Annotated in this window: 85 protein-coding genes, 8 tRNA genes and 1 pseudogene; 56 read left to right on the top strand and 38 right to left on the bottom strand. The window is 64.1% G+C overall.

Translation table 11 applies throughout. The features are described 5' to 3' along the window. The first annotated feature begins 91 nt into the window (after positions 1 to 91). The 4 genes and pseudogenes from APY03_RS44985 (at position 92) to APY03_RS35210 (ending at position 2,996) form a co-directional block, all read left to right on the top strand. Complete coding sequence (locus tag APY03_RS44985; protein ID WP_232081433.1) at positions 92 to 340, top strand: hypothetical protein; 249 nt, start codon at positions 92 to 94, stop codon at positions 338 to 340. A 1,018-nt stretch (positions 341 to 1,358) separates the two neighbouring features. Continuing rightward, positions 1,359 to 1,688, top strand: a pseudogene (locus tag APY03_RS40935) (helix-turn-helix domain-containing protein); the annotation flags it as partial. Between the two features lie 522 nt (positions 1,689 to 2,210). Then, entirely contained in the window at positions 2,211 to 2,636 is a 426-nt protein-coding gene (locus APY03_RS35215; protein WP_083944789.1) for an autotransporter outer membrane beta-barrel domain-containing protein, read from the top strand. Between the two features lie 78 nt (positions 2,637 to 2,714). Then, positions 2,715 to 2,996 carry a hypothetical protein gene (locus APY03_RS35210; RefSeq protein WP_232324527.1) on the top strand — a complete coding sequence of 94 codons (282 nt, stop codon included), beginning with the start codon at positions 2,715 to 2,717 and terminating at the stop codon, positions 2,994 to 2,996. Between the two features lie 123 nt (positions 2,997 to 3,119). Here the strand turns inward: APY03_RS35210 and APY03_RS40930 are convergent, their stop codons facing one another. Further along, complete coding sequence (locus APY03_RS40930; protein ID WP_083944788.1) at positions 3,120 to 3,368, bottom strand: DUF1272 domain-containing protein; 249 nt, start codon at positions 3,366 to 3,368, stop codon at positions 3,120 to 3,122. 153 nt (positions 3,369 to 3,521) lie between these two features. Between APY03_RS40930 and APY03_RS35205 the strand changes: the two genes are divergently transcribed. Further along, positions 3,522 to 4,970, top strand: coding sequence for an IS1182 family transposase (locus APY03_RS35205; RefSeq protein WP_068684746.1), 1,449 nt, complete (start codon positions 3,522 to 3,524; stop codon positions 4,968 to 4,970). Between the two features lie 327 nt (positions 4,971 to 5,297). Here APY03_RS35205 and APY03_RS44980 read toward each other — a convergent pair whose 3' ends face one another. From APY03_RS44980 to APY03_RS35180, 4 genes are all read right to left on the bottom strand, one after another. Continuing rightward, complete coding sequence (locus tag APY03_RS44980) at positions 5,298 to 5,489, bottom strand: hypothetical protein (RefSeq protein ID WP_146039648.1); 192 nt, start codon at positions 5,487 to 5,489, stop codon at positions 5,298 to 5,300. Positions 5,490 to 5,610: 121 nt separating this feature from the next. Continuing rightward, on the bottom strand, positions 5,611 to 7,713 hold the full coding sequence (locus APY03_RS35195; RefSeq protein ID WP_068684742.1) for a sigma factor-like helix-turn-helix DNA-binding protein: 2,103 nt from the start codon (positions 7,711 to 7,713) through the stop codon (positions 5,611 to 5,613). Between the two features lie 727 nt (positions 7,714 to 8,440). Next, positions 8,441 to 8,752: a hypothetical protein gene (locus APY03_RS35185; RefSeq protein ID WP_146039647.1), complete on the bottom strand. Its 312-nt coding sequence runs from the start codon at positions 8,750 to 8,752 to the stop codon at positions 8,441 to 8,443. Positions 8,753 to 8,956: 204 nt separating this feature from the next. Beyond that, positions 8,957 to 10,348 carry a replication initiation protein gene (locus APY03_RS35180; RefSeq protein ID WP_083944787.1) on the bottom strand — a complete coding sequence of 464 codons (1,392 nt, stop codon included), beginning with the start codon at positions 10,346 to 10,348 and terminating at the stop codon, positions 8,957 to 8,959. 634 nt (positions 10,349 to 10,982) lie between these two features. Here APY03_RS35180 and APY03_RS35175 point away from each other — a divergent pair. After that, positions 10,983 to 12,221, top strand: a complete 1,239-nt coding sequence (locus tag APY03_RS35175; RefSeq protein WP_068684734.1) for a ParA family protein — start codon at positions 10,983 to 10,985, stop codon at positions 12,219 to 12,221. After that, positions 12,221 to 13,246, top strand: coding sequence for a ParB/RepB/Spo0J family partition protein (locus APY03_RS35170; RefSeq protein WP_068684732.1), 1,026 nt, complete (start codon positions 12,221 to 12,223; stop codon positions 13,244 to 13,246). Before APY03_RS35175 ends, APY03_RS35170 begins: the two co-directional genes overlap by 1 nt. A 948-nt stretch (positions 13,247 to 14,194) precedes the next feature. Here APY03_RS35170 and APY03_RS35165 read toward each other — a convergent pair. The 4 genes from APY03_RS35165 to APY03_RS35150 all read right to left on the bottom strand — a co-directional run bounded on the left by APY03_RS35165 (position 14,195) and on the right by APY03_RS35150 (position 19,109). Continuing rightward, positions 14,195 to 14,941: a hypothetical protein gene (locus APY03_RS35165; protein ID WP_232324526.1), complete on the bottom strand. Its 747-nt coding sequence runs from the start codon at positions 14,939 to 14,941 to the stop codon at positions 14,195 to 14,197. 431 nt (positions 14,942 to 15,372) lie between these two features. Further along, positions 15,373 to 16,794, bottom strand: coding sequence for a hypothetical protein (locus APY03_RS35160; RefSeq protein ID WP_068684728.1), 1,422 nt, complete (start codon positions 16,792 to 16,794; stop codon positions 15,373 to 15,375). 612 nt (positions 16,795 to 17,406) lie between these two features. Continuing rightward, the gene (locus APY03_RS35155) at positions 17,407 to 17,979 is read right to left on the bottom strand and encodes a hypothetical protein (protein ID WP_068684726.1); all 573 of its coding nucleotides are present in this window, start codon (positions 17,977 to 17,979) and stop codon (positions 17,407 to 17,409) included. Positions 17,980 to 17,990: 11 nt separating this feature from the next. After that, positions 17,991 to 19,109 (bottom strand): hypothetical protein, encoded by a 1,119-nt coding sequence (locus APY03_RS35150; protein WP_068684724.1) that lies wholly within the window; start codon positions 19,107 to 19,109, stop codon positions 17,991 to 17,993. A 547-nt stretch (positions 19,110 to 19,656) separates the two neighbouring features. On the opposite strand from APY03_RS35150, the gene APY03_RS35145 reads away from it, so the two are divergent. The 5 genes from APY03_RS35145 to icmT all read left to right on the top strand — a co-directional run bounded on the left by APY03_RS35145 (position 19,657) and on the right by icmT (position 24,686). After that, on the top strand, positions 19,657 to 21,636 hold the full coding sequence (locus tag APY03_RS35145; protein WP_232324525.1) for a hypothetical protein: 1,980 nt from the start codon (positions 19,657 to 19,659) through the stop codon (positions 21,634 to 21,636). 290 nt (positions 21,637 to 21,926) lie between these two features. Then, positions 21,927 to 22,265 carry a DotD/TraH family lipoprotein gene (locus tag APY03_RS35140; RefSeq protein WP_068684720.1) on the top strand — a complete coding sequence of 113 codons (339 nt, stop codon included), beginning with the start codon at positions 21,927 to 21,929 and terminating at the stop codon, positions 22,263 to 22,265. Between the two features lie 9 nt (positions 22,266 to 22,274). Then, positions 22,275 to 23,081, top strand: a complete 807-nt coding sequence (locus APY03_RS35135) for a type IV secretory system conjugative DNA transfer family protein (RefSeq protein ID WP_083944785.1) — start codon at positions 22,275 to 22,277, stop codon at positions 23,079 to 23,081. Between the two features lie 7 nt (positions 23,082 to 23,088). Then, positions 23,089 to 24,375 (top strand): ATPase, T2SS/T4P/T4SS family, encoded by a 1,287-nt coding sequence (locus tag APY03_RS35130; RefSeq protein ID WP_068684716.1) that lies wholly within the window; start codon positions 23,089 to 23,091, stop codon positions 24,373 to 24,375. Continuing rightward, positions 24,372 to 24,686, top strand: coding sequence for an IcmT/TraK family protein (icmT, locus tag APY03_RS35125; RefSeq protein WP_068684714.1), 315 nt, complete (start codon positions 24,372 to 24,374; stop codon positions 24,684 to 24,686). Before APY03_RS35130 ends, icmT begins: the two co-directional genes overlap by 4 nt. 203 nt (positions 24,687 to 24,889) lie before the next feature. Here icmT and APY03_RS40925 read toward each other — a convergent pair whose 3' ends face one another. Further along, positions 24,890 to 26,326: a sensor histidine kinase gene (locus APY03_RS40925; RefSeq protein WP_068684712.1), complete on the bottom strand. Its 1,437-nt coding sequence runs from the start codon at positions 26,324 to 26,326 to the stop codon at positions 24,890 to 24,892. Positions 26,327 to 26,629: 303 nt separating this feature from the next. Between APY03_RS40925 and APY03_RS42075 the strand changes: the two genes are divergently transcribed. The 5 genes from APY03_RS42075 to APY03_RS35095 all read left to right on the top strand — a co-directional run bounded on the left by APY03_RS42075 (position 26,630) and on the right by APY03_RS35095 (position 36,404). Beyond that, the gene (locus tag APY03_RS42075) at positions 26,630 to 27,997 is read left to right on the top strand and encodes a YqaJ viral recombinase family protein (protein WP_068684710.1); all 1,368 of its coding nucleotides are present in this window, start codon (positions 26,630 to 26,632) and stop codon (positions 27,995 to 27,997) included. Between the two features lie 115 nt (positions 27,998 to 28,112). Continuing rightward, positions 28,113 to 28,877, top strand: coding sequence for a hypothetical protein (locus tag APY03_RS35110; protein ID WP_068684708.1), 765 nt, complete (start codon positions 28,113 to 28,115; stop codon positions 28,875 to 28,877). A gap of 162 nt (positions 28,878 to 29,039) precedes the next feature. Further along, positions 29,040 to 35,096 carry a strawberry notch C-terminal domain-containing protein gene (locus tag APY03_RS35105; protein ID WP_068684706.1) on the top strand — a complete coding sequence of 2,019 codons (6,057 nt, stop codon included), beginning with the start codon at positions 29,040 to 29,042 and terminating at the stop codon, positions 35,094 to 35,096. Positions 35,097 to 35,154: 58 nt separating this feature from the next. Then, the gene (locus APY03_RS35100) at positions 35,155 to 36,006 is read left to right on the top strand and encodes a hypothetical protein (protein ID WP_068684704.1); all 852 of its coding nucleotides are present in this window, start codon (positions 35,155 to 35,157) and stop codon (positions 36,004 to 36,006) included. Between the two features lie 2 nt (positions 36,007 to 36,008). Further along, complete coding sequence (locus APY03_RS35095) at positions 36,009 to 36,404, top strand: hypothetical protein (protein WP_068684702.1); 396 nt, start codon at positions 36,009 to 36,011, stop codon at positions 36,402 to 36,404. A 333-nt stretch (positions 36,405 to 36,737) separates the two neighbouring features. On the opposite strand, the gene APY03_RS35090 is transcribed toward APY03_RS35095, so the two are convergent. Next, positions 36,738 to 38,207, bottom strand: a complete 1,470-nt coding sequence (locus tag APY03_RS35090; protein WP_068684700.1) for an MFS transporter — start codon at positions 38,205 to 38,207, stop codon at positions 36,738 to 36,740. A gap of 93 nt (positions 38,208 to 38,300) precedes the next feature. Between APY03_RS35090 and APY03_RS35085 the strand changes: the two genes are divergently transcribed. Further along, positions 38,301 to 38,495 (top strand): heavy-metal-associated domain-containing protein, encoded by a 195-nt coding sequence (locus APY03_RS35085; protein ID WP_068684698.1) that lies wholly within the window; start codon positions 38,301 to 38,303, stop codon positions 38,493 to 38,495. Between the two features lie 390 nt (positions 38,496 to 38,885). Here APY03_RS35085 and APY03_RS35080 read toward each other — a convergent pair whose 3' ends face one another. From APY03_RS35080 to APY03_RS35070, 3 genes are read right to left on the bottom strand one after another with little or no spacing between them, the layout of a single operon-like run. After that, positions 38,886 to 40,163: an alpha/beta fold hydrolase gene (locus APY03_RS35080; RefSeq protein WP_162487237.1), complete on the bottom strand. Its 1,278-nt coding sequence runs from the start codon at positions 40,161 to 40,163 to the stop codon at positions 38,886 to 38,888. Continuing rightward, the gene (locus tag APY03_RS40915; protein WP_083944780.1) at positions 40,141 to 41,643 is read right to left on the bottom strand and encodes an FAD/NAD(P)-binding protein; all 1,503 of its coding nucleotides are present in this window, start codon (positions 41,641 to 41,643) and stop codon (positions 40,141 to 40,143) included. The genes APY03_RS35080 and APY03_RS40915 overlap by 23 nt, the downstream gene beginning before the upstream one ends. Before the next feature lie 10 nt (positions 41,644 to 41,653). Then, entirely contained in the window at positions 41,654 to 42,631 is a 978-nt protein-coding gene (locus APY03_RS35070) for a tripartite tricarboxylate transporter substrate-binding protein (protein ID WP_068684692.1), read from the bottom strand. Between the two features lie 111 nt (positions 42,632 to 42,742). Here APY03_RS35070 and APY03_RS35065 point away from each other — a divergent pair, with 111 nt between their 5' ends. Beyond that, positions 42,743 to 43,387, top strand: coding sequence for a TetR/AcrR family transcriptional regulator (locus APY03_RS35065; RefSeq protein WP_083944778.1), 645 nt, complete (start codon positions 42,743 to 42,745; stop codon positions 43,385 to 43,387). 312 nt (positions 43,388 to 43,699) lie between these two features. Here APY03_RS35065 and APY03_RS35060 read toward each other — a convergent pair whose 3' ends face one another. After that, a complete protein-coding gene (locus APY03_RS35060; protein ID WP_162487238.1) occupies positions 43,700 to 45,091 on the bottom strand; it encodes a Fic family protein in 1,392 nt (463 codons plus the stop codon). A 225-nt stretch (positions 45,092 to 45,316) separates the two neighbouring features. On the opposite strand from APY03_RS35060, the gene APY03_RS35055 reads away from it, so the two are divergent. Next, entirely contained in the window at positions 45,317 to 45,910 is a 594-nt protein-coding gene (locus tag APY03_RS35055; protein ID WP_146039645.1) for an HAD domain-containing protein, read from the top strand. Between the two features lie 110 nt (positions 45,911 to 46,020). After that, positions 46,021 to 47,511, top strand: a complete 1,491-nt coding sequence (locus APY03_RS35050) for a helicase HerA domain-containing protein (RefSeq protein ID WP_068684755.1) — start codon at positions 46,021 to 46,023, stop codon at positions 47,509 to 47,511. A 278-nt stretch (positions 47,512 to 47,789) separates the two neighbouring features. On the opposite strand, the gene APY03_RS35045 is transcribed toward APY03_RS35050, so the two are convergent. Together APY03_RS35045 and APY03_RS35040 are read right to left on the bottom strand one after the other, a co-directional pair. After that, positions 47,790 to 49,484, bottom strand: coding sequence for a hypothetical protein (locus APY03_RS35045; RefSeq protein WP_068684683.1), 1,695 nt, complete (start codon positions 49,482 to 49,484; stop codon positions 47,790 to 47,792). After that, the gene (locus APY03_RS35040) at positions 49,484 to 49,780 is read right to left on the bottom strand and encodes a hypothetical protein (RefSeq protein WP_068684681.1); all 297 of its coding nucleotides are present in this window, start codon (positions 49,778 to 49,780) and stop codon (positions 49,484 to 49,486) included. The genes APY03_RS35045 and APY03_RS35040 overlap by 1 nt, the downstream gene beginning before the upstream one ends. 274 nt (positions 49,781 to 50,054) lie before the next feature. On the opposite strand from APY03_RS35040, the gene APY03_RS35035 reads away from it, so the two are divergent. Continuing rightward, entirely contained in the window at positions 50,055 to 50,597 is a 543-nt protein-coding gene (locus APY03_RS35035) for a hypothetical protein (RefSeq protein WP_068684678.1), read from the top strand. A 39-nt stretch (positions 50,598 to 50,636) separates the two neighbouring features. On the opposite strand, the gene APY03_RS35030 is transcribed toward APY03_RS35035, so the two are convergent. The 3 genes from APY03_RS35030 to APY03_RS35020 all read right to left on the bottom strand — a co-directional run bounded on the left by APY03_RS35030 (position 50,637) and on the right by APY03_RS35020 (position 52,342). Next, entirely contained in the window at positions 50,637 to 51,047 is a 411-nt protein-coding gene (locus APY03_RS35030; RefSeq protein WP_068684676.1) for an A1S_2505 family phage non-structural protein, read from the bottom strand. A 1-nt stretch (position 51,048) separates the two neighbouring features. Continuing rightward, entirely contained in the window at positions 51,049 to 51,573 is a 525-nt protein-coding gene (locus tag APY03_RS35025) for a hypothetical protein (RefSeq protein WP_146039643.1), read from the bottom strand. A 97-nt stretch (positions 51,574 to 51,670) separates the two neighbouring features. Further along, the gene (locus APY03_RS35020) at positions 51,671 to 52,342 is read right to left on the bottom strand and encodes a YcbK family protein (RefSeq protein ID WP_068684673.1); all 672 of its coding nucleotides are present in this window, start codon (positions 52,340 to 52,342) and stop codon (positions 51,671 to 51,673) included. A 333-nt stretch (positions 52,343 to 52,675) separates the two neighbouring features. On the opposite strand from APY03_RS35020, the gene APY03_RS35015 reads away from it, so the two are divergent. The 16 genes from APY03_RS35015 to APY03_RS34940 all read left to right on the top strand — a co-directional run bounded on the left by APY03_RS35015 (position 52,676) and on the right by APY03_RS34940 (position 65,162). Beyond that, entirely contained in the window at positions 52,676 to 53,239 is a 564-nt protein-coding gene (locus tag APY03_RS35015; RefSeq protein WP_146039642.1) for a hypothetical protein, read from the top strand. Between the two features lie 14 nt (positions 53,240 to 53,253). Further along, a complete protein-coding gene (locus APY03_RS35010; RefSeq protein WP_083944774.1) occupies positions 53,254 to 53,706 on the top strand; it encodes a bactofilin family protein in 453 nt (150 codons plus the stop codon). A gap of 23 nt (positions 53,707 to 53,729) precedes the next feature. After that, entirely contained in the window at positions 53,730 to 54,566 is an 837-nt protein-coding gene (locus tag APY03_RS35005) for a hypothetical protein (RefSeq protein ID WP_068684667.1), read from the top strand. Between the two features lie 155 nt (positions 54,567 to 54,721). Continuing rightward, positions 54,722 to 56,242 (top strand): DNA topoisomerase, encoded by a 1,521-nt coding sequence (locus APY03_RS35000; protein ID WP_068684666.1) that lies wholly within the window; start codon positions 54,722 to 54,724, stop codon positions 56,240 to 56,242. Then, entirely contained in the window at positions 56,239 to 56,745 is a 507-nt protein-coding gene (locus APY03_RS45430) for a DNA topoisomerase (RefSeq protein ID WP_068684664.1), read from the top strand. Before APY03_RS35000 ends, APY03_RS45430 begins: the two co-directional genes overlap by 4 nt. A 102-nt stretch (positions 56,746 to 56,847) precedes the next feature. Then, positions 56,848 to 57,129, top strand: coding sequence for a hypothetical protein (locus APY03_RS34990; RefSeq protein ID WP_146039641.1), 282 nt, complete (start codon positions 56,848 to 56,850; stop codon positions 57,127 to 57,129). 44 nt (positions 57,130 to 57,173) lie between these two features. Further along, entirely contained in the window at positions 57,174 to 57,410 is a 237-nt protein-coding gene (locus APY03_RS34985) for a hypothetical protein (RefSeq protein WP_068684659.1), read from the top strand. Between the two features lie 15 nt (positions 57,411 to 57,425). Next, complete coding sequence (locus tag APY03_RS34980) at positions 57,426 to 57,941, top strand: hypothetical protein (RefSeq protein ID WP_146039640.1); 516 nt, start codon at positions 57,426 to 57,428, stop codon at positions 57,939 to 57,941. After that, on the top strand, positions 57,941 to 58,417 hold the full coding sequence (locus tag APY03_RS34975) for a hypothetical protein (protein WP_068684650.1): 477 nt from the start codon (positions 57,941 to 57,943) through the stop codon (positions 58,415 to 58,417). Before APY03_RS34980 ends, APY03_RS34975 begins: the two co-directional genes overlap by 1 nt. Positions 58,418 to 58,893: 476 nt before the next feature. Further along, on the top strand, positions 58,894 to 59,733 hold the full coding sequence (locus tag APY03_RS34970; RefSeq protein WP_068684649.1) for a hypothetical protein: 840 nt from the start codon (positions 58,894 to 58,896) through the stop codon (positions 59,731 to 59,733). Continuing rightward, on the top strand, positions 59,690 to 60,247 hold the full coding sequence (locus APY03_RS34965) for a hypothetical protein (RefSeq protein WP_068684647.1): 558 nt from the start codon (positions 59,690 to 59,692) through the stop codon (positions 60,245 to 60,247). The genes APY03_RS34970 and APY03_RS34965 overlap by 44 nt, the downstream gene beginning before the upstream one ends. Before the next feature lie 22 nt (positions 60,248 to 60,269). Next, complete coding sequence (locus APY03_RS34960; RefSeq protein ID WP_146039639.1) at positions 60,270 to 61,562, top strand: hypothetical protein; 1,293 nt, start codon at positions 60,270 to 60,272, stop codon at positions 61,560 to 61,562. A 19-nt stretch (positions 61,563 to 61,581) separates the two neighbouring features. Next, positions 61,582 to 61,926, top strand: a complete 345-nt coding sequence (locus APY03_RS34955) for a hypothetical protein (protein ID WP_068684643.1) — start codon at positions 61,582 to 61,584, stop codon at positions 61,924 to 61,926. 270 nt (positions 61,927 to 62,196) lie between these two features. Beyond that, a complete protein-coding gene (locus APY03_RS34950) occupies positions 62,197 to 63,378 on the top strand; it encodes a hypothetical protein (protein WP_232324523.1) in 1,182 nt (393 codons plus the stop codon). A gap of 10 nt (positions 63,379 to 63,388) precedes the next feature. After that, positions 63,389 to 64,885 carry a hypothetical protein gene (locus APY03_RS34945; RefSeq protein ID WP_068684639.1) on the top strand — a complete coding sequence of 499 codons (1,497 nt, stop codon included), beginning with the start codon at positions 63,389 to 63,391 and terminating at the stop codon, positions 64,883 to 64,885. A 61-nt stretch (positions 64,886 to 64,946) separates the two neighbouring features. Further along, positions 64,947 to 65,162 carry a hypothetical protein gene (locus APY03_RS34940; protein ID WP_068684637.1) on the top strand — a complete coding sequence of 72 codons (216 nt, stop codon included), beginning with the start codon at positions 64,947 to 64,949 and terminating at the stop codon, positions 65,160 to 65,162. A 44-nt stretch (positions 65,163 to 65,206) separates the two neighbouring features. Here the strand turns inward: APY03_RS34940 and APY03_RS42070 are convergent, their stop codons facing one another. From APY03_RS42070 to APY03_RS34925, 4 genes are all read right to left on the bottom strand, one after another. Then, positions 65,207 to 65,527, bottom strand: a complete 321-nt coding sequence (locus tag APY03_RS42070) for a hypothetical protein (RefSeq protein ID WP_102905997.1) — start codon at positions 65,525 to 65,527, stop codon at positions 65,207 to 65,209. Between the two features lie 136 nt (positions 65,528 to 65,663). Further along, positions 65,664 to 67,643, bottom strand: a complete 1,980-nt coding sequence (locus APY03_RS34935) for a DNA primase (RefSeq protein WP_068684635.1) — start codon at positions 67,641 to 67,643, stop codon at positions 65,664 to 65,666. 8 nt (positions 67,644 to 67,651) lie between these two features. Next, entirely contained in the window at positions 67,652 to 67,882 is a 231-nt protein-coding gene (locus APY03_RS34930; RefSeq protein WP_146039638.1) for a hypothetical protein, read from the bottom strand. Further along, complete coding sequence (locus APY03_RS34925; protein ID WP_068684631.1) at positions 67,875 to 68,318, bottom strand: hypothetical protein; 444 nt, start codon at positions 68,316 to 68,318, stop codon at positions 67,875 to 67,877. The genes APY03_RS34930 and APY03_RS34925 overlap by 8 nt, the downstream gene beginning before the upstream one ends. A gap of 286 nt (positions 68,319 to 68,604) precedes the next feature. On the opposite strand from APY03_RS34925, the gene APY03_RS34920 reads away from it, so the two are divergent. Beyond that, positions 68,605 to 68,886: an HU family DNA-binding protein gene (locus tag APY03_RS34920; protein WP_068684629.1), complete on the top strand. Its 282-nt coding sequence runs from the start codon at positions 68,605 to 68,607 to the stop codon at positions 68,884 to 68,886. 10 nt (positions 68,887 to 68,896) lie between these two features. Here APY03_RS34920 and APY03_RS34915 read toward each other — a convergent pair whose 3' ends face one another. Together APY03_RS34915 and APY03_RS34910 are read right to left on the bottom strand one after the other, a co-directional pair. Next, on the bottom strand, positions 68,897 to 69,586 hold the full coding sequence (locus APY03_RS34915) for a hypothetical protein (RefSeq protein ID WP_146039637.1): 690 nt from the start codon (positions 69,584 to 69,586) through the stop codon (positions 68,897 to 68,899). A gap of 50 nt (positions 69,587 to 69,636) precedes the next feature. Then, positions 69,637 to 72,033, bottom strand: a complete 2,397-nt coding sequence (locus tag APY03_RS34910; RefSeq protein ID WP_146039636.1) for an ATP-dependent DNA helicase — start codon at positions 72,031 to 72,033, stop codon at positions 69,637 to 69,639. Between the two features lie 802 nt (positions 72,034 to 72,835). Between APY03_RS34910 and APY03_RS34905 the strand changes: the two genes are divergently transcribed. The 8 genes from APY03_RS34905 (at position 72,836) to APY03_RS34870 (ending at position 78,531) form a co-directional block, all read left to right on the top strand. Further along, entirely contained in the window at positions 72,836 to 73,930 is a 1,095-nt protein-coding gene (locus tag APY03_RS34905; RefSeq protein ID WP_068684623.1) for a hypothetical protein, read from the top strand. Further along, a complete protein-coding gene (locus tag APY03_RS34900; protein ID WP_068684622.1) occupies positions 73,923 to 74,351 on the top strand; it encodes a hypothetical protein in 429 nt (142 codons plus the stop codon). Before APY03_RS34905 ends, APY03_RS34900 begins: the two co-directional genes overlap by 8 nt. Positions 74,352 to 74,365: 14 nt before the next feature. Continuing rightward, entirely contained in the window at positions 74,366 to 74,935 is a 570-nt protein-coding gene (locus tag APY03_RS34895; protein WP_068684620.1) for a hypothetical protein, read from the top strand. Continuing rightward, complete coding sequence (locus tag APY03_RS34890) at positions 74,928 to 75,911, top strand: hypothetical protein (protein ID WP_068684618.1); 984 nt, start codon at positions 74,928 to 74,930, stop codon at positions 75,909 to 75,911. Before APY03_RS34895 ends, APY03_RS34890 begins: the two co-directional genes overlap by 8 nt. 56 nt (positions 75,912 to 75,967) lie before the next feature. Beyond that, positions 75,968 to 76,837, top strand: coding sequence for a hypothetical protein (locus tag APY03_RS34885; protein WP_146039635.1), 870 nt, complete (start codon positions 75,968 to 75,970; stop codon positions 76,835 to 76,837). A 65-nt stretch (positions 76,838 to 76,902) separates the two neighbouring features. Continuing rightward, entirely contained in the window at positions 76,903 to 77,592 is a 690-nt protein-coding gene (locus tag APY03_RS34880; protein WP_068684614.1) for a hypothetical protein, read from the top strand. A gap of 10 nt (positions 77,593 to 77,602) precedes the next feature. Next, a complete protein-coding gene (locus tag APY03_RS42065; RefSeq protein ID WP_146039634.1) occupies positions 77,603 to 78,049 on the top strand; it encodes a hypothetical protein in 447 nt (148 codons plus the stop codon). Continuing rightward, positions 78,046 to 78,531, top strand: a complete 486-nt coding sequence (locus tag APY03_RS34870) for a hypothetical protein (RefSeq protein ID WP_068684610.1) — start codon at positions 78,046 to 78,048, stop codon at positions 78,529 to 78,531. The genes APY03_RS42065 and APY03_RS34870 overlap by 4 nt, the downstream gene beginning before the upstream one ends. Here APY03_RS34870 and APY03_RS34865 read toward each other — a convergent pair. Both APY03_RS34865 and APY03_RS34860 read right to left on the bottom strand, forming a co-directional pair. Beyond that, on the bottom strand, positions 78,480 to 79,691 hold the full coding sequence (locus APY03_RS34865; protein ID WP_162487234.1) for a PKD domain-containing protein: 1,212 nt from the start codon (positions 79,689 to 79,691) through the stop codon (positions 78,480 to 78,482). The two genes, APY03_RS34870 and APY03_RS34865, sit on opposite strands and share 52 nt — an antisense overlap. Positions 79,692 to 79,821: 130 nt before the next feature. After that, positions 79,822 to 80,367 carry a hypothetical protein gene (locus APY03_RS34860; protein ID WP_146039633.1) on the bottom strand — a complete coding sequence of 182 codons (546 nt, stop codon included), beginning with the start codon at positions 80,365 to 80,367 and terminating at the stop codon, positions 79,822 to 79,824. Between the two features lie 630 nt (positions 80,368 to 80,997). Here APY03_RS34860 and APY03_RS34855 point away from each other — a divergent pair. From APY03_RS34855 to APY03_RS34815, 9 genes are all read left to right on the top strand, one after another. Continuing rightward, complete coding sequence (locus APY03_RS34855) at positions 80,998 to 81,684, top strand: hypothetical protein (protein ID WP_068684604.1); 687 nt, start codon at positions 80,998 to 81,000, stop codon at positions 81,682 to 81,684. Positions 81,685 to 83,193: 1,509 nt separating this feature from the next. After that, positions 83,194 to 83,658 carry a hypothetical protein gene (locus APY03_RS34850; protein ID WP_068684602.1) on the top strand — a complete coding sequence of 155 codons (465 nt, stop codon included), beginning with the start codon at positions 83,194 to 83,196 and terminating at the stop codon, positions 83,656 to 83,658. Between the two features lie 29 nt (positions 83,659 to 83,687). Then, positions 83,688 to 84,701, top strand: a complete 1,014-nt coding sequence (locus tag APY03_RS34845) for a hypothetical protein (RefSeq protein WP_068684600.1) — start codon at positions 83,688 to 83,690, stop codon at positions 84,699 to 84,701. A gap of 18 nt (positions 84,702 to 84,719) precedes the next feature. Continuing rightward, complete coding sequence (locus APY03_RS34840) at positions 84,720 to 85,133, top strand: hypothetical protein (RefSeq protein ID WP_068684598.1); 414 nt, start codon at positions 84,720 to 84,722, stop codon at positions 85,131 to 85,133. Between the two features lie 21 nt (positions 85,134 to 85,154). Next, the gene (locus tag APY03_RS34835; protein WP_068684596.1) at positions 85,155 to 86,141 is read left to right on the top strand and encodes a hypothetical protein; all 987 of its coding nucleotides are present in this window, start codon (positions 85,155 to 85,157) and stop codon (positions 86,139 to 86,141) included. Between the two features lie 58 nt (positions 86,142 to 86,199). Next, complete coding sequence (locus tag APY03_RS40910; protein WP_083944773.1) at positions 86,200 to 87,735, top strand: hypothetical protein; 1,536 nt, start codon at positions 86,200 to 86,202, stop codon at positions 87,733 to 87,735. A 219-nt stretch (positions 87,736 to 87,954) separates the two neighbouring features. Continuing rightward, entirely contained in the window at positions 87,955 to 88,944 is a 990-nt protein-coding gene (locus tag APY03_RS34825; protein WP_068684594.1) for a hypothetical protein, read from the top strand. 84 nt (positions 88,945 to 89,028) lie between these two features. Then, complete coding sequence (locus APY03_RS34820) at positions 89,029 to 89,913, top strand: hypothetical protein (protein WP_068684592.1); 885 nt, start codon at positions 89,029 to 89,031, stop codon at positions 89,911 to 89,913. Between the two features lie 63 nt (positions 89,914 to 89,976). After that, entirely contained in the window at positions 89,977 to 90,183 is a 207-nt protein-coding gene (locus APY03_RS34815) for a hypothetical protein (protein WP_068684590.1), read from the top strand. A 69-nt stretch (positions 90,184 to 90,252) separates the two neighbouring features. Here the strand turns inward: APY03_RS34815 and APY03_RS34810 are convergent, their stop codons facing one another. The 10 genes from APY03_RS34810 to APY03_RS34765 all read right to left on the bottom strand — a co-directional run bounded on the left by APY03_RS34810 (position 90,253) and on the right by APY03_RS34765 (position 91,891). Further along, a complete protein-coding gene (locus APY03_RS34810) occupies positions 90,253 to 90,816 on the bottom strand; it encodes an HNH endonuclease (protein ID WP_068684588.1) in 564 nt (187 codons plus the stop codon). A 49-nt stretch (positions 90,817 to 90,865) separates the two neighbouring features. Then, positions 90,866 to 90,942 (bottom strand) — tRNA-Arg (locus APY03_RS34805). A gap of 95 nt (positions 90,943 to 91,037) precedes the next feature. Next, positions 91,038 to 91,113, bottom strand: a tRNA-Val gene (locus APY03_RS34800). A 12-nt stretch (positions 91,114 to 91,125) separates the two neighbouring features. Continuing rightward, positions 91,126 to 91,200, bottom strand: a tRNA-Lys gene (locus APY03_RS34795). Positions 91,201 to 91,209: 9 nt separating this feature from the next. After that, positions 91,210 to 91,284 (bottom strand) — tRNA-Met (locus APY03_RS34790). Positions 91,285 to 91,306: 22 nt separating this feature from the next. Then, a tRNA-Leu gene (locus tag APY03_RS34785) sits at positions 91,307 to 91,394 on the bottom strand. A gap of 18 nt (positions 91,395 to 91,412) precedes the next feature. After that, a tRNA-His gene (locus APY03_RS34780) sits at positions 91,413 to 91,487 on the bottom strand. Positions 91,488 to 91,495: 8 nt separating this feature from the next. Next, positions 91,496 to 91,569: transfer RNA gene (locus APY03_RS34775), tRNA-Ile, on the bottom strand. An 8-nt stretch (positions 91,570 to 91,577) separates the two neighbouring features. Then, a tRNA-Asn gene (locus tag APY03_RS34770) sits at positions 91,578 to 91,654 on the bottom strand. 36 nt (positions 91,655 to 91,690) lie between these two features. Beyond that, positions 91,691 to 91,891, bottom strand: a complete 201-nt coding sequence (locus APY03_RS34765) for a short-chain dehydrogenase (RefSeq protein ID WP_102905993.1) — start codon at positions 91,889 to 91,891, stop codon at positions 91,691 to 91,693. Positions 91,892 to 92,095 lie beyond the last annotated feature (204 nt).

Raw genomic sequence — 92,095 nt, 5'->3', positions numbered from 1 at the left:
TGGTCCTGGCGGCGGTGGCGGCGGTCCTGGGAGGTGACGCAAGCCACGTTCACCGCGTCGCGAATGCACCGTGCTGGCAATGGAGGCGAACATGGCACTCGAAGGCATGCACCGCGAATTGCTATGCCATCTGCAAGCGAAGCGAGCCGCACACCTGTTAATCGGTGCTTGGGAGGATGCTTGGCGCGAGGCCCTTGCAGATCCGGCCGAGGCGGTCCCTTGTCCTGAGTGCTTTCTTAAAGGGAGGACGTCAAAGCTCCATGCGCTCTCGAGCTACGGCAATCTTGGGCAAGCGCGGTGCCCGGACTGCCACACCGTTTTCATGTTCGTTAACAACTGACGTCGACTGACCATGGCGGAGAGGCGTGTGCATTAGTCCATCGCTCGCATCTGATTCCGAACCGTCTGTCTCACTGACATCACGGCGTATTGGGTGGGGCAGCTTCACATAGCATCAATCGCTGCCTACATTGGCACGCTGGTGCCGAGACACCGAAGGGAGCGGCGAGTGAATTTGTATCCTGGCGAAGACATCGAAGCTTCGGGAGCGCCTTCTGACTGGACCATGACTATCGTTGCCCAGGGGGAAGGGGAAGGCGCGAGCTACTTTGCAGACATCCAATGCGCCGGCAAACATTTTTGCCCCCTCGTGATCACCGGGCCGAGGTCTGAAGAAGAGGCTCGCCGGCTCTTGGCCGTCAAAGCTCGTCTGTGGATTGATGAGTACTTGAGGCGCCCGCATACGGGGACTACAGGGTTCGGCTCCATAGCTTGATCGCAGGTGCCACGGCCTAGATCAGGATCATTTCAATTTCGTCGAGCGAAACCTGGTGTTCGCGGCGGTAGTAGAGCCCGTTCGTTCTTGAACTCTCATGGTTGCGATCTGCTGCGCCATGTCGAGCTTGCCACCGTTGCGCAGGCACTAGGTGATACCGGTGGAGCGGACACTGACATGCTTCGCGCCATCAATGTTCGGGTAGGTCTCAGTGCTCTAAAGCGGCCACCGACGAACTTCCGCTTCTATGAGGACTTGTTTGTCAAGCGGTATCGGTCACCCGCCGCCTCTTGGGATACCTTCGAACCAGCCGTCACCGCTCCACGAGGAGTCCATGAACGAGAAGGTGCAGAAATTGCTGAGGTCCGCCCGAAGGTCGAATAGCTTCATGGTCGGAAATGTATCCCTGGACGGCCGTCTGGGGGACCCAGCCTCGGGTCCCGGTCACTGTTCATCTAGGCTCACTGCGAACGTAGGCAACCTGGCAATTTCTGAGGCGTGGTCGAACGACTGGTGTTGGCTGCGGATTCAACCGGTCGATGCAACACACTGAAGACTGCCATGAGCAGAAGGAGTGTTGCAGATGACGTACCGGACACGAACCTACTACACGGATTGCCAGAAGGCGTTGATGTGGGAGCGCTGGAAGGCAGGCGACAGCCTTCAACAGATTGCCCAGCTGTTCGATAGATCACATTCATCAGTCGAAGGGATCTTGTCTCGAACAGGCGGAATACCGCCGCCAGAGCGTCGCCGTTCCCCGTTGGCCCTGAGCCTGGAAGAGCGAGAGGAGATCTCGCGTGCCACGGTGGCTGGCTTCTCGATTCGTGCGATCGCCAGCATCCTCGGGCGAGCGCCATCGACTGTCAGCCGGGAGATCAAGCGCAACGGCGGTCGAGAGGGCTCTCGAGCCATTCACAGGCCAAGCTGAATGCCGTTGCAAGACAATTGAACGAGCGACCCAGGAAGACCCTCGACTTCCACACACCGGCTGAGATGTTCAGCCAAATCGTTGCATCGACCGGTTGAATCCGCAGCCGCATCCTGCCACACCCCGTGCCGGCGCCACCGGGCCCATACCGGCTGTACGCATTTCTCTGAAGCCGACATTGCGCAGCCTCCCGTATTCGGAGGGTCCCTCCTGTCCGAAGCGGCCACCCAGCCCTCACAAGAGTGGCCTCGCTGGTTTGATGGTGCAAACAGCGAGCAGCGAAATCTAGAGGGCGCGAAGCGCCCACCGCAAGCGAATTGACAAAGTTTAAGAATCCTCGTCGGCCAGCTCTCAGGACCCGTGTAGCAGCGAGCCGACAACAGGAAAAAAATCCATCCATTCGAATAGTTTCGGCTTACTTAACCGGTTGTAAGAAGCCCGGGCGGCACCTCATCATTCGCGAGCAATGACTTATGAGGAGATGCATTCGATGAGGGCCACCGCATCGACGCAGGCACTGTCGCGCTGGAGCCCTTCGCAGGCCTGGCCCATGTGCGTGTGAAGACCGATGCCTTCTTCGAGCGCGGCGGCCTGGCCGCGCTGTACGGCGACGGCGGCAGTGTCGACGCGACCTTCTCCACGTTGGGCCTGCGCGCGAGCACGCAGCTGGGCGAGCGCACGCGCCTGCGCGGCCTGCTGGGCTGGCGCCATGCCTTCGGCGACACCACGCCCACCAGCACGCATGCCTTCGGCGGCAGCCTGCCCTTCACGCTCTCGGGCGTGCCGCTGGCCAAGAACGTGGCGGTGCTGGAAGCGGGCGTGGAGACGCAGCTGCGGCCGAACCTGAGCCTGGGCGCTTCCTACTCGGGACAGTTCGGCGACCGGCTGCAGGACCACGGGTTCAAGGTCAACCTGAACTGGACGTTCTGAGCCTTGCTGCGGACGTAGCATCAACGGATGACAAGCGTCTTCAATCCCATGCGTGCGTCCCCTCGCCTGCCCACGACGGTGGATCTGCTGACCCGGGCACTTAAAAAGGACACCTTGCGTGCATGGGCCCGCAGGCTCGAGGTGTCCGAGGAGGCGCTGCGAGTTGCTCGCTTCAGGGGTAGGTTGTCACCCGTGCTTGCCGGCTGCATTGCAGAGGATCTGCAACTGGACGCGGCGAGGTGGATCGTCGTCGCGGCGCTCGAAACCGAGCGGGATACCGCTTGCAAGTCCAGCATGGTCCGGCACTTCAGCAAGGAATGGTCTTCGATGGGCGAAGAGATCAAACTGCCTCCGCCATGAGTTTGCGTCCAGCGGCCCCACCGCGGATTTCCTCACCTTGCGCTCCTAGGACGAACAGGAATTTACCAGGGGGAATAGTCACGGCCGCGATGTCGACCGAGCGGCCCGACTGGCAAAGCAGGCTCAGGTTCCCGCCGCGCAACCTTCAGGTTTGAACACGCGCGTGGTCGAACCCGGGTACTTCCCAAGCTTGGCCGCCGGCCTCAAAGGGCGCGGGAGCAATTCACCGTCGCAGTTTGGGCACGTCCATGCGAGGCGCCGATTCGAGCAATCGCTGCAAAACGTGCACTCGAAGGAACAGATGCGGGCATCGGTCGAATCCGGCGGCAAATCTCGGTCGCAGCACTCACACCCTGGGCGCATTTGAAGCATGGCGGAACCTCAGAAAGCTTGGTCGATGAAGTAAACGAAGGCAAACTAGGCGCCGCCGGCGAACGTCCGGTCTTGGCCGAGCCTGTGTGAAAACGGGTTGAATAGGTGACGGTGCTCGCCTAGATTGTGGCAACGCGATTGAAGGGCAGCCACATGAAGCGATTCATCGAAGGCGAGGACCGTCATCAGGTCACTCTGCTGCCAGAGTGTCTTGACGACTACATCGGCGAAGACAACCCGGTGCGAGTTGTCGATGCCTTCGTCGAGGAGTTGGACCTCTACGCATTGGGCTTCGACGGCGTCGATCCGGCAGCCACCGGCCGACCCTCGTACCACCCCGCGGTCCTGCTGAAGCTCTACATCTACGGCTACCTGAACCGTATCCAGTCGAGCCGCCGCCTGGAGCGCGAGGCGCAGCGCAACGTCGAGCTGATGTGGCTCACCGGCCGGCTCGCTCCGGACTTCAAGACCATCGCCGACTTCCGTCACGACAACGCAGCGGGCATCCGCAATGTCTGCCGCCGCTTCGTCGCCCTGTGCCGCGACCTCAAGCTGTTCTCTCACGCCATCGCTGCTATCGACGGCAGCAAGTTCAAGGCGGTCAACAGCCGCGACCGCAACTTCACGCCCGGAAAGATCGATGCGCGTCAGCGGCAGATCGAGCAGAGCATCCAGCGCTACCTCGACGCGCTGGAGACGGCCGACCGCACGCAGCCGGCTGAGGTCGAGGCCAAGACCGAGCGGCTGCAGGAGAAGATCAAGAAGCTGCGCGAGCAGATGAAGCAGCTCGATCGCACCAAGGAACAGCTGAAGAATGAACCCGACGGGCAGCGCTCGCTCACCGATCCTGATGCGCGTTCGATGAACTCACAAGCCAAGGGCTCCGGCCTGGTGGGCTACAACGTCCAGGCGGCGGTCGATGCCAGGCACCACCTGATCGTGGCGCACGAGGTCACCAATGCAGGTCATGATCGCGCGCAACTCAGCAAGATGGCCAAAGCTGCACGCGAGGCGATGGGCAAGACCAAGCTGCAGGCCCTTGCCGACCGCGGCTACTTCAACGGCACGGAGCTCAAGGCCTGCGAGGACGCAGGCATCACGACCTACGTGCCCAAGCCGATGACCTCGGGCGCCAAGGCCGAGGGACGCTTCGACAAGAGCGACTTCATCTACATCGCAAAGGCCGACGAGTATCAGTGCCCGGCGGGCGAACGGGCAATCTACAGGTTCACCACGTTCGAGAAGAACGGCAACAAGCTTCGCGTCTATTGGACCAGCGCCTGCCCCACGTGCCCGCTCAAAGGTCAGTGCACAACCGGCGACTACCGCCGCATCCGCCGATGGGAGCACGAAGAGGTGCTTGAGCGCGTCCAGCAACGCCTGGACCGCAAGCCTGTCGCCATGACGCTGCGAAGGTGCACGGTGGAGCACGTGTTCGGCACATTGAAGTACTGGATGGGTTCAACCCACTTCCTCACCAAGACGCTGTCGCACGTGAGCACCGAAATGAGCCTGCACGTGCTGGCATACAACCTGAAGCGGGTGATCGCGATCCTGGGTATTGCCAAAACGATGAAGGCGGTCAGGCTGGTGGGGGCGTGAGCCTCTTCAAGTGCCCTTTGCAGCTTGCGCAGCGACTCTGTCGCGAGGCAAACCACTTGTCTGTGCGACGAGACCACTGGATGACTCCGTGGCGCTGATGACGACCACAAGGCCGCGTCTTCGGCATACTCGCAAGTCAGAAGTCGTTTGCACACAACCTCGGCCGGAAGCGGCTGGCCGCGAATTGTTGCCCGCCACTGGGTCAGTGCGCACGCGCTTCGATGTGATCGGGTCGCGCGATCCGCACCGCCCTACCCTGCCCGGTGTTTTCGTTCGTCCAGGACGCGAAGGCGTTCAAGCGACCGAGCGGGCCGTTTCCTCATCGAATCACGACTTGCGCGCGCCGCCGCCAAAGTTAGCCAGTGGCCGCTTCCGCACTCCATTGCCGGGCGTTCTGGTCGCCATCGCCTTTTCGCTGAGCATGGCGATCTCGTTCGAGGTCCTCAGGAATGTTGACTGCATGGTCGCGGACACGAAGGCGATGCAGGCCAAGGGTGAACAGATGGCGCGGCTGATCACGCGCAAACGCAGGAGAAATGCGGCGCCGAGGCCGCCTTCGCGTCAAGAACCAGTAAATGGACCCCCGAGCGCGAACGAGGAGCTCTCGACCATGAGTTGCCAGGCGCTACTTGAGCAAGGCTCACGAGAGCGGCGGAGGGGCTGCTTCGGCCGGGATGATCTCGTACTTCTGGTTCGGCATGTCGATCACTAGGTCGAACCGATCGCCAGGCGCAACGCCGGCTTTGTCCGCCGCCAGCGCCAGGCTGAAGAACTGCTGGCTGTTCGCCTTGATGTTGATCGCAGGGAGGCTTGCGCCTTCATGCGCGAAGGTGCCGTAGACCTTCCCGAGGAGAAACTTCGGCAGGTACACGACCTGGCGCGGCAGTGGTGAGATTGACGCCGACTGCGTGACGCTGAAGCGGAAAGGGCGAGTCAGGTCGACGGCCACTTCCATGGGGGCATTGCGCCCGACTTCGACTTCCCTTCGCCGGCGGGCATCAATCAGGCCTTGGGCAGGGATCGGTCGACCGCGGATCGCATAGATGGAGTGCTCGAGCTTCTGAATCGCAGGTGAGCTGCTGAGCGCCACCGAAACCGCCATGTTCGAGACGCCACCTGGAACAACCAAGCGCGCGGCAATTTCGGTGCGCGTGGCCGCGCCGCCGTGTTCCTCCATGATGCTGACGATCGTGGCTTCTGTCGCCGAAAGAACATCGCGCGCGACGGCCGCTTTCGGTGTGTACTTGTTGTGCGCGTTTGCCGTGAGCCAATCCCAGCCCGCGATGAGGGCGGTCATCACGTGCAGCGGGGGCATGGCCAGCCCACGTCCCGCGCCGTCGCGATAGAACCAGGCATCGTCGGTCACCAGTGCGGAGATCACGGCGTCGATCTCAACGCTGCCCACGGCGACGCTCATGAGCTTGCGCATGCGCGCCGCGGCGGCACTGATGTCGCTATCAATGAGGGTGAACCACCCGGACTCGGCGTCCAGCATGCGAAACCCGGGTGCGCGCTCAAACAGCGAGCGAAGCGTATCGTCGTCCTGGGCCACGCCCTCCTTGATCGCCAGGATGCCCGCGATCCGTATGAAATTGGTACAGCCGACGAAGGTGCAGTCGCGTCGCGCTTCCGCAAGGGCCAGTTTCATCCAAGTCGACGGCTCGACGGCGAGGTCCAACATCGCGATGCTTTTGATGCCGTCGCTCGTGCTCGTGCGCGCGGCGACAACCTGGATCGTCGGTGAGACGCCAAGCTCCTTAGCGAAGTCGATCGCTGCAATGATCCCGGCGCCCTCTCCGAGGAAGCGTTGCAGCTGCTCGTTGGCCGCTGTGGCAGAGAGCGGCATGACGCGCGCGGCCGCCGCGAATAGGCGGTCCAGAGCCGGCAGCGTGAGCGGCCGCGCACGCAGCGAGGCCAAGAGGCCATCACAGATCTGCCTTACGCGCTCGCGAGTGATGTCATGCACGTCGGCCACCGCCTGCAAGGTTGCTCCCTCCAGGCCGCCAAAACGGCCGAGGAAGAGTTCCCGGCGACGCTGCAGGCCTGCGTGATCTGGGCGCAGGCCGGCGTCGACCAGCGCGTGGCGCAAAAGGTCCTCGAGCTCCTGGGCCCAGGTAGCCTTGTGGGCGGCGATCAGGCGCCCGCAGAGTTCGTGGGCGAATCCTGACAGGGTTGGTTTTGTGATCTGCTGGGCGAGCCAGGGCGCAAGCGCGGACCCCGCCACACCCGGAAACCGCAAGTCGTCGATGTCCAGCCCCTTCACCCAGGCCGCGTCGAGGCAATCGGTGACGGCGGCGCGGAAAGCGTCGTCGATCTCGACGTCGGGCGAGCCCTGGGGCGACAGCGCCACCATCCTGGCGCGCACAGGCTGGCCAACCCAGTAGATCGCCTCGATGCGTGCGAGGAGGCCGAGCAGCTCGGCCACCGGCATTCTGAGGGCGTCCTTCACCTGGCGAAGCGTCATAAATGGGAATGCATCGGTGAATCCCTCCGCCCGCGTCAGCGCGAGAAGCCGGGACCGCTCGGTGCCGCTGACCGCCAGGTGCCAGTCATCGGTAAGGCGCACGCTGATGGGCGAGTTCCAGATCACATCGAAACTTGCACGCCGACGCGCGACGATCATCTCGCGCATCTCGGCGGCAAACCGCGCACTGGGAAGGCCCGGGCGCTGCCAATTGAAAAGCTCGTGCGCCTCGACGTCGCCGTGCACCGATGGCAAGGCGCTCTTGATGAAGGGCCTCATGAAGCTCGGTACTACCCTGGCATGGCGGGCGACAGCGCTGTTTGGAGTATGTGCAGGCTGGCCGGAACCTGCGAGGTCGGGCTGGGGTTCGGCGTCGAGCTGATTCAATGCATGCCCTTATTCGAGGTCTTCGTTATCGTCTTCGGCGTGATCGTGGGCCTCGGCGGCCGGCCAAGAGAGAAACACTTCTGCAATCTGAACTCGCCAAGCGCGTCGTACAGGGGGGCCTCAACGCCCGGAAACGGCCGACCGTAGCCAGGTCGTGTGCGTCGGGACCCGGCGGTCGCGGCAACTGTAGCAAGCTCCTTTACGCCGGAATCCCTCGATGCTGGCGATGCCCGCTGCGCCGTGACAAATGTCCGGTCCTGGGCCGGGTGCCGCCCCATGGCCGGAAGCGGCTGGCGGCGAATTGTTGCCCGCCACTCGGTCAGTGCGCACGCGCTTCGATGTGATCGGGTAGCGCGACCTGCACCGCCCTACCCTACCCGTTGTTTTCGCTCGCTTCACGACCCGATGGCGTTCAACCGACCGTGAAGGGCCGATTCCTCATCGAATCAACGACTTGCGCGCGCCGTCGTCAAACTTAGAACGTAAATTTGATGGAATTCCGGTCTAACTTTGAACGAACTCAACAGGCCTCCGAACAAAAGATTCCCTCCGAACAGGATCATCGGGGGGTCCTTCTCTAAGACAAAGAAATTCCGTGCCTCCTCGCCCCTCTCGGATCTCACCCGCGCCGCGGCGTCAGTCTTGCCGTGGGCCGTTGCACTTTAGAGAAGTCGGCCTGCAGCGCAATCTCGCACTCATAGAGAACTCCGGCCAGGCAGAACATCAGCTGCCATCGAGCGCCAGGCGCGCGCGGCCCGCGGGTCTCGTCGTAGTAGACGATGATGCCGGCGTCACGCAGATCCCTGAGGGCGAACGACGCGACCAGGCTGCTGTCGAAGGCGTTGGCCTTGAGCGTCACGACCCGCGCGGCATCGTCGTACTCGACCGCCTCAATCTCCATGTCTAGAAGCGAGGAGAAGCTGTGCTTCATGGTGCACGGACCTGGGCGTGGCTGGAAGACCGGCGGCGTAGGGGGTGTGTTGGCGGCGCTCATGAGTTTTTTGTTGGCGACAAGAGATTGATGAAAACGGCTGGTTGATGAAAGCGAGGGATTGTTTCGCTCTTTGTTGCGCGGAGCAACAATGAACGCAACAAAGAGGTGAGCCAGCTTGGCCGATCCACCCTGGAGTCGCGCTTACGCCGGTCGGCTCTCCGCGGCGACCTGGAGCAGCTGCTCGGCCGTGGGCTGGTCCCAGCCCTCACCTCTCGACCTGAGCCCGTAAAACCGGACCATCTCGCCGCGCACGAGGTTGTGGTTCCAGCCGCTGGTCTGCAGCCGCTTGAGGATGCTCGCGTGCGCGTTACGTCGCGTCAGGTCCTCGAGCAGCTCGCCGGCGATCACGGCCTGTTGCTCCACCGGTAGCGCTTGCAACTCGGCGATCAGCTCTTCGCGAATTCGCGTCTTGAACTTCTCGCCCCACTCCTTCATCCGCGCCTCCTGTTCGCGCCGGCTCTCTGGGCTGGTTGGGTCAGCACGCGCTGCTTCCTCTTCGATCTTGGCAACGACGATCTTCGCCTCGCTGGGGAGCATGCTCTTCAGATAGCGATAGCTGTCGCGTACGGGCTCGGCGAAGTCACTCTTGACCCGACGCTCCAAGCCGTCGAGCCCGCGCTGGAAGGCTTCTGGGCCGAACTCCGAGATCAACGTCTCCGCCTTCTCGGGGTCTATGTCGAGTGCCTCCGCCCGATTCAGCAGCGCCAGGTCGACTGGCCCGTCGAGCGAGGCCAGCAGAGAGCGTTGCTTCTTCGGCCGGATGAGGAACTGGATGTCTTTGACGAACCGCCCTTCCTTGTAGTCCTTCAGTTCGACTTCGAGGTCGCTGATATGGTTGATCTGGGCCACCGCCTTGTTCAGCACGTCCCTCTTGAACATGCGGTACTCGAAGTTGGCCGTCCTCTCAACGTCGGGCTTGCCGGTGAGCACGGGCCTCCACCAGTTCCAGTCCTGCCTCGGAGTTCGACCCACGCCCTTGTAGCGGGCGCAGATCTCGTAGAGCGCCAGCGCGGGATGGTGACTGAACTGGAACAGGATATCCATGTCGAGATCAGCCCACACGAAAGGCTGTAGCAGTTCTTGGCGCATGTTCACTGCGTACGACCACTCGACCCACACCTCCCCGCCGCGGCGCTTCTCCAACTTTGCATGCGCAAGCATGGCGCACGCCTCCCACGCGGCCCCCTCCCCTTTTGTCGGCGACTGCCATTCGACAAGGGTGGTGATCATGGCTCGCAGGTGCTTCTTCACCTGCTCGAAATCCTTGGAGTTGAAGTCGATGCCGCGGACGATCTCGCGCAGCGGAGAACTGTGCGTCTCCTCATCCATGCCCTGCTGCTGCGCTTCCTTCAGGAGCTTGTTCCAGACCTTACGGCCGAGCACCGTGATCCTGTGGGACTTCGGCTGCATCGCGAGCGTGTTGACCGGCTTTCGCAGTCGCGTGTCCTCGACCTCCGGCTGGTGGATCACTACGTCGGAGGTCTTCCTTTTCGGCTTTGGACGGGGTGGTGGCGGCGCGGGCACGAGGTCCATGGCGGCTGACTATATGACAGCGCCAGCGATATGTGAAATCAGGGGTTCACGCGAACTGGCGGGGAAAGCCATTTCTGATCGGCGAATCGGTGGGCTTGAGTTCTGAGAACTGGAATCTTTAGCATCCATGCTCCCCGAAAACCTTCACATATGCAGGCCTCGGTCCGGAGCGTTCCCCGAAAAGCTTCACATGAAGGCCCTCCTGCAGGGTCCGATGGGGTCGAAATTCACCCCAAACCAGGGTCCCTACCGCTCTTCCTGGGCTTCATCGACCGAATCCCGAACTCACTCTGCTCCACCCCGAAAAGCTTCACATGTCGCCCCGGCTCCTCTCCGGTTCTCCCCGAAGAGTCTCCGAAACTTCCCGAATCAACACCAAAACTACTCCTAACTAGTTGATTCATAAGGACTTTTCGGTCCGTAAAGGTTTTGGAGTTGATGAAGGGTATTGAACTATCGAAACCCAGCGGAGCAATCTGGAAGGAAAGCAGGGACACCGTCCCGCCGCAATGTGAATGTTTTCGGGGAAGGATGCGTGATTTCCTTTGCAAAACCAAGACGCGTTGACACAATACGCGCCAGATTCAGTTTTTGTGTCAAAGGACGGGAAAACCCGTTCGCAAGGAGAGTTGTGTTGACGAAGCTAAAACTAAGCAGACTGAAGTCGGTGTCGATCCAGGACATCACCGACCAAGCTGAGAAGGCCACCGACATGATGGGGAAGATCCGGTCGGCCATGCTGGCTCCGACGGCCAGGAAGAGCGCCCCGACATTCAACCTTAGCCAGCTGTCTGCTCTTTGCGGCGCTGAGAGGGGCTCGATTCTCCATCGTCTCTCCAAAGGCGGATTGCCGTCTGGAAACTTGAACCCTTCCGGCAGTCGTCGCGAGTTCACGCTGGCCGAGAGTCGCGAATGGATCCGTGAGTATCGGAAAGAGCAGCGACGCCCGCAAGGCGCCGAGGCGGTGACGATCAGCGTCGGAAATTTCAAAGGTGGCGTCACGAAGACCACGACCGCTGTGACTTTGGCCCAGGGCCTCTCGCTCAGGGGGCACCGCGTGTTGATGATCGACGTCGACCCGCAAGGTTCTGCGACAACGCTCTTCGGCATCTTGCCCGACACGGAAGTCGAGGAGGATCAAACCGTCCTTGGTCTCGCGCTAGGAACAGAATCGAGTATCAGGTACGCCATCAGGCCGACATACTGGGACGGTATCGACATCGTCGCGGCAGCACCATTGCTGTTTGGCGGGGAGTTCGCCCTCCCCGCCCGCCAATCGCGGGATCCTGAATTCGAGTTCTGGAGCGTTCTCGACCTGGCAATAGATGACGTGAGAAGCGAGTACGACGTGATCATCATCGACACGCCCCCTGCCCTCTCCTATATGACTATTGCTGCTTTCATGGCGTCGGATGGCATCATCATTCCGCTGCCGCCGAACCCCCTGGACTTCGCTTCCGCCGCACAGTTCTGGAATCTCTTCTCGGACATTGCGCAGGGATTTAAGGCGCAGCGTGGTTACGACAAGAATTTTGCGTTCATGCACATCTTGCTCGCGAGAGTCGACTCGTCAGATTCGGCAAGCAATGTGGTGCGCCAGTGGATCGGCCAGACATATGCAGAAAAGGTTCTGCCGGTCGAGATTCCGAAGACGGCGGTAGCGTCTTCGTCGAGCGCCGAATTCGGGACGGTGTATGACGTCGCCAAGTACGACGGAAATGCGCGCACCTTCAAGCGCGCGCGCGATGCATACGACACCTTCGTCGAATACGTCGAGGGATCGGTTCGCGAGGTCTGGGATACCCAGGTCGAAGAGGGCGCCAACGCTGCCCCAGTCAAGCCAGTTTCGTCTGTGATTGAAGGAGTCGCGTAATGGCAAGAAACCTGATGGAGAAGTCGCAGAAGATTCAGGTTCCTGAAGCCAGGTCCGCGTCCACCCCTCAAACGCCTCCTTCCAAACCCAAGACAGCACCAGGCACTCTGATGGGTTTCATGGAGGGCCAATCAACCGTTCATCAGGAGAACAAGGTTCTGCGCGATCGGGCGGAGGAGGCCGAGCGGGTGGCGGAGGAATTTAAAGGCGCCACGCCGGTGAAGATGCTCGACCCCAAGCGCATCCGGAGATCCGACTGGGCCAATCGGGACCCAGCGTCTTTCGATGGCCTGACGTGGGACGAGTTCAAGGACGACATCCTCAAGAACGGCGGGAACGAGGTGCCGATCCGGGTACGGCCCCTTCCCGACGCGGTAGAAGGCTGCGAATTCGAGATCATCTACGGTCATCGCCGTCACCAAGCTTGTCTGGAACTCGGGCTTCCCATTCGGGCACAGGTCGAGGACGCCACCGAGCACATGCTGTTTGTAGCGATGGAACTGGAGAACCGATCGCGGAAGGATCTGTCGCCGTGGGAGCAGGGCATGTTCTACGCGAAGGCGCTCGACAAGGGTCTGTATCCATCAGCGCGCAAGTTGGCTGAGGCCATCCGGCGAGACTCCAGTGGTGTGAACAAGGCGCTTGGCATTGCAAGGCTGCCGACAGCGGTAGTCGAGGCGTTCGCAAGTCCGCTCGAGATCCAGTACCGCTGGGCTCAGCCGCTCCATGAAGCTCACCAATCAGATCCTGACGGCCTGTTGGCCCGAGCGAAGGCGATCGCTGCCTATGGGCGCCGGCAGGCTCCGGGGGCGGTGTTCGCTCAGCTGGTCTCCCCAAAGGTTCCTTCAGATGGGAAGTCGCGCACGACTGCCGATATCGAGATCGGAAAGGTAGGGCGAAAGGCAACTGCGGTCCTGACCAGCGACAGGAAGGGGCGGGCTATTCTGAAGTTCCAAGTCGACCTGCCCGCGAAGAAGCGGCAAGCGCTGGCTGCCTACGCGGAGAGGTTGCTGCTAGAGGACTGATCCTTCATGGCAGAAAAGGGGGTGAGGAACGGTTCCTCACCCCCTTTTTTATTGCCGCGGCCTGGCCGGTTGCAGAGAGCTTCTGGAACGGCTCTTTCACCCGTTTCTGTAGACCCTTGGACCCATGCGGGAAGCCGAAGAAAGAGTGAGGAACGGTTCCTCACCCCTTGTTCCGACTTCGCCGAGCTATCGGTCACCGGAAATGTAGGGGCGCATGAGGAACGGTTCCTCACCCCTTTTTTTGGCGGGCCGGGCCGGTGCCGGAGAGCTTCTGAGTGAAGAGGACTGTTCCTGGCCTTCTTCGAACGGCCTTGACCGGTTCTCCCGGCGCCGGCTGCTTGGCCGTAGGGATTTGCGATGTGAGGAACGGTTCCTCACCCGGATTCCTCTGGCGCCGAGTTGTCGCCCGGGGATTCGACGCGTGAGCCCTTAGAGCCGTGAACGGCACGACTCTCGCGCAGCACCTCGACCACCTCCTTGTGCATCGCGGTTATCTTGCGCTTCCTGGAGTCCTGGCCGGCCGACTCGGCGGCTCTGCAGGCCGGGTGATCGGCAGGGTATGCAGGGGAGGGCGGGTGCCCAGCGGGTGCGATCTGGGCCATGCGCGACTGATATTTAGGCGGTTGGCGCGGAGGGGCAGGTGAAGCTGGCGATCTACACGCCCCCTCGGCGACGAAGCGCTGGCGGGCCGCAGTGACTTCGGGATGGTGAGGAACAGTTCCGCACCGGTATTTCTACGGCGCCGAGCTGTCGGTCACCGGAATTCGGGGGCGCATGAGGAACGGTTCCTCACCCCTTTTTTATCTACGCCGGGCCGGTGAGAGCTTCTGGTGGGGAGGCCCTGTTACTCGCCTCCTTCGACGGGCGACGGCCGAGCGTTTGACGTTCAAACACCGCCCGCTCGACGGCGCCGAAGTAAGTGCCGCCCCGCGGGTGTTTAGTGTCGCCTTACTTTTTGCACAGTGCCTCGAGGATCTCAGTCAGCATCGACTTAACAACGCCAATGTCCCGATCGCGCCTGGCCTCCACCAAGGGATCTGGTCCGCCGCTCACGCGGCTTCCCGTCGCCGCCATCGCCTCTTGAGTTCGGGCCACGGCGTCGTCGAGCTTCGTGATAAGGTTGTTCCTCAAGGCCGCGAACTGCACGAGCTCGCGCTTCACCTCGACGAGCTCCTTGAACATCGCCGTCATCTTCCGGTCCAGCTCCTGTAGCGTCAGTTCGGCGGTCGGTGTAGGGTCGACAGCTCGAACTACTGGGGCGGCTGGTGCTGGTGCGGTGGCAGGGGAGGGCGGGTGGCCGGCGGGTGCGATCTGGGCGAGCCGCGACTGAAGGCCCTCGGCCACCCGAGCGACCGCCAAGTCCAAGAGCGCCTGGGATCCGGTGTCCGCCAAGTGTGGCCATAGCTCATAGACCCTGCTGATAGCCGAGCGGGTGTTCAGACGCAGGCCCGGGCGGCCCGCGCGCTTCCCGCGGCGCAGCATCTCCTCGCGGGTGAACGCGCGCGGCTCAGGAGCGAGGGCAGCGGCCGCGGCTTGATCGGCTGCGACGCATGCGTCGAACTCTCCGGCCGCGCTCCATTTCTTCAGGGACGACTCGGTCGGAGCCTGATGCCGGTGCATCATCGTCAGTATTCGAGCAAGCTCGGCCAGCGAGCAGAAGGGCGGCCATCCCTCTCCAGATTCGAGCGCGAGCAAAGCAAGTGGGGTTTGCCCCGTCGAACTGGTCCAAGGGTGCGTTTGCAAGGGTGGTGTAGCGCTCACGACGTGCCGGAGATCGGTTTGGTTATAAGTAACTAAATTATGAACCGTTCGCTGCGAATCGGTCGTAGCGAGCTTCGTTTCCGTGAAACATTCTGCTCAGGGCGGATGGGAAAAGCGGTTAAGTCCTTGTCGTGCAACAACAAAAACTGTGTCCAGAGATTTCCGTGAAACATCCGGTCGAAGATCGTGGTCTAAGTTGGAAGCGGGCGCATCACAAGGCGCCAGTGCGGTGTGAAAGACACCCGCGCGGCCGGCGCCGAGCACCGCTCGAGATGTACCAAGACGCCGAACGCCGTGGAGAGACTGCGCGGGGCCCCCTTTGTTGCGCAGTTTGTTGCGCGGCGCAACAATGACCGCAACAATCCTCACTCCACGAGCAAGGGCCCAGTTGGCGCTTCCGGCGAGTCACCGGTCCCGCCCGATTCCATGGGCAATTGCGGAGCAGCGCGATCTGCGGCCTGGTCGCGCTGGTTCTGGGTGTCGGCCAGCCCAGGTGCGAATCGGCCCGCGCCGCGGTAGGCGCGATCAGCCCCCGCGTAGTTCGCCTTGATCGTGCGCTTGCGCTTCATGTAGTGACCCATGACTGCAGCTGCCGCCTCGGGCCCGATGGTTGCCTGCATGTTGGCCGCGGCCGTCGACCTGGTGTCATACAGCGAGTACAGGCGCTTGTCGGGGAAAGCCTCGAGACAGGCGGTGCGCAGGGCAGCGCGGCACCCGTCGTAGTACCGCTCAAATGTTGGCGGGCCATGCTTTCCGGGTGCGCTGGACAGATATTGCTGCAGGTTCGTCAGGTGGGCGTCCACGGCACCGACCCAGCGGACGGGCACTTCGATATCGCGCCAAGCCAGCCCGGCGTTGTGCAGCTCCCAAGCGCGCAGCCGCCGGAGCGTGTCGATGCCCTCGGCATTGCTCGCATCGGTCCCTGCCTCGGCCTGGTCGAAAAAGGCCAGATTCCGAGCGAGCAGCTCGGAGTGGCGCTTGGCGGCCGAGACGACGCTCGAGATGTTTTCGCGGTCGGCCTCGGCCATGGAGACCAGGTCGGCGTCCGCACGGTTAAGCAGCCGCTCGGGAATATGCTGCCACCTGAACGGGGCTTGCTTCTTCAGCTTCGCGTTGGGTAGCCGAAGGATCCGCCGATCTCGGTCGAACCAATACGCGGACTCCCATTCGCCGGGTCGCGCGCCCGTCGCGATCCCGGCATTCAGCCAGGACGTGGTCTTCGTGGCCCATGCCTGCTGGGTCACGCGTGCACCAAGCAGGGCGTTTAGAAGGGGGCCGAGATCCTCTTGGGGAATCGTGCGGCCAGACACTCGGGTGTTCCGGATGATTTCCTGGGCTGCTCCACCGGAGGGGTCGAAGTCGCTAACGAGCGCCAGGCCCTGCGTGCGGACTGCCGGGGAGAAGTCGAAGTCGGGTTGCTTCAGGGCCCAGGTGATTGCGGCCGCGTAGGTGTTCTTGGTGCCCGGAGTGATCGTTGTGTCGTCCCGCAGCTGAGCGAGGAGATCCTCGATCGTCACGAAATCGGGATCCAGATTGAGGGCCGCCGCGGCTCGATCGACCATCATGCGGTAGTTGCGCAGGTAGGCCTTTGCAGTCTGCGGGGCGACCGGCTGGACTGCCTGCTCGAACCAGTTGCTCAGGCTTTCGGCCGGTCGGAAGTCTTCGTTCGCCAAGGCTCCGTCGGCTGACGAATCTGTGTTTGCAGCGTCGAGCGACTCCGGAAGATCTGGTTCTCTGCGATTGCTGTTCGGGTCGAATTCGGGGTTCACGTCTGGATTGCTGCTCATCTTGGGGTCTCGGTCCCGGCGCCAGATGGGAGGAACTGGGCTCGGCGGGTCTGGTTTCTGGGTGGGGTTCTGGATTGGGGTGGGATTGGCGCTTCTGGGGCTCGGCGCTCTCAAGGGCTCGGGTCCTCTGGAGATGCCTCGCTCGCCCGGTTCAAGGCTCCCAAACAGGCGTTTTTTCGCGGGTTTCCACCCAAAAGGCTGATAAGTGTGAAGAGTTCTGTTAGCAATTTCGAAAAACCCGCCAAAAACGGCCTCAAATCGGGGTGTGCACCTAACTGTGAATAATCGCGACTATTCACAGTTGTCTGGAAAATTCGGCCCAAAAATGCCCAAATTCAGGGCCGCGCCTAACCGTGAGTAATCGCGACTATTCACAGTTGCTTGGCAGATCGCATCCAAATTCCAAAAAGATCGAATACAAAGCTCATCTGACGTTCAACTGCTAATAATCGCGACTATTCACAGTTGCTCGCGCGGGTGGCTCGGCGTGGTCATCGCATCTAACTGTGAATAGTCGCGACTATTAGCAATTAGCTGCCAACCACCCAAGTACCACTCTGGACGGTTAACTGTGAATAGTCGCGACTATTCACAGTTAGCTGCAGGGCGGAATCATTCGAACGACTCACCGTCCAGCATCCGCACCGGTCTGACGGCGCCGACCCGTGGAGGAGGGCGATCGTCGTCGCCAACTGGGAGCGCCGCAGGGGCCCGAACCGCGGCCGGCGAAATTTGCTGAGCGATTTGCGAAGGCGGCGCTGTTGCCTGATGAGGCCGCGGCCGCGCCGATTCAGTCTCGGTCCAACTCGGGCTCGTCACGACTGAGGTCGGGAGCGACGTGGCCTGAGCTGGAACGATCGGGGCAACCTGATCGATTCCTGCCGCGGCCCGCGTTTCAGGGGTCGCCTGGATCGCGGCAGGCAGCCCGGACGTGCGCGCCATAGCCACGGCGGAGGCGGTGACCTCGTCCGTGAGTCCGCTGGATACCCGGATCGGGACACCGTCCTGGCGGCGCATCCGTTCCTCCATCATCAGGAGTCCCATCTCGATGAGCTGGCGCACAAACTGGTTTCGTGTGCGAACGCCTGGCGCCGACTCCATGCCAGATAGCGCGCGAAAGAGCATCGGGCTTTCGTCCCGGTGGAACCGCACCCTGATGTCCATGATGTTGTCGTTGACGCTCATTTCCTGGCGCCTCAAGCCGCTTCGGCGACGCGAGCCTCGGCCTGCGCGATGCCTTCACCGATCAGCTGCAGGCCTTCGACGTTGCTGAAGACCGAGTGCTTGGGCACGTAGATCGGCATGTCGGGCATGCGCTCAGCGATCTCTTCGGCGTAGTGCGACGGGTGGCCGCCGACCATGACCACCATGTCGATGATGTCCCAGGCCCCCTTGATGCCGTTCATCATGATGCTCACCGGATCGCGAACGGCACGGCGAGCGGCGGCCAGGATCTCCGGATCCTTCATGTCGATGGCGCGGCCGTCGAGCTTGAAGACGGCGCCGGTGCGCAGAGAGTTGTTCAGGCGGGTCAGGTTCGTGGGCGCGATGGCCCGGCCGAGCTTGGCCTCCAGATGTTCCTTCACCGACACCATGACCCGATGGCGTCCAGCGTCGCCAGCGGCGCCCGAGACGTCCGTGTTCGGCTTGCCGTGGTTCACCAAGAGCCAGTCCAGCGTGTATTCGCCCGGATCGACCGTCACGACCGTCATGGTGTCGACCAGCTGGTTCCAGTCCGCGAGGGGCTTCAGGCCCGATTGCGGGAAGCGCGCGATTGTCGCGTTGATGCCATCGATCTGGCGATCCAGGCTGTAGAAGCCGCCCATCGGTTGCGGGCGCACGATCACCTTGTCGATCACCATGCTGCGCTCGCCGTCCAGGCTGATCTTGCCGGTGTAGGCCTTCTTGAGAGCGGCGGGCTTGCCGGGATCACGGAAGTGGCTGACGGGCAGCCCCAGGACGAGAACGTCGAGGTGATCCTCGTCCATATAGGCGAGGGCGCCGCGCATAAGTGCGTGATAGGGCGCGCTCTCGTAGTACTTGTCGTCCAGGTGCCGTCCAAAGTCCGAGCTGGATGCGGCGCGGCTCATGACATCGGGGCCGACGACGAACGATTCACCGTTGTACGCCACCACCTTGACGTCCTCGCTTCGCCGCTCCTCGAGCTCATAGCGGCGGCGATCGACGCCGAAGGCAACCGAGGGGAAGAGGTCGTACTCGACGGCCCCACTCGCGGCATTGCGCCTCGTGAACTTGGTCAGGCCGTAGCCGAGGTCGATGGCGGCCACGATCGGCGCGCCGGATGCATTGCTCATGAAGAAAATCCTTACTTCGCGGGAATAGACTGTCGCGAACAAGAATCTCACATCAGAACAGGTTTCGTCAAGCCAGGGCACCGGACATACGTGAGACTTGCGGCGACCTTTGACAAAGATTGCCGATGGCGGGGATGCCCCTCCCACTACGAGCAGACTTTGGCGAAGCTTCGACAAAGACTGGCCGATGACGCGGGGCGATCAACGTCGCGCCGCGCTCCGGGCAAGCCGCCTACAGACTTCGACAAAGCTTCGACAAAGGTTGGCCTGGTAGGCGAGGACAGCGCCGACGTATGCCGTGGGTATTCGTCAGACTTCGACAAAGTTTCGACAAAGGCTGCTTGGCCGTGAGAGGAGATCGAGGCTGCGCGCTCGCATCTATCAGACTTCGATAAGAGTTTGTCGAAGTCTGAGCGGCCGCTAGCTTCATTACCTTAGCCTTCGACAAAGCTTTGACAAAGGTTTCGGCGCGGCGCTTGGCCGACCTTTGCTGCAATCAACGTCCCGACTTCGACAAAGTCTGGCGGAAGTTCAAGTCCTCCGAAGCGTGGGAAGCGAGCAAAGAAAAAACTTTCGTGGATGTTGCGAATGTGCAACCTATACTTCTCTTCAACGATTTCCCCGCAGCAATAGACATCTACGAATGATCAATTCAAAAGGCGACCGCTACTGCTACCTGAACGCGCGCCATACGCTCGAGACCGTCGGAGAGACGGGTGATGCCGGCTTCTTCTCGAAGCTGCATCACCTCCTGATCAATGGCAATCAAGGCAAGGGGCCGCCCAAGCAATGGGCGTCCATGATCCGGGCGCTACAGACCAAGGGCGTGAAGCGCTCGGAACTGGAGGACAGCAAGATCCTGGAGAGCCTGGAGGCATCAGTCGACAAGTCCCTGACCAAAGAACAGGTGGCCGGCCTGGTGCTGTCGGGCCTGCCGACGGTGAAGGAGCTGGAGCTCGCCAGTCCACGCTACGCCAGCTGGCGCCATCCGGGCGGCAACTACAAGGAACTGCTATACGTGCTGAACTCCCAGCGCGACAACGTCCAGGACGAGCTGAGCGAGCTGGAGTACCGCCTCGAGGCGATGCAGTACGACGCGGCCGACCTGGCCTTCAGCCTGGAGTCGCTCATGGATGACCCGGAGCTGCCGAGCAGGATGCAGGCGCAGATGAAGGCGCTTCGCGATCTGCTCCCGAAGGCCTGGGACTATGCGACGCCGCACTTCCGGGACGCGCTCGACGGTACCGTCGACAAGAACATCATGGCGCACGCGCGTATCACCGAGCGTGGCGAGCTCTTCTTCGTCGAGGAGATCCAGAGCGACTGGGCGCAGGCCGGGGGGAAGGCCAGCCGCGCCGCCGCCCGGGAAGCTGTCATCCGCCTGCTCATGGCGCGGCTGGGGGAGGGCGCCAGCCACTCCGACCGGACACTGCTGGAGAACGCCATCCGCTCGAAGGCCTCTGTCGAGCTGCGCGGAGTGAAGTACGACCCCAAGGACCCGGAGATGATCGCCGCGGCGGAAGAGGGCAGGAAGGCCGGCTGGTCCGGGAACACGCCGGCGGCTCCGTTCATCACCAACACCGAGGAGTGGTCGGGCCTGATCCTGCGCCGCCTCATGCAGCGTGCCGCAGCGATCCCTGCTGTGAATCAGTTCGCCTGGATCACCCAGTCGATGCGCAACGGCGGCCGGGCCGGCGGCGGCGCCAGCCTGGACGACTTCTACAAGAACATCCTGCCCAAGCTGGCCGACAAGCTGCTCAAGCCTCTCGGCGCCAAGGTGACGATGGGGCAAGTGAGCCTCAACGGCACGATGCATGACGTGCCCCAATTCGAAATGACCCCTGCCGTCAAGGAAGCCCTGCGAGGACCTATGCCGCTCTACAGCATGTCGCCCGTCTGGAAAGGTGCCCGCAACGGGCAAGCCGAAGTGAACCGCGTCCTCGCCGAGTGCGAGCTGATGATGGGGACCGCCCGTCACGTGAAGCTGATGGACGCGCTGTACGACATCGCCACGCACCGCCAGGTCGCCGGCAAGTACATCAACAACGGCATCCTGCTCAACCTGCACGCCCAGAACCTGGACCGCGCGGCCCGCCACGAAGCCTGGCACTTCGCCACCGAGAACATGCTGACCGTCGAGGAGAGGGTGGCGATGCAGCGCGAGTTCGCTTCCCACAAGCCGCTCGCGCGCCGCACGCAACAGACCCTGATCGAACTCGGGGAGATCGAGGCCGCGCGCCAGTGCTCCCATCCCGAGGAGTGCGCCGCCCACGCGTTCGCGCTCTGGACCAGCGGCGAGATGGAGATCACCGAGCCGGCACCGAAAGGTCTGTTCCAGGAAGTGTGGGCCGTCCTGAAGGATTGCGGCCGCTGGTTGGCCGAGCGCGTCTCGGGCGAGAAGGCGGTGACGACGGAGTCCATGTTCGAGGCGTTGCGCACCGGCGAGTTGGCCAAGATGCGGCATTCGCGCGCGCGAGGGCCGCAGGAGATGGACATCGAACACCGGGCGCCGCGGATGGTTGCGTAGTCGGGGCGCAATCCTCGGACGCCAGCCCGGTCTTCGAGCGAGCGCACTACCGTGGCGCTCGTGTCGAAAGATCGACATCAGCACCGCGAATGCATGCGAAAACAGCGGGTTGCCTTGCCGCGCATTTCGCCGTGAGATAGTATCGGCACGAACAGAAGGCACTCGCCAACCCCAATCGTACCGATATGACCCACTTCTCGCGGACCCTCGGCGCTGGTGCAGTCGCTGCAGCGCTCCTTGCACTCGGAGGCTGCGCCACGCCGCCGGCACCACCCGCTTCAAGCGACCCAGTGGCCGTTCAGCTCGACCGGCTCTTCCAGAAATCGGCCAATCAGGCGGCGTTCACGGGTAGCGCTGACGCGAAGGCGCCGGCTCCGCGCATGGCAGACGGCAAGCTGTGGGTGACCTGGCGCGGCGACGCGAACGATCTTTTGAAGAACCTCGAGCCCGTCACGGGGCAGAAGGTGTCCGTCACAGGCCCGACGCCGCGCCTCCCGCTCTACGTCCAGGTGCATGCCCTGGGCGTCCCTGTCGACGAGGTGATGCGCGACATCGGCTACCAGCTAGGCCAACGCGCCGACCTGGTGCTGCTGCCCTCAGGCGTCGAGATTCGCTACCGCGCCTTCTGATCTGACCTCATGACCAGGACGACTCCCTCCCTGCGGATTACTTTCGCCGTGATGGCGCTGGCGCTCGCCGCCGCGCAAGCGGCTTCGGCGCAGACCCAATCGCTCTCGATCGATTCGCTCATGAACGCGCAGGGAGCTACCGAGTCGGAGAGCCGGCTGAGTATGGTGCGCGAGACTGCGCTGCGCGAGACGGCATTCGGCCTAGGCACGCGCCTGGGCTTGCTCCAGCGCTCGCGCGAGATTGCGGCCGAAGTTGCCAAACGCGACCGTGAGCTCGACAAGCGCTTCGACTTCGGCGGCCTGATGATGGGGCCGGGCGTGCTGCCTCCCGTCATCATGGAAAGCCACGACGCGATCTCGCTCGAGGCGACTACGATGCGCGTCTCAGGTGCCATCTACAAGATCGAGGAGCCCGCGCGCTTCGTGGCGATAGCTCCGACCTGGCGCGACTGGCTGCTGCTGGGCCTGCCGAACGAAGACGCTGCGGACATGTCCGCCGTCAAGAGCCTTCTGCCGCGCGACAGCGCCGAGCAGGCGTTCTGGAAGAAGGAAGTGGCCCAAGCCGTCGCCACTGGCCGCGCGCAGGCGCAGCAGATCTTCGACCTGAATGTCGCCAACCTGGAGAAGACCTACTTCGGCATGCGCCTCTTCTACGATCTGTGGAAGCGCGGCATGGTCACCATCCCGGTCGTCGCCAGCGCGCAGACCATGGTCGACCACGAGAACCCGAACACGATCTCGGTAGGCAACACGATGTTCCGCATTACGCGCCAGGCAGGTTTCGAGGATTCGAGCCGCTGGAAGCCACTGGAATAGGCGCGACGTGCTCGACGCAGCAGAAAAGGCGATCCCTCGCTTCCATTTGCCGATCGGCAACATCCGGCGCCAGGACCTCAATGAGTTTCTGTCCAACGTCTACGACCTGGGCGTCTCGGACATCAAGTTCTCCTCGACCGACTACGTGTGGGCCGAGGTGAACCGCATGTGGCAGCCGGTCACCGATCGCCGCCTGGACGACTCCGAGGTGAACACCATCCTGGCACTGCTCTTCAACGAGAGCGGACAGACCGAGATCGGCGCGGCCAACGCGATCGACTCCCGAGTGGATGCGGTGATCTCCCGGGACAAGGTGGTCTCCTTCCGCTTGAACGCCACAGGCTGCTCGGTGGGCAACACGCCCTCGGGGGTGAACATCACTCTGCGCGCGATGCCGCAGCAGATCCCGACCTGCGCGCAGCTCGGGCTCGAGCCGGAGCTGATGGACAACCTGTTCCCTCGCTACGGCATGGTGCTGATCGTCGGGACCACCGGCTCGGGCAAGTCGACGCTGCTGGCGGCTGCGCACCGGTACCGCCTCGAGGAGCGTCGGGACGACCCGGTGCACATCCTGACCTACGAGCAGCCGGTCGAATACCTCCTGAAGGGTTACGCCGAAGGTTTCATGCCCGAGCCCACCCAGACCGAGGTGGGCATGGGCGCGCAGCTGCGTTCGATGGACATGGTTGGCCCGAACGCCATGCGCCGAAAGGGCCAGGTCATTCAGATGGGCGAGATCCGAGACATGGACAGCGCCCGCGCCGGCTTCGAGCTGGGCGCCACCGGCCACGCCGCATACGCCACGATGCACACGGAGACGCCAGACCGCGCGCTCTCCCGGACGCTGCAGCTCTTTCCACCGGTGGAGCATGCTCGTGTCGCCAACGAGTTCATCGAGCAGGCCCGCCTGGTCATCGCCCAGAAGCTCGCCCGCCGGCTCGACGGAAAGGTGATCGCCTTCCGGTCCTGGTGTGTCTTCGACCGGGAGGTGAAGCGCAGCATCGAAGACTTGCCGACGCACCAATGGGGCAGCGAGGTGCGCAAGCTCGTCGCCAAGCGCGGCAACGATTTTGAGTCGAAGGCCTTCGCGGCGCTCGCCGACGGGCTCATCAGCTACGAGAGCTTCGTCGAGGTGTCGTCCATGACGCGCGGTGAGGCCAACGAATACTGCGCGCACCGGGGCTTCAACCCGAACGCTGGACCGGTGGTGACTTCGTTGCCGACCGAGCTCCCGGTGGCCACACAGAACGCAGCGCCGAAGAACGAAGCCATCGTAGAAGCGGAGGCAGCATGAGCAGCAGCTACTGGCCGCGCACCGGCAAGTCCTACCGCATCCCCGGCACGCCGCTGCCGCCGCAGGCCGGCGCACCGATGGTGCTGGCGCTCTTCTATTTCTCTTGGTGGACCCTCGCGATCGCCTTCGCCGTTTGCGCGGTCTTCGGATACGCCTCGTACAAGAACCGGACGATCCTCTGGGCACTGCGGCGTCTGCGCAGCAAGATGCGCTCGGGCGTCATCGCCGCCAGGCCGCGGTTCTACCGCCAGCGATTCACGTTCGACCAGCAACTGGCCGACATCGATTTCCGCGAGTGGGGCAAGAAGTAGCCCCTCGCCTCCCTGCAAGTCTCTCCCCTCGGCGCAAACCGGCTCACGGCCGGGAGAGCGTCGCTTGGCCTCCGACTTTGAACGAGTCGGCGGCCTTTTCTTGGGGCCGAGCCGGGCCGGGATTGTTGCGCTCATTGTTGCGCAGCGAAACAATGATCGAAACAATCCCCAGGCAAGCCAGCTTCGATCAACCCAAGGTCAGGTCAATGGCGGCGCCTGGCGGCATCCGGGTCGACATCACTGATATCCATCGTGACGCGCGTGCCGCGGCCCTCGACGGAGGTGATGGTGATCTTGGTGTTCAGCGCGTCGGCCAAGCGCGCCACCATGGACAGTCCTATCCCCATTCCTTCCGGTGCGAGGCTCGCGGAGCTCTCGACCCGGTAGAACTCCGAAAAGACGTGCGGCAAATTGGCCGGCGCGATCCCAATGCCCTGGTCCCAGACTTCCACGCGCAGCTTGCCTCGGTGGACTCGCGACGCGAGCAGGATCTTGGTGCCCGGCTTGCTGTACCTGATCGAATTGGAAATGACGTTTGCGATCATCCGCCGTAGGCGCGTAGGATCGGTTTGGAGGAGGGCGTCTTTGACACGCACGCGCAGCTCGATCCCGGCTGCCTCCGCCTCTTGCTTCTGAGTCTCCACCAGGCCTGCGATCACTTCAGAGATCCGCACGGGCTCGACAGACAGCTTGACCTCGCACGTGTCGAAGTGCGCAAGATCAAAGAGCGAATTGAACAGCTTGCTGACCGCGGCCGAGGCGCGCGCGATCTTCGGTCCGACTTCTACATGGCTTTCTGGGTGGGACTCGAGGTGCTCCGCGTAAAGCGACAAGGCGATCACAGGCTGCCGCATGTCGTGAGCGGCAGCGGCGAACGAACGATTCTTCGATTTCACCTTGTCGTCGGCGGCATGCTTCTGGGCTGCCAAGTCGAAGATCAAGCCGTACTGCTCAGCTTGGGCTCGGTGTGTGTCGCGCGAGACGCGCAGCGTCAAGATCAACTGCGCTAGACCCACTGGAATGACCCAAAGCAGAGCGGTCCTCGATGAATCTCCCCAGACCAGGTAGCTGATACAGAGGAGGGTCGAAACGAAAAAGAAGCTTGCGTAGAGCCGAAAGATGATCGGGATCAGCGAAAAGGTCGGCATAGGCGCGTACAACATTCTCGCCACCAAGAACCAGGAGGCGAATTGGTGCAGTGAGCTCGTTCGACCGAAGAAGAGCAGCGTGGAGCAGCCCCATACCGTCGCGACAAACGGGTATATCGGCGCGAAGCGCTTCAGGTACTCGGTGCGCGTCTGCGCTGAAGCTTCGAGCAGCGAACGGGAGCACTTCCTCTCGGCAGCAAATCGCACGCCGTTGCCGAGGAGGACCAAACCAAGCCACAGGAGCGCCTGCCAGTATGGGATCCCCGCCCCCACGGCCATCGCCGCCATAGCGAAGCATATGAGCAATCCAGCAGGCATGCGGCGCCTTGACTCCCAGACGTAGCGGTTCATCAAGCTCTGCCTGATGAAGTCGCTGCGAGGGACAGCCGACCCTGTTTCGGTGTCGCCGGCGACCTCCTGCCGGCCGGGCGCGGTGACCGTCGCGATGATGGGCCGTTCGGCGCAGCGGTGGACGTCTGGGACTTCTGACATCGGAAAAGTAGGTCGAACGCGAGGCACCTGCAATTGCCAGTGCGCTAACGATCGTCGAACACGACGGACTCGATCGTAGGCCGAAACGCCATTTCGTACACGCGTCGCGGTTGGAGCGGCCACAGCCAAGATCGTGTTTACCAAATCAGTACATCGGCAGGCGTTCTGTTGCATCAAAGCAAAACAAAAACAAAAAATAGAAAAAGCTCGCAGCGACGTATCCTCACGAACACTTAAAGCAATCCGGAAGCGCAGAAGCGCCGAAGTTCGAAGGATTGCGAACCGATTGAGGATGCGAACGAGATGGAAGAACTGGACCGCCAGCTGACCGCCGACGACAAGGCAGAGATCACCAAGAAGGTGTGGTCGCTCGTAGACGCGCTCCCGCAGCGCGACCTGATTGAACTCTCGGACGCCCGTCAGTGGATCGGCCGTGTGGTCGAGCTCCATGGCGAGCAGGCCATCTGGCACGCGATCCGCCTGAACGGCTTCGGGGGCTCGGAGATCGGCGTCCTGGTGCGCAACCAGCACGGCGTTCGCGCCGATCACATGGCCAGCGCCCACGACATCGTGCTGGGCAAGCTGATGCGCAAGGTTCCCGACGAGACCAACGAGCACATGACCCGCGGTCACGAGAACGAAGAGCCTCATTCGCGCAAGTTCTACAAGAAGTACGGCGCCCACCGCGATCTGGAGGCGTTCGGCATCCTGTCGAAGGCCCAAGGCTCGCTGCCGTGGATGCGCTACAGCCCGGACGAGGTGGCCATGCTGCCTTCGAAGGTGCTGGCCGCGACCCGCCCGATGGCCGCCGAGCGCCCCATGTCGCGCTGGCTCATCGACTACAAGGCTCCCAGCAAGATCGAAGAGGACGACGAGATCCACTTCCAGTACGGCTGCCAGCTCGCACAGGGCGCGATCCTCTGCGAGGAGAACGGCGTCGAGATCCATGGCCTGATGCTGAGCCAGTTCGACTGGGCCGGCTGGCGCCTGAAGGACGACGTGGTCGAGGTCGGCGAGGAACTCAAGCACCTGGTGCGCGAGGCCGGCAATTGGGCCTGGAACTGCGTCATGACGAAGCAGGTGCCGCCGTACGTGCGCACGCCGGTCCTCACCGACTCGGAAGGCTTCGTTGCCAAGCACGTCGACCTGGCCGAGCGCCTGGCCAATGTCTCCGCTCTTTCCAAGGCCGCCGATGCCCGTGCCCAGGAACTGCGGGCCGAACTGCTGGTGGGCCTCGACGGCCGCAAGCTCGACGGCTGCAAGATCGTGCTGCCCGGCGCTGGCGCGCTCACCGCGAACCTCAAGATCGACACCGAGAAGCTCCAGGCAGAACTGAAGCCCGAGCAGCTCGCGATGGTCACCAAGAAGGACGGCTACGACTCGGCCGCCATGGCGCGCCACCTGAAGTCGCTGGACGTGGACCTCAAGCAGTTCAAGGCCGACAAGATCGACGCAGACAAGCTCGCCGAGCACGCAGAGTCATTCGGCATCGACCTCGAGGCCTACATGGCCGAGCAGCACGTCTTCAAGATCGACAAGCCCATCAAGGAAGAGATGGAGCGCTACATCGACACCCACTTCCCGCTGGTCGCACCGCCCCAGGCTGTCGCAGACGAGCAAGCCGCGGACCAGTTCGCGGAGGAACCGATGGCGGAGTCGCCGCGCGGATAGGGCGCGCTCCATCCCCAGACGTGTTCGCGTGGCCAAAGATGAGGCCGCACAAGCCTCGCGAACATCAAAAACGTGTGCGGTCTCATCTTTGTTCTCATTTTTAGGAGCTGAACAAATGGCTATCGTCAAGGCAAACACCAACCGCCAATCCCTCACCTTCATCTCGCTGGTCGAGCGGACCAACAAGCACCTGTCGGCGGCCGAGGTGGAGAAGAATCCGGAACTGAAGGTTCCCGGCTTCCTCTACAAGAACCCGCAAGGCCAACACGAGCTGGCCCGCCAGTTGTCGGGTAGCGTCGTGAGCGTGAAGGTGGGCACCGACAAGTACGAGCCGGTGGGCCAGCCCGCCGTCGTGTACCCGATCGCCACTGTGCGCCTGACCGATGGCGAGAGCGTGAAGATCCGCCTGGACCAGCAACTCGGCCGCACCGTGATCGGCCTGCTGGCTGCGAACGCCCTGTCGCACGGCGACGGCCCGGTCGACATCTACGTGAGCCACGTTCGCGCCGGCGACCGCATCGGCAACGGCGAGCCGTTCGACCGTGATCGCTCGTTCATCAGCGTGAAGCCTGAAGGCGCGGCGAACAACATGAAGTTCGCCCCGATCTATGCCGGTGAGGACGGCCAGATCCTCGTGGACGGTGAAGGCAAGCCCGCCGGCCTGCCCAAGGCGAAGACCGTGCGCTTCCAGGGCCAGGACCGCCTGGACTGGGAAGAGATCAACAACATCGCCGTGTGGACCGCCGCTGGCCTGGAGAGCTACTACAAGGACAAGGACGCGCAAGCGCATACGTCCAGCCAGGCCCCCGACGACCACGAACAGCAAAACGACGGCATCGACCTGAACGAAGCGGCCGCTGCTGCTGCTCCCCGCGGCTGAGAAGCCGGGAAGGAAGCTGGCGGATTGACGGGACCGCCAGTGACCTTCGGATTCCGAACGAATCCGGTTTCTCCTTGAGTCATCCCTGAACCAGCCGCACCCCTGGGCCCCGATTCCCGGGCAGCCCAGTGGGTGCGCACCTTTTTCTGAGAGTAGGGCGCGATGCCAAAGTGGATTGACCTGAACGATGCGTCTGGTGCGCGTCTGAAGATTGCAACGATCGAGGTGGGCGGCGATCCCCATCTGCACCTGTTCGTCACGGGCCTGTCCTACCTCAATCCCGCCTGGAACAAGGCAATCCAGCAGCTCGGCTTCCATGCGGGTGGCGCGCGCAAATACCTCGTTCGCCGTGTGAAGGCCGGCGAGCGTCCGAAGCCCTCCGACTTCCGCCCCGTGTTCCCGAACGCGGCCGTGCGCGAGATGGCGCCGGAGAGCTACATGCTCAACCTGCAGACCGCGCGCAAGCCCGACGAGCGTCCGGCCAGCAAGGAAGAGCGCGCCGCAGCGATCGACATCAACAACGCTGTCCTGCTGGGACGCAACTCCGACGGCGAGCGGGTGTTCGAAGCCGCAGGATCGCGCTACGTCGTCAAGGTGACGGGGCAGGGCGCAGAGCTGCGCGTCGACGAATCAGAGTCGAGCCAGCCGCACGTCTTCCTGCGCCTGCCGAAGGACGCGACGGACGAGTTCCGCACGCTCTCGATGGTCCAGTGCGCCGATGGCTTCGTGCGCTCGATGGTGCTCGGCGAAGTCCAGCATACCGAGGACATGGACCGCTTCCTGCAGGCCCTGCACGGCACCGTCAGCGCCGATCAGCCGGTGTCCTTCACGACCGAGCAGCACGACGAAGTGCACGCCGCAATCGAGACCGCGCTCCTGCGCTATCTGCGCGACGGCTTCGAGGTGGCCCAGGACGCTTATGGCGAGTCGGCCCGCCTGACGGACATGCTCCCACCGTACCGCGGCCGGCTGCGCGGTACCGGCACGATGCCTGCCCCGATCTCGGTGGCCAGCCAGCGCCTGCTGGGCGACACCGAAGGCCTGACCGTTGTTGTGCCGAACGCCTTCGACGGCGCGAGCTTCGCGTTCCTGCCCGAGGGCACCAACGTGCGCGCCTACCGTGGTACGAAGGACATGTCGGCGCTCTCGAGCGTCGTCAACCTGCGCGCCAGCACCGAGTGGCAGGACGGCGAGTTCTCGCCTGGCCGCGAGGTCGGCGCCGATGCGATGTTCATCAATGCGGACCCGGTGCTCGGCGCCGATGGCCGCCGCACGGACTACATGCTGGCGATCAACTCGCTGCGCTCGCTCAAGGAGGGCGGCCGCGCCGTGATCGTGCTGGCCGCCGACGCGGTGCCGGGCGAACTCTCGGTCGCCTCGCGCAACTTCCTGCAGATGGTCAACGAGCGCTACCAGATCCAGAGCGCCTTCGAGACCGCACCGATCCTGTCGCGCAAGGCCGGCGTGCCGGACAACAACCCGGGCCTGCGCGTCGTGTCGGTGGTCAACCGCCGCGTGGACCTGCCGACGCCGATCACGACCCTGCCGGTCATCTCCTCGTGGGACGACCTGAAGACCACGGTCGATGAAGCGATGGCCCGCGCTGAGGTCCTGGACGCCCAGGCACAAGGCGTCGATGTCGAGCGCGCGGCGCTTGAAGGCCGCGTACAGCGTCCGTACATTGCCTTCTCCCGGGTGGGCGAGGCCCGCACGATGGTGCCGTCGAACATGCAGGCCCCCCTGCAGGCGACGATGACCCGGATCGAATCGCTCTACGGCCAGATCGACGAGCTCGTGACCCGCGAGCTCGGCTGGGGCGAGAACGCATTGGCGAAGCGCCTGTCGCCAGAGCAGGTGGACGGCATCGCCATGATGGTGGTGCGCCAGCTCGAAGGCTACGCCAGCATCCTGGCCGACGAGACCGGGATCGGCAAGGGCCGCCAGCTGGCCGCCATGATGGCCTGGGCGCTTCGTCGCAACCAGCCGGTCTTCTTCGTCACCGACAAGGCGAACCTCTTCTCCGACCTCGCGCGCGACCTGAAGGCGATCGGGGAGTGGGACCGAGTCCGCCCGATGGTCATGAACACCGACGGCGAGATCACCTGGGAGCCAGGCCCCGGCGAGCCGCCGCTGGTGCTGGCCCAGGGGTTCGCGTCTGCACGCACGAAGGCCATGGTCGACGGCGGCATGAAGCTGGAGGAGGCGGGCCTCAACACCTGCTTCCTGACCTACTCGCAGATCGCCGGCGCCGAGAGCGACAAGGCGCAGTGGGTGAAGAACCAGCTCGGCAACGCGCTCATCATCTTCGACGAGGCCCACGTGGCCGCGGGCTCCGACAGCCAGATCGCCAGCCACATTGCCGAGATGGCGCGGCTTGCGAAGGGCGTGCAGTACGCCTCGGCGACCTGGAGCAAGACGGAAGACAACCTGCACATCTACCAGCGCGCGCTGCCGGACAGCGTGAACGTGGCCTCCCTGGCCGCCGCGATCAAGAAGGGTGGCGAGTCGTTCTCGGAAGTGCTCAGCTCGATGCTGGCGTCCGAAGGTGCGCTCATCCGTCGCGAGCACGACCTCTCCAAGCTGGACGTGAGCGTCTACACGGTCGAGGAACGCCGCGCGCACAACGAGCGCGTGAGCGATGCCGTGGCCGAAGCGCTGGGGGCCGCCACCTACCTGGCCGGCGATATGTCGCAGATCTTCATGCGCGGCAACCGCGAGGCGGTGAGCGTTCTGCGCAAGGCCAAGGAAGCTCGCGCCGCGATGGTCGACCAGACCAACGCTGCCGCCGAGACACCTGTTGCTCGCGCCAACATCATGAGCTCGAGCTTCGGTACTGGCTCGGTGCTGTACCAGGTCATGAAGGCCGTGCAGGGCGCGCTCAACGCCGACCAGGTCGCCGACCGGGCCATCGAGCACATTCGCGCCGGCCTGAAGCCGGTCATCGTCTCGGAAGCGACGAATGAGGCGCTGACCCGCATGCTCATGCTCGAGGCCGACGTGCAGGCCGAAGCCAACGGCGCTGCGCCGCGCACCGCCGGTGGGCTGCCGTCCGCGATCAAGATGCCGACCATTCGCGACGCCGTGCGTGCCGTGCTGATGCCGCGCCTCACGACGGTGGTGCAGCGCGAGATCACCGAAGAGGATGTGCCCGACGAGCCGGAGGAAGCACCGGCCCTGGCCGACGCCGCCGCCCGCGCCGCAGCGGAACTGAACGCCGAAGGCGAAGACGCAGAGGAGGGCGCCCAAACCGCCCCGACCGCCGAAATGGTCGCCGCACAACGCGAAGCGCGGATCCTGCGCAACCTGCAGCGTCAAACTGAGGGCGAGCAGGCCGCGGCAGAAGAAGACGCGGTGAGCCTCGACGAGGCCCTCGCGGCCGCCGCGCCTGCTGACACCGCGCCAGGCGAAGGTGGCGAAGCCGGCGAGCGCGGCAAGAAGGTTATCTCGGGCCGCCGCACGGTCTCGATTCTGGACCTGCCCGATATGACCGATGCGGACCGTCAGCACTTCAGGGACGGGGTTGCTGAGCTGGAGCGCTTGATCAATGCGATCCCCGAGCTGCCGGTTTCAGCCTTCGATGTGATCGAGCAGAAGCTGCGCGACGCGGGCATCACCGTGGGCGAGATTACCGGTCGCTCGTTCTCGCTGGAACGTATGCCCGCTTCGGCCGCGGAACCAGCGGATGGCCAGGCCGCGGGAAACCCCGTTTCGACCGCGACGGTCCCGACCACCGACCGGCTGGACGGCGCTCCCATGTGGAAGGTCACCCCGCGCCTGCGCAGCAAGCGCGCGGTCAACGCCGTCAAGCGCGCCTTCAATAACGGCGAGATCCAGGCGCTGCTGATCAACCGCTCGGCCGCGACCGGCGCGTCGATGCACGCCTCTCCTCAGTTCCTGGACCGATCGCGCCGCGTGCTGCTCGAGCACCAGATTCCGGAGAACGTGACCGACCGCATCCAGCTGATCGGGCGCGTGAACCGCTACGACCAGGTCACCTTCCCGCTGGTGGAGACCTGCACGACCGGCATCTACGGTGAGCTGCGCTACGTGATGATGCAGAACCGCAAGCTGGAGAAGATGAGCGCGAACGTCCGCTCGAGCCGCGAGAACGCGATGCTCATCAAGGACGTGCCGGACCTGTTCAACTCCATCGGCCTGGAGGCTGTGCGCAGCTACGTGCAGGATGAGCCGCTCGTGGCCAAGAAGCTGGCGTTGCCGGAGAACTTCCTGGAGATCACGGGCGTCGCCGCGGTGAACATGTTCCTGATGCGCTTGCCGCTGCTGAAGGTGGCCGAGCAGCGCCAGGTGTACGACCAGCTCTTCAACCGGTTCGACGAGAGCTTCAACCGCCACGAGCTCCTGGGCACGAACCCGCTCAAGACCCGCGAGTTCGACTGGCGCGCGAAGGAGGAGTTCTCGGGCGTCTTCTTCGGCGACACCTCGGGCGAGCGCGAGAACATGGTCGAGGCCCTGATCAACGAAGCCCTGACGACGGCGGAGGCAGGCGAGCCTGCCACGGACGCAGCACCGGCCCCGACTGGCGACACCACGATGGACGTGAGCGCGCTCGCCGCCGGCGGCCAGCCCGATGGTGCCGCGTCGGACCAGGACGACTTGCTCTCCGCCTTCGACCGCCCGGTCTACATCAAGAAGATCGCCTACAACGTCGACCTGAAGCCGATGTCATGGACTGCCTGCGTGGCTGCCGCGACCGTCAGTGGCGAGCTGCTTGCCGCGGAGGGTGGCCATTTCGAGCTGGATGAGAACGGCAAGGCCTCGTGGAAGCAGGATGTCGTGGCCAAGCTGAACTCGGGCATGCAGGCCATCGTCAAGATGGCAGCCGTGGCCGCGGGGTTGACCGACACGAATGAGGCGGTCCTTACCAACCCGCCCGCGCAGCGCGCGCACCTGCGCGCCGATTGGCTCAAGAACCACGTTGCCGGGCTGGTGCCGGGCGGGATCTTCCAGGAAGACGCGAAGGTCGACAGCAATGGCGTCGTCTATCAGCAGGCCAAGACCGGCGTGATCGTGAACATGAAGCTTCCGACCGAGGTGCGCGAGCTGATCCTGCCGCACAAGTGGAAGATCGCGGTCGTGTTCCCGGGCGAAGAGCGCCCCGTGGAGTATTCGCTGCGGGCGCTGCTCTCCGAAGTCCGCGGCGACGTGAAGAAAGGCGAGGTCGCCGGCACGCTGATGACCAACGCCTACTCGCGCCTGCGCCCGGTCAACTACCAGCGAGGCACGGAGCAGGGCTGGCGCTTCGCGAACGTGCTCGGTGAAGCCAACCCGCGCATCAGCTGGACCCGCGACGAGTTCGACCTGGCGCCCGTCGGCCAGCATCGTCGCTCCGGCTACGTGCTGGGCGGCAACATGTACATGGCCTACGACTGGTCGGTGAAATCGCGCGTCGGCCGCTCGATCATCTACACGGACGACAAGGGCATGCGCCAGCGCGGCGTGCTCCTGCCGGCCACCATGAGCCACGTGGGCGCCCAGTTCATGCCGATGCGGGTCTGGGGCGGACAGATCAAGCCGTTCGTGAAGAAGCTGGTGGAGGCACAGGGCGTGAACGGCCTGCAGCTGGAGACCGAGTTCCTGTCGTCGAACAAGCCCTACGGGATCATGATCAACGACAAGGGGCTGATGCTGTTGACCAAGGCCCGGGACGCGCGCCGCGCGCTGCGCCTGATGCGCGGCGAGCAGGTGAAGATGCGCAAGGAAGCTCTCGGCGAGCGCGCGACCGCAGCGCGCGACCCGCTGAACGTCACCCTGGGCGTCCTGTCGCGCAACGGACGTCTCGGTACCGGACGTGCTGCGGCAGGCCTGAACGGTCGCGTTGCGCTCGGCGACGAAGCAACGGCAGGCTCGGCGACCGGCATCCCTCAAGGCTACGTTGCGGTGAAGCTTGGCTTCGACCCGACCAAGCCGGCGATGCTCGACCGCGCGCTGAGCCTGCTGGTGCACGGCACCGGTCTGGAGATCTACGCCAAGGGCATGCAGCAGCGCGCCCTCGCCAAGGAAGTCGGGCGGGAGTACTTCGCCCAGATCCGAGAAGAGACCGCGCAACGGCGCGCCCAGGTTCGCCAGCAGATCGCTGCTGCGGCTGCCGGCGCGCCAGTGGTGCCCCACCTCGAACAGGAAGCACCTGCCGAGGAGGGTGCGGAAGCCGAGGTGCCTGCCGCCAACGACGAGTCGAACGCCGAGCGCGCGGCGGCCTGAGCCACTGCCGCCGCGAACCGTTCGCGGCGGCAACACCACCCGAACCATTCTGACGATCATGACCCTTCAAGCAATCGAACTGTCTCCCGCCGAGTGCGACGAGCTCCTGGCATCTCTGTCCGGCTCCGCCCCTTCCGTCGCCGAATGGCGCGCGGTGGTGCAAAAGGCCTTCGCGAAGGGACTCGCGGCCGCGTCTCCCAAGGACAGCATGCCCGCGGTGCTCGTCGAGCCGCTGATCGATATCGCCGAGACCATCGCGCGCGAGCAGCTGGTTCCCGCCGGCGACTCGCGCGGGCGCTATGAGCAGTATGCGCAATGGGCGAAGGAGTTCCAGGAGAGCTTCTCTCGCCGGCTGGCAGCTGGGGAGGAGCCGCATTCCAGCTACTACGAAGACATCGAGGCGTTCACGCTGAAGAAAGTTGCGGTCAGCGGGTTTGTCTCGATGAAGCGGCCGGTGCCTGCGACTGCGGTCGAGCGCAGCGTCTTCCGGGAGTACGCCATGGCGGGGCAGAAGGAAGGCGAGCTCGAGGTCGATGCGAATGCGAAGGTGAACATCTCGCGAGACGATCCCGACCTGCCGCCCCAGGGTGCTTACATCGAGTGCTGGACTTACGTGAGCAACGACGAGATCTCGGGCTTCCTGACCAGGATGATGAAGGACGCGCAGCTCGATGCGGAGACGCTCGACGAAGCCGTGCACTTCGCTGCCGCGCGGAGCGTCTCGACTCGGCCGCGTGAGGAGGACATGGACCTGATCTCGATGAAGGCCTCGGACGTGAACAACGACGGCGTCGACACGCAGATCCAGTACCTGGTCGCACGCGTCGGGCCCGAGGCTGCCTTCCAGGCCGTCGAAGCCGCCATCTCTGCTGCGCAGGAGGAGAACGAACAACCCGCCCCGCGAGGCTGATCTTGGAGTACCGGCTCAACTGCGGCCAGTACGTGCTGCATGCCAAGCGGCCTTTGAGCGACGACCTGGAGCCAGTGCTTCGGCCGTTGGATCAGATCTCCCTGGCGATCGACACAGCCGAAGGCACCCTGCATAAGCACGGGGCGCCGGAGCGCGTCGCCGCCTGGTACGCCGATACCAGCAGGAAACTGCGCGAGGGCGGCTGCGGGGAATGGGCCGACAACTTGGTCGTGGTCACCGGGCGATTTCCGATCGATGAGGTGAACAAGTGCGTCGGCGCCATGTCCTATGCAGGCATCTTCTACAAGCGCCTGGTCGCCGGTGAGATCGAGGAGATGCCGTTCATCAGCCCGTCTGCCGAGGAGGCTGATGAGCGCGACCGTCCGGGCGGCGGGTAGGCTGCCGGCGTGGACTTCCGCCCGGCGCTCGGCACGTCGCAAACGCAATCGGAGTGGCGACCAAGGCGCCCGTCACTAGGAGCCGAAGCGACTGCGGACCCTCACGGGACTTTGCCTTTTGCGTTGCTGGACGTTGCCAAGGCAACGAAGGCCCTCGTCCAACGCGCCACTCAACTTTGCTGGTCTCGCAGGGAGGGAGCCAGGAGGGATTGCCTCGCGGGGGTAACGGAGTGACTCCGCATCAGAGGCGGGCGGCGCAGAATGCCGCCACAGCCGGAAACGGCCCAAGCGGACATCCGCGAACACACAAAGTCACTCGCGTCCAAGGATAGTCTAGTGGCCCATTGCAACCGCAGTCTTCTGCACCTCGCGCGTGTTCACCGCCCAACCCACGACGATGGCCGCGATCAGCAGCAACGCCGACCCGGCCATGAAGGCGGCAGAGTAGCCGGAGGCGAGAGCCTCGGCCGCCTGAGCGGCCGTGGCGTGGTCTGGGCCTGCCAGCCGGGTGGCCGCCTGTGGCATCTTCGCTCCAGCGACGGACGTTGAGATCGCCGTCATCGCGGCGATTCCCAAGGCCGAGCCGATCTGCTGCGCCATGTTGACTACTGCAGAAGCCACTCCCGCGCGCTCCTTGGGCACGCCATGGACCGCCGTGAGGGTGGTGGCGATGGCGGTGACGCCCAGGCCCGACGAGACCGCAAAGACACCGGGCATCACGTCCGCGAAATAGCTCGAGTCCATCGACAGCTGTGACAGCCACAGCATGCCCGCGGCGCCGATCAGCAGGCCGGGAACCGCGACAACTCGGGGGGCGAGTTTCTCCACGAGTTTGGAGCTCAGGCCAGCTCCGAAGACGATGCCGATGGCGAACGGGAGGGCAGCGATGCCTGCCCGGGCCGGGCCGAAGCCGAGCACCTGCTGCAGGTACAGCGTGAGCAGGTAATAGGTGCCCATCATCCCTGCCCCGAAGAGCAGCATCGCCCCGTAGGAACCGGCTCTGTTGCGCTCAGCGAGCAAGGTAAGCGGCAGCATGGGATCGGAACTGCGTGCCTGGATGGTCACGAACATGGCGAGCAGGACGGCCGCTGCCCCCAACCAAATCAGAGTGGTGGGGTCTGCCCAGCCGCCTTCGCCCGCGTGCGTGACGCCATAGGCCAAAGCCATCATCGCGCCTGTGCCGACAACTGCCCCGAACAGGCCAAGCTTGCCGCGGCCGCGTTCTCCTTCGAGCAGGGCGCGGCTGCCGAGGAGGACAGCGAGCCCAATCGGCGCATTGATAAAGAACACCCACCGCCAGCTCAGCATGCCCGTGAGCACGCCCCCGAGCAGTACGCCCGCAGTGATGCCCAGGGCCGACATGGCGCCGTAGACCGCCATCGCCGTGTTCCTGGCCGGGCCCGTTGGGAAGTTGGTGGCGATCAGCGCGAGTCCGTTGGGGGCCGCGAGGGCGGCGCCCACGCCTTGGAGCGCGCGCGCGGCAATGAGCGACTCCATATTCCAGGCGAAGCCGCCGGCGAGGGACGCGAGGGTGAAGAGGCACAGGCCGGAACGGAACGTCCTCAGTCTGCCAAACAAGTCGCCCACGCGCCCGCCAAGGAGGAGGAGTCCGCCAAAGGCGAGGACGTAGGCGTTGACCACCCACGGCAGAGCCGAGGAGGACACCTCGAACTGGCGCTGGATGCTGGGAAGAGCGATGTTGGCGATCGAATCGTCTAGCACCAGCATCAGCTGCGCCGCGGCGATGACGAGTAGAGCGAGGCCAGAGCCCGGTCGCGTTGTCGGATCCGTCGAATCTCTCATGGGAGTTCCTCTTGATGCTTCCAGGCTCCAATGTTCAACCTTGACACCATGGTAAGGATCAGAATGCTCTCATCCACATGAAAGGAGCCTCAGATGATCGAAATGAACATCCCGGCCATGAGCTGCGGCGGCTGCGCCCGTGGCATCCTCCGGGTCTGCGCGACGGTGGACCCCCAAGCGCGTGTTGAAACGGATCCGAAGAGCAAGCGCGTGACGGTCGAGTCCGCCGAGCCGCGCGAGAAGTTCGCCGCCGCGCTCTCCGCCGCCGGCTACCCGCCAGCGCCTTGAAGAGAAGCGCGTCGAAGTTCGGACGCGCCGTCGGTGGCAGCACCGCGAATTGCAGTTGGCAAGTACTGACGCCGCGCGAGGTCCGCCGGCGTGCATTGACGTCCGCTTTGAGCCCAAAGATCCTGGGCCGTGACCGGCTACAGTCGGCCCAGAAGCAGTCACGGGCGCAAAGCAGCCTTAGCTAGGGTGCCGATTGTCGGCAGGCTACGTGCCCTGGCCACTTTGTCCGGGAATCGAGGAGCGCTGAAGAGGACCACGGCCCGCTCCACGCGTAGTCAGACCTGGGTGATCGCTGTGTCCGTTGGCTCCAACGTCCTGTTCGATGCAGGGAGCCGTGGAGATGGGTAGTGTTCAGTCCGTGTTTATTAAAAGGGTGAGCGTAGGCGGAACTCATGAGACGTCATCCGTGGAGAAATCTGCAGGAGACGCAACCTCAAGGACCTCGACGTCTTCAGAGTGCTCCAGCTCCGCATGTGGATCCGGTGCCTGGAAGATGGCGTCACCGGCGCTGAGCTGAAACGTGCCACGGTCCTTGTAGTGGAACTTCAGCCATCCCTTCAGTACGTAAAGCAAACGGAAATCTGCATAGTGCACATGCCAGCTTGCTGTGACCGGAAGCCCTGCATGTGCGCGAACAACACGCGCCACGAACCGGCCTTCCGTCGCCTCACTAACTCCCAAGTCGCGGTATTCGAAGTAATCGCGCAGCCCCAGTGTCCTGAACTCGGCATCCTTGAGAAGGGAGACGATTGTCTCGGTTAGGGCCTTACCCTGGCCATGCAACCTCTTCACGCTTCCTTCCGCCTTGCGTGAACCGACGCGATCCAGCCAGCCAAGCAACATCCTGGCAACAAGTTCGGGCCTGTCGACGTTCGGAGAGTGCCGCCCTGAAATTGTTTGCACTTCCGCTTCCGGCAGAACTTCCTTGATCTTCGACGGCCATCCTGGTTGGCAAGTGGGATCCTGCTCCGGTTCGATCAGCATTAACGGGATTTCGCAGCCCTGCAGCGAACCGGGATACGCGTCCGCCTGCGCGGATTGCGCACTTTGCTCCCACGGGGCCTGCAACCGTGCAGCGGAAAGTGCAGCATAGTGGCCCGGCACTAGTGCGCTGGCATGCCGTTCCTTGATGTACGTTTCGGAGTCAAACCCTGGATATCCCGGTTCTGCGATCATCGATACCAGCCTGGCGATCGAGTCCACGGAGCCATCGAAGTCAGCCAACTTGCCCATCGCTTCGGGGACCCGCCAAGGTCCTCCAGTCCCAGCGATGCTGCATGCGCTCGCAACCGGCCAGGGGCATGGCTTTGCGGCCAACGCTCTCATCAGCAAAGTGCCTCCGAACGACGTGCCGACGAAATGGGCGCTTGAGCAACCCACCGCAGCACAGAAGTCGGCTACGTGCTTCATTCGGAATGCGACCGGAGATTTATCGAAAAAGTACGCCTTCTCAGTTCCGCCGAAACCTAGCAGGTCTGGCACGAGGAGGCGATAACCGGCCTCGAGCAGGATGGGCGCAACGCCACCCCACGTCGTCTCAGCGCGAGCGCCCCAGCCGCCGTCGTGCAAGAGAACTACCGGAACGCCATCGACGCTTCCTCCTTCGAGGTAGCGGGTTTTGAAGCCGCCGGCGGTAATGTACTTTTCAGTCAATTGATGTTGGTTCATAGGTTTCGTCATTGAAGTGGTGGAGGGAATCCAGGGTACGCAACAGGTCCGGCAGGATCCTTTGCACCTGGTTGGCGATGAAAGGAATGGCAACCGGGTCACCGAAGGCGCCAGCGGTGGGCGGGCCGATCACGCGAAGTGTTGGTTGCGGCACACCGCGCGAATCGAACGCCTCGCACTGCTCGGATACGTCGAACCCAATCCCTGTGGGATGAAGCCGCAGCAGTCCTTGCTCTAGCAGCGAGCGCAGCAGGGCGTTTCTTCGCCAGGCTGATCCCGCATCCAAGCCCGTGCAGTTGACGACGAAGTCGAATTGATGCCACTTGCTTTGTCCTCCGGATCCTTCCGAGAGCAGCACGTTCACATGGCTGGGTGACGCCTCAACACCGAGAAGCGCCGCCGCTGCATAGCGTACGTCGCCTCCTCGTTCCGCAGTCGCCACCAGTTCTTCGTTCATCGGGGGCGTGCGAAACCGGTGCACGTCATAGAAGACGCGCAGCCTATTGAGGAACTTGAGCTTCTCGCGCGTCGACAGTCGGGGCCAGAGCTTCCACACGACGTCCCGAACCGAGTCGAACGCCGCAAACCAGGTTTTGCCTTCGGCCACGTCGCGCCTGATTTGCTTGCGCAGTGCTCGAGTCCAGGCGGCAATCGTTGCAGGTTCGCCTTCAATGAAAGGGGGGATTGCTGTACCCAGTTCTACCGGCTTCGGCGGAAGCCTCAGGCTCTCAGGCGATTGAGAGCTCGGCCGATAACCTCGACGCGAGACCACCAGGATCCCCCCCATGTGCTGGCGGCGGACAAACGTGGACGCGATGTCCAATGCGGTCAACCCACTTCCGACGACCAGCACACGAGCCGACTTCGGGATGTGGTCGAGGCAACCGGGCTCTAGGGGATTTCCAATGATGCGTGGATTGACCTCATGTGCGGGGCTGAAGGGCGTTCGCAAGGCTGGCACCGGATTGCCCGTGGCGATGACCAGCATCTCGCCGTCGATGATCCCGCCCTTGGCGCATTGCACCTGATAGACGCCCCGATCGAGTGCAACGGACGTCGCTGTGTCACGAACGTGGCGGATCGAGGAGCCCGCTGGTGCAGCTCTGGAGGCGCCATCGATCGTGTCGGTTAAATACTTGCCTAGATCCGACCGCCGCAGGAATACTAGCCCATTGCTGGTCATGCATGCAGGATCTGCTTCGAGAATGCCGCGCTCCTCAAACCAATGACGCAGTTCAAGAGGCCTATTGGGATCGATCCAGTGAACGTCGAGCGGCGCATTGAGGCGATAGTCGCTGTCCGTCGCCGAGTAGGCTAAGCCGCAGCCGACGTTCGCACGCGACTCGACGATGACGATTTCTACCGAAAGGCGCGCGCAGCGCAGGAGTTGGACCACAAGGGATGCCGCGCTAAAGCCTCCGCCGACGACTATCAGCCGTGGCCGCCTGGAGCTGCTTGGCTGGCAATGCTGTTCCGTCACGTATTGCGTCCTAGTCCACGGCCTTGAATCCGGACGCTAGCACCACCGATTTCCAGCGCTCGGTCTCCTTCTGCGTGAAGGCAGTTAGATCGGAGGTACCCATCGACTCCGCATTTACCAGCATGCGGGCAAAGCCGCCCTTCGAGTTGTCGACCGATGCTGCAAGCTGCGTGCGAAGCGTTGCCACGTGGCTGTCTGAGACTGTGGCTGGTACAAAAACGCCGAACAACTCGCGGGCAGCGAGTTGCCCCATCTTGTACTCACCGATCGCGGGAATGTCCGGCAACAACGGGGACCGGCGTTCGGAAAACACGGTAAGCACCCGCAAGCGTCCTGCCTTGTGGTACTCGAACGCGTTCGGCAGCGGATCGATGATGGCCGGGATCTGGCCGCCAATCAGGTCTTGCAGCAGCGGCGCTCCCCCCTTGTACGCGACCGCCGAAAACGGCACGCCAGTTGCACCAGCGAGGAGGTCTCCAATGAACTGGGGCGTGGATCCTGCAGCGGGGATTCCGTACTGGTTTCGCTTCTCGTCTTCGCGGCACCACTGGATGAACTCGGGAAGGGTCTTCACGCTATTGGGGACGGACGGGCCTACGGTGAGCGCGTAGTCGAAAGATGCAACTGCGGCAACGGGCTTGAAATCCTTCAGTGGGTCATACGACAAGTTGCGGTAGACGTGGGGATAAAGCGTGAACGTAAAGAGCGGGGTCAGCAGCAAGGTGGAACCGTCTGCATCGGCTCGCTTCACAAACTCCGCGGCAATCCGTCCTCCAGCACCTGTTTTGTTTTCGACGATCGTTCCGGCCGGATAGGCGCCCTTCATCCCGTCAGCGATCAGCCGGGCGACGTTGTCAGTAAGGACACCCGCCGGGAAGCCGATGACTAACCGGAGCGGTTTGGTTCCCTGCGCGAGCAGCGGTGCGGCGAAGGCTGCGAGCGTGGTCGCAACGCTTGTTTGGGCAAGGAATTCTCTGCGAGAGGACATGCTGTTTCTCCTGATTTGCGGTCGGTGTCGCCGGTGCAGGAAATTTACTGTACCGAACGTTCGGGACGAACCGGGATTTACCCGTACCGAACGTTCGGTCATAATCCCTGCATGAAAGAGATGCGAGAACGGCGAAGCCGAGCTGAGGTGGTGCGAGACCTGCGTGAGGTCTTTCGCAGATTTGGCTATGAGGGTGCAACCTTGACCCGCATCGCTGAGCAGACCGGCCTGGGCCGAGCAAGCCTCTATCACCACTTCCCGAACGGAAAGGATGAGATGCTGCATGCGGTATTCGAGCAAACCGAATATGCCTTCGACGAGCAGATCTTGAGTCGCTTGCGCGGGGATCTGCCGCCCCAGGAACGCTTGCGTGACGTTCTTGAGCACCTGTGGGAACACTACAAGGGCGGAAGCACCACTTGCTTTGTTGCGCTCTTGGCCCTGACGTGCAACGAGGGAGAGTTGGGCCCCGGAATCCAGAGGATCTTCCAGAAATGGGTCGCTGCCTTCGCGGGAGTTATCGAGGAGAGTGGGGTTGGGGTCGAGGAGGCTCAACTCCGCGCCGAGGATGCGGTGTTACGCATTCAGGGGGCCCTCGTTCTCACCCGCGCGTTGAATGACCCGGGGCCGTTCGAACGCGTCATGATGATGTTGAGCGAAACCCTCCTCGCACGAGAACGGAGTGAGCCCGTATCTCGAGCGGCAGCCCCGCGCCTGCTGTCTAAGCGCTCAACTGTGGCGCACGCAAGGCAATGACCTTTTTTGGCCCTTCGCCAGGACATCGGTGAAACCAGAACGGAACCTGATCGGCGCGCGTGGTGCCAGGCTACCAGCTTCGACGTGAGGGGGGCAGAAGTTCGTTCTATATCGAGCTAAAAGCAACGACCGCTGTGAGCGCGGAGCAGAACTCCGAACGACCTGATGCTGGCATCTGACGTGTACTACTGTCGCTGCCGTGCTGAGCTTTCGGGAAAAGCCTATGTTGGCTATGGGCCAAAACCGGGCTTACAGCGGACGTCATGATTGCTGGAAAGCGGTCGTCCACTGGCGTTCCGCAGCCACAGGTCATTAGGTGATTTCCGCCATGCGCGGCGTTTCGTCCGAAACTGCGCTGTCCGCCTCTCGGGCCGCGGCGAACCGCTCGATATCCGGCAGCCTCAGGCCGTATGCGGCCCCGACGAAGGGGTTGCCGAGGCAGGCGCCCACGAGCTCTGTGACGCGATCGATGAACCCTGACGTATCGGAGGGATCGACGCTCGACGGGGCGGTGATGGCGCCATTCTCCAACACCACGGCGCGAATGACCTGGCGCAGCTGGTTGTCGTAGCGCAGGTCGATCTCGTCCGGATCGCGCGCCGCCTGGGTGATCGTGAAGCTCTCGAAGGACCGATGGCAGGCCTGCACATACACCTCGGCCAGGATCCGGGGATCGCGTTGCTCGTAGACCGCGGCCAGGCCTACCTCCATGTCGTCCTTGTTGACGTCCAGCCAGCTGATCGGAAGGATGCCGTTGCGCAGGAGCGGGACGTTGGTGCACAGGCGCGCGACGCGCTTGTTGCAGTCGTGGAAGGGCTGCAAGTAGGGCAGGTGAACCAGCAGGAACAGGGATTGCTCGTACGGGTTCTTGATCTCGGAAGCTTTCTGCACGACCTGGCTGAAGAGCCGCTTGATCTCGTCGGGGATGACCGGAGGGATGTAGCTGCTCGAGCCGATCTTCACCGCCGTGTTGCGCATCGCTCCCTGATGCATCGGGTTGGTGAGCAAGCCACTCGACAGAATCGCGTGGATGCTGCGGATGTCATGCTCATTGATGCCCACGTCCCCTTCGCGTGTCGGCTGGTGGATGCCTTCGATGATGAACTTGGCCGCCTGGAAATGATTCATGAGCACCTTCCGGTCGACCGGCGCCATGTTGCTGATGGGCGTGTCCTCTTCGAAAAAGCTCTTCGTGGCGAGGTGCCCGTAGTCGACACCTTCCAGGCGACTCGAAGCGTAGGAGAGGTCGCTCATGAAACGGCGCATGTCCCGGTCCTGACGCTCTCCGCGTTCCAGGGTGCCAGGCGCGCATGCCAGCTGGAGGCCTTCCAGCTCGGCGGAGCGGAGATACCGGGTCTCGTTGGGGACGTAGCCGTCCAGCAGGCCGCGGTCGTAGGCGACATGGGGCCGCGACTGCGAATCGCTGGAGAGATGCATGTGCAGCGCGGCCCTGCGCAGAGCATCCGTGGGAATGTAGAAGGCGCTGCGCCGGCTGCCGGCGTCGATCAGCTGCACGAGGCCTTCCTGGCTCAACTGCTTGAGCCGGCGCCACACGGCGGTACGCTCGAGCCCGACATCCGCGTCCTGAACCGTCGAGCACTTTTCCATCAGCTCGCCGATGGAGATGCCGTCGTTGGCGCCGGCCATGCCGATGTGGTACGCCAGCTCCCGCTTGTGCAGGTCGGTGATGTGCTTCAGATCCATGTGCATTTCGTGGTCGCCTTCCTTCGTCCGTGAAAGGGACATGCTACGAAAACACACTTCTTCTGCGTGCGATTATTTCGAGCATTGTTGCGCCGAGCAACAATGAGCGCAACAATGTGGCGGGCCGGCCTCCTACCTGGCGCTGAAACATTCTGTTCGATACGGGCGTGTGTCGAGATAATCCGTCCGTATAGCTACAATTCTGCGAACGAATAGAAAATGATCATGCCGCCGATTCAGTCTTACTGCCAAACCATTCTCTGCCTGGACTTCGACGGCGTTCTGCACCGGGCCTCCGATGCGATCCATGTCGCGAGCGGCCCCACGAGCGGTCCGCTCCTTGCGGTGCAGATGAAGGCCCAGGGCCGCCTCATTTGGCTGGGCCACCTGGTCGACGTGCTGGTCGACCGGCCCGACGTGGCGATCCTCGTGCACTCGACCTGGCGCAGGAAGTTTGACCAGGCAACGTTGGCGCATCTGCTGGGCGAGCTGAGCGATCGCGTCATCCAGCCGCCAGGCTACTTCGTGGACCTGGGCGCCCCTGCGCCTGAGTTCATTCGGCAATCGCTGGATTGGGTCAATGAGTCCCGTCGCGAAGCCCACTTGGCAGAACTGACGCTGGACGAGATCGTGGTGATCGACGACCGGCCGGAATTCTTCGCCAGCGACGAGGGCGTGGCCGCCCGGCTTCTCCTTTCGGACCCGAATCAGGGCTTGTCGGTCCCTCAAACGCGCGGCCGACTGGCTGCCATGCTGGATGCGGCCCGAAGTGAGCGTGTGGCGCCCGAGCACGGCGCCGGGCCGACCTCGAAGTTCTGAGGGCGGCGCTCCCAGTGGCGATCTCCGCGGTCTCCGATGGCGCGCTCGCGCCGCGGCCTTCCGTGATTCAGCCGGTTCAGGCTGTGGAAGCCGCGGCATCACCTGCGGTCATGCGAATCATCTTCGGCTTCGACGATCCACTGCTCCAGCGCGGCCAGCAGGTGCCGGTGGCCTGGTCCGAGGCGGACGCCGTCAACGGGCACATGCTTCTGGCCGGCAAGTCCGGCAGCGGGAAGACGTTCACTCTTCGCCGGATCGTTCGCCAGATCACCCGCGCCCAGCGCAACATTCGCGTGCATCTGATGGATGTGCACGGGGACCTCGAGCTGGACGACTCCTCCACCGTCATCTTCTCCGAGTCGACGCCATATGGCATCAACCCACTGAAGATCTCGTCCAACCCGCACTACGGTGGCGTGCGAAAGCGAATCCAGGCTTTCATCGAGATGGTGAACGACTCCAGCCGCACGCCGATGGGCGACCGGCAGGGGGCCTCGCTGCGAAACCTGCTGCAGGACCTCTACGCAATGCACGGCTTTCGCGCTGACGATGCGTCGACCTGGCACGAAGAGCACGGCGATCTCCCGCCGGGCGAAGGCCGCATTTACCTCGACATCCCGTTCGAGGCGAAGGACAGCGCGAAGGAAGCCGCCCGCGCCGCCGGTCTCACGCTGCAGTTCGATCGCGAAGCGCGTTGCTGGTGGACAGATCGGCACGAGGGGCCTCTTGAACGCTACTCGCAGAAGCGGTTCGGCAAGCACTATCCCTCGCTCGCAGAGGCGGCCGCGTTCGCCAAGACACGTCTGCGAAACCTGACCGTCGGTGGCGGAACCAAGTCGACGCGCCTTCTGGAAGAGCACAACAAGCGCGTTGTGTCATGGCAGGCGAAGGCGCGGAAGTTCGGCGCCGGCCTGGGCAATGGCGAGGATGTGGAAGAGGCGCGTCGCGAGGTCGAGCAGGGCGTGGATGGCGTGATCGAGTCATTCAGCGAGTACGTGGCCGGCATCGCCACCGGCAAGGAACTCGATGCGCTCATACGGTTCGACACAATGGAGACCGTCCGCTCGATCGTGAATCGGCTTGAGACCATCGTGGCCAGCGGAATCTATCGCAGCGCCGAGCCTCCCTTCGATGAGGCAGCGCCGGTGTGGCGCTACAACCTCACGGCGCTATCCGGTACCGAGCAGAAGATGTTTGTCTGGACCCGGCTCACCGAGATCTTCGAGCATGCGCGCGAACGCGGAATTGTGAAGGGCGCTGCCGAGCTGCGGGACGTGATCGTGGTCGACGAAGCCCACCAATTCTTCGCCGACAAGGACACCAATATTCTCGACAGGTTGGCCAAGGAGGCTCGCAAATTCGGGGTGGCCCTGATCGCTGCGAGCCAAAGCCCGACGCACTTCTCCGAGGACTTCCTGGCCAACTGCGGCACCAAGATCCTGCTGGGCCTGGACTCGCTCTACTTCGATGGCACCGTGCGGAAGATGCGCATCGACAAGGAAGTGCTGAACGCGGTCGTTCCCGGCAAGGTGGCGGCCATTCAGACTTCGGTGCGCGGCGAGCAGGCACCGCAGTTCAAGCTGGTTCGCGTCTCGGGGTAGTTCCGGGCGGGCGGCCGTATTGTTGCGGGCTGTGTTGCGCAGCGAAACAATGAGCGCAACAAAGAGGGCCCACACCGCTGGAGATTGTTTCGCTGTTTGTTGCGCGGAGCAGCAATAAACGCAACAAAGAGCCCAACGGGGGCGTGATCTCTTCGGCAATGCCGCCTTTGGCGACGATGACGGAGGCCCGCTTCATCCAGGCGGCGCCGGTTCGCGAACTCCGTCTTGTTGCGGACTTTGTTGCGCAGCGAAACAATGAGCGCAACAACGAGGGTCCGCTACGGGGCCTCGCGCTGGCCTGCCATCTCGCGCGTGCGCTGCTCGTGGAAGGCGGCGACGCGGCCCAGCACCGACGCTGCGCTCTCCTTCCAATCGTTGACCGAGCCATTGAAGGCGGCTCGCGCGCGATCTGGTGATGGGACCACGATCGCGCGCTCCGGCGCTGCGGCGCGTGCTTCGCGTGCTGCACCTTCCAGGATGAATCGGTCCAGGTCCTGCGTCGAGGAGACGGTTCGGGGCGCTGCCGCCTCGGTGGACCGGCGAACCGGTGCCGCTCGGTCGGGCTTGCTGTGGGTCGGGGCGGCAGCGGCCACTTTCATGGCCTCTCGCAACGACGGCTTGGTCGCCGCGGCCTTCGCGGGCGCCTCGGTCGCTGCCGGGGCCTGAGCCGCCGTATTCGTCGGTGCCCGCGCTGCGGCCGCCACAGGTGAGGGCGCTGGCGCTGCTGCCTTCACGGCCGGTGCGGGTGTCGGCGCAATGACCGTGGCCACGAGCGCCGTCGGGACCGAGTTGGTCTGCGCCATCTGTTCGACAGGTGCGTTGGACTGGGCCGCCGGCTCCTGGAACTTGCGACCCGTCAGCGCCATCACGGCGTCGACTCGCTCTCTCGCCAGCGGATCGGCACGCGTCGCGGCGTGGGCAGCCACGGCGATCGGCTGTCCGAGCTTCTGGGCCTGCGCCAGGTGCTGCTGGTGCGTGCGGTGCGCGACGTCGTAGAGCGCGGCACCGTAGGACATGTTGGCCGCATGGTTCTGCACGGCTTCGAATGACCTGGTCTCCTGTTCGTCGAGCGGCGCGCCCGCGAAGATCTTCTCCCGCAGGTTGCTGCTGACGTTGTAGGTGGCGGAGACAGCGACCATGCCCAGGCGGGGGTAGCGCTTCATGTTTGCCTGGCCTTCGGAGAGGAACTCGGCAGCCTTCTTGGCGCCGCGCACCGGGTCCACGTCGGTGGCGCCGGCGTGCTGCTGGTCGATCTGGAACAGGCCGTAGCTGGCCTTGGCCCCGCTCCTGAAAACTTCATCGATCGACTTGCCCTTGTTGAGCAGCTCGACACCTTTGCGATCGAACCCGACCTGCACGACGCCGCGGCTTTCCGTGTAGTAGGCACCTGCGATGAGGCGTGGCTCGACGCGGATGCGCCGTTCCTTGTAGAGCTCGGCCGAGGCCTGGTCGGCCAGGCGCGCCACGTCCCATGGATGCAAGGTCCAGTGCGTCTCGTTCTGCTTCGTGCCGTTGTTGAACACGCGGGTAGCGATCGGTGCGAACTGACCATAGGCGAGCACGGCGGTCTGCTCGGCCGATGGCATCTCCACCTTCGCGTCTGTGGGCAGCGGTACCGCGCGGGCCATCTCGGCCGCGGCTCGCGTGTCCGAAGGAACCGGTCTGCTCAGGATCTCAACGCGGACCCGGTCGGTCTCGTGCATGACGGGCGCCGCGTGGACCGTGGTGGTCGCGCTGGTTTGTGCGGCAGTGGCCGCAAAGGCCGCGGGTGCGACCTGCTTCGCTTGGTGGCCGCGCGCCTGCATGTCTCCGATCACGTCCGCAATCTTGTGGGCACCCGGGCCCATCATGGCGGCCGTCGCCGCGACCCCGGAGGCGAACAAGGCTGCGGCCTTGAAGAGCTTGGAGCTCTTGCCACGGACCTCGACATCTGCGGCCGGCGCCGGCGTCAGTTCTCCTGCATTCACGAGCATCAACCCTTCATGCGCTCGGTGGACACGGGAGCGCCGGTGTCCTCGTCCAGTTCGGCGAAGACCAGGCCTTCGTCGGAGAGGAGCTGCTCGATCACTGCAGGGGCGAGCGGCTCGGCATCCGATCCCAGTTCCTCGGTGGTGCCGTCCTGGCCGGTGACGGTCAGGTGGGTGGCGTGCACCTCGACCTTGCTGAAGGGGAGCCGGCCCGCACGGGGCAGGGCGCCGATGGCGAACTGGGCAGCCTCGCCTTCGCCCAGGCGAACGATAGCGATCTCAGGGGATTCGGGTTGGGTCATGGGGCCTCGCATTGGTAAAGCACCCCCCCTCGCGGGCGGGAGCGATCGGGCGATGCTAGGCGGGAACGCGAGATTCGCGGGAGATGTTTTTGAGGTTGCCCCAGCGCTTCACGTTGAGGACTCCCGCGGTCGAATGGACGTCGACTTCGCGACACTTTGCTACAGGCGAGCGATCGGGCTGCCGGTGGTGGGACGGGGACCTACGCGATGCGTGCAAGAATTCTGGAAGCCAGCGCATGGCGGCAGTGAACGCAACAAGGAAGGAAGAGGAACTGTGGGCTTCATCAAGAAACTCTTGAGCTCGGCTGGAGAAAAAGCGGCCATCGGCGACGCGGAGAAGGTCCTTGCCGTCGTGCGATCGCTGGGGCCACGCGAGCTTGGTGACCTTAGGGCGGCAGCGACGATGGCGCTGGCCTTTATGGCAATCGATGGGAAGAGCGAGGGAGATCCTACATTCGCGACGGCCCTCAAGCATATGCAGTCTCGGCAAAATGTCCCCTCCGCTGTCTCCGGCCGAATCTCGATGCTGAGCATGCGCATGCAGCACCTGCAGAAGCAGGCAAACGCTTCAACCAGCCCCCTCAATCAGCGCATTGCGAGCGGCATGCCGATTTGGATCATGTCCTTGCGCGCGCTAACCTGCGTTGCCGTGCTGCCGCATGCGCGGCAAATGTGGGCCTTGTTGGAGCTTGGTGATGCATCGACGGCGTCCGATATCTTGGATGCCGCTACGGCACAGCTGACGGGGCATCCACTTACGGACGCAATCTCGGCGCTGCGGGATCTCGGCACACCAGAGATTTTCGTGCCCGTCTGAGGATCTAGTCGAAGGCACCTACGTTTTCGTTGCCCGACGTCATCGGCGCGGGAACCGAATAGCAGGGGCGGCGATGCGATCAGCTACCACGCTGCCAAACGTCAAGAACTCGGCCGGCAGATGGCAGTTCGCGGGAGCGTCTTCGAACATCGGTGCGATCTCGGCGTGCTTGTAGCCGGCCAGCCCGCAGCCGATGGGCGTCACCTCAAACTGAATGTCCGGCCTGCTCGCTGCAAAGGCGAGAAAGCGGTCGACGCCGGCTCGGATCTGCTCCAGCGGAAGCGTGAAGAGCGAACGATCGGGCCGCTGGCCTTTCGTGGGGATTGCGTAGGCATTGCCTTGCAGGCCTTCGCCTTGGCCGTGTATTGCGCCGTGCTGTTGGCGCGCGAAGAGGGCAGCACCCTTTCCGTGCCTGCCCGCCGTGTTGCTGCCGAAGACGAAGACCGGCACGTTATGGCTGCGCCGGAAGTGGCTTGGCTTGGAGATGGACGACGCGACCGCCCGCCGAGCCCAAATTGAACAATGAAACTGGCGTGAGCTCGCCGTACTTCAGGACGAGGTTCCCGAGTGATGCCTCGTTCATGCGCGTTACTGGCAACTCGACCCGTGATCCTTGCACCGTTTCTTGGCGCATCGCGACAAGGTCAAGAAGCTCTGCCGACACGGAAACAACTACTCGATCGTCCAAAACGGCAGTCGGCGTGATGAGGAGCGAGAGTCCTTCGTACAGGGTCTCTTTCTCTTCGACCGCTCGACCTTGGGCGTCCCATCTCGCCCGCGCAACGAACTGACGAGCCTTGCCGCCAATCCTTGTATTTTGTCCAAGTGAAGCTGCGGTCGTCTCCGTCGCGGTTGCCCGGCCGGGCGTCAAGACGGAAAGCGTGAGCTCAACCTGGCGGGGTGGGTTGTCAGCCGCGAGGACGGCAAGAGGAAGGGCGATACAGATCGCGCTGAGAAAGAGTTTGCTGAGTTTCAAGATGGGACGTTCCCCGGGGTTCGCGAGCGACATTGCTCTGTTCTCAATAGGTGGCGTCTCTTGGCGATTTCTTCAATTCGCGCGGCCTGAATGACCCTCAAGACCGCCAGCTCCGCACCCGCCCCGAATCGGTGTGGGTGAATGATTTCCCCACGTAGACGCCGACGCCGCCGGCGCCGAGCCACTGGGCGAAGCGACCGAACTGCTCGATGGGTACGCCGGGGATCCGGGCATCTACTGCTCCGCCGCGCATGTGCCAGCTGTCGCGTGCCGAGCCTTCGGTGATGGCGTTGGTGATGGGGTGCCTGAAGGCGCTCGTCCAATCGATCGGCCTGGCCATGTTGAACCACCCGAGCCAGCTCGTGATGGCGTAGTGCACGTCGAAGATGATCGGGTTCATCATGGTCCACTGGGAAACCTGCTCCCTGGTGAACCGTCCCGAATCGAGCGCCTTGCGAATGTGAGGACTGTTCTCGCGGATGAGGCGTTCGAGCGTCGTGTCCCGCGCGAACCAGCACAGGCGCTCGTACTCGCTCTGGACAAGCTGGCCGTTGCGCCAGTACGTGCTCTTGATGACCTCGCCAGTGGAAGTGCGCCGGACCCAGACGGTTCTATCGCGCGTCCAGAACTCGTCGCGTTGAGCCGCTGAGGGGAGGGCGCCTGCGGCGGCGGCGATCGCCTGGGCGTGTGCGACGCCGGGCTCCTGCAGCAGGAGGATGGTCCCGAGGCCCAGGCCGCCAAGACCACGAAGGGCCGCTCGGCGGGTCATCGGTTCAGGTAGACCCGAAGAGGCCGCCCCTTCCAGTTGAACGTACGGGTCAGGCGACAGCATCGACTTGGTACCCCTGCAGCGCTTCGTCCGCGACTTTGGCGGATGGCTCGGGTGAGTGGACTAGAGCGGCGAGCTCGGCCTGGTCGGACGCTTCGCGCAAGGAAGGGCGGGGAATGCGTGTGCGCTTCTTCCGGGAATTCATGTTAAAGCGGCGTTGCTCGAATAATTAATGCGATGCTATTATCTCCGCAACAATACCAAGCCGCAAACGTGGTTGGAGTCGCGAACGCAGCATCAGAGCTTGTTCGCACCGATTCTGGGGAAAAAGCATTGAAGACGGACACACCTGAGGGTCGCCCCTCAGCTACGGGGATCGCACGCACCGGTCGGGCGAGCGTGCCATCGCGCGGGCAGGCCGTAACGTCGGTCGACTGGACGCGGGCGCTGCTTCGCGCGGACGTGATCGAGCTGCCAGGCTTCGCCGGGCCTGTGATCTCCGCAAAGGGCGTTCCCTGGATCCGTTTCGGGACCGAATCAGCCGACACGGCGGCTCTCAACGCAAATTCGATCGCCTCCCGGATTCGCATGCGCACGGTGGTGGTGCTGGCCGTCGCTTGCACGATCGCGGCGTTCGCGTTCGGCTCGCTCCTGCAGATCCACCTCGGGTCATCGGCCGTCGAACAGCGACGGACCGCGACGCTGCCCGCGTGGAAGGTCGTTCAGGTCGAAGCGGACGGGGTCACGATCGCCCTGAAGGACGCAGCCGGCCGGCCCTTGCGCGTGCAGCTCGGCAAGGCCCTACCCAATGGGGAGCTCCTTCTCCAGACCGATCCAGGTCGCCGGATCTACCGGACGTCCTCCGCAAGCGTTCTCGTGCGCGAAGACGCGAACTAAATCATCACCCCGTCATGAATCCAGCACCCCTCAGCGCCCATGCATCCGCTCACCCGGATGCGGAGCAAGCCGTCTCAACGTTGCGCCTGTCCATCGAGGAGCACGCGATCGGCATGGTGATCCCCCCGAAGGCCGTGTTCGACGGGCACCTGAAGCTCGACTGTGGCGTGGTCATCTATGGGACGTTCCGTGGAACGCTGGAATGCGCGAAGGGCACTGTGATCATCGCCCCCGGCTCTCACTTCAGCGGGCGCCTGACAGCCGAGCGGATCGCAGTTGCCGGCAAGGTGGGCGATCCTGCCAAGGCGGCCAAGGACAGCGCGCTGCTCATCGCGAGTGAGGACCTGCAGATCGGTGACGGCGCGGACATCCATGCGGTCATCCGTGCGCCCCTGTTCAACATCCCGATGGGCGCGAAGCTGAATTCCAGCGTCATCAAGTCGATGCTGGGCACCGGGGCAGGCTGATGGCGACGAATACTCCAGGGGCGATGAGCGTCGTCAACCGCGTTCGGTTCACGGCTTGGGCGTGGCTCGCCTCGGCGTTCCTCTTGGGCGCGACGGCCGGAGGCTCGGCTGCCGGCGTTCCGCTCTGGAAGCAGCTGCAAGCCGCAAAGGACGACGCCGCTCGGCTGCAGCAGGTCGAGGCGCTGACCCGGGCGGTTGCGCCTGGGCGGGATGTCGATGCGCTCGTTTCGCTGGAGGAGCCTCCGCGGGCAACTGAACCGCGGCCAAAAGACGAGGCAAGGCAGCTGCCAGCGGTTACAGACCCTTCGCCGGTCGTCCCACAGGCGCTCCCAGCTGCGCCGGTCGCGAAGGTCCAGCCCACAACCGCAGACGATGCCGCCCTCGCGGCGAATGCAGCGCGTGCGGCCGAGCAGGCAGCGGCCGAGCGGAAGGCCGCTGATGCGCGCAAGGCTGCAGCCGAGGAGGCGGAACGGAAGTCCAAGGCAGAGCGGGCGAAGCTCGAGCATGAGCAGAAGCTTGCCAGGGCGGCACAGGAAGCGCAGCAGCGAAGGGAGCGCGAACAGGCCGAAGCACGAGCTGCGGCGGCGCGTGCCAAGCCGCCGGTCGACTCGCCCGAACGCCGAGACCCCGTGGTGCAGGTGGCCGCACCTGTACCGGTTGCTGGAACCAACGGGCCGACTGAGCGTGTGACAAAGGAAGAGGCCGGCCTGGCCGAGGTGCTCGCCGGCGGAGTGACCTTCAAGAGCGGGAGGCGGGTTGCCATCGGCGACAGCTTCCCCAGCGGCGAGAAGCTCATCAGCGTCGATCCGCGCATTGGCGAGATCATTACCAGCAAGAGGCGAATCGTGCTCAAGCAATAGCTTGGGGCCCTCGCCCGATCCCGACGGTCCTCTTCACGACTCGACGCTGGGGACGCACGAAAGCAACACCAAAACCACATCATTCCGCGATGTGATTAGCTTCGTGCGCTACTATCGCCACAAACGTAACAAACGCAAGAAGCAAGTAGCACGCAATGGCAGGCGAACAAGTCGTATGGATAGCGGAGAAGCCTTCGGCGGCCAAGGATCTGGTCGCGGGCATGAAGCTCGCCTACGGCGTCTCCTGCACGAACGAGGCAACGGCTTCGCGTGATGGCTATTTCGTCATCAGCAACGGCCACGTGGTGCTGCCCTTGGCCGGGCACTTGCTCACCACGGCGCGGGTTTCCGAGTACCTGTCCCCTGAGATGGCCAAGCTCGAGGAAGAGCGGGCGTTCGACCGGTACAAGGATTTCCTGCCTGTCCTTCCCCCCAAGCTGATCACCCACCCGCGCACCGACGAGAAGAAGGGCGCCAAGGGGAAGTCGGCTGGCGCCGGGAAGCCATTCGGGCCCTACATCGTGGCCAAGAAGTTCCTGCGCCGCGGCATCAAGGTCATGAACGCGGGCGACACGGACCGAGAAGGCCAGCTCATCGTGGACGAGCTCCTCGAGCACTTCGGGATCGACCCGGCAGGCCCGAACGTCTTCCGCGTCGAGCTGGTGTCCAACCGGGCTGAGGACATCGCCGAGACCCTCAAGAAGCCTTTCGACCGCAATGGCGCCCCCAAGTGGGCGAACCGCGGCGAGGCGGCGCGGGTGCGCCAGTACCTGGACTGGGTCTGGGGCCTGAACCCCTCGATGGCCTATCAGGCGCTCCTGCGCAAGTCGAACGTCGGCGTCGGCCGGGTGCAGACCCCCGTGTTGGAGATGGTGGACGCTCGGCGCCGCGCCATCGAGAACTTCAAGCCGACGGACTACTTCATTCCCGTGATCACCCTTCGCGATGGCACGGTCATGCGCTGGCACAAGCGGGAAGAGGCTGCCGGCACGCCCGGCTTCGACCTGGAAGGCCGGATCATCGACGAGCAGGTGGCCAAGCAGATCGTCCGCGCGATCACCGGAGGCCTGAAGGGCACCTGCGTGCAGGCGACTGCGAAAGAGCACAGCGAGAAGCCTCCGCTGCCGTTCTCTCTCGGAGCGCTCCAGGCCGAGGCGGCCCGCCAGCATGGCATGACCCTGGACGAGGTGACCGATGCAGCTCAGAACCTCTACAAGTCGAAGGCGATCTCATACGTTGGTACCGACTGCCGGTTCCTGCCCGAATCCATGCACGCCGACGCTCGCAAGGTGATGGGCCAGCTGGCGAAGCTCTTCCCCGGCCAGGCCCAGGGCGCGCACATGGAGATCAAGGGTGCCGCCTTCAACGACGCGAAGCTCGACGAGCACTTCGCGATCGTCCCGGTGGGCCTGCCGAACAGCAATGCCAACCGGAACGAGCAGGCGGTCTTCCGCACGATCGCCAAACGGTTCATGGCCCAGTTCTACCCGGACTACGTCTACAAGCAGCATTCGCTGATCGGGCGGTTCGGCCAGGACGAGTTCCGGGCAAGCCAGAAGCAGGAGATCCGCAGGGGCTGGAAGGAAGTCGAAGCTGACGGCGAGTCGAGCGCAGAGGCGGAAGCTGGCGCAACCGGCGACGGCGAAGTGCGAGGCGAAGTGCAAAGGATTCGATGAGCGACCCCACTGACAAGTTCGCCGGTTACCAGACTGGCGCCGTGATGTACGCGGTGAGCGCGAAGATTGAATCGAAGCGCACGAGCCCGCCGAACCCGTACACGGAAGACGAGCTGATGGACGACATGTTGTCGGCCCACAAGTTCGGGCGCAACGACCGGGAGCGCGAGATGCTCAAGCGCGTGCAGGGCATCGGCACATCGCGCACGCGCGGCACGATCATCACGAACCACCTGGACCGCGACCTGATCCGCCGTGTGAAGAAGGGCAAGAAGCACCAGCTTCACATCACCGACTTCGGCTCGCATCTGCTGAGCCAGTTGCCGGACTCGCTCAAGAGCGTCTCGATGACCGCGCTGTGGGAGCTTGCACTCGCCGACGTCGCAGAGGGACGGGCGAATTCCGAGCTTCTAAAACAAAAGATATCGGAAATGGTGAAAAGGTTGCTCGCCGAAGCGTTCGCCTCGCGTGGCGTTTTGCCAACAGATGGCGCTCGCAGATGACTCCGATGAAAATCCGTTTGTTCGTGTAAGCGTCACGGCACAATTTGAACGGAGAGCCAGTTTATGAACTTCAATTTCTCGCAACAAGGTAGGGAACATCAGATGACAGCACTTTTGGGAGGCGTGGCGATGACGATGAACGGCATCGCTCCATCGCCGGAACGGGCCGCCCAGCTCAACAAGCTCCTCGATCGCATCGCGGTGGGCGTCGGCGTCACCGTCGAGAAGGTCAAGAGCGTCCTGGCCGTCTACTCGGCCGGCAGCGCGCCCGCGCGCGCTGATCTCCTCGAAGCCAGCGCCGAGTGGCGAGCCCAAGTGCCGGTCCTGCGCCAGGCACCCCAGGCTGCGCACGAAGCCGACACCGGCAACGCTCCGCGAGGCTAATTGGTATGCGTGGGGCCGTTGCAACTCAAACCTCGGTGAGCCGGATGGGTCGGGTCCTGGCGCGCGTCGAGCAGCTGCCTGATGATCTCCGGGCTCTGTTCCACGCGACCATCGTGCGGGGTGAGCCGAAAGCCACGGCATGCGTGACCGCCCAGATCGACGGTGCGTCCTTCGATCAGCGCTATGCGCGGCTGTTGCGCGAGTTGAAGCGCGACCCCTCGCGCTTCGTAGTGCCGCAGGTCCCGCGCCTGCGTTTCCCCTTTCCCCCGAAGAAGCTGTAGGCGCAGGAGCTCATCATGACTAGGCCGTGTGTAGGTTGGGACAACCCCGTCGTGCTCGACGACATCGAGCTGTATCACTTCGCCACCGAGGGCGAGCGCAAGCTTGCCGCCAGCCTCATTCGATCGAGCATCGAGGACATGGTGCTGCTCCAGAAGGTCAATCGCGGCGAGCGCTTCCTCAACAGGAACCTCGCCGTCGAGGAGCTCGAGGTGGGCCGCGACTGGGTTGCAAGCAACAAGGGCATCCTCTCCTTCGAGGAATGCTGCAACATCTGCGCGCCGGACATGGACTGGCGCTCGGTGCAGCAGGCGATCCTGGTGGATCCGGCCGCGGCCCTCGAGCGCATCCGCAATCAGAACTCGACCATCGTCGACAACGAGGTCGCTCTGCCCCAGACCCAAGAGGAAATCGCTCGCGGCGACGACCCGGTCACAACTGGACGCCTGGCCATGAGCCTCATGCAAATGATCCAGGGTGACCTGGACTTCGGCCCCGAAGAAGAGGTCGCAAACCGTCCGATGGCCTTCTGATGGTCTCGGTCGAACGCCTTCTGATCAATCTCGCCGTCACCAACAAGGCCACGTTCATGGCAGGCGGCGTTTCCTACGCTGCGGCCGAGATCTTCGGCGGTAAGGAATTCTCTTTTATGCCGGCCGTCGTCGCGCAGGCCGTGCGTATCGCTCGCGAACTGAGCGTGGGGATCGAAAGCGACTTCGACATGGAGCTGGTGGGGGCGCAGGCCTTCCCGGCTGCCGACGGCTTCGAGTTCACCGTCTCGGTGCGCCCGCTGGGAGACGACGTCGGTGTCCTGCGCGGGCTCCTCTTCCAGCAAGCGGCAGACCGTCTGTTCGGTTGGAACGAAGACAAGGTTGTCGACCTCATGACGGTATTCGCGCGATTCAGGGAAGACGGCTACGAGCGCGAGCGCCAGTCCCTCGACAGCTATACCGCCGCTCTGGCCGCACGCGCCGAGGCCCTGCAACCCCAGACATCGATGGCCGAATGAACCCCACTTCCGACACCCCCAAGGCTGCGCCGGCTCCCGCATTCGGCTTCGGTGGCAACAAGTTCCTCAAGCACCAGCTCAAGACGGGCCGACTTCACACGAAGGGCTCTGGTACGACCGATACCGGGGCCGGCGCATATCCGGGCGGCGATGACGATTACGAGCCCGTGCAGGCAGCATCGGCTGCACCGGCCCCAGCACCAGCACCAGCAGCTTCCAATGCTGCACCCCCCCAGGCCGCACCCCGTCCGCCCGGATTTGGGTTTGGCCGCCCGGCGCAGGCGTCAGCGGAAGCGAGTGCTTCGGAGCGCGCGGCGGCACCGTCGCCTGCGAAGGCCCCAGCCCCAGCGGCTGCCGCTCCTGCTGCGACCCGTTCCGCGACTCCACCCGCCGCGGCTCGGCCCACCGGCTTTGCCCGCGCGCCAGCACCGGCTGCGGCTCCCCCTGCGCCTACGCACTCCGCCGCCCCTGCGCGTGTGACCGCACCAGCTCCGGCAGCAGGCTTTTCCGGGGCGGTTGCCTCGCAGCGCGTTGCAGGCAGCACCAAGGTTCACATCTCCACGGTCAAGCTGCTGACGCGGCTGCTCGGCGCAGTGGCTGCCCGCCCCGGGATCATGGCGGAAGAGCATGTGCGCAGCGAAACCCTGCGCGATCTGCACCGGCAGGCGCTCGAGTTGGGCACGTCGCTCGCTCAGCGCTGCGTGCTCGACGGCCCGGCACCCGATTGGCTGCGTGCGCAGGCGACCGACGCTGCGGCCAACACGATCTGCATGGCGTGGGAAGGCGGCATGAGCGCCGACAAGATCAAGGCTTTCAATGAGTCGCTCGCTGTGCAACTCGGCGCGATCGCCCAGGATGCAGAGGAGATCGCGGGCCGCGTGGGCTTCGACGGCTATGCGGTCGCGGACACCGTCGAGACTGCCCAGGCGCGCCTCTACGTTTCTGTCACCGCCGCGATCGGTCGGTTGAGCGTGCTGGGTGTCCCGCCGGTGCGCGCCGCCCAGTGCATCGCCGAGGTGGTCGACCACCTGCAGTCCACCGAGAACCACGCTGGACTGAAGCTCGACCTTCGCACGGCCTGGTTGCAAGGCAGCCTGGGCCGGTGCACCGATCTGATCGCCGCCATCCTACAGTCCCAGACGCTGGTGCCCGGCGGCGAGGACCGCCTCACATTCGCGCAGCGCCAAGCGCTGAGCCTCTTCCACGAAGTCGAAAACTATGCGCAGCAATTCATCAATCGCAAGCCCGCTGATCCCATCGAAGGCATTCCCGATGGGCAAGAGCCTGATCCTGGCTCTATGCCTGGCGCTCGGTAACCTCGGCATTGCACAGGCCGCAGTCGACTACTGCGGGCAGGCTACCTCGGCGAGCCAGGCAGCGCTGGACCGCGCAATCCAGCGCCAGAACACGGCCAACACGAGGCTGTCGAACGCGATCAATCAGGCCGCGAACTGCCAAAGCACGGTTACAGGCGCGATTGCGCGCGTGATCCCCACCATGGCGAACTCGACGGGTTCGTCGATCCTGGATCAGATGGTCAACCAGGCGTCGAGCCAGCTCACGAGCGCCGCCTGCTCGGCTCTCAATCAGGCAACCAGCCAGGTCACCGGCGCCATCAACAGCAACGTGAACTCCGGCCTCTACGGTGTCAACAGGGGCGTCAGGGACGCACTTGGCGGCGGCACGGCGGGCAACATCGGCAGCAGCGTTGTGGGCGCGGCCACGGGCAGCATCACCAACGGCATTCAGACGGGCGTGAACCAATCCGCCAACGCCGCGACTGGCTCGATCTGGGATCGGCTGTCGTGCTCAATCAGCGGCAAGTGCTGAGCATCATCGGAACCCGGTCGACATGAATCTTCGAGACATCTTCCTTCGTCGCCTTGCGCCAATGCTGGCGCTGGCGGCCATAGCGGGTGCGGCGCACGCGCAGATCCCCGTCACCGACGGCTTGCTGATCGCAACGGTGCAGCAGGCATCGCAGCAGATCACCCAGTCGATCGAGCGCGGTTTCCAAGACCAGACCGACACGCTATCCGACAAGATCGCAGACCTGAAAAGGGGCCTTGCCAATGCGATCTCTGGCGCTGCCGAGACCACGTCGAAAGCCTCCAGCGGTGCCGCAAAGGTCGTGAGCGAATCCGCGCAGCGCACGGCGTCCGAACAGGCCACGATCCGCGACGAGCAGCGCTTCAGCGGCATCGACCCCTGCAACGTCCTCGTGAGCACCATCGGCACCGCGGAAGCCAGTCGCGGCGGCGTAACCGCAACGGGCGGTGGCAGCGGAGGCGGCGGCCCGAAGCCGGCGCCTGGTGGCAGCGCCGGCATGAATGAAGTGCTCGACGTCGCCGAGAAGCGCAAGGCCGCCGGTCTTCCTGAAGTCGAGGCCGCGAAATCAGCCAAGGCAGCGTGCTCGACCTTCGCCAGCAGCGGTCTGCGCGCCGAAGCTTGCTCCGACTCAGGATTCACGGCTTCGAATTCCGCGGGCTACCCGGATGCGGACATCCGTGCATCGACCCTCTTCGACGGTCCACAAAAAGATGCGGACGGCACCAGGTTCACGCGTCGCCTGACGGTCGACATGGCTGGTGCCGAGGGGACGGCGCTGCGCGCGCTCATGCGCAACCTCGACCAGCCAGTGCAGCTGCAGGATCTGACCAAGGCGCAGCGCGCGACGGACGCGGGTCGCCAGTTCATGGCGCTGGAGAACGTGTTCGCAGCTCGCATGAGCGTGGCGAAATACCCGCAGGAGGCGCAAGCGAACCTGCTCGCGGCCAAGCCCGAGTTGATCGAGATGGTCAAGCAGATGCTCAAGTCCGAGGACGGTCCGTTCGTCCAGAAGTACCTGGACAACAACGTGCCGACCTGGTCGAGCAAGGGCATCTCGATGGCGGAACTGATCGCTCTCGAAACACAGCGCCGCTACATGAACCCCGACTGGCAGCTTCGACTGCTCGCGATGTCCGACACCGACATCGCGCGCGAGAACGTGCGCATGCAAGCCATGAACGCCTGGCTCCAGAGCCTCGCCTTGGACCGCCAGATCGTCGCATCGGTGATCGACTCGAACGCCGCCCAGGCCGCCATCCGTTCGGAAATGATGCCGCAGCTCGTTGCGGCGAACAAACGCGCCGTGAGCCGCTGACTTCAGGAATCAACCAAGAATGACCAGCCCCCAGACCTCGTGGTTTCCGGACCCGGCGCACAAGCCGCGCGCCAAGGACAACCTCGTCATCACCGACTTCGCAACGATGGAGCGCGGCGACGCCGCGTGTCTGATCGTCAAGGCGGAGCCGGGTATGCAGCCTCCGGTCAGCGCTCGCTGGCTGGCGTCCGCCCTCGAGCTGACGTTCCAGCAGCCGCCGGCACGGACGATGCTCTTTGTCGCGCCGAAATTCCGCACCAAGTGGGTCAACACGGTGGTCGTTGCGCTCTTCTCGGGGCCCGGCGACATCGTAAAGGGCCGCATCACTATCAACGACATGGTGCCTGTTCCGATCACGCGCTGATCCGCTGACTCGAAGTTTGGGCTCGCTGAGCGGCCTGCGGTGTAGCCGTGTGCGCACCGCAATCTTCCTCCAAGTCGCACCCGAACGCCACTGCTTCGCTGCGGTGGCGCCTTCGCGATTGCGCCGTTGCGCTCCGGCAATCCGAGCATCTGATGCAATGAAAAATTCCTTTGCGAAAAAACATTTCCGCAGCAAATTGAATCTGCGCGGATGATTTGAAGCATGCGAGCCATATCGTCCAAAAGTTTCAGCGCGAGAGAGCGTGCCTCATTGCAGAGCATGCTCGATGCGCCCGGGCGCGTGGAGATCCACGGCTCGGATCGCGCCTGGCGCGCGGGCGTGCTCGCGGCAATCATGTCGACCGCAGGCATGAGCTTCGGCCTTGCTCGCGCTGACACAGACCCGGCCTACCTCTCCCACATCGAAGCGCCCTCCGTTTCCTTCTTTGCCAAGAAGGCGGTCGTGCCGAATACGGACGCAGCCGCCGGTGAACTGATGCGCCGCGCCGGTGCGCAGGAGATCGCATCCACCGCTGTGAGCGTGAAGCCCACCGTGTACCCGTTCGCCTTTCCTGCAGGATTGACCGAGGACCAGGTGCACGACAAGGTCGTTCAGTTCGTTTTCAGCGGCCGGGTCATGGAGCCTGCCCTGGGTGGTCCGATCCGACTGCAGAACAACCTGGTGGCCGACGTTCCGAAGACGGAAACCCCAATTTCTTGGAGCTATGTCGCGAAGGAACAGGGTCGCACGGGCTGCACTTTCCTGATCAGCGACCAGCATGCGCCGGCCATCGCATCACTCGCGCGGGCCACAGGCCTGAGCACCGAAGCCGCCCTCGAATTCGCGGTCATGCACGAGAGCGCGCACTGTGCGCAGCAGGCTGAGACGGTGACCGCTGCCTACGACGTGATGAGGCACGGGCGCGTGCTTCCCGAGCGCATCGCATCGGGCATGCTCGGCGCCCAGGCCGAGGAGGCGATTGCCAACGGCAAGGAAGCGGAGGTGTTCATGAGCGGCCTGCTTTCCGGCCGCTCGAGCAGGCTGAGCGCCGAGCGCTTCGCCGATGCCTTCGCGATGATGGCCCTGATGGCGCAGAACCGCATCGACGGGCAGCAGATCGAGGGCCTGATCGCCTGGCGGCTGGGCGACGCCGCCACCCACAACACCGCCAGCTTCCTCGCGTTCGTGCGTGACCAGGTGCGCCGGGAGCCATCCTCGCTTGCGGCGATGCAGGCCACCTCCGCGCCGGGCTTCGATGCGCAGGCGATCGCGGCTTTCCTGCGGCCCCAGTGGAACGCATTCGAGAAGGCAGAGCTCGCCGCGCGCCGCGAGAGCAGCGAAGGTCTCAAGGACGTGCTGTTGTCTGGCATGAAGGCCCGCGACGCCGTGGCCGCTCAAACCGTTTCCCCGTCTGCGGCCACTCTCGGCCGCTCCGTTTCCTCATCCAACTAGAAGTCCCGCAATGGCTACTCAGAACCGCTTTTCTGCCGCACAGCGAGCGCAGCTCGAGGCGATGCTCGCCGAACCCGAAGTCGTCGAAGTGCACGGCAACGACACTGCCTGGAAGAGCGGCGTAGTCGGCGCCATCATGGCGACGGCTGCCATGAGCTTCGCGCCAGCGGCACATGCGGACAGTCCCAGCCTTTTCGAGCGCACGATCTCGAACGTGGTCTCCAGCGTCGCCACGAACGCGGTGACGACGGGCGTGCGCAATGTCATGAACGAGGGCGTCACTGCCGTCTCCCAGGGAACACGGGATCTCGTCAAGGGCACTCGCTCGGACGAGAGCGCAATGGCGGCCCAGAACGGCTACCCCGCGAGCCGCACAATCTTCAACACCGGCGGTAACCTGCGCACGACCACGCAGGCGAAGCCCTCGCTGGCGCAGGCGCTCGGCATCGGCCGCACAGAGGTGCCCCAGTCGACGACGGAGCTGGCCGAGGTCATGGTCCGCAACGACGTGGGCTCGATCGCCGCGACTTCGAAGCTGCGCCCTGTGCTGTTCCCGGTGGTCATCTCCCCGGGTGATGCATACAGCCAGTTCGACGAGGCCGCCAGGCGTGCTGCAGCCGCTGTGCCGCCGGCGGGCCAGGGTGGCCAGGGCCTGCTGCGAGACAGCATGATGCAAGCCAGGGTCAACGGTCCGACGGCCATGATGTACATGGGAGAGCAGCCGAGCACCTCTGCCTGTCTGATCGTGGTCCATGCCAGCCAGACGGACTTCGCGCAGCGGATGTCTCAGAAGACCGGCCTCTCGCCGAGGGAGTCGATGGACTTCGCGGTGCTCCACGAGGCAGCGCACTGCGCACAGCAGGGCGAAGCGATCGCTGCCGCGATGGATGCCCAGACCGGCCGCGCCGCACGGGCACGCCAGCGGATCTCGGTCTCCGGCCTGGTGGACGTCCATACCGAGAGCGCGATCAGGTCTGGCAATTTCGAGCGTATGAGCGACCCCCAGGTGGCCGACAAGTCCGTTCGGTCGTCGGAGCGCTATGCCGATGCCTTCGCCGCGCTGGCCATGAACGCCCAGCAGCCGCTCAACGGCCAGCAGTGGAACGGGATCGCCTCCTGGCGCATCAACGCTGGAGGCCACGACAGCTCGAACTTCATCAGGTGGGTGCAGGACCAGGTGCAGCGGGACCCCAGAGCTCGCGAGGCCATGCGGTCGACCGAAGGTGGGGGCTACAACGCCCAGGCCATCGCCAGCTTCCTGAAGCCGGTCTGGAAGACATTCGAGGCTCGCGAGATGGAGCTCGAGCAGAACCGCCAGTTCGCCAACCAGTCGACGCATCCTGCTGAGCGCGCCGGGCAGGTCCCGGCGGAGCGGGTGAGCCTGGCTGCGCAGTTCGGGATCCGTCCTGCCGGCGAGGCCAGCGGCGTTCCTCAGCGCAGTGATCCGCGCGGCTACACCGACGAGGACATGCAGCAACTGCAGAGCGGTGCGCCACGGCTACGATAGGGCCGGGGGCGAGTCGAGCAGAAATCCCGCAACGATCACGCCCGTTCCAGTACAGTGTCCCATGACCGCTACCGCCCAACGCTTCACCGACCAAGAACGCATCGCCCTCGAACTCATGCTCGATGCGCCTGAGGCCGTGGAGTTCCATGGCACGGACATGACCTGGCAGAAGGCGCTGTGTCAGGTAATCGCGCCCGCCCGGGCCAAGCCGTCTCTGAAGGACGTGCTGATGGCGGGTGGAGCACAGGCTCCTAAAGCTGACGCGCCCCGCGGGTAGTCCCGGCACTGGACGCAGCAAAGCGTCTCGAACTTGGCTGCTTGTTACCGCCTACGGTTCTCGCAGTTCATGTAGTCGATCATTTCGTTGTGGTACCGCACCAATTGGCGCTTGTACTCCACCAACTCTTCGATCTGGGTGTTTGCCTCCGCCATAGCGGACTTGACGCTATTGGTGAACTGCTGAGCTTGAAAGGAGTCGCAACCGCTGATGCATATCGGTGCTTGGGGCGTTGAGCTGTAGTTTGACGGCGTCACCGGTGGACTGGGTGCCATGCAGAAGGCAAAGCTTTGGCTGCCCAACGTCGTGAGGGCGGCAAGGGAAAGAAAACGCTTTATCGGCCGGGGTAAGGTCATGATTCGCATGGTGTTTGGTCTAAGTACCTTGGTTTGTAGCTTCGGTGAGATGCAATTCGGACCGACCTGCCTTAAAGCCATCCAAGGAATTCACACTTGGCCAATTTCTTTGCCGGCGGACGTCGCAGGCACACGACGAGACCGTTTAGGCGCCCAGCTCGCGCAGTTCGCGGATGTAGTCCGCCGTCGAGATCTCGCCGCTCGCACGCTGGGCCTGCAGCTCGGCGCGCACCTGTTGCCGGCGATAGATTTCGAAGAGTTCCGCATGCGAGAGGAGGGCGTCACGTGCGAGGAGCCATTCAGGCGTGCCCTCGGCGGCGCGCTGGGGCGGCATTGTGTTGTCCAGGGCGTCCAGATCCTTCTGCAGGCGTAGCTCGGCTGGATCGTCCAGGTCTAGCAACCCGACGATCTCGTCGCGTACCTGGAGCGCCACCTCGGGTGCTGCGCGGACGGCATCGCGAAGCTTGGCCACGATCGAGCTTTCCGCAGCGGTGAGCAGCGGTGCCCGCGTCGGGGTCGTGACGGCGGGTCGGCGGTAGCCGAAGGACTGGAAGGACTGGCTGCCAGCGGGACCAGGCTGAGCACGCCCGGCCTCGCCACCGGTGAGCACCTGCTGGAACATCTTCCAGTATTCCTTCGCCAGCGTCTGGTCGGCGCTCATCAGCTTCAGGATCTGCTGGAAACGCTGCTGGAAGCGGGCGCGTTGCTCAGGCGAATTCGCGCCGCCGCACTCCTCGATCAGCTGGTCGCGCAAGAAAAACGAGAGCGATTTAGCTGAGCCTTCTACGAGCTGGTCGAAGGCGTCCCGCCCATGGCTGCGGACATAGTCGTCGGGGTCCTGACCGTCAGGAAGTGTCAGGATGCGAATGTCGTGGGTCGCCCGCACCAGCGGCAGCACGGTCTCTGCGGCCTTGCGGGCAGCCTTCTGGCCAGCGGCGTCACCGTCGAAGACGAAGATCACGCATTCGGTGAAGCGCAGGAGCGTCTGCAGCTGGCTCTCCGTCATGGCCGTACCCATGGACGCCACAGCGTTCTCAACGCCGTACTGCGCCAGCATGACGACGTCCATGTAGCCCTCCACCACGTGCACGCGCTTGGCCTTGCGGATCGCCTCCCGCGCCTCGAACAGGCCGTACAGGACGTGGCTCTTGTGAAAGATCGGCGTCTCGGCGCTGTTCAGGTACTTGGCGCCCGAACTGTCCTCGATGAGCCTGCGCCCGCCGAAGGCGACGATCTTCCCGGCCGTGTCCCGCACCGGGAAGATCAGCCGGGCGCGGAAGGTGTCGTAGTAGGAGACGGGCTGCGCCGCCGGCGCCGGCGCAGCGGCTGGTGCCATGCTCATCGGGCGCGCGGCGCTCGGGAATCCAAAAGGCTTGCGCACCGGCGCGACAGGCGCGGGAGCCGTGGCGGGCGTTGTGCTGGCCTCGCGCTCCTCGCGCGCCCGAATCAGGTCGACCGCCGCGAGCGTGGTGGCGGCGTCAGGCTGGCCGGGGGCGAACGTCTCGCGCGGCCAGTCCAGTTCCTTCAGCGTGTCCCAGCCCTCCGGCGCCAGGCCGATGCGGAACCGATCGATGGTGGTCTTGTGGATGCCGCGCTTCGTGTGCACATAGCGGGCACTGTCCGCCTGAAACCCGGAGGCGTCGGGCCGGGCTCGGATCAGGTCAAGAGCGCCAGCAAGCTCGCTGGAGTAGCGATTCGCTGCGATGTCCATCACCAGGTGCATCGCCTTCTTCACATCGGGCGGCGGGCGGCGAACGACCGGCGCATGCGGGTCTGGTGCGGGGATCGCGACACCTGCCGCCTGGGCCATGTCCTCGATCGTCTCGCGGAAGGACATGCCCTCCATTTCCATCAGGAACTGCACGGCGTCTCCGTGAGCACCGCAGCCGAAGCAGTGGTAGCTCTGGCGCGACGGCGTGACGGTGAACGAGGGCGAGCGCTCGGTGTGGAAAGGGCACAGGCCCTTGAACAGCGCTCCGCCGGCGCGCTTCAACTCGACGTGTCGTCCAACGGCTTCAACGATGTCGACGCGCTGCTTGATCTGGTCGATCACCGACCCGTCGATGTTGCGGCTGCCGCCTGGCCCGGTGGCCTGTTGCCGCTCGGGCGCCTCGTTGCTCAGCATCCCATTCCTCAGCGCGTCACTTGCGAGTAGACCGCCTGGTGGTGGACGATGTCAGATGGGGCCAGCACGCGGCCGGCGAAGTTCTTCCCGTCGAAGATCCAGCGGGCGCCGTCGAGGCTCTCGATGAAGTCATGGATTGGACGATTGAAGAGCGTGCCGATGCGCGGGCCCGCGCGGCGGGTGCGCAGATTGGCAAACACGGTCGCGGCGGAGCGCAATCGCTCATTCGTGTCAGCCACCACGACGCTCTCCCGCGAGCGGCTGATCGGCCTCAGACAGGGCCGCGTCGGCTTCCAGCTCGAGTTCCGGTGCATGGACGGCGATACCGGCAGCGCGCGCCGCAGCGATGATGGGCTCGATGCCGGCCAGCGCGATCTCATGTAGCGCCTTGTTCCTCGCGAACGCCGTCTCGCCCTCTGGCACGAGCGAATGCTCCACCGGGTCGAACTCTCCCTCGAATCCGAGGTCCACCTCGGTCACTCCGATCGCTGCGGCTTCCTGGAGGTCCGTCAGCATCGAATGCTGGCGCAGGAGCACGCGTGCGCTATCCGACTCGCCGTCGGGGTAGGGCAGCGATCCGTCGTTCCGAAAGGCGAAGCCGTCGTCGATCGAGGCCATTCGCGTTGCGATCAACTGGCGCAGGGCATCGAGGGCAGTAGTGGAGGTCGTTTGCATGAGGCTGATTCCTTCTTGCGTATCAGTCTACTGACGCGGATCTCTTTTGCGCTAGGGCATATGCGTGAAACAATTCACTAGAGGTCAGGACTAGGCCGGCGATGAGCAACTAAGTTCGCATACGCCTGCATGGGGGGGCTGCGTGTCGGCGAGAGGGATCGGCGAGAGTCATCGGCCACAATGGACAACCCCGGCCCAGCGTGCGGTGCGCGTCGGAAGCGCTCGTGCGCTCCGCTGTGCCGCCCGGCAGGCCTCCAACTATCCACGTTCATCTTAGGAGTCACACATGAACAAGGCCGAGCTCATCGCCGCAATCGCCGCCGACACCGACCTCTCAAAGGCCGACGCCGGCCGCGCGCTCGATTCCGCGCTCGAGCAACTGGCTACTGCGCTGAGCAAAGGCGAGGGCGTCCAACTTCTTGGCTTCGGCAACTTCTCGATCTCCGACCGAGCCGAGCGCGCGGGCCGTAACCCGTCGACCGGCGAGGCAATCACGATCAAGGCGACTAAAGCGGTGAAGTTCACGGCGGGCAAGGCGCTCAAGGATGCAGTGAACTCTGCGGGCTGATGAGACCTGCCTACGGTCGCGCGTGCTCAACGCACGCCGTGGATCCTTCCAACAACCCGAGTAGATCCAGGTCCTCACCTTCGTCGGCGACGATCCCGATGCGGGCGGCCGCCATCGCGCCAGGGTCATAGCCGGCAAGGCGATCCACCGCGCAATCCAGGCCGCGAGCCAGAAAGTGCTCGACCGGCTCTCGGAAGCCGAGGTATTCCACCTGGTGGCCGTCCTCCGGCACGACGAATCCCGCCTCCGGGCATGCCGGCACCCCCAGAGATCGGGCCACGGCCAGGGACGCGGCGTTCGTAGCGCGCGCCTGGGTGTTCACGAACGTCGGGAGCGGCGCGCCGGCGAGCACCTGGTGGGCCATGCATTCCGCCACGGCGCAGTAGGCCAGCAAGCGGCCCAGCCCGGCGCCGCGGTGACCAGATCCGACGCCGTAGCTGACGTTGATGCCGCGGCAGCCGCCCTTGGAGCGGATCGGTCCAGCCCAACCGCTTCCGACCATGCGGGCGGCGCATGAACGTCGCGAGGCGCTGAGCTCCGGAAGGAAAGCGTCGACACGAGCGAGCATGCCAGCATAGTTCCAACTCACCCGAGCCATGACTGCTCCGATATTCGGCCCGATCAGGTCCGTGTAGGCAGCCCAATCCACAGCGGCGGCGTCTCTGGCGAAGGGCAGATCGAAGGTGCAGTACTTCGCCAACGCCTCCGTTGCGCCCGACGAAGCATCAATGAGAGGAGGCCTCATCGGGCTCAGCCCTTCGGCCGATCCTCTTCGGAGCCGGCGTCCTCGATGTTGCTCAGCGTCTCGGGCAGGTTCACGTTGACGCGCTCCACCAGCGTCGTGTTCCGGGCGGGAAGCTTCGTCGCGGCGATCTTGCGCAGCTCGGCGTCGTCGCCGTAGATCCAGAGGCCTTCGCGCGCGCGGCTGGCGCCCGTCAGGAACATGTTCGCGTTCATGAAGGATGCCTGGCCGGGCGTCATGACCAGCATCACGTCCTTGTATTCGCTGCCCTGGGCCATGTGCACGGTCGCTGCGTAGCTGTGCTGCAGATCCTTGAGCGAGTCGCCCGGAAACTGGATGAAGCGTCCGTCGTCGAGCTTGATGACCACGTACTGCGGGCCGCGGTGCTTCGGATCGTTGTGGGGCTGGAAGCGGATGATCGTTCCGGTATCGCCGTTGACCACTCGGATGTCCATCCCTTCCTCGTCCTCGCCGAGCGTCATGTTGTCTCGGATCACGATCCGGTCGTTCACATGCAGGGAGGCGGTGCCGGGGATCTTGATGGCGTGCGGATTCAGCAGGTCGCGCAGACGGGCATTCGCATAGTCGGTGCACCAGGACGGCTCGTCTGCCGCGCCGTTGCGACGCGACATGAGCAGCACCACGTTCTCGATGCCGTTGGCCTGCGCGCGCTCGACGTACTTGCCGGCGACGGTCTCGAAGTAGCTCTCTGCCGACGGCAAGCTGTGGGAGAACGCGACGCCCGGACCATCCTCGCAGGCGAGCGAGTACTGGCGGATCTGGTTCACTGTCTCCAGAATCGCCCCGGAGTTGCGCTTCGTGGCGGTCAGGTGGTGGTGGTCCACGCCGGGCAGGCGGATGATGTCGCTGAGCACGCGGCCGGCGCCGATGGAAGGCAGCTGGCCTGCCAGTCCGTCGACACCAGGGTCTCCCAGAATGATCAGGTGCGCATCCGGCCGCAGGGCAGCGGTAGCCGCTTCGAAGAGGGACAGGGTCGGCATCGTGCCTTCGTCGACCACGAGGATCTGGCAGCCGAGGGGGCTGTTCCGGTTGACCATGAACCCGCCCTCGGGGCTGCCCTTCAGCAGCGAGTGCAGAGTTGAGGCCGAATAGCCGTTCCGCTCGACGCGCGCGGACAGGACCTTGGCGGCCTTGCCTGTCGGAGCGGCGAACGCCCAGTCCTTGTGGGACATCATGGCGCTGAAGACTTCCATGATCGCGGTCTTGCCGCAGCCGGGACCGGCTGTGACGACGTGCAGGCGCGATTCGCTGGTGGCGATGCCGTAGAGGGCCTTCATCTGGTCCTCGTCGAGCTCGTAGCCGAGCAGGCGCTGGCTCACCTCGATTGCCTTCGTGCGGAACTGCTCGTAGGTGCGCCTGCGCAGCAGGGGCTTGGCCGACACGAGCATGCCGTGCAGGTCCTCGGCCAGGCGGACCTCGGCCTCGTAGAGCTTGGCCGGGTAGATCCGGCGATTGCCTCGCTCGTCTTCCTCGATGCGCAGGTTGCCGCTCTCGGTGGCGTACTCGATCAGCGTCTCCAGCGAGATCATCGGCTCGGTCTTTGCCAGGCGGTTGCGCAGCTGCGGCTCGCCCACGAAGACGTGGCCGGCCGAGTCGCATTCCTCCATCACGAGGAAAGAGGCGAGGGCGGTCAGGCGCACCGGAGCGTCGCGGGGGATGTTCAACGCCTTGCCGATCGCATCGGCGCTGCGGAAGCCGTAGCCCGGGATCGTGCGCATGGGGCTGTACGGATCCTTTGCGAGGAGCGCCGTGGCGACCTCGGTAATCGGCCGGGTTTCGTCCTTGAGCGCCTTCGCCTGCGAGCAAAGCGTCATCGCCAGGAGCTTCATTGCGGCGGCCTTCAGCTCCCGCAGCGCGCCGAACTTGGTGGCGAGCATGCGTTCGATGTAGGGGATCTCGGGAGAGTCGGCGAGCGTGGCGGGGTTGTCCGAATCGGCAGGAGGCGCGTTCTTGTCCCCGAAGCTCGTCTTCCGGTTGGAAACCGATTCGAAAGTGACGGTCCAGGGCTCGTTGACGAGCTTCAGGCGCAGGGCCTCAAGGCCTTCGTCGCCGCCTTCGTCCTTGACCTTCGTGAGGTACTTCTCGGCGAGCTTCTTGCCAATGCCGGTGAAATTTGCGGCGATGAAGCGCGCCATGGAGGGCACGTCGGGCTGGATGTGCGGCTCGAAGCTCACGACATCGAGCTGCACGCCGTGGCTGGGATGAACCTTCATGCGACCGGTCAGGGCGTACTCGAGACCTTCCTTCAGGTGCGCCACGGCCGAGCCGGTGATCTTCAGGGATTCGCGCTCCTGTGTGTCCATGGAGCCGACCGCCCAGTCGCCGTAGATGGCGACGCTCTTGACGATGCCCACGTGGGTCTCGTCGGGGGAAGGCTTGGCCATACCGCCGAAGCCAAGCGGAAGGGCGGACTCCCCCGCGACCGCCTTGAAGCCGAAACCGAGTCCCTTCGGCACGGGAGCGGCGGGAGGAGGTGGGGTCAGATCTTCCAGTTCTTCCTGAGCAGGCGCAGGCGCAGGCGCAGGCGCAGGCGCAGGCGCGGGCGCGGGCGCAGGCGCCTGTGCCGGGGCTGAGGCTGGGACTTGAGCCGGTGCCGCCGTCGGAGCGAGCGCTTCCGGGGCGGGAGCCGGAGCAAGTGCGGTGGCCGCGGCCACGGCTGGCGCGCGGCCGACCGAGAAGGAGCGGAATCGGAAAGGGGTAGGTGCCGCGGCGGCCGATGGTGCTGTGGCAACTGCAGGGACGGAAGCTGGGGCAGGAACGGGCGGGACCGGGGCATGGGCGACGGAGGGCCCTGCGGGTGTACCAGCCGCGCCAGGGAACCGAAGCCCCAGCGGTCGGGCGGCAGACGCAACGGCCGTCGCCGGCGCTGGAACTGCCGCGCGGGCCGAAGCGGGTACCGGAGCCGCACCCGGAGCCGGCGCGGAGGCGGTGGCGCGCGTGAGCCGACGAAACGGTGCGAAGCGCAGAACGGCAGGCGCCGGGGCCGGCGCCCGGGCTGGTGCGGTTTCCGCGTCGGTGGGCACGCTTGCTGACGTCATCGCCATGGTGATGGGCTCCAGAAAACAAATAAACGAATGACCCGTAGCATAGTAATAATGCAGAACAGTTGTTCAAATGAATTGCTTCTCGACGAATTGCACACAAACCCGTTGAGAGACTCACGGACGACGAAGGCGACCACTCACCATGACCACGACGACCTCCGAACCCCATGACCCGCGCATCGAGCGCATCCTCGACGCTGCCGAGCAGCACGGCCAGAACGACGATCCCGATCACGAAGTCGGCGACCTACAAGATGTTTTGCGCGCGGCCTGGTCCCTGATGTCCTCCGAGCAACGCAACCAGCTCATGGCCGCAGCGGAAACGGTCAATGTGCTGCAAGCAGGAGAGGACTTTGTCGAGGTGGCGCAACTGCGGGCGTACCTGTTGGACGAAAGCGGTATCCACCGTGTCCGTATCGAAGTCACCCGCGACGGTAGCGGCGGGGATCCCGAAGTCTCGGCGCTGAAGGTCTTTGACGCCTCTGGCGAAGAGCTCCGAGCGGGCAATAGTGACATCGACACGGGAAATCTGAAACGCCTTGGCAGGCGACTCGACCGGGAACTGCTGAAGGCGATGCCGCCTCAGGCCGTGGAGCCGGCTTGGGTTTCAACGATCGACTGGGACGTTGGCCGTGATGTCCTGACGCACTCCGTCCGGATCGAGGGCATCGATCGAAACATCCAGCCGCTGCGCTGGCGCAACGCTTCCGATGCGCTCGATCGGCACCTGCTGCCGGAACTCGGCGACGGCTGGCGGGAAGAGCGCGTCGTCGTGATGGAGCTGCAACCAGCTCTCGGCCGGGCGATGCCGCGCTGGGCCGAACTGACTCTGAACAGCACCGCGATCGGCCAGCTGCGCGAGGGGCGCGGACTGCCGCTGGGCACTCCCTCATTGCCCGTTCGTGCCGGCGGTGCTGCTGATGGAAAGGACCCATCGGTTCATTTCAACGAACCGAAGCTCGTTGTGCGCGACTTCGGCGAGACCGTACAACTCTGCGGAGCCAACGAAGATTTTTGGCCGATGACCAGCGCCAGAGTGCCGCTTCGCCTCTTTCTGCAATGGGTCGACGCTCGGCCCGCGCGTGAGACCCTGTTCGTCTCGGAGTCTGGGGAGCTTCTCAACCACGACGACGACTTCGCACGGCACAGCCTGTGGGTCGACGAATACCACCGGTGTATTGCGCCTGGGCTACTTGAGCCTGAAACCGAGTTCGACGGGGAGCGTCCCCGTGGCTAAGACCTGGCAAGAGATCGAGCCCTCCCTGAAGGGCCAGCGAACCGGCATGCGGCTCTTGCTGAAGCACGACGGCGTGGCCATGGTGAAGTACCGCTACAGGGGCGAATTCATTTGCGCCGAGCTTCTCGACGCGGCCGGCAATCCTGTTCGGGATGTCACCCCGCCGGAAGCTGACAACCTGCGTCACATCGCGGCGTCCCAGCTCTCTGCGAACCCGGGCGGTGCCGAACTATGGCAGCGCTCTGCTGGAGTCCTGGAATGGCTCTTGGACGGCGACGTGACGATCGCGAGTCGCAACTATCCCGGCAGCGAGCACGACCTGGTGATGGGCGAGGACCTCCGCGAACTCGCAGGACGGGCAACAAGCCCCGCAGAAGATCAATCCGAGCCCGAGGCCGAGCGCCCGCGCATGTACGCGTGACAAGAGATCCCATCATGAGCAACAACGATAGCGCGCGCGACAGCGTGCTCGCAGCAACCCTCGCAGCGCTGGGCAAGTCCGCGCCGGAGCCTGGTTCGCCTCGCTACGGACACCTTCAGATCCAGATCGCCGTTCTGCTGGAAGATGGCAAGGATGACAACCCCCGATTCCTTTCCGGACAGGTGCGCGACGCGCTGATCTGCGCCATAGCAGCGGACCGGCGCCAGGCGGACGACTTCGTAGACATCGTCCTGAATGGCCATCATGGCCTGGCGTACGCCAGCGATGAGCATGTAATCGAGGCGGCACTGGAGCTGACCTACGAAGACATCCTCGCCGCTGGCCTTGAATCGCCCGTGAGCGGCGCCGGCGCCTTGAGCGTGAATATCCTGGAGGGGCTTTCGAGCCCTCAGGCCGTCGACATGGTGCTGCGAGGAACTTTCGATCCCGGGAACCCGGACCTTGGCCTGCTGGGGAGCCTCAGCGCCGAACTGACCCGGCGTGGCATGCCCAACCCCTTTCAGTCCGCAATCGCCGAGGCCCTCACCGAGGAAGCAGGCACGAAGGAGTCGGCCCGTGGCTGATCTCGCACCCCAGATCGCTCAGCTCAACAAGGCTGTCGAGTTCGCGCACTACCTCGCGAAAGGCGCGGAAAGATTGATCGAGGCCGCCAACGCGCGCGATCTGATCCAAATGCGGATCGACGAAGGCGAGGAGACCGAAGAGGATCTCGAAGCGTCGCTGTCGCACGCACAGGAAACTGTGAGCGAGTTCACGCAAGGGCTTCGCGGCGACATCTACGAGTTCAGGAAGCGGGCGGATCGCATCGGCCCTATCGCTGTCCCGGCTGCTGCACCCGTTGCCCCCGCACAGGCTCCGACGCTGATGGCTGTTGCGAGTGAACAGGCGGCGACACCGAATTCAGCACAACCTGGCGGTCTCGCCGAGGTGCCCGACTACGTGCCGGCGGCGCAGCGCGGCCCCGGCTTGACCACCTACTGGCTCTGGTACGGCAAAGAATGCGTGAGCACCGTCCGTATGCCGCCAGGCACCGGCGCCGTCGACGTGCGCAACGAGGCCGCGAAGGACGCCGAGATCTTCTGCGATCGCGCTCGGGGCGAGAACCCCGGCGAGCGCAGAACGAAGATTCGGCATTCGATCGTGAAGGTCTATGACGACAGGCCGGTGCAGGAAAGCATGCGCCGGGAGCGACCCTTCGAGTTCCGCGGCCTGTTCCCGAGCGAGCTGCCGTTCCTGGAACTCACCTTCCGCAGCCCCGAGCCCGAGAGGGTGGCGGAGGTGCACGTGCGCGACATCGCCATGGGCCTGCAGAACGTCGCACTGTCGGAAGGCCTCGAAGTGAGCTTCAAGGCGAGCGAAGGCGCCCAGCGCCTGGTGCACGTCGAGAGTGCGGATCGCGAGGCCATTGGGCGTGTCGAGCTTGCTCTGAAGGCATACCTCGCTGAGCGCGGGGCTGAACTGGTGTCGGAGTTCGGCGTCGGTTACCTCCGCGTCGAACCCGACGAAACTGAACCTGAAATGGAGCGCCCGAGGGGCTGAACGAAATGACAAACCAAACCCCAAGCAAGCCCCTCGCCCTCACCGGCGACGCGTTGGTGGAGGCCCGCGCCGCCTTGCGCGCGCAGCTGATCGCCGCCGGCGTCGTCACCGTGCGATTTCTCATCGAGGAAGCGAATGATGGAGGGCATCAGGCCGCACAGGCCGCGATGGTCGATCGTAGTGGCGCGGTCGTCGCAGACCGGGATCTAAACGCTCTGGCCCTGCACGTCCTGACGCGTTGGGTCGATGATCGCGTGCAGGACTGGAACGCAGGAGATGGTGGTCGCAGCCAAATCGATTGGGCCGTCGAGGTGGACGGCATGGACCATCGGCACTACGACAACGTGAAGCTCGAGCGCCGGCGCGTGATCGATGCCGCATCCTCGGCCGACTCGTCCACGATCCTTGCGGACAACGCGATCGCAGCGGTGCTGCTTGCCATGGGCAGCGTGGCGCCCACAGATCGCGCGAGCATCCAATACCTGCGAGATGGCCTGAAGGTGCTGGAGGACAACACGCGGACGGACCAGGTTCGTTTCCTGACTGCTGCGCAGCGCGAGCTCTTGGTCGAGGGTATTGCCGGCACGCGGACGCGCAATGGCTCTGAACAGGAGTGGGTCACCGATGTTGTGTCGCACGGCTACCACGGCTACGAGCACGCGCCTGACATCGAACTTGTCCAGAAGCTCGCAACTGAAACCCTGGATGACGTCGTCGAGGGCATCTGTGGCCCATTGCACATCACTGGAGGCAGTGACCATGAGCAAGGCAAGCGATTGGGCTTGATCGAGATCTTTACCCTGCCCCAGAGCCGGGAGGCCCTCGAGGCTGTTGCCGAAGCCTGGGGCGACGAAATGCTCCAGTCGCTTCCCGAGCCGGATGAGGACGAGCCTGAGGCTGTCGGCCAGGAGGTACCTGGCGCATGACTGCTCCTGGCATGACCGCCCGCAACCGAAGCGCCTCGAAGCAACCCCCTTCAACCGGAGAACCCATGCCCGTCGACGTCAAGGCCGTGCCCGGCAAGCCCTACGGCAAGACGCCGCGCGTCTGCCTTCAGATCGAAAGCGGCCACCGCGCCGGCGAGCGGCTCGAGCACCATTGGCTCAGCCGGGCGGAAGCAGAGACATGGGCCCGCGATACCGGCTACACGGTGCTGAGCGCCGATACCCCCACGTCGACCGCGCTGCTCGTGAACTTGTTCGAGACGTTCAGCGACTTCCAGTTCGAGGACCGCGAGATCAGCGGCGGCGACCTGGTGGACGAGCTCGGGGGCTGGCTGCGCAAGCACAAGGCTACCGTCGGAAGCATGCCCGCACCAAAGTCTGACCCTGGCGCCCGCGTCCTCAAGGAGCTCTTCCGGAGCAACCGGCCGCTCCACGCAGGAAACGGCGACGTGAATGGCGGCGACCTGGTCGACAGCTTCGGCGAGTGGCTGCGTGAAGCGCAGGATCTGATGCCCAGCATCACAGGTGGCCCGTTCGTGGCGAAGGTGGCCCAGTCTCCCGAGGGCTCCCAGTACTGGAGCGAGCGCGACGGGTGGGGGGAACTCGACGATGCCACCGCCTTCTTCGCGAACGGACCCTGGGGCCTGACAACGGACCCGCTCGCACAATGGGAAGTAGTTGAGCTCACTGTCGCGCAGGAATCCGCGGCGGAAGTGGAGGCTGGCCCTCGGGGCTGATCGGCGAACCATGCAAGCAAACTTCGACCTCTTCGACGCAGCGCCCGCGCCGGCGCCTGCTCGCCCTGTAGCCACCATCGCAGCCCCTTTCGCACCTGTTCCGAAGGTCCGCGCCGGCAGGACCCGGCACCCGACGGTGGCATCAGCCGTTTCACATCCGTTCGGCCCGACCAGGACTCGCGCGGAGTTGCGCGAGGAACTCCTCGCCGCGAACGTGGCCACAGTGAAGTTCGATGCAGAAGCCGGCGAACTCACACGGATCTCGCAATTTTTACCCGCTGGGAATCAATGCATCGGGCTCTATCCGGGCCCGCTGATGGCTATCGGGCAGGCCATGTTGCGCGAACTGCATCTCGATTCCGGCTTGATCGAGTGGGACGTGGGAAACGATCAGCCCAGGTGCGTCCCAGCCGCGGAGTCCGAGATGGATGGAAAAGCCGAGAGGCCCCGCGCATGAGCATCGTTCGAACCCCTCAAGAGGTGGAGCAGCTTCGCCTGCGCCTGGAGCAATCTGGCATCGGCCGGACGAACCCCCGCGCGCACAGCGCGGTCCGGGACTTCGAGGAAGGCCTGGATCTGGAGGAGTCGGCAGCCCGTGCGGTGCGACACGAGGCCGCCTCGCGCGAGATGTGGATCTCCAGCGCACTCGATCCTTGGGCGAAGCGGCATGGCCTGACGCGCGCGCAGGCGCTGTCCGTCGCCTTCGACGACTCGGCGTTCAACCCAGCGAACCCGCAGCGCGACCAGGTCACGCAAGAGAACCTGCGACACGTACACGTCCAAGGAGACCTCGGTTTCGGCCGGCGGCATGTGTGGCTATGCCGTCGTGCAGGTGAAGTGCACCGTCAGCCACTGAAGGCGCTGGCCGCCGGCCGGCCCCGCAGTGCCTACTCTGAGGTGCGCTTGAACGCCACACGGTTGAAGACCGCGACGCGATAGGTTCCGTAGTTCACAAACGTCGCTGGCATCTGGGCCCAGTTCAGGCTGAGCGGGATCGTCTCGTCGAAATCAGCAGTGAAGGTACGCTCGAACACCTTGATCGACTCGTAGCCTGGTTGGCTGTTGATGAAGGTCGGTCCCTCGAGGGTCACTACCACCGTCAATGATTGGTCCAGTTCCCAACCTGGCGCCACATTCGCCGGCTGCATGCTGCCCTCGATCCGGTACTGGAGGACGCCACCGGTGGAGAACTGCTGAACGTACGCCGCGTTCATCCAGTGGTGGAAGTCGGTTCCTGTCGCCTTGCCCGCGGGAATTTTGGCCAGCTCGATAGGCTCTGCCGACAACCCGAAGCCGTAGCTGCTGATCGTACTGACGTTCGCCCAAGTGACCTCTGACTTGCCCGAGATGCCGGAGCTGCCGAGGTATCGCACGTTCAAGGCGATATCGCTCAGCTGCCCACCCGAGTTGCTGCCGCGCCATTCAAGGTCGGGCACGCCCGGCTGCGAGAGGAAACAAGGCATGGGCTCGAAATTGGCGAAGGACCAGAAGTTCGAAAAATTCACCGTGTTGCGGAAGTAGCTGCAACCGCCGACGGACACCGAAGTTCCGACATTGAGACCGCTGGCCTTGAAAGTGACGAACGGCGGCAGGACGCCGGGCGCGACTGCTTCGATGGTCGTGTATGCCGGCTCACTCGTCTTCCCGCCGCTAGAGACGACCAGCTTTAGCTTGTAGGTACCGACGACGTCCGGCCAGAGCATCGCCTGTTGCGTGGTCGTGTTGTTGAGCTGCGCCGTGCTGGACGACGGCTTTGTTTCCAGGGTCCACAGGTAGCTGACCGCATTTCCCTGCACGCCGGTGCTGGCCGAGCCGTCGACCTGCACAGTCGCTTGGGTGAGTGCATCAACCTTGCTCGGGACAATGGCGACTGGCAGCTGAGGCGTCGGTTGTTGGGGGTCCGGAGGTGCATCCGGAGCTGCCTCAGGCGGGAGGACCACAGGCGCAACTGGCTGTGCGGCCGCCGGCGCCGCGGGTACCGGCCCGGCCGTGACGAGCGGATACCCGCCTCCTCCGCCGCCACCACCTCCTCCGCCACATGCGGTCAGGAAAACCAAGCTCGAGAGGCAAATCGCAAGTTCACGGAGTCGATGTTTCAAGATGCTCTCTTTGTAAGAAAAAAGTGAGCATTGTATGGAGATGCGCGGTCTCTGCACGCCCGGATTGCCCTGGTTTCCCCCGTTTGTGAAGGTAGCGTCCGTGTCTGACGAGCCTGGCGGCCACCGATGTCTACGATGACACTGCGCGCTCGGCCCGACCGGGCGTTTGCATCGCCTTCGGGCGTGCCAATGACCAGGCGAGAGCATCCAGCACAGTGTCATCGACTGCAGGCAGCAAGCGGCGCTTCAAGGCGCCGTTTGTCTGTGCGGCACCGGCTATCGACGTCTTCAGGCGCTGAAAGCGTAGCCCCAGGCGAATGCGAGGAGCAGCACGCTGCCGCCCGAGCCGAGGCCATGGCCGAAGACGCTCCACAAGGGGTCCCTGCGCGTGGCCAACGAAGAACGCGAGCCGCCCCGCAAGGAAGAGCACCATGAATGCCGCGGGCACGGCGCCGAGCTGCGCCGGCGCGGTCGAGACGAAGGCTGCCAGTGCGAGCAGCGCCAGAAGCGTCTGGGTCAGCGTGTTCTGAAGCAGCCGTCCCGCATTGCGCACCCCGAGTTTCGCGAGCCCCATGGCGCCCAGCACCGGTATCGCGAACCACCCCGCCAGGTCTCGGATGACATCCGCGCGCGCGGTGGGCATGTAGACCGGTTCGTGGAAGGCGCCGACCAGCATGGCGGCGGCGCAAAGAATCGCGGCGGCGGTTTGAGCGATGAAGAGGTGACGAGCCTGCAAGGTGAGCCTTCCTGTGGTTGTTCAGGGGTATAGCGTTGCGACGCGCGGCCTGGTTTCTCATCAATGGCCCGACGTCCCAACGCCCGCGGACGTCGCCTCCCGGCAATTGCAGTGCCTCCGGGCACTGCATGATGGCCACAGGCATCAGTCAATGCAACCTCGCGAGTCAGGTCAAGGCCGAAGTCCGAGTCATCCGCACCTACGCGGCGAGAGTCAATCGCCCCCGTGCGGGCCTGCGGCCCTGAGTCATCCGTCCTCGCGAGGAGCTGCGCCTGGCCAGCGAGCATCCCCGGGCCCACAGGGCCTCTGGGCAGGACCCCGCGCCTCCCGCGGCAGTCCTGGGCGGCCGTGACGCGGCCTTCAGTCCTTGACCGCTTGGCGCCTGGTCGACATCCCTCCATGCCCTGGGTCCTCGAGCGATCTTGACCCGGTGCACACATCGGGCCGGCGGCCTGGCGATCCGCAACTATTGCGCACTCGAGGCGCGCCCGGGCCTGGCCACCCTCGAACCAACCGGCTCCCCCCGGCTAGACTCCGGGCGCCTCAAGCAAATAGAAACTAACGACTGACATGACCAAGAATCTGAGCATCCTCCTTGTCGCCCTCGCCCTCTGCGCGCCTGCGCTGGCCGAGAAGCCGCTGCCCGCCAAGAAAGGTCGCGCAGCGGCAGCCGCTACTGAGCCTGCGCCGGACGCGCCGCCAGCGCCGCGGGTGTGGACCGAGGAGCCGACGACGTTCTTGGGGCTCGAGCTGGGCGCCCCCATTGCGAGCCAGGCGGCGGTGAAGAAGTGCCCCACATTGAGCGCGAGCTACCCCGGCGGCCTCGAGACGCTCGACTGGGATGAGATGAAGCGGTCTTCGCCTTTCTGCTTCGCGAATGCACCCTTCTACGAGTTCTGGAACAAGCCGGCTCTCGGCTTCGCCTATGAGCTAATGTTCCTGAAGCTCAACGATGACGGCCTGCACGGCGTCATGCTCACCTTTCCGCGCAGCAACCTGGCGCAGATGATGGACCTGCTCGTGGGGAAGTATGGGCAGCCGACGACGTCGACCAGCTCTCAGCAGTACCAGAACGGCTTCGGCGCCGCGGTGAATGGAGCCATCCACGAGTGGAAAGGCTCCAAGGTCACCATCACCTTTATGGAGGTGGGCGGCAAGCTCTCGCAGTCCGTGCTCCTGGTCGGCACTAACGAGTATTTCGAGAGGACCGCGAAGAAGGCGGCCGAGAACAAGGGCAAGTTCAAAGACAGCCTCTAGCCACCGGTGGCCAGCAACACCTGGCCGTCTCACCTGCAGCTCTTCCAGCTCCACGGCGCGCCGGCGCCTCTGCCCTTGAGCTCTGGTCTCGCTTCCGCAGAACTCCCAGGCTGAGCGCCACCCTCGAGCAAATGCTCCGCGGCCGAGTCGCCTCGCCTCACGAATCCAGCCGGCCGCCCTGGAAGGCACCATGGCTCGCCTCAGGTCTGCGGCTGAGAGCGCGATAGCGCGACTGCACTGCGCTGGCACATCGACGCACCAGCACTCCTTCTCGATTCGAACCCACCCGCCGCTATGGTTCACCGAGCCGCATCGACTGGAAGCCGCACAGCCTGTCAGGCGCCTCCACTCCCTCAGCCTGTATCCAGGCGCCCCGTTCTCGTATCCCCCGCCTCTCAACCGTCCACGGCCTCGACATGACGCCGAGATGCCTTCAGGCCGTGCGTTAGCACGGTCGCAGCCCTTCCCTCTTCCACTCTCCCCGCGTCCGCTGATAAGCGGGCGCACGCATGAGGCACACAACCACAGCACTTCGCACCCTACTCATCACCTCCCCGAGAGGGCTCCACACCAGCCACTCCAGATGGCACCTTCCCTGCACAGCACCTTCACCCCCTCAAGGGCCACATCGCGTCCAGGTAGGCTCGTACCCTTTTGCAGGCCCGGGCCTGCACTGAGTTCCGTTCGGCGTGCCGCTTGCCAGGGCCGCTGCCGCGGCGAACAGCCGCGGTTGCCAGCCTTCGGGGTACAGACCAGCCACTGGACATCTACGGATGGAGCGGGCAGGAGCATGGCTTCGCCGCCTATCTAATGGGAGAAGGGCGGGACGAGGCCGCGGACGAGATTGCGAACGAGCCCATGCCGCGGCCCCTGTGCTGAATGCTGGCAGGAGTGGCCGCTGTTGCGCCCCTTAGCTTGCTCTTCTTACACCCGACGCTTCCCGAGGCTCGGAAGCCCACCGCTCAAAGCTCGCACGCTGTCACTCCTCGTTCGCATACATACGTGGGGCCCAACAATGTTCCCCAACGAGTCGACTTCAAAGCCTTTAGTGCCGTTCCTTTCGACGGGGAGCCACGCCATTGGTCGAGCGCAGTTGCTGCATTTCGCGAGCGTTCCATGAAAGAGCACGCCGAAGCCCAGTGCTAGGAGTCGCTCGGCACGGCGCCCTTGGGGCAATTTCGCCACACTGGGGCATCGGTCGTGCAAGTGCTTTTTTAGCCTTCGCGTGCTGATTTCACATTTGCAGGCGGGGCAAGTCGCCTGGCTATCTGGTTCCTCATTCACTGCTCATTTCTCCTGGAAGCATGCAGGCGTTGCCCGTTACTCCGGGCCTCCATGCACGAGCGAACCGAGAAGATAGCAACTGCCGTCACATCCCCTCGGCCGCGTCTCGGCGAAAAGGCGGTCGGCCCGGAAAAATCGCACCACTTACTGGCCTGGCCTATCACAATCGCCCGTAGCGAAACTGCTCCGCGAACAAGAGACGCCGTCCTGTACGGTGTGGGCAAAATGACCAACGACCACTACAAGACCTTCGAGGATGCGGCCAAGCCGGCCATCGAGAGCGCGATGGAAGCTCTCAACGCCCAGCTGAAAGCGAGGGGCCTGCGTTGCGGGCGCGTCGTCGAGATCGAACACGACGTGGAACGAGGCATCGGCTTCTCGGTCCACTACGCTGACCTGGACGGAGCTGTGCACGTGGAGATGCTCCTGACTGACGGAGATGAACGTGCTCTCACCAGATTGTCGTGCGAGCCGGCTTGCGGCCTGCTGCTGAGCGTGATCGGGCCTGACGGCACCTTTCTCGGCGAATGGTCGCCCTACAACTACACCCCCGACGTCGGCACCACTGATCCGAAGGAGATCGTGCGTCGCGTCGGCCTGTTGAGTCCGCCGGATCTCGCAGAGAGCATTCACGGCCGGATCGCAGACTGGACGAATAGTCGAGTCGAGCAAGCCACACCGCGCGGCTGATCCCCCAAACCCCAAAGCAAGGAGCCACCGTGCCCGCACCCATCATTGCCGAAGTCCCCGTCACGCCGTGGACCCTGTACCCAACCATTGCCGACATCCCTGCGAAGGGATTCAAGGGCGTCGAGGTCGAGGCGATCGCCATCGAGAAGGACCATGGTGGCAAGGTGTACTGCACCCGCCTGGTGTTCTCGCCTGAGGACGGGCCGCTCAAGATGTGCTCCGTCTATCTTCGCGAGGAGGGCGGCGGCGTGGTATGCATCGCCGACCTGCCGACCAAGGAGGACGCGATCGCCTACGCCGCGGAGGTCGCCGCGGCACGCCGTTGGCCGGTGAACGGATCGATTTGGCATCTGCGCATCCGTGAGGTCGTAGGCAAGGGGTACGTGTCGGATCCCCGGGAGTCGGCGCCTTTTACGCTCGAGCCCGCGAAGGCTGCGCTCTACCACCACACAATCGCCAAGGCGGATCTTTTCGCGGGGGGCCCGGCAGAGCACGGGCGCTGGATCTCGTTTGCCGATGCGGGCAACCATGCGGTCGACCGCGCGGCAGAGCGGGAGGCACTCTTGAGCCGTGTCTTTGACGCAGCAGTTGGCGCCATGGCTGGAAGCGCGCCGGCGAAATGCTCCAGCGACGCCGAGCGCATGCGGGACATGCTCCGCGCTGCCGTAGAAGCGAACCGCGCGGACAGGCTCGTGGTGTTCGACGTCGAACAACGCTCGGTGATCGAGGAGACCCTGGACGAGGGTCGTTTCGAGCTGACGGGCAATGAGTCAGACGAGGACCTCTGCGACTTGATCCTGGCCGCCCATCCGCACGATCTCTTCGACAACATGGACGAGGACTTCGAGATCGGCTTGCTGAGAGCATTCGCAAGCGAGTCGGCCGTCGTGGCCATCGAAGGCGCCATCGAACGATCGCCACTCGCGGCCGGGCGAATGCTCAAGTCGATTCATCTGCGCCTCGATCGCCAAGGCATCGAGAGCCCCTTTGCGCGCCATTTCGCGCAGGCAGATATCGAAGCTGCCCCAGCGCCACGCTGCTGATCGGACGGGACACTCACCATGATGCAAGTATTCCATCTGAAGGTGGCCAGGGCAGGCCAGCTGAACCCCGCAGTCGTCGACATGCACGCGCGCATCGCGTTCCGCGTCGATCGCGATGCGCTGGCAGAGATCTTCAGCGAGGAGGTGAAATGGCGCGAGGTCGGCCTGTCGTTCGAGCTGGTTGCGGAAGTGGAGGGCGACAACCTAGAGCGTGCCTTCTCCGCGACGAACCACATCGACAGTGACTGGTCCGGGAACCCCGGTGTGCAGGTCAAGACAACCGCTTCACGTCGAAGCACGTCCGTCGGCGACCTGGTCATGCGCGATGGGACCACCTTCGTCGTCGACAAGTTCGGCTTCAGCGAGATCCAGCGGCCCATGCCAATCGAGCCGGAAGACGAGCCGGAAACCGCAGAGCTGCCGCGCTGCTGATCACTGTTTTGAGCCAATTCCATGAGCAACGAATCCAACCCTACCGTCGAAGTCCTGAACGTTCTACGCGAAGAGATCGCGACCTGGCAGGCGACCGCAGCCAGGGGGCGCGCCGCGCTACTCGGCGAGCGCCACATCATCGTCGACGCCCTGGACCGCGCGATGACGTTCGAACCCGGCCAATACCGGCTCGAGCAGGCTCAGCCTGACCTGGTCGGAGTGAGCTTCATGACACTGGAGACTGCTTTGCGCACAGTCGAGGGGCTACCAGGCATGTTCCTGACGGTCCACGACGCGTTCGTCTATGCGAGCCAGCAAGCAGCCAAGGCTGAGCGTCTGCTGAACACGCTCCTCGACAAGGAGGCGCGCCGGGCCGGTGATGCTGTGGCGCTCGCTGCCGCGGGCGGAAATCTCGCCCAGGCCGAACGCGCGCAGGAGGCTAGGGATGATGCAAATCTCCGCGCGCGCGTCCTGGCCGCGGTTGTTCGCGAGATGGGCCCGGCCGCGCCGCCCGACGGCTCCAAGTCTCGCGGTGAGCTTGCGGACCGGCTGTTCCATGCCGTATCGGCTCACAGTCTCGCTCGAGTCGAGCTGCTGAGCGAGGGCCTGCGATCTGCGCTTCAGGACGCCTACTTCCGCAGCGAGAACGACGCTGGAGCGTATGGGCGCGAGTGGCGCCGCGAGATCGCGATCAACGGCAAGCGCGGCCTCGCTGACGAGTCGGACGCGGCGTTGCTGGAGCGAGTGATGATCAACGTTGGCCACGACTACCTGGTCGGCACGGACGGGATCTGGCTTGGCGACAACGAGAGCGAATTCCTGGCGGTGATGGCCCAGGAGGGCCAGGTCGAGATGGTGCGCGCTGCGATCGTCGATGAACTCCACGACCATCCGCTGGAAACTGCTCAGGCGCTTGGCGACCGCTACGTCACGCTCGGCATGGCCAACCCCTACGAAGCGGTTCTGCAGGAGCACGAGCACAGCCCGGCAGCGGCACCCTCTTTCTGATCACAATGCGTATGCCCGGCGGACCGGATGAGCCGCCAAGCAAGCAACCGACCTAACAATGACCATTGCGCGCGACATCTCTCCCGTCGTCTTTCGCGGCGAGCCCGACAACCGCCTTCGTGAGCTCGGGGACTCGCAGCGACCGTGGTTCTTCACCGAGGCCTATTCGCAAGCGAAGCTCTATGCCGGGAACCAGAAATGGCCGGATCCGAAGGACGAGCCGGTTGCCTGCGTACTGACCGGCCGCACAGTGCTGGATCTGACCGTCCCGGACAGGGCCGACGCGCGGCACCGCGCGATCATTGATGCGCTCACGATGGAGTTTGATGACTGGACATGCCGGCGCAGCGGGGAGCCGCGGGACCCGTGGAGCTTCATCGAGGCTGGCGATCTCTACGACTACGAAGGCACGGGCAGTGGAGAGCGCTGGAACGCCCTGTTCCGCATCGCCTTTGAGCAAGCCGATGCCGTGCGAGTGCTCGACCTGACGGACGGCACGAGCGGCCAGCCGGTGCCGGTATGGGTGACTCACCAGCGCGACGCCATTCGCATGGCCACGTTGGGCGAGGAGCTCGGCGCCCGACTCGAACAGCAGCCCTGGGAATCGATCGAAGCATGGCTGGAAGGCCATCACCCGCAGGCCGGCGTGCTGGAGCGCGCCGACCGCATGCGCCGTCCCGACCACGACCACCGGGCAGATCGCGTGCACCGGGTCGTGCCCCCGCGCAACTTCGACGCCATGGGGATTAACGGCGCGCCGCAGCCGGTGTATCGCGGCGTGCCGGCGGCCTACGAGATACTGCCTGGCGACTGGATCGCCCTCAATGCGCGGTACGCCAGCGAGCATGGTGGCCGCGGCCAGGCTGCGTTCGTCAAGAGGCTGCCGCTGGTGCATCCCGAGGACATCTTCTGGGCGGGCACGGATGAGAGCGAGTTCCTGTACCTGCCGGCGGCCTGGCGCCGCGAGGACGTGAGCCGCGAGGAATACCTGCGTTCGCTCACGACCGACCAGCTGCGCATGTTCTGCGACGGCGAAATGGCCAGCCTCACGCGGTACGCGCGCGAGATCCGGGCGGTCGAGGACCACGTGCACAACGCCTTCGATGCGGAGGTGTGCGGCCTGTACCACGGGCCAGATCACTCGGCACGCGTGTCGCAGCATGCCCTGGCGGTGTCGCGCTCCCTCGGCATCGATCCGCTGGTGCCGTACATCTTCGGCCTGGTGCACGACAGCCAGCGCCTGGACGACGGCGCCGACCCGGAGCACGGCCCGCGCGCAGCCGCGTTCGTGCGCGAGCGCCGGGCTGACCTGTTCGGCTTCCTCCCTGACGACGCGCTGGAAGCGCTGGCTATGGCCTGTGACCTGCACAGCGAAGGGCAGACCCAAGGCGATGCTTGGGTGCGTGCGTGCTTTGATGCTGACCGCCTGGACCTCGGACGGGTGGACATCGTCCCGGATCCGGACTACCTCTGCACCGAATACGCCCGACGGCCGGAGGTGATCGCCGCGGCGCTGGCAATGAGCGGACAAGGAGGCGAGGACTTCATCGAGGAGGACGACTTAGAGGGGCGCCTGCAGCGCTTCGGGGCTTGAGCTATTCCGGACGGTCCTTGCGTCGCTCGGCTGCCCCGGCTAGCTTGACACGGTTAGCCTGACGGCATAGATTAAATCCAGCGGTTTCCCGAGATCGCGCCTCCCGCATGGCGAAGCCGTACCGGCGTCGGTTGTTGGATGGTTTGGCTTCGTCGACAAATCTCTTTTGTCTGGCGTGGCGAAGCGGGATCGTCACGCCCTTTGGCCAAGGAGATCGTGATGAAGACCACGTTCGTGCCTGTAGTTCCGCACTCCATCGAGCGAGCCAAGCGTGCCGCCAAGGCGCTTCATGAAGTCTATCCTTCACGTCCGCTGTCGTTCCTCCAGGAGGTGACTGCGCGACTGTACGGACACGCCGATTGGCATGCGCTGCAAAAGGCCGTTGAGGCTCATCTGCCCTCGGCGCCTCTCGATGCGGATCTCCCGGACGACGAAAGGGCCGATCGACTGATTGCGCAAGGCCTTATCGTCTGTCGAGAACTCGAAGGCTACGACCCGGACACTGGAGGCGATGAGCAGGTTAGGGCCGAATCGGTACTTGGCGCGTGGATGGACCCTGGAATCTTGATCCGAAAAGCAGAAGGGGCCTACAAGGATCAACTCGCCTTCGAAGTGGTGATGGAGCTTCAGCCCACCGCGAGAACGCCGCGCGCGAAGCGAGAGAAGCACCTTTTTATAGACGATACGTTCTGCGTGTGCACTATGGCCGAGCTGGAGCGGCTCCCGGCCCGCCTCGGGCAATGGTGGTCGTTGAACGTTCGCCATCAGCTAGAGGTCGGTGAGTGCTTGAGTAACTACAAACTCAATCCGCGAAGCCGGGTTGCACTGCTTCAATTCGGATCCTATTGGGCCCAGTTATCGACCTACTATGCTGACACTCTCAACTCTACGATGGTGCTGGGGCCCGCGTACCTTCTGGCGGAGCGCTACGCCGCCATTTGGGTTCGTGGGATGCCGGAGCTCCTTGCCTACATAGACGCCTTGATCGAGGGCGGCGGAAATCTGCCGGAGCGCCGCCAGGGCGATCTCCTGAAGCCGGTGTTCCTGGAGCATTCGAATGAGGTGAAACAGTTCTTCGCCTCCTACCTGCGCAGGGATCTCGCCGATGTCTTCGACGGTCAACCCGAGGCGTTCCTAAAGGCCGCTGAGCGCTGCCTCAAGATCTTCCGCAATCCAAAATCGAAACAGGGGATTCAAAAACTGTCTTGAGTGAAAACATTTGAGAAGGTTCTGCCGAGCCGTTCGAGAATCTCCGCGGACGGCGATTTCCGCCGTGTTGATCACGGAGCAACAGTGGCTCGATATGAACTTCCCGCCGTCGGCACCTGCTACGACCATTGGCGCCTCTGCAAGTCCCCAGCATTTGACCCGACGCCGCGCCAGCGACTGGTGATGGAGGCCGCCGAGCGGGCGCTCGATGCGGGTCGCTTCTACAACATCGAGGTGAACGCGGCCATTGCGAAGGATCTCGGCGTGACGAAGGAGCAGCTGGCGCGCAACACCGAGCGCGTGGATGGCGGCGATTTTGCCTACGACGTCTACTTCGCCCGCAGTGCCGTCGAGGCGATGCGGCACCACCGTAAGCTGGTGGCCACGGCGCAGGCTCTCGCATTCCAGCCCGGCGACAAGGTTGGCGCGCTGATCTTCAACGATGGCAAGCGCAATACGGGGATGGTCGTCACCAAGGTGGGCGCCACCGGCATTGAGCTGGAGCTTGAAGGCAAGCGCGCCGGAAAGCCGATCGGGCTTCGCACCAACGTGGGGGCCATCGCGAACGCCATCGCCACCGCATTCGACCGCGGGGCGCGCAAGGACACCTACGAGAACTTCAAGCTCATGAGACTGCGCCACACCGCTGGCCCGCTCACCGCGATGGTTGCCGAGCGGCTGGCGCTCTTCGGCGCACACGAGCTCGGCGAGGCCGAATTCCTCACGGCACTCATTCGGCCGGAGGCGATGTCGCAGCCGGTGTACCGGGCGCTGCAGTCGATGGCCGAGTCTTTAGACCAGGCTGTGTCGCGCGGCGAGGACTGCTCGGCGAACTTTGACGCCATCCACGGCGAGGTAGTCCGTCTCCTAGATGCTTCCCCATGGACGATGCATCCCGACTATGGGTGCGTGCTCGCCGCCGATGTTGAAGACCTGGACCGCCAGGCCGTGGCGACGCCGGCCGGGTGATCGTCTCCTGCGCCCGTACCCTCATTGCCGGGCGCCATTGCAACTTCCATCGGTACAAGAACTATGTCCTCGATCCAAGCCCAATCCAAACCGCTGACGGTGGTGGCCGCTCGAATGCTCAGCGCCGACGAAATTAGCGATCTGGCGTACATCGAAGCATGTGAGCTGGATTCGCCCAACAGTCCAGATTTCGACCGCCTGCGGGATAGCATCGAAGAGCGTATGCAGGACGAGCAGAGCAGTGTGGCGGTCGAGGCGCCGCGGGGTTGAGGATCGCGCGCCAACAAAGAAGAAGGGGCGTCCCTCGCAAGGAACGCCCCTTTTTCTTCGCCGGTTGCATCAGCTGAGCCTTGAACCTTTCGGCAGACGGCTCGCGAGCCACTCGTGCACATCCGCGCGCACGTTACGGCCCGCAAGAAGAAAATCCTCGAAGCGGCTCGGCTTGTAGGGCAGATAAACCAGCTTCATGCCAGCTTCCTCAGGCGTGCGAGCGCCCTTGAGCGAATTGCAGGCCTTGCAGGCGCTCACGCAATTCATGAAGTCCCACGCGCCACCGCGGCTCTCCGGAAGGATGTGCTCCACGGTCAGGTCCTGCTCGCGAAAGCGCTGCGCGCAGTAGGCGCAGGTATGCCGGTCGCGAACGAAGAGCTTGCGGCGGCTGAAGGACGGTTCCTGATCGAACAGGTTCACCCTTGCGCAGCCCTTCAAGGCGATGATCGGTGAGATATCGAAGCGGGACTGGACGCCGCGGGCCACGTTGAAACCCCCACGCATCGTAGCCAGCGGGCCTGCGCCGTCCTCCCAGACGACGGCGCCGGTGGCATAGTGCGATGTAGCTTGCTCTTGCGAGATCCAGGCCTGCGGCGTTCCCTGGATGTCGAGCTGTAGGACTTGGGGTTTCATCAGTCGGCCTCCTTTCTTGGCCCGGGGGTGGGGGATATCTTCTGTGTGTTGGGCCAGCCGGCTGGATCCGCCCCAGCGACCTCGCGCTTCGGAGGCGCGCGCGCTATCTGACTGCGCTATGGCTGGATGTGGTTTGGTGCACGACCCCGGCCTCGAACCGGGATGTCCTTTCGGACACGACGCCCTCAACGTCGCGTCTGCCGATTCCGCCAGCCGTGCAATGGTGGACCTCCGAGGCATCGAACCCCGGACCTTCGCCGTGTAAAAGCGCCGCTCTACCAGCTGAGCTAGAGGTCCGTTCTGATGTACTGGTGCGGGCGGAGAATTTTGAAATCTCGGCCTCCCGATTAAAAGTCGGTTGCTCTGCCTCTGAGCTACACCCGCGAGTGTTCCTGGTAGTGCTGGATGGGAACGATCCATCGGCCCCGTCCTTATGAGGGACGTGCTCTTCCACTGAGCTACAGCACCGGAAAAAAAGCCATGCACCTGGTGGTCCCCGGGATCCGATCTTGAACGGACACGCCCTTGAGGGCAGCTGCTTTTGAGGCAACCGCGTCTGCCGATTCCGCCACGCGGGGATGTAAGGAGTGAGAGGATGGGGCGACTGCCGGGACTCGAACCCGAATCAGCGGGATCACGACCCGCGGTTCTAGCCCTTGAACTACGGCCGCCATCGAACTGGTAGCCACAGATGGGAACGATCCATCGACCCCCGCCTTATCAAGACGGTGCTCTGCCCTGAGCTATGCGGCTGGGAACATTGGCTCCTCGACCTGGGATCGAACCAGGGACCTACGCATTAACAGTGCGCCGCTGCTGCCAGCTGAGCTATCGAGGAAAAATCCATGTGCGTGACGGCGCGAGGCCGCCACAGTCACCACTCGCCGATCTCGCGCACGCGCTGATCGAAGTCGAGCTTCTCGAAGCGCTCACGAGCACGTTCGGCCTCGCGGTGGCGCTTGCCCGTCATCGTGCCGAACCCGTGAACGACGGCTTGCACGACGGGGTTGCGGGGCTTGGAGGCGGGCACGGCATTGCGGTTCGCCGGCCGGCGATGGCTGGTGGTGAGTCGCATGTGGTCCTCCAATCGAGCTGATGGTGAAGATGATCTCCGGATATCGGCGATCGCGGTGAAGTGTTTCAGTGATGCAAGTCGCGCTACAGGCGAGAAGCTGGTGCCCTGCGGACCAGTCGAAGGTCCACCTGCCGCTTAGAAGGCGGCCGCTCTATCCAGTTGAGCTAGCTGTAGTTTCTCACCACGTTGTTCCCCTCGAATCCG

Origin of the sequence: Variovorax sp. WDL1, from assembly GCF_001541225.1 — a bacterium.
Taxonomy (GTDB): domain Bacteria; phylum Pseudomonadota; class Gammaproteobacteria; order Burkholderiales; family Burkholderiaceae_C; genus Variovorax.
The sequence above is the reverse complement of the archived record's forward strand: the minus strand, read 5'-3'. Positions and strand labels throughout refer to the sequence as shown.

What these genes read in the sequence shown, in the direction of transcription:
- APY03_RS35045 (WP_068684683.1), bottom strand. Translation starts at nt 49,484, where the DNA reads ATGCTCGTGAATGCAGGAGAACTGACGCCGGCGCCGGCCGCAGATGTC.
- APY03_RS34765 (WP_102905993.1), bottom strand. Translation starts at nt 91,891, where the DNA reads ATGCGACTCACCACCAGCCATCGCCGGCCGGCGAACCGCAATGCCGTG.
- APY03_RS35195 (WP_068684742.1), bottom strand. Translation starts at nt 7,713, where the DNA reads ATGAGGCCCTTCATCAAGAGCGCCTTGCCATCGGTGCACGGCGACGTC.
- APY03_RS34935 (WP_068684635.1), bottom strand. Translation starts at nt 67,643, where the DNA reads ATGCTGAGCAACGAGGCGCCCGAGCGGCAACAGGCCACCGGGCCAGGC.
- APY03_RS34810 (WP_068684588.1), bottom strand. Translation starts at nt 90,816, where the DNA reads ATGAAACCCCAAGTCCTACAGCTCGACATCCAGGGAACGCCGCAGGCC.
- APY03_RS34960 (WP_146039639.1), top strand. Translation starts at nt 60,270, where the DNA reads ATGAATCTTCGAGACATCTTCCTTCGTCGCCTTGCGCCAATGCTGGCG.
- APY03_RS34990 (WP_146039641.1), top strand. Translation starts at nt 56,848, where the DNA reads ATGACAGCACTTTTGGGAGGCGTGGCGATGACGATGAACGGCATCGCT.
- APY03_RS45430 (WP_068684664.1), top strand. Translation starts at nt 56,239, where the DNA reads ATGAGCGACCCCACTGACAAGTTCGCCGGTTACCAGACTGGCGCCGTG.
- APY03_RS35110 (WP_068684708.1), top strand. Translation starts at nt 28,113, where the DNA reads ATGGCTATCGTCAAGGCAAACACCAACCGCCAATCCCTCACCTTCATC.
- APY03_RS34870 (WP_068684610.1), top strand. Translation starts at nt 78,046, where the DNA reads ATGAGCATCGTTCGAACCCCTCAAGAGGTGGAGCAGCTTCGCCTGCGC.
- APY03_RS34965 (WP_068684647.1), top strand. Translation starts at nt 59,690, where the DNA reads ATGGGCAAGAGCCTGATCCTGGCTCTATGCCTGGCGCTCGGTAACCTC.
- APY03_RS34835 (WP_068684596.1), top strand. Translation starts at nt 85,155, where the DNA reads ATGAGCAACGAATCCAACCCTACCGTCGAAGTCCTGAACGTTCTACGC.
- APY03_RS34815 (WP_068684590.1), top strand. Translation starts at nt 89,977, where the DNA reads ATGTCCTCGATCCAAGCCCAATCCAAACCGCTGACGGTGGTGGCCGCT.
- APY03_RS35160 (WP_068684728.1), bottom strand. Translation starts at nt 16,794, where the DNA reads ATGAGCAGCAATCCAGACGTGAACCCCGAATTCGACCCGAACAGCAAT.
- APY03_RS42065 (WP_146039634.1), top strand. Translation starts at nt 77,603, where the DNA reads ATGCAAGCAAACTTCGACCTCTTCGACGCAGCGCCCGCGCCGGCGCCT.
- APY03_RS34860 (WP_146039633.1), bottom strand. Translation starts at nt 80,367, where the DNA reads ATGCTGGTCGGCGCCTTCCACGAACCGGTCTACATGCCCACCGCGCGC.
- APY03_RS35100 (WP_068684704.1), top strand. Translation starts at nt 35,155, where the DNA reads ATGACCCTTCAAGCAATCGAACTGTCTCCCGCCGAGTGCGACGAGCTC.
- APY03_RS34855 (WP_068684604.1), top strand. Translation starts at nt 80,998, where the DNA reads ATGACCAAGAATCTGAGCATCCTCCTTGTCGCCCTCGCCCTCTGCGCG.
- APY03_RS35155 (WP_068684726.1), bottom strand. Translation starts at nt 17,979, where the DNA reads ATGAGCGTCAACGACAACATCATGGACATCAGGGTGCGGTTCCACCGG.
- APY03_RS34940 (WP_068684637.1), top strand. Translation starts at nt 64,947, where the DNA reads ATGACCGCTACCGCCCAACGCTTCACCGACCAAGAACGCATCGCCCTC.
- APY03_RS34825 (WP_068684594.1), top strand. Translation starts at nt 87,955, where the DNA reads ATGAAGACCACGTTCGTGCCTGTAGTTCCGCACTCCATCGAGCGAGCC.
- APY03_RS35135 (WP_083944785.1), top strand. Translation starts at nt 22,275, where the DNA reads ATGACCAGGACGACTCCCTCCCTGCGGATTACTTTCGCCGTGATGGCG.
- APY03_RS35170 (WP_068684732.1), top strand. Translation starts at nt 12,221, where the DNA reads ATGGCAAGAAACCTGATGGAGAAGTCGCAGAAGATTCAGGTTCCTGAA.
- APY03_RS35020 (WP_068684673.1), bottom strand. Translation starts at nt 52,342, where the DNA reads ATGACCCGCCGAGCGGCCCTTCGTGGTCTTGGCGGCCTGGGCCTCGGG.
- APY03_RS35080 (WP_162487237.1), bottom strand. Translation starts at nt 40,163, where the DNA reads ATGAACCAACATCAATTGACTGAAAAGTACATTACCGCCGGCGGCTTC.
- APY03_RS35000 (WP_068684666.1), top strand. Translation starts at nt 54,722, where the DNA reads ATGGCAGGCGAACAAGTCGTATGGATAGCGGAGAAGCCTTCGGCGGCC.
- APY03_RS40930 (WP_083944788.1), bottom strand. Translation starts at nt 3,368, where the DNA reads ATGCTTCAAATGCGCCCAGGGTGTGAGTGCTGCGACCGAGATTTGCCG.
- APY03_RS34840 (WP_068684598.1), top strand. Translation starts at nt 84,720, where the DNA reads ATGATGCAAGTATTCCATCTGAAGGTGGCCAGGGCAGGCCAGCTGAAC.
- APY03_RS42075 (WP_068684710.1), top strand. Translation starts at nt 26,630, where the DNA reads ATGGAAGAACTGGACCGCCAGCTGACCGCCGACGACAAGGCAGAGATC.
- APY03_RS34975 (WP_068684650.1), top strand. Translation starts at nt 57,941, where the DNA reads ATGGTCTCGGTCGAACGCCTTCTGATCAATCTCGCCGTCACCAACAAG.
- APY03_RS35060 (WP_162487238.1), bottom strand. Translation starts at nt 45,091, where the DNA reads ATGGATCTGAAGCACATCACCGACCTGCACAAGCGGGAGCTGGCGTAC.
- APY03_RS35085 (WP_068684698.1), top strand. Translation starts at nt 38,301, where the DNA reads ATGATCGAAATGAACATCCCGGCCATGAGCTGCGGCGGCTGCGCCCGT.
- APY03_RS35070 (WP_068684692.1), bottom strand. Translation starts at nt 42,631, where the DNA reads ATGTCCTCTCGCAGAGAATTCCTTGCCCAAACAAGCGTTGCGACCACG.
- APY03_RS40910 (WP_083944773.1), top strand. Translation starts at nt 86,200, where the DNA reads ATGACCATTGCGCGCGACATCTCTCCCGTCGTCTTTCGCGGCGAGCCC.
- APY03_RS34985 (WP_068684659.1), top strand. Translation starts at nt 57,174, where the DNA reads ATGGGTCGGGTCCTGGCGCGCGTCGAGCAGCTGCCTGATGATCTCCGG.
- icmT (WP_068684714.1), top strand. Translation starts at nt 24,372, where the DNA reads ATGAGCAGCAGCTACTGGCCGCGCACCGGCAAGTCCTACCGCATCCCC.
- APY03_RS34920 (WP_068684629.1), top strand. Translation starts at nt 68,605, where the DNA reads ATGAACAAGGCCGAGCTCATCGCCGCAATCGCCGCCGACACCGACCTC.
- APY03_RS35150 (WP_068684724.1), bottom strand. Translation starts at nt 19,109, where the DNA reads ATGAGCAATGCATCCGGCGCGCCGATCGTGGCCGCCATCGACCTCGGC.
- APY03_RS35180 (WP_083944787.1), bottom strand. Translation starts at nt 10,348, where the DNA reads ATGGACCTCGTGCCCGCGCCGCCACCACCCCGTCCAAAGCCGAAAAGG.
- APY03_RS44985 (WP_232081433.1), top strand. Translation starts at nt 92, where the DNA reads ATGGCACTCGAAGGCATGCACCGCGAATTGCTATGCCATCTGCAAGCG.
- APY03_RS35010 (WP_083944774.1), top strand. Translation starts at nt 53,254, where the DNA reads ATGAATCCAGCACCCCTCAGCGCCCATGCATCCGCTCACCCGGATGCG.
- APY03_RS34925 (WP_068684631.1), bottom strand. Translation starts at nt 68,318, where the DNA reads ATGCAAACGACCTCCACTACTGCCCTCGATGCCCTGCGCCAGTTGATC.
- APY03_RS34980 (WP_146039640.1), top strand. Translation starts at nt 57,426, where the DNA reads ATGACTAGGCCGTGTGTAGGTTGGGACAACCCCGTCGTGCTCGACGAC.
- APY03_RS34880 (WP_068684614.1), top strand. Translation starts at nt 76,903, where the DNA reads ATGCCCGTCGACGTCAAGGCCGTGCCCGGCAAGCCCTACGGCAAGACG.
- APY03_RS35040 (WP_068684681.1), bottom strand. Translation starts at nt 49,780, where the DNA reads ATGACCCAACCCGAATCCCCTGAGATCGCTATCGTTCGCCTGGGCGAA.
- APY03_RS34850 (WP_068684602.1), top strand. Translation starts at nt 83,194, where the DNA reads ATGACCAACGACCACTACAAGACCTTCGAGGATGCGGCCAAGCCGGCC.
- APY03_RS35050 (WP_068684755.1), top strand. Translation starts at nt 46,021, where the DNA reads ATGCGAATCATCTTCGGCTTCGACGATCCACTGCTCCAGCGCGGCCAG.
- APY03_RS35205 (WP_068684746.1), top strand. Translation starts at nt 3,522, where the DNA reads ATGAAGCGATTCATCGAAGGCGAGGACCGTCATCAGGTCACTCTGCTG.
- APY03_RS35005 (WP_068684667.1), top strand. Translation starts at nt 53,730, where the DNA reads ATGAGCGTCGTCAACCGCGTTCGGTTCACGGCTTGGGCGTGGCTCGCC.
- APY03_RS34945 (WP_068684639.1), top strand. Translation starts at nt 63,389, where the DNA reads ATGGCTACTCAGAACCGCTTTTCTGCCGCACAGCGAGCGCAGCTCGAG.
- APY03_RS34905 (WP_068684623.1), top strand. Translation starts at nt 72,836, where the DNA reads ATGACCACGACGACCTCCGAACCCCATGACCCGCGCATCGAGCGCATC.
- APY03_RS35185 (WP_146039647.1), bottom strand. Translation starts at nt 8,752, where the DNA reads ATGAAGCACAGCTTCTCCTCGCTTCTAGACATGGAGATTGAGGCGGTC.
- APY03_RS34910 (WP_146039636.1), bottom strand. Translation starts at nt 72,033, where the DNA reads ATGGCCAAGCCTTCCCCCGACGAGACCCACGTGGGCATCGTCAAGAGC.
- APY03_RS34895 (WP_068684620.1), top strand. Translation starts at nt 74,366, where the DNA reads ATGAGCAACAACGATAGCGCGCGCGACAGCGTGCTCGCAGCAACCCTC.
- APY03_RS34955 (WP_068684643.1), top strand. Translation starts at nt 61,582, where the DNA reads ATGACCAGCCCCCAGACCTCGTGGTTTCCGGACCCGGCGCACAAGCCG.
- APY03_RS35105 (WP_068684706.1), top strand. Translation starts at nt 29,040, where the DNA reads ATGCCAAAGTGGATTGACCTGAACGATGCGTCTGGTGCGCGTCTGAAG.
- APY03_RS42070 (WP_102905997.1), bottom strand. Translation starts at nt 65,527, where the DNA reads ATGCGAATCATGACCTTACCCCGGCCGATAAAGCGTTTTCTTTCCCTT.
- APY03_RS35090 (WP_068684700.1), bottom strand. Translation starts at nt 38,207, where the DNA reads ATGAGAGATTCGACGGATCCGACAACGCGACCGGGCTCTGGCCTCGCT.
- APY03_RS35065 (WP_083944778.1), top strand. Translation starts at nt 42,743, where the DNA reads ATGAAAGAGATGCGAGAACGGCGAAGCCGAGCTGAGGTGGTGCGAGAC.
- APY03_RS40925 (WP_068684712.1), bottom strand. Translation starts at nt 26,326, where the DNA reads ATGTCAGAAGTCCCAGACGTCCACCGCTGCGCCGAACGGCCCATCATC.
- APY03_RS35055 (WP_146039645.1), top strand. Translation starts at nt 45,317, where the DNA reads ATGCCGCCGATTCAGTCTTACTGCCAAACCATTCTCTGCCTGGACTTC.